This window comes from Bradyrhizobium sp. MI1.7 (assembly GCF_055811795.1).
The window spans coordinates 111,722-194,130 of sequence record NZ_JBVVPO010000007.1; the positions used below are offsets into that span (position 1 = coordinate 111,722).

At 63.5% G+C, this 82,409-nt stretch carries 88 protein-coding genes, 1 tRNA gene and 1 pseudogene; 70 read left to right on the plus strand and 20 right to left on the minus strand.

Annotation, left to right across the window (positions count from 1 at the left end; translation table 11 throughout):
* On the plus strand, positions 1 to 443 hold a 443-nt coding region (locus tag AC0L3X_RS10070; protein ID WP_473316383.1), incomplete at its 5' end, for a hypothetical protein.
* Positions 444 to 856: 413 nt separating this feature from the next.
* Here the strand turns inward: AC0L3X_RS10070 and AC0L3X_RS10075 are convergent.
* Complete coding sequence (locus tag AC0L3X_RS10075; protein WP_283016859.1) at positions 857 to 1,642, minus strand: SDR family NAD(P)-dependent oxidoreductase; 786 nt, start codon at positions 1,640 to 1,642, stop codon at positions 857 to 859.
* A gap of 134 nt (positions 1,643 to 1,776) precedes the next feature.
* Here AC0L3X_RS10075 and AC0L3X_RS10080 point away from each other — a divergent pair, with 134 nt between their 5' ends.
* Together AC0L3X_RS10080 and AC0L3X_RS10085 are read left to right on the plus strand one after the other, a co-directional pair.
* Entirely contained in the window at positions 1,777 to 2,475 is a 699-nt protein-coding gene (locus tag AC0L3X_RS10080) for a histidine phosphatase family protein (RefSeq protein WP_063982567.1), read from the plus strand.
* A 69-nt stretch (positions 2,476 to 2,544) separates the two neighbouring features.
* A complete protein-coding gene (locus tag AC0L3X_RS10085; protein WP_063982568.1) occupies positions 2,545 to 3,312 on the plus strand; it encodes an SDR family NAD(P)-dependent oxidoreductase in 768 nt (255 codons plus the stop codon).
* A 150-nt stretch (positions 3,313 to 3,462) separates the two neighbouring features.
* On the opposite strand, the gene AC0L3X_RS10090 is transcribed toward AC0L3X_RS10085, so the two are convergent.
* Positions 3,463 to 4,686, minus strand: a complete 1,224-nt coding sequence (locus AC0L3X_RS10090; RefSeq protein ID WP_283016858.1) for a serine hydrolase domain-containing protein — start codon at positions 4,684 to 4,686, stop codon at positions 3,463 to 3,465.
* Positions 4,687 to 4,838: 152 nt separating this feature from the next.
* On the opposite strand from AC0L3X_RS10090, the gene AC0L3X_RS10095 reads away from it, so the two are divergent.
* From AC0L3X_RS10095 to AC0L3X_RS10150, 12 genes are all read left to right on the plus strand, one after another.
* A tRNA-Trp gene (locus AC0L3X_RS10095) sits at positions 4,839 to 4,914 on the plus strand.
* Between the two features lie 345 nt (positions 4,915 to 5,259).
* Positions 5,260 to 5,451 (plus strand): preprotein translocase subunit SecE, encoded by a 192-nt coding sequence (secE, locus tag AC0L3X_RS10100; protein ID WP_007611620.1) that lies wholly within the window; start codon positions 5,260 to 5,262, stop codon positions 5,449 to 5,451.
* Positions 5,451 to 6,008 (plus strand): transcription termination/antitermination protein NusG, encoded by a 558-nt coding sequence (gene nusG, locus AC0L3X_RS10105; RefSeq protein ID WP_063982569.1) that lies wholly within the window; start codon positions 5,451 to 5,453, stop codon positions 6,006 to 6,008. The genes secE and nusG overlap by 1 nt, the downstream gene beginning before the upstream one ends.
* A gap of 131 nt (positions 6,009 to 6,139) precedes the next feature.
* Complete coding sequence (gene rplK / locus AC0L3X_RS10110) at positions 6,140 to 6,568, plus strand: 50S ribosomal protein L11 (protein ID WP_006611824.1); 429 nt, start codon at positions 6,140 to 6,142, stop codon at positions 6,566 to 6,568.
* Positions 6,569 to 6,574: 6 nt separating this feature from the next.
* Complete coding sequence (gene rplA, locus AC0L3X_RS10115; RefSeq protein WP_014494487.1) at positions 6,575 to 7,267, plus strand: 50S ribosomal protein L1; 693 nt, start codon at positions 6,575 to 6,577, stop codon at positions 7,265 to 7,267.
* A 118-nt stretch (positions 7,268 to 7,385) separates the two neighbouring features.
* Positions 7,386 to 8,339, plus strand: a complete 954-nt coding sequence (locus AC0L3X_RS10120) for a 2-hydroxyacid dehydrogenase (RefSeq protein WP_354095861.1) — start codon at positions 7,386 to 7,388, stop codon at positions 8,337 to 8,339.
* 584 nt (positions 8,340 to 8,923) lie between these two features.
* Positions 8,924 to 9,442 (plus strand): 50S ribosomal protein L10, encoded by a 519-nt coding sequence (rplJ, locus tag AC0L3X_RS10125; RefSeq protein ID WP_283016856.1) that lies wholly within the window; start codon positions 8,924 to 8,926, stop codon positions 9,440 to 9,442.
* Positions 9,443 to 9,496: 54 nt separating this feature from the next.
* Positions 9,497 to 9,874: a 50S ribosomal protein L7/L12 gene (rplL, locus tag AC0L3X_RS10130; RefSeq protein ID WP_473316384.1), complete on the plus strand. Its 378-nt coding sequence runs from the start codon at positions 9,497 to 9,499 to the stop codon at positions 9,872 to 9,874.
* Between the two features lie 483 nt (positions 9,875 to 10,357).
* On the plus strand, positions 10,358 to 14,476 hold the full coding sequence (rpoB, locus tag AC0L3X_RS10135) for a DNA-directed RNA polymerase subunit beta (RefSeq protein WP_085405453.1): 4,119 nt from the start codon (positions 10,358 to 10,360) through the stop codon (positions 14,474 to 14,476).
* 129 nt (positions 14,477 to 14,605) lie between these two features.
* Complete coding sequence (gene rpoC / locus AC0L3X_RS10140; RefSeq protein WP_071912831.1) at positions 14,606 to 18,802, plus strand: DNA-directed RNA polymerase subunit beta'; 4,197 nt, start codon at positions 14,606 to 14,608, stop codon at positions 18,800 to 18,802.
* A 192-nt stretch (positions 18,803 to 18,994) separates the two neighbouring features.
* Positions 18,995 to 21,058 (plus strand): FAD-dependent oxidoreductase, encoded by a 2,064-nt coding sequence (locus AC0L3X_RS10145; protein ID WP_283016855.1) that lies wholly within the window; start codon positions 18,995 to 18,997, stop codon positions 21,056 to 21,058.
* 132 nt (positions 21,059 to 21,190) lie between these two features.
* Complete coding sequence (locus AC0L3X_RS10150) at positions 21,191 to 23,224, plus strand: ABC transporter ATP-binding protein (protein ID WP_283016854.1); 2,034 nt, start codon at positions 21,191 to 21,193, stop codon at positions 23,222 to 23,224.
* Here the strand turns inward: AC0L3X_RS10150 and AC0L3X_RS10155 are convergent.
* Positions 23,137 to 24,390, minus strand: coding sequence for an FAD-dependent oxidoreductase (locus tag AC0L3X_RS10155; protein ID WP_283016853.1), 1,254 nt, complete (start codon positions 24,388 to 24,390; stop codon positions 23,137 to 23,139). The two genes, AC0L3X_RS10150 and AC0L3X_RS10155, sit on opposite strands and share 88 nt — an antisense overlap.
* A gap of 683 nt (positions 24,391 to 25,073) precedes the next feature.
* On the opposite strand from AC0L3X_RS10155, the gene rpsL reads away from it, so the two are divergent.
* The 33 genes from rpsL (at position 25,074) to AC0L3X_RS10320 (ending at position 46,324) form a co-directional block, all read left to right on the plus strand.
* Positions 25,074 to 25,445, plus strand: a complete 372-nt coding sequence (rpsL, locus tag AC0L3X_RS10160; RefSeq protein ID WP_007603006.1) for a 30S ribosomal protein S12 — start codon at positions 25,074 to 25,076, stop codon at positions 25,443 to 25,445.
* A gap of 15 nt (positions 25,446 to 25,460) precedes the next feature.
* A complete protein-coding gene (gene rpsG / locus AC0L3X_RS10165) occupies positions 25,461 to 25,931 on the plus strand; it encodes a 30S ribosomal protein S7 (RefSeq protein WP_063982575.1) in 471 nt (156 codons plus the stop codon).
* Positions 25,932 to 25,961: 30 nt separating this feature from the next.
* Positions 25,962 to 28,034 (plus strand): elongation factor G, encoded by a 2,073-nt coding sequence (fusA, locus tag AC0L3X_RS10170; RefSeq protein WP_071912837.1) that lies wholly within the window; start codon positions 25,962 to 25,964, stop codon positions 28,032 to 28,034.
* Positions 28,035 to 28,074: 40 nt separating this feature from the next.
* Positions 28,075 to 29,265: an elongation factor Tu gene (gene tuf / locus AC0L3X_RS10175; RefSeq protein ID WP_063982577.1), complete on the plus strand. Its 1,191-nt coding sequence runs from the start codon at positions 28,075 to 28,077 to the stop codon at positions 29,263 to 29,265.
* Positions 29,266 to 29,349: 84 nt separating this feature from the next.
* Complete coding sequence (gene rpsJ, locus AC0L3X_RS10180) at positions 29,350 to 29,658, plus strand: 30S ribosomal protein S10 (RefSeq protein WP_002712302.1); 309 nt, start codon at positions 29,350 to 29,352, stop codon at positions 29,656 to 29,658.
* A gap of 53 nt (positions 29,659 to 29,711) precedes the next feature.
* On the plus strand, positions 29,712 to 30,425 hold the full coding sequence (rplC, locus tag AC0L3X_RS10185) for a 50S ribosomal protein L3 (RefSeq protein WP_063982578.1): 714 nt from the start codon (positions 29,712 to 29,714) through the stop codon (positions 30,423 to 30,425).
* A gap of 1 nt (position 30,426) precedes the next feature.
* A complete protein-coding gene (gene rplD, locus AC0L3X_RS10190) occupies positions 30,427 to 31,047 on the plus strand; it encodes a 50S ribosomal protein L4 (RefSeq protein WP_011088150.1) in 621 nt (206 codons plus the stop codon).
* Positions 31,044 to 31,346 carry a 50S ribosomal protein L23 gene (locus AC0L3X_RS10195; RefSeq protein WP_007603019.1) on the plus strand — a complete coding sequence of 101 codons (303 nt, stop codon included), beginning with the start codon at positions 31,044 to 31,046 and terminating at the stop codon, positions 31,344 to 31,346. Before rplD ends, AC0L3X_RS10195 begins: the two co-directional genes overlap by 4 nt.
* Positions 31,347 to 31,358: 12 nt before the next feature.
* Complete coding sequence (rplB, locus tag AC0L3X_RS10200; protein ID WP_028152985.1) at positions 31,359 to 32,192, plus strand: 50S ribosomal protein L2; 834 nt, start codon at positions 31,359 to 31,361, stop codon at positions 32,190 to 32,192.
* 12 nt (positions 32,193 to 32,204) lie between these two features.
* Entirely contained in the window at positions 32,205 to 32,483 is a 279-nt protein-coding gene (rpsS, locus tag AC0L3X_RS10205) for a 30S ribosomal protein S19 (protein WP_008136357.1), read from the plus strand.
* A gap of 10 nt (positions 32,484 to 32,493) precedes the next feature.
* Positions 32,494 to 32,883, plus strand: a complete 390-nt coding sequence (rplV, locus tag AC0L3X_RS10210) for a 50S ribosomal protein L22 (RefSeq protein ID WP_011088147.1) — start codon at positions 32,494 to 32,496, stop codon at positions 32,881 to 32,883.
* An 18-nt stretch (positions 32,884 to 32,901) separates the two neighbouring features.
* Positions 32,902 to 33,627, plus strand: coding sequence for a 30S ribosomal protein S3 (gene rpsC, locus AC0L3X_RS10215; protein WP_063982580.1), 726 nt, complete (start codon positions 32,902 to 32,904; stop codon positions 33,625 to 33,627).
* Positions 33,628 to 33,659: 32 nt separating this feature from the next.
* Positions 33,660 to 34,073: a 50S ribosomal protein L16 gene (rplP, locus tag AC0L3X_RS10220; protein WP_063982581.1), complete on the plus strand. Its 414-nt coding sequence runs from the start codon at positions 33,660 to 33,662 to the stop codon at positions 34,071 to 34,073.
* A gap of 5 nt (positions 34,074 to 34,078) precedes the next feature.
* Positions 34,079 to 34,285 carry a 50S ribosomal protein L29 gene (gene rpmC / locus AC0L3X_RS10225; protein WP_063986292.1) on the plus strand — a complete coding sequence of 69 codons (207 nt, stop codon included), beginning with the start codon at positions 34,079 to 34,081 and terminating at the stop codon, positions 34,283 to 34,285.
* A gap of 13 nt (positions 34,286 to 34,298) precedes the next feature.
* Positions 34,299 to 34,547 (plus strand): 30S ribosomal protein S17, encoded by a 249-nt coding sequence (gene rpsQ / locus AC0L3X_RS10230; protein ID WP_063982582.1) that lies wholly within the window; start codon positions 34,299 to 34,301, stop codon positions 34,545 to 34,547.
* Between the two features lie 84 nt (positions 34,548 to 34,631).
* The gene (rplN, locus tag AC0L3X_RS10235) at positions 34,632 to 35,000 is read left to right on the plus strand and encodes a 50S ribosomal protein L14 (protein WP_007603030.1); all 369 of its coding nucleotides are present in this window, start codon (positions 34,632 to 34,634) and stop codon (positions 34,998 to 35,000) included.
* Positions 35,000 to 35,314, plus strand: a complete 315-nt coding sequence (gene rplX / locus AC0L3X_RS10240) for a 50S ribosomal protein L24 (protein WP_063982583.1) — start codon at positions 35,000 to 35,002, stop codon at positions 35,312 to 35,314. Before rplN ends, rplX begins: the two co-directional genes overlap by 1 nt.
* Entirely contained in the window at positions 35,307 to 35,864 is a 558-nt protein-coding gene (gene rplE / locus AC0L3X_RS10245) for a 50S ribosomal protein L5 (RefSeq protein ID WP_063982584.1), read from the plus strand. The genes rplX and rplE overlap by 8 nt, the downstream gene beginning before the upstream one ends.
* A 46-nt stretch (positions 35,865 to 35,910) precedes the next feature.
* Complete coding sequence (gene rpsN, locus AC0L3X_RS10250) at positions 35,911 to 36,216, plus strand: 30S ribosomal protein S14 (RefSeq protein ID WP_063982585.1); 306 nt, start codon at positions 35,911 to 35,913, stop codon at positions 36,214 to 36,216.
* Between the two features lie 14 nt (positions 36,217 to 36,230).
* Complete coding sequence (gene rpsH, locus AC0L3X_RS10255) at positions 36,231 to 36,629, plus strand: 30S ribosomal protein S8 (RefSeq protein ID WP_008136338.1); 399 nt, start codon at positions 36,231 to 36,233, stop codon at positions 36,627 to 36,629.
* A gap of 16 nt (positions 36,630 to 36,645) precedes the next feature.
* Entirely contained in the window at positions 36,646 to 37,179 is a 534-nt protein-coding gene (gene rplF / locus AC0L3X_RS10260) for a 50S ribosomal protein L6 (protein ID WP_063982587.1), read from the plus strand.
* Positions 37,180 to 37,190: 11 nt separating this feature from the next.
* Positions 37,191 to 37,553: a 50S ribosomal protein L18 gene (gene rplR / locus AC0L3X_RS10265; protein WP_007603036.1), complete on the plus strand. Its 363-nt coding sequence runs from the start codon at positions 37,191 to 37,193 to the stop codon at positions 37,551 to 37,553.
* A gap of 44 nt (positions 37,554 to 37,597) precedes the next feature.
* Complete coding sequence (gene rpsE / locus AC0L3X_RS10270; RefSeq protein WP_283016852.1) at positions 37,598 to 38,188, plus strand: 30S ribosomal protein S5; 591 nt, start codon at positions 37,598 to 37,600, stop codon at positions 38,186 to 38,188.
* 25 nt (positions 38,189 to 38,213) lie between these two features.
* The gene (gene rpmD / locus AC0L3X_RS10275; RefSeq protein ID WP_011088137.1) at positions 38,214 to 38,408 is read left to right on the plus strand and encodes a 50S ribosomal protein L30; all 195 of its coding nucleotides are present in this window, start codon (positions 38,214 to 38,216) and stop codon (positions 38,406 to 38,408) included.
* A gap of 75 nt (positions 38,409 to 38,483) precedes the next feature.
* Positions 38,484 to 38,969, plus strand: a complete 486-nt coding sequence (gene rplO / locus AC0L3X_RS10280; RefSeq protein ID WP_014494508.1) for a 50S ribosomal protein L15 — start codon at positions 38,484 to 38,486, stop codon at positions 38,967 to 38,969.
* A gap of 148 nt (positions 38,970 to 39,117) precedes the next feature.
* Positions 39,118 to 40,449 carry a preprotein translocase subunit SecY gene (gene secY, locus AC0L3X_RS10285; RefSeq protein WP_071912844.1) on the plus strand — a complete coding sequence of 444 codons (1,332 nt, stop codon included), beginning with the start codon at positions 39,118 to 39,120 and terminating at the stop codon, positions 40,447 to 40,449.
* 276 nt (positions 40,450 to 40,725) lie between these two features.
* Positions 40,726 to 41,574, plus strand: a complete 849-nt coding sequence (locus AC0L3X_RS10290) for an adenylate kinase (RefSeq protein WP_283016851.1) — start codon at positions 40,726 to 40,728, stop codon at positions 41,572 to 41,574.
* A 187-nt stretch (positions 41,575 to 41,761) separates the two neighbouring features.
* Positions 41,762 to 42,130, plus strand: a complete 369-nt coding sequence (rpsM, locus tag AC0L3X_RS10295) for a 30S ribosomal protein S13 (RefSeq protein WP_014494511.1) — start codon at positions 41,762 to 41,764, stop codon at positions 42,128 to 42,130.
* A gap of 121 nt (positions 42,131 to 42,251) precedes the next feature.
* Positions 42,252 to 42,641, plus strand: coding sequence for a 30S ribosomal protein S11 (rpsK, locus tag AC0L3X_RS10300; RefSeq protein ID WP_007603045.1), 390 nt, complete (start codon positions 42,252 to 42,254; stop codon positions 42,639 to 42,641).
* Between the two features lie 112 nt (positions 42,642 to 42,753).
* Positions 42,754 to 43,785 (plus strand): DNA-directed RNA polymerase subunit alpha, encoded by a 1,032-nt coding sequence (locus AC0L3X_RS10305; protein WP_038942308.1) that lies wholly within the window; start codon positions 42,754 to 42,756, stop codon positions 43,783 to 43,785.
* A 163-nt stretch (positions 43,786 to 43,948) separates the two neighbouring features.
* Positions 43,949 to 44,365, plus strand: coding sequence for a 50S ribosomal protein L17 (gene rplQ, locus AC0L3X_RS10310; protein WP_014494513.1), 417 nt, complete (start codon positions 43,949 to 43,951; stop codon positions 44,363 to 44,365).
* A 120-nt stretch (positions 44,366 to 44,485) separates the two neighbouring features.
* Positions 44,486 to 45,325: a c-type cytochrome gene (locus AC0L3X_RS10315; RefSeq protein WP_283016850.1), complete on the plus strand. Its 840-nt coding sequence runs from the start codon at positions 44,486 to 44,488 to the stop codon at positions 45,323 to 45,325.
* A 210-nt stretch (positions 45,326 to 45,535) separates the two neighbouring features.
* A complete protein-coding gene (locus AC0L3X_RS10320; protein WP_248878451.1) occupies positions 45,536 to 46,324 on the plus strand; it encodes an SDR family NAD(P)-dependent oxidoreductase in 789 nt (262 codons plus the stop codon).
* A 170-nt stretch (positions 46,325 to 46,494) separates the two neighbouring features.
* On the opposite strand, the gene AC0L3X_RS10325 is transcribed toward AC0L3X_RS10320, so the two are convergent.
* Positions 46,495 to 47,508 carry a zinc-binding alcohol dehydrogenase family protein gene (locus AC0L3X_RS10325; RefSeq protein WP_283016849.1) on the minus strand — a complete coding sequence of 338 codons (1,014 nt, stop codon included), beginning with the start codon at positions 47,506 to 47,508 and terminating at the stop codon, positions 46,495 to 46,497.
* Positions 47,509 to 47,641: 133 nt separating this feature from the next.
* Between AC0L3X_RS10325 and AC0L3X_RS10330 the strand changes: the two genes are divergently transcribed.
* Complete coding sequence (locus AC0L3X_RS10330; protein ID WP_041959361.1) at positions 47,642 to 48,025, plus strand: winged helix-turn-helix transcriptional regulator; 384 nt, start codon at positions 47,642 to 47,644, stop codon at positions 48,023 to 48,025.
* A 41-nt stretch (positions 48,026 to 48,066) separates the two neighbouring features.
* Here the strand turns inward: AC0L3X_RS10330 and AC0L3X_RS10335 are convergent, their stop codons facing one another.
* A complete protein-coding gene (locus tag AC0L3X_RS10335) occupies positions 48,067 to 49,698 on the minus strand; it encodes an OprO/OprP family phosphate-selective porin (RefSeq protein ID WP_283016848.1) in 1,632 nt (543 codons plus the stop codon).
* Between the two features lie 313 nt (positions 49,699 to 50,011).
* On the opposite strand from AC0L3X_RS10335, the gene AC0L3X_RS10340 reads away from it, so the two are divergent.
* The 3 genes from AC0L3X_RS10340 to AC0L3X_RS10350 are packed head-to-tail and all read left to right on the plus strand — an operon-like array spanning position 50,012 to position 54,022.
* Entirely contained in the window at positions 50,012 to 51,418 is a 1,407-nt protein-coding gene (locus AC0L3X_RS10340; protein ID WP_283016847.1) for a DegQ family serine endoprotease, read from the plus strand.
* Positions 51,415 to 52,752 (plus strand): replication-associated recombination protein A, encoded by a 1,338-nt coding sequence (locus tag AC0L3X_RS10345; RefSeq protein ID WP_028151184.1) that lies wholly within the window; start codon positions 51,415 to 51,417, stop codon positions 52,750 to 52,752. The genes AC0L3X_RS10340 and AC0L3X_RS10345 overlap by 4 nt, the downstream gene beginning before the upstream one ends.
* A gap of 52 nt (positions 52,753 to 52,804) precedes the next feature.
* On the plus strand, positions 52,805 to 54,022 hold the full coding sequence (locus AC0L3X_RS10350) for an RluA family pseudouridine synthase (protein ID WP_071912861.1): 1,218 nt from the start codon (positions 52,805 to 52,807) through the stop codon (positions 54,020 to 54,022).
* Positions 54,023 to 54,219: 197 nt separating this feature from the next.
* On the opposite strand, the gene AC0L3X_RS10355 is transcribed toward AC0L3X_RS10350, so the two are convergent.
* Positions 54,220 to 54,666 (minus strand): hypothetical protein, encoded by a 447-nt coding sequence (locus AC0L3X_RS10355; protein ID WP_473316385.1) that lies wholly within the window; start codon positions 54,664 to 54,666, stop codon positions 54,220 to 54,222.
* A gap of 75 nt (positions 54,667 to 54,741) precedes the next feature.
* Here AC0L3X_RS10355 and AC0L3X_RS10360 point away from each other — a divergent pair, with 75 nt between their 5' ends.
* Positions 54,742 to 55,536: an ATP12 family chaperone protein gene (locus AC0L3X_RS10360; RefSeq protein WP_283016845.1), complete on the plus strand. Its 795-nt coding sequence runs from the start codon at positions 54,742 to 54,744 to the stop codon at positions 55,534 to 55,536.
* Positions 55,537 to 56,307: 771 nt separating this feature from the next.
* Here the strand turns inward: AC0L3X_RS10360 and AC0L3X_RS10365 are convergent.
* On the minus strand, positions 56,308 to 56,583 hold the full coding sequence (locus AC0L3X_RS10365; protein WP_187388017.1) for a hypothetical protein: 276 nt from the start codon (positions 56,581 to 56,583) through the stop codon (positions 56,308 to 56,310).
* A gap of 263 nt (positions 56,584 to 56,846) precedes the next feature.
* Positions 56,847 to 57,140, minus strand: a complete 294-nt coding sequence (locus tag AC0L3X_RS10370) for a hypothetical protein (RefSeq protein ID WP_063982600.1) — start codon at positions 57,138 to 57,140, stop codon at positions 56,847 to 56,849.
* Between the two features lie 232 nt (positions 57,141 to 57,372).
* On the opposite strand from AC0L3X_RS10370, the pseudogene AC0L3X_RS10375 reads away from it, so the two are divergent.
* From AC0L3X_RS10375 to AC0L3X_RS10405, 7 genes and pseudogenes are all read left to right on the plus strand, one after another.
* Positions 57,373 to 57,790, plus strand: a pseudogene (locus AC0L3X_RS10375) (response regulator).
* Positions 57,791 to 58,045: 255 nt separating this feature from the next.
* Positions 58,046 to 59,575 (plus strand): citrate transporter, encoded by a 1,530-nt coding sequence (locus tag AC0L3X_RS10380; RefSeq protein WP_341850524.1) that lies wholly within the window; start codon positions 58,046 to 58,048, stop codon positions 59,573 to 59,575.
* A gap of 93 nt (positions 59,576 to 59,668) precedes the next feature.
* Entirely contained in the window at positions 59,669 to 60,082 is a 414-nt protein-coding gene (locus tag AC0L3X_RS10385) for a hypothetical protein (RefSeq protein ID WP_063982602.1), read from the plus strand.
* Positions 60,083 to 60,198: 116 nt separating this feature from the next.
* The gene (locus AC0L3X_RS10390) at positions 60,199 to 60,480 is read left to right on the plus strand and encodes a hypothetical protein (protein ID WP_187388018.1); all 282 of its coding nucleotides are present in this window, start codon (positions 60,199 to 60,201) and stop codon (positions 60,478 to 60,480) included.
* A gap of 7 nt (positions 60,481 to 60,487) precedes the next feature.
* Positions 60,488 to 61,180, plus strand: coding sequence for an SOS response-associated peptidase family protein (locus tag AC0L3X_RS10395; RefSeq protein ID WP_425364247.1), 693 nt, complete (start codon positions 60,488 to 60,490; stop codon positions 61,178 to 61,180).
* 13 nt (positions 61,181 to 61,193) lie between these two features.
* Entirely contained in the window at positions 61,194 to 61,439 is a 246-nt protein-coding gene (locus tag AC0L3X_RS10400) for a DNA ligase-like domain-containing protein (protein WP_094184340.1), read from the plus strand.
* 73 nt (positions 61,440 to 61,512) lie between these two features.
* Positions 61,513 to 61,908: a hypothetical protein gene (locus AC0L3X_RS10405; RefSeq protein WP_094184341.1), complete on the plus strand. Its 396-nt coding sequence runs from the start codon at positions 61,513 to 61,515 to the stop codon at positions 61,906 to 61,908.
* A 300-nt stretch (positions 61,909 to 62,208) separates the two neighbouring features.
* On the opposite strand, the gene AC0L3X_RS10410 is transcribed toward AC0L3X_RS10405, so the two are convergent.
* The 7 genes from AC0L3X_RS10410 to AC0L3X_RS10440 all read right to left on the minus strand — a co-directional run bounded on the left by AC0L3X_RS10410 (position 62,209) and on the right by AC0L3X_RS10440 (position 67,762).
* On the minus strand, positions 62,209 to 62,718 hold the full coding sequence (locus tag AC0L3X_RS10410) for a hypothetical protein (protein ID WP_231142164.1): 510 nt from the start codon (positions 62,716 to 62,718) through the stop codon (positions 62,209 to 62,211).
* Between the two features lie 899 nt (positions 62,719 to 63,617).
* Positions 63,618 to 64,673 (minus strand): hypothetical protein, encoded by a 1,056-nt coding sequence (locus AC0L3X_RS10415; protein WP_231142163.1) that lies wholly within the window; start codon positions 64,671 to 64,673, stop codon positions 63,618 to 63,620.
* A 98-nt stretch (positions 64,674 to 64,771) separates the two neighbouring features.
* Positions 64,772 to 65,020 carry a hypothetical protein gene (locus tag AC0L3X_RS10420; RefSeq protein WP_231142162.1) on the minus strand — a complete coding sequence of 83 codons (249 nt, stop codon included), beginning with the start codon at positions 65,018 to 65,020 and terminating at the stop codon, positions 64,772 to 64,774.
* A gap of 98 nt (positions 65,021 to 65,118) precedes the next feature.
* Positions 65,119 to 65,430: a hypothetical protein gene (locus AC0L3X_RS10425; protein ID WP_063982609.1), complete on the minus strand. Its 312-nt coding sequence runs from the start codon at positions 65,428 to 65,430 to the stop codon at positions 65,119 to 65,121.
* A complete protein-coding gene (locus AC0L3X_RS10430; protein ID WP_063982610.1) occupies positions 65,427 to 65,840 on the minus strand; it encodes a hypothetical protein in 414 nt (137 codons plus the stop codon). Before AC0L3X_RS10430 ends, AC0L3X_RS10425 begins: the two co-directional genes overlap by 4 nt.
* A complete protein-coding gene (locus AC0L3X_RS10435; RefSeq protein WP_231142161.1) occupies positions 65,837 to 66,295 on the minus strand; it encodes a hypothetical protein in 459 nt (152 codons plus the stop codon). The genes AC0L3X_RS10430 and AC0L3X_RS10435 overlap by 4 nt, the downstream gene beginning before the upstream one ends.
* A gap of 300 nt (positions 66,296 to 66,595) precedes the next feature.
* On the minus strand, positions 66,596 to 67,762 hold the full coding sequence (locus AC0L3X_RS10440) for an AAA family ATPase (protein WP_231142160.1): 1,167 nt from the start codon (positions 67,760 to 67,762) through the stop codon (positions 66,596 to 66,598).
* 174 nt (positions 67,763 to 67,936) lie between these two features.
* Between AC0L3X_RS10440 and AC0L3X_RS10445 the strand changes: the two genes are divergently transcribed.
* The 7 genes from AC0L3X_RS10445 to AC0L3X_RS10475 all read left to right on the plus strand — a co-directional run bounded on the left by AC0L3X_RS10445 (position 67,937) and on the right by AC0L3X_RS10475 (position 74,247).
* Positions 67,937 to 68,533 carry a hypothetical protein gene (locus AC0L3X_RS10445; RefSeq protein ID WP_063982613.1) on the plus strand — a complete coding sequence of 199 codons (597 nt, stop codon included), beginning with the start codon at positions 67,937 to 67,939 and terminating at the stop codon, positions 68,531 to 68,533.
* A 468-nt stretch (positions 68,534 to 69,001) separates the two neighbouring features.
* Positions 69,002 to 69,289, plus strand: coding sequence for a helix-turn-helix transcriptional regulator (locus AC0L3X_RS10450; RefSeq protein WP_187388023.1), 288 nt, complete (start codon positions 69,002 to 69,004; stop codon positions 69,287 to 69,289).
* Positions 69,258 to 70,550, plus strand: a complete 1,293-nt coding sequence (locus AC0L3X_RS10455; RefSeq protein ID WP_354131462.1) for a tyrosine-type recombinase/integrase — start codon at positions 69,258 to 69,260, stop codon at positions 70,548 to 70,550. Before AC0L3X_RS10450 ends, AC0L3X_RS10455 begins: the two co-directional genes overlap by 32 nt.
* A 157-nt stretch (positions 70,551 to 70,707) precedes the next feature.
* Positions 70,708 to 72,300, plus strand: a complete 1,593-nt coding sequence (gene fliK, locus AC0L3X_RS10460; protein ID WP_354113688.1) for a flagellar hook-length control protein FliK — start codon at positions 70,708 to 70,710, stop codon at positions 72,298 to 72,300.
* A complete protein-coding gene (locus AC0L3X_RS10465) occupies positions 72,297 to 72,560 on the plus strand; it encodes an EscU/YscU/HrcU family type III secretion system export apparatus switch protein (RefSeq protein ID WP_028151179.1) in 264 nt (87 codons plus the stop codon). The genes fliK and AC0L3X_RS10465 overlap by 4 nt, the downstream gene beginning before the upstream one ends.
* A gap of 109 nt (positions 72,561 to 72,669) precedes the next feature.
* Complete coding sequence (locus AC0L3X_RS10470) at positions 72,670 to 73,527, plus strand: penicillin-binding transpeptidase domain-containing protein (protein ID WP_428841228.1); 858 nt, start codon at positions 72,670 to 72,672, stop codon at positions 73,525 to 73,527.
* 63 nt (positions 73,528 to 73,590) lie between these two features.
* Positions 73,591 to 74,247 carry a carboxymuconolactone decarboxylase family protein gene (locus tag AC0L3X_RS10475; RefSeq protein ID WP_283016843.1) on the plus strand — a complete coding sequence of 219 codons (657 nt, stop codon included), beginning with the start codon at positions 73,591 to 73,593 and terminating at the stop codon, positions 74,245 to 74,247.
* A 145-nt stretch (positions 74,248 to 74,392) separates the two neighbouring features.
* Here the strand turns inward: AC0L3X_RS10475 and AC0L3X_RS10480 are convergent, their stop codons facing one another.
* From AC0L3X_RS10480 to AC0L3X_RS10490, 3 genes are all read right to left on the minus strand, one after another.
* Complete coding sequence (locus tag AC0L3X_RS10480) at positions 74,393 to 75,385, minus strand: dienelactone hydrolase family protein (RefSeq protein ID WP_283016842.1); 993 nt, start codon at positions 75,383 to 75,385, stop codon at positions 74,393 to 74,395.
* A 181-nt stretch (positions 75,386 to 75,566) separates the two neighbouring features.
* Positions 75,567 to 76,160: a hypothetical protein gene (locus tag AC0L3X_RS10485; protein ID WP_283016841.1), complete on the minus strand. Its 594-nt coding sequence runs from the start codon at positions 76,158 to 76,160 to the stop codon at positions 75,567 to 75,569.
* 144 nt (positions 76,161 to 76,304) lie between these two features.
* A complete protein-coding gene (locus AC0L3X_RS10490) occupies positions 76,305 to 76,709 on the minus strand; it encodes a DUF4260 domain-containing protein (RefSeq protein WP_283016840.1) in 405 nt (134 codons plus the stop codon).
* A gap of 149 nt (positions 76,710 to 76,858) precedes the next feature.
* On the opposite strand from AC0L3X_RS10490, the gene AC0L3X_RS10495 reads away from it, so the two are divergent.
* Together AC0L3X_RS10495 and AC0L3X_RS10500 are read left to right on the plus strand one after the other, a co-directional pair.
* The gene (locus AC0L3X_RS10495; RefSeq protein WP_063982622.1) at positions 76,859 to 78,391 is read left to right on the plus strand and encodes an acyl-CoA carboxylase subunit beta; all 1,533 of its coding nucleotides are present in this window, start codon (positions 76,859 to 76,861) and stop codon (positions 78,389 to 78,391) included.
* Between the two features lie 65 nt (positions 78,392 to 78,456).
* Entirely contained in the window at positions 78,457 to 78,804 is a 348-nt protein-coding gene (locus AC0L3X_RS10500; RefSeq protein ID WP_283018887.1) for a hypothetical protein, read from the plus strand.
* 105 nt (positions 78,805 to 78,909) lie between these two features.
* Here AC0L3X_RS10500 and AC0L3X_RS10505 read toward each other — a convergent pair whose 3' ends face one another.
* Both AC0L3X_RS10505 and AC0L3X_RS10510 read right to left on the minus strand, forming a co-directional pair.
* Positions 78,910 to 79,566 carry a glutathione S-transferase family protein gene (locus AC0L3X_RS10505; RefSeq protein WP_283016839.1) on the minus strand — a complete coding sequence of 219 codons (657 nt, stop codon included), beginning with the start codon at positions 79,564 to 79,566 and terminating at the stop codon, positions 78,910 to 78,912.
* A 196-nt stretch (positions 79,567 to 79,762) separates the two neighbouring features.
* On the minus strand, positions 79,763 to 81,721 hold the full coding sequence (locus AC0L3X_RS10510) for an alpha/beta hydrolase domain-containing protein (protein WP_354113686.1): 1,959 nt from the start codon (positions 81,719 to 81,721) through the stop codon (positions 79,763 to 79,765).
* A gap of 106 nt (positions 81,722 to 81,827) precedes the next feature.
* Between AC0L3X_RS10510 and AC0L3X_RS10515 the strand changes: the two genes are divergently transcribed.
* Positions 81,828 to 82,142 (plus strand): hypothetical protein, encoded by a 315-nt coding sequence (locus tag AC0L3X_RS10515; protein WP_283016837.1) that lies wholly within the window; start codon positions 81,828 to 81,830, stop codon positions 82,140 to 82,142.
* Positions 82,143 to 82,409: the final 267 nt, after the last annotated feature.

Genomic DNA, 82,409 nt, shown 5'->3' on the forward strand with positions numbered 1-82,409 from the left:
GGATTTCGCTTCGCTCCATCCGGGCTACAAGATCTCCAGTCTACAAGACCTTGCGTTGCCCGTCGGGCAAAACACTCAAACTCTCGGTCAATGTGTACTCGCCAAAATATTCCACTTTACCGAAATTCGGAAACGGCGTATCTGTTGCCGCAACCCGGCCCAAGGAAGAGGGGCGTATCGCGATCGTCACGAACGCGGGCCGGGCGGCGGTGGACGCAGGTCACATCGGCACGAAAAGCTTCGCAGGGCGGGCGACCGTGAGCGAAGACCTCGCGCCAACGACAGATGTGATCGGCGTACGGCCAAATCGTGTCGTCCTGGCGCCCGGGGTCTGTGCGCCAAGTCTTGCGGTGATGTGGCAGCCCGACCGGGCATGCGCATCAGCCATCAGCAACGGCGACGGGGGCAATAGTGCATCGCTCCCCGGGGAGAGCACGACATAAGCCGTTCCAACCACTGCGCAGGGAAGGCCGGGATGCTCCGGTTGCCCTGTTACCCGCTGTGCATTGTAGCGCAAACTACTCATGGCATAGCGGACAATGGGAGCCAGCCGGCTCCCGGCCTTCCCTGCGCCCTCTTTCAATTGGGGGTGAGGCGACCAAGCAAAGCTCGGGCGAAGCAAGCCGCGAGGATGCGAGGGTGTGTCCGCAATGAAGATGCGTATGATGAAGCGGCCGTGTCCCCCCACACTCCGTCATTGCGAGGAGCTCTTGCGACGAAGCAATCCAGACTGCCTCCGCAGAGGGATTCTGGATTGCTTCGCTGCGCTCGCAATGACGATGTTGAGGCAGTTGCGCGCCAAAACTCCGGTCTCGCATCCCGGACGCAGCGCGTCCGGGATGCGAGAGAGCGCGTGCTAAACCGGCTTGCCCGTATACGGCATCGACGCCGTCAAACCACCGTCAACCGGGAACGCCTGGCCGTTGACATACGATGCTTCGTCGCTGGCCAGGAACAGCCCCATCGCCGCGAGCTCGTGCGGCTGGCCGGGGCGCTTCAACGGATTGAGCTGGCCGATCTTGTTCTGGGTGCCGCGCTCCTTGGCGCGGTCGAAGATCGGTTTGGTCATGCCGGTCTCGATCAGGCCCGGGCAGACCGCGTTGATGCGCACGCCGGTGCCGGTGAGCGAATACGCCGTGGTCTGCACCAGGCTGATCACGCCGGCCTTGCTCGCCGCATAGGGATGTCCGCTGGCGCCGGCCTTGAGGCCCGCGACGGACGCCGTGAGCACGATCGCGCCGGATTGCTGCTTCACCATGTGCGGCATCGAATGCTTCACCGCGAGGAACGGGCCGATCAGGTTGACGCGCAGCACCTCCTGCCACTGTTCCACGGTCTGCTCGCCGAGCGGCACGAGCCCGCCGGAGACGCCGGCATTGGCCCAGATCACGTCGAGCCGGCCATGCGTCTTCACCGCCTTGTCGATGACGGCCATGACGTCCTTTTCGGAGCCCGCGTCGGCCACCATGGCTTCCGCGACACCGCCGGCCTTCTTCACCTCGTCGACGGTCTCCTTCACCGCCTCGGTGCGGTCAACCGCGATCAGCTTGGCGCCTTCCCTGGTGAAGAGGAGTGCGGCGGCGCGGCCGATGCCGCTGCCGGCGCCGGTGATGATGACGGATTTGCCTTGCAGACGGCCCATGCGTTTCTCCCTTTGGTATGCTGCGCGACGCTTGCCGCGCAACGGAATTTCAAACAAGATTTCAAACGGTAAAGTGTCTTGAGACACGTTCACACCTGACGTACAGCGACATCACACGGGATGGAAGAGTTTCGATGACAGGCACAGACAAGCCCAAAGTGGTCACGACGCGGTGGTGGTGGGTCCGTCATGCGCCGGTGCGCAATGACGGCGGCAACATTTACGGCCAGAGCGATCTCGCCTGCGACACCAGCGACACCTACGTGTTCAACGCTGTTGCCAAGGTGCTGCCACGCAAGGCGGTTTGGTATTCGAGCAATCTGATGCGCACCCACCAGACCGCGGAAGCGATCTGGGCGGCCGGCTTCCCAAGGCCCGCATCGATGAAATGGGAAGCAGACCTGGCCGAACAGAATCTCGGACGCTGGCAGGGCATGAACCGCGCCCAGTTCATCGCCAGCCGCCCCGTCGGCTCGAGCTGGTTCGCCGACATCAACGAGCCCGCGCCCGGCGGCGAAAGCTTCATGGATCTCTACAACCGCACGCGCCGCACCGTCGAGCGGATCAACAACGAGGCGGCCGGGCAGGATGTGATCGCGGTCGCGCATGGCGGCACCATCAAGGCGGCGATCGGCCTCGCACTCGACGGCCAGGTAGAGCGGGCCCTGTCGTTCGACATCGACAATGTGTCGATCACGCGGCTCGATTATTTCTCAAGCCCCGAACGCTCGGTCTGGCGACTGCCGATGGTCAACCAGCAGCCGTGGATCGCTGATGACGCGCACGCCGAGATGCATCAGCTGGCGGGGCCGGAAGTCAAGAAGCTCGCCTGATACCGTTGGCCGCGCGCGCGGACACGGCGTAAGCTTCAAGTCAATCAAACCATAATCTGGGAGGAAACCATGACCTTGTTCGACATGAAGGGGAAAGTCGCCGTCATCACCGGCTCGACGCGCGGTATCGGGCTGGCGATCGCCGAGCGCATGGCCGAGCACGGCGCCAAGGTCGTGATCTCCTCGCGCAAGGCCGATGTCTGCGACCAGGTTGCGAAGGGCATCAACGACAAGTTCGGCAACGGCACGGCGGTCGCGATCGCCGCCAACATCTCGTCGAAGGAAAATCTGCAAAACCTCATCGATGAGAGCAACCGCGCCTTCGGCAAGATCGACGTGCTGGTCTGCAACGCCGCGTCGAACCCGTATTACGGCCCGCTCGCCGGCATCTCCGACGATCAGTTCCGGAAGATCCTCGACAACAACATCGTCGCCAACAACTGGCTGATCTCGATGGTGGTGCCGCAGATGATCGAGCGCAAGGACGGCTCGGTGATCATCGTCTCCTCGATCGGCGGCCTGAAGGGCTCGACCATCCTCGGCGCCTACGCGATTTCCAAGGCCGCCGACATGCAGCTCGCGCGCAACCTCGCCTGCGAGTACGGCAAGCACAACATCCGCGTGAACTGCATCGCGCCCGGCCTGATCAAGACCGATTTTGCCAAGGCACTGTGGGACAATCCGGAGAATTTGAAGGCCTCGACCTCGCGCTCGCCGCTGCTGCGCATCGGCATCCCCGACGAGATCGCCGGCGCCGCGGTGTTCCTGGGTTCGAAGGCCGGCGACTTCATGACCGGCCAGACCATGGTGATCGACGGCGGCGCGACGATTAGTTGATGGTCTTGTGTCCCGGACGCGGTGCAGCGTGAAACGCTGCTCCGCAGAGCCGGGACCCAGAAGGCGGCGTTCGAGATCGCGGAGGCATGGGCCCCGGCTCTGCGACGCACCGCTACGCGCTGCATCGCGTCCGGTGCACGAGAGCGGACCTCAATCCACCGCCGCGTAAACCAGGTCCCGCACCAGCGTCCGCGTGTGGTCGCGCTGCCCCGGTCCCTGCGACATAAACACGACGAATAGATCCTCCTTCGGGTCGATCCAGAAGAACGTTCCCGCAATGCCGCTCCAGAAATACTGGCCGACGCTGCCGGGGAACGGCGCGATGCCGGCCTCGCGGCGCACGGCGAAGCCGAGGCCGAAGCCGTGGCCCGGCGACAGCAGTGTGCCGTTGGTCACAACGTGCGGTCCGAGGTGATCGGATGCCATCAGCTCCAGCGTCTTGCGGCCGATGATCCTGTTGCCGTCGAGCGTGCCGCCGTTGCGCAGCATCAGCGCGAAGCGGGCATAGTCCATCGTGGTCGAGACCAGGCCGCCGCCGCCGGACTCCATCACCGGCTGCTCGAGCATGTTGAACAGCGCGACCTTGTCGCCGGTCCAGGGATCGGCTTCGAACGGCTGAGCGAGCCGGCCGGCATTGGCTTCGCTGGTGGAGAAGGCGGTTTCAGTCATCTGCAGCGGCGCGAGGATGCGCTCGGTGAGGAACGCGCCGAGCGACTTGCCGCTGACGACCTCGATGATGCGGCCGAGGATGTCGGTGGAGCGGCTGTAGTTGAACTCGTCGCCGGGATGGCAGACCAGCGGGAAGCTTGCCACCAGCGCGGCATGCTCGGCATTGGTGATCTTGCGGCTGCGGACGCGGGACTCCTGGTAGAGCTTGTGCACGGGGCCGTCGCCCTGGTGCTCATAAGTGAGACCAGAGGTGTGGCGGAGCAGGTCCTGCACCGTCATCGGCCGCCGGGGCGGAACCAGTTCCAGCTTGCCGCCGCTGACCACGCCGACCTTCTGGTTGGCGAACTCCGGAATGAACTTGGCGACGGGATCGGCGAGCAGGAGGTGGCCATCCTCGACTAGTGCCATGATCCCGACCGAGACGATCGGCTTGGTCATCGAGAAGATCCGGAAGATCGAATCAAGCGCCATCGGCGCGGCCCCCACCGGGCTCTGCTTGCCGAGCGCCTCGAACCAGCCGACCTGGCCGCGCCGGGCCACCAGCACGGTCACCCCGGGAATGGTTCCCTTGTCGATCTCGCGTTTGAAGGCGTCCGACATCGCCTGCAGGCGAGGGCGCGACAGGCCCAGCGTTTCCGGCCTGGCCTCGGGCAAAGGCGGGGTTTTCGGCGCGGTGGCGGCTTGGGCGGCGGCTGTGGCAGTCATGTTCACTCCCGGGGGCACATTATTATCGGGAATGAACTGTGGCCCAGAAGGCGCGGCACAAACAAGCGAAGCCAGCGCGCTTCACCCTTGCAATCCGGCCGTCCCCTGTGCTTGAAAGCGCCCCTGATCCGCGTGGCGACGCGAGGGTCCGTAGGAGTGTAGCTCAATTGGTAGAGCACCGGTCTCCAAAACCGGGGGTCGCAGGTTCGAGCCCTGCCACTCCTGCCAGCTAATCCCGGACAATCAGGATCGACAGGCAGGATGGCGGCGGGCCGACAAGCTCGGACCGTGGATCATGCGGACCGGGTAAGCCCTTGATCCGGATCGGCTCCGCTGGCCTCGGCCGCGCGTGTCCCGGCCAGCCCACACCTTGACCTTTGGCCCCATCCGCAGTATCTACCCCGCACTCGCAGCCGGCCCGTTAAACGCGGATTTCCGGCGCGGCTTTGAAATCCCCGAACAATCGAGCCCGGTTTCCCGGCTCATCCTTCAAGACAGAGGGCTGGGCCAACGGCGGCTGTTCGGATCCCTGAAATTCATTCGCGTCTGTCGACGGACGTTGGACATCAAACGATGGCAGTCAGCCCGTTCAAGTTTTTGCAGGAAGTGCGCTCGGAGACCGCCAAGGTCACCTGGCCGACCCGTCGTGAGACCACGATCACCACCATCATGGTGTTCGTGATGGTCGCCGTGGCCTCGATCTTCTTCTTCGCCGCCGACCAGATCATCCGTTACCTCATCACCTTCCTTTTGGGCATTCACTGATGGCAACAGCCGCTGCAACCCAATCGACCGACAAGCGCTGGTACATCGTCCACGCCTACTCGAACTTCGAGAAGAAGGTCGCCGAATCGATCCGCGAGCAGGCCAAGCAGCGCGGGCTCGAGGAGCTGTTCGAGCTGGTGCTGGTTCCGACCGAGAAGGTCACGGAAGTGCGCCGCGGCCGCAAGATCGACGCCGAGCGCAAGTTCTTCCCGGGCTACGTGCTGGTGAAGATGAAGCTGACCGACGAGGCGTTTCATCTGATCAAGAACACCCCGAAGGTCACGGGCTTCCTCGGCGCCGAGAACAAGCCGATGCCGATCTCGGAAGCCGAGGCCATGCGCATCCTGCACCAGGTGCAGGAGGGCGTGGAACGGCCGAAGGCGTCGGTGTCGTTCGAGATCGGCGAGAACGTGCGCGTGGCCGATGGCCCGTTCGCCTCGTTCTCGGGTGTGGTCGAGGAAATCGACGAGGCGCGCTCGCGCGTGAAGGTCGCGGTGTCGATCTTCGGCCGCGCCACGCCGGTCGAACTGGAATTCGGTCAGGTCGAGAAGGTCTGATCGATTGAGGCGTGAGGCTTCGGTCTCACGCTAGCAAGAGGCCGTGGGAGGGAGAGGGCGGTTGCCAGCCGCATCCGACCCAGACCACGAACCTGAAACCGCTGGCCCTGCCGGCACAACAGGAGTGATACATGGCAAAGAAAGTGACCGGATACCTGAAGCTTCAGGTCCCGGCCGGTGCGGCGAATCCTTCGCCCCCGATCGGTCCCGCGCTTGGTCAGCGCGGTCTCAACATCATGGAGTTCTGCAAGGCGTTCAACGCCCAGACCCAGAAGGAAGAGAAGAACACCCCGATTCCCGTCGTGATCACGATCTACGCCGATCGTTCGTTCACGTTCGAGATGAAGACGCCCCCGATGTCCTTCTTCCTCAAGCAGGCCGCCAAGATCCAGTCCGGCTCGAAGGCGCCGGGCCGCGACAAGGCCGGCAAGGTGACCAAGGCGCAGGTGCGCGAGATCGCCGAGAAGAAGATGAAGGATCTCAATTGCGACTCCATCGAGTCGGCCATGAAGATGGTCGAGGGCTCTGCCCGTTCGATGGGTCTGGAAGTGGCGGGGTAAGCGGTCATGGCAATCGGAAAGCGTTTGAACAAAGCCCGCGAAGGTGTTGACCGCGAAAAGCTTTACCCGCTCGCGGACGCCATCAAGATGGTCAAGGAACGCGCCAAGGCGAAGTTCGACGAGACCATCGAGGTCGCGATCAATCTCGGCGTCGATCCGCGTCACGCCGACCAGATGGTCCGCGGCGTCGTGACCCTGCCGAACGGCACCGGCCGTACGCTCCGCGTCGGCGTGTTCGCCCGCGGCGCCAAGGCTGACGAAGCCAAGGCTGCTGGTGCCGACGTCGTCGGTGCCGAGGACCTGGTCGAGAAGGTGCAGAACGGCTCGATCGATTTCGACCGCTGCATCGCCACCCCCGACATGATGCCGCTGGTCGGCCGTCTCGGTAAGGTGCTCGGCCCGCGCGGCCTGATGCCGAACCCGAAGATCGGCACCGTGACCATGGACGTCACCGGTGCGGTGAAGGGTGCCAAGGGCGGCTCGGTCGAGTTCCGCGTCGAGAAGGCCGGCATTTTGCAGGCCGGCGTCGGCAAGGCCTCGTTCTCCGAGGAGAAGCTGGTCGAGAACATCAAGGCCCTGGCCGATGCTGTCTCGAAGGCGAAGCCGGCTGGCTCCAAGGGCACTTACATCCAGCGCGTTGCGGTGTCCTCGACGATGGGCCCCGGCGTGAAGGTCGAGCCGGGCACCATTCTCGGTTAAGGCTTGCCTCGGCTGAGGTTTGGAAATTGCATGAGGCGAGGGGCGGAATTGGGCAACCGATTCCGCCCCTCGTCGTTTGTGGCGTTCATCGGAAGCAAGAACCCGGAAACAAGAAAAAATGGCTGACAAGGTCCTGATCTACTCGCGCTTCCCGAAGACGATGATGGCGCGTTTCGCCGAGCGGTTCGAACTGCTCGACACCGGCGGCAAGCCGGCGCGCGAGGTGTTTTCGGCCGATGAGCTCGGCGGCATCCGCGCGATGCTCACCGCCGGCGGCTCGCCGCTCGGGGCTGAGGCGATGGACCTGTTCCCAAAACTCGGCGCCATTGTCTGCTACGGCACCGGCTATGACGGCGTCGACCTGCAGGCGGCCGTTGCGCGCAACATCGCGGTCGGCCACAGCCCCGGCGCCAATGCGGCTTCCGTCGCCGACATCGCGATGACCCTGATGCTGGCGACGACGCGGCGGATCCTGGTCGCCGACCAATATGTCCGCAGCGGCGATTGGGCCGGCTCAAAGCAGTCGCCGATGATGCGGCCGCAGGCCGGCATGCCCGGCCGCCGTATCGGCGTCTACGGCATGGGCGAGATCGGCCGCAAGATCGCGGCGCGCTGCGCCGCCTTCGAGAGCGAGGTCGGCTATTTCAGCCGCACCAAATACGATCTGCCCTATCAATATTTCCCGACGCTGGAGGCGCTCGCCGACTGGTGCAGCGTGCTGATGATCGCGGTCCGGGCAGGGGCCGAGACCCAGCACGTCGTCAACGCCGATATCCTCAAGCGACTCGGGGAGCACGGCTACGTCGTCAACATCTCCCGCGGCTCGGTGATCGACGAGAAGGCCCTGGTCGCTGCGCTCTCCGACAAGACCATCGCCGGCGCAGGCCTCGACGTCTACGAGAAGGAACCGCACGCCCCCGACGCGCTGACCGCGCTCCCCAACGTCGTGTTCGCCCCGCATATCGGCGGCCACACCCTCGAATCACACGTCGCCATGCAGAACTGCGTGCTGGCGAACCTGACGGCATTCTTCGCGGGCAAGCCGCTGCCATACGGGGTCAAATCGGCCTGAATCGGCCCTTGTCGGGCCGTCTCAAGCCCTGCCGCCAGTCGATTGGAACTGGTGTGAATTTTGCTCTTGGCAAGCGGGCTCCGAGCGGTTAAAGAACCGCTTCCGGACGTGCCGGCCTCGGCTGGCGCGTTCGTGCACGCATTCCGAAAACCCGACAAGACAGGAGATCATTCCTTTTCAGGACGTCCGTGAGGATTTGCCCGAAAAGGAAGGAAAACCCGTCGGTTGGTGGAGTGCGGGCAGGGGTCGGGCGGTTCGCCGGCTGACCTTGTCCTGTCCAAGACTGCAGGCGCCCGCGGGAAATTTCGATTTCTCAACGGCTTAATCGCATGGCCTGCATAGACGGGTGAAGACCGGATTTCACTTCGCGCCCAGCTTTAACGGCTGGCTTGCGAAACGGGTCTGGTTCGGACCTCGACACGCCGTGGGCCTTAAGGGCTCCCGGAGGGCAGGCTTTGAATTGTCGTCTCGCCCGGCGCGTGTCCAAGGGGTTTTGGCCCCGAGGTTCAGGTTTTGGGTGGGACGATGGGTGCAACCCGGCGGTCCCGCTTCTTGCGATGACCGCCAACCGGAAAGAGCTTGCTGTGGAACGAGCGGCAAAAAAGGAAGCGGTCGAACAGCTCAATGGGGTCTTCAAGACCACGAGCGTCGCGGTCGTTGCTCAATATTCCGGCCTGACCGTTGCCCAGATGCAGAAGCTGCGTATGCAGATGAAGCAGGCTGGCGCCTCGGTGAAGGTCTCGAAGAACCGTCTCGCCAAAATTGCTCTTGAAGGCACTGACGTCGTTGCCATCGGCCCCATGCTGAAGGGACCGACCGTGATCGCCACTTCGGACGATCCGGTAGCGGCGCCGAAGGTCGCCGTCGAATTCGCCAAGACGAACGAAAAGTTCGTCATCATTGGCGGCTCGATGGGAAAGACCGTCCTGAATGTCGACAGCGTGAAGGCACTTGCCTCGCTGCCGTCGCTTGATGAACTGCGCGCCAAGATCGTCGGCCTTCTTGTGGCCCCGGCGACCAAGATCGCTCAGCTCGCCAATGCGCCCGCGGGCAAGCTCGCGCGCGTAATCCAGGCTCATGCCTCAAAGGGCGAAGCGGCCTGACGCCCTTCGCAAAACTCAAACCCGAACCAGACATACACTCAAGGAAACTGAACAATGGCTGACTTGCAGAAGATCGTTGACGACCTCTCGAGCCTCACCGTGCTCGAAGCTGCCGAACTCGCGAAGCTCCTCGAAGAGAAGTGGGGCGTTTCGGCTGCCGCGGCTGTCGCCGTGGCCGGCCCGGCTGGTGGTGGCGCTGCCGCCGCTCCGGCCGAAGAGAAGACCGAGTTCACGGTCGTTCTTGCCGCCGCCGGCGACAAGAAGATCGAGGTCATCAAGGAAGTCCGCGCCATCACCGGCCTGGGCCTGAAGGAAGCAAAGGACCTCGTCGAGGGCGCGCCGAAGCCTGTCAAGGAAGGCGTGAACAAGGACGAAGCCGAGAAGATCAAGGTCCAGCTCGAGAAGGCTGGCGCGAAGATCGAGCTCAAGTAAGCAACGCTTACTGGCCGGATCCCGGGGCGCGCATCATGCGAGGCCCGGGATCCTTGTCCATCCCCAAAAGGGGCGGGCCAGATGCAAAAGACGTGCGACGGAACGCTCCGACGCAGGCCGAACACGAAAAAGTGTTGGGATTTGAAGGTTAACCCCTCGAATCTCGACTATTGTCGCCCCATATCGGTTCGACAGCACGAAAGCGCGGTGGGCAGGGATGCCGGATTCCCTGTAAGCCGTTGGGAGAGCAGGCTATTTCGGGCTTTTGCAGTCCGTGAAGACAATCGTTGTGACGGGCGGGCGTGCCTATGCGCCCCGCGCGTCGTTTTGCGTTTTGAAGGTCTGAAGAACAGATTCAGGACATGACGGCCTGAAACTGGATTTTTGGTCCCCAAGGCGGGTTCGAAAAATTCAACCCGGGGAGCGGTGGCAACCGCGTCCTGGACGGCGCGCCCGGAGCGGGCGACGAAATGAGAGGCCACGATGGCGCAGCAGACATTCACCGGTCGCAAACGCGTTCGCAAGTTCTTCGGACACATCAAGGAAGTCGCCGAGATGCCGAACCTCATCGAGGTTCAGAAGGCGTCCTATGACCAGTTCCTGATGGTCGACGAACCCGTGGGCGGGCGTCTCGACGAGGGCCTGCAGGCGGTGTTCCGCTCGGTGTTCCCGATCTCCGACTTCTCGGGCACCTCGATGCTGGAATTCGTCCGCTACGAGTTCGAACAGCCGAAATATGACGTCGACGAGTGCCGCCAGCGCGGCATGACCTTCGCGGCACCCCTCAAGGTGACGCTGCGCCTCATCGTGTTCGATATCGACGAGGAAACCGGTGCGAAGTCGGTGAAGGACATCAAGGAGCAGGACGTCTACATGGGCGACATCCCGCTCATGACGATGAACGGCACCTTCATCGTCAACGGCACCGAGCGCGTCATCGTCTCGCAGATGCACCGTTCGCCCGGCGTGTTCTTCGACCACGACAAGGGCAAGACCCATTCCTCGGGCAAGCTGCTGTTCGCCGCCCGCGTCATCCCGTATCGCGGCTCCTGGCTCGACATCGAGTTCGATGCCAAGGACATCGTCTATGCGCGTATCGACCGTCGCCGCAAGATTCCGGTGACGTCGCTGATGTTCGCGCTCGGCCTCGACGGCGAGGCGATCCTGTCCACGTTCTACAAGAAGATTCTCTACAAGCGGACCAAGGAAGGCTGGCGCGTTCCGTTCGACGCCAACCGTTTCCGCGGCTACTCGACCATCAACGACCTGATCGACGCCGACACCGGCAAGGTCGTGCTCGAGGCCGGCAAGAAGCTCACCGTGCGCGGTGCGCGTCAGATGCAGGAGAAGGGCCTGAAGGCGCTGCGGCTGTCCGATGAGGAGCTCGTCGGCAACTATCTCGCCGAGGACCTCGTCAACCCGAAGACCGGTGAGATCCACGCGGAAGCCGGTGAAGAGATCACCGACAAGTCGATGAAGGCCCTCAACGAGCAGGGCTACAAGGAGCTGCCGCTGCTCGACATCGACCACGTCAATGTCGGCGCCTACATCCGCAACACGCTCTCGGCCGACAAGAACATGACGCGTGAGGACGCGCTGTTCGACATCTACCGCGTGATGCGTCCGGGCGAGCCGCCGACGCTGGATTCGGCGCAGGCGATGTTCCAGTCGCTGTTCTTCGACGCCGAGCGCTACGACCTGTCCGCGGTCGGCCGCGTCAAGATGAACATGCGCCTCGACCTCGATGCGCCCGACACCCAGCGTACGCTGCGCAAGGAAGACATCCTCTCCGTCATCAAGACGCTGGTGGATTTGCGCGACGGCAAGGGCGAGATCGACGACATCGATCATCTCGGCAACCGCCGTGTGCGCTCGGTCGGCGAGCTCATGGAGAACCAGTACCGCATCGGCCTGCTGCGCATGGAGCGCGCGATCAAGGAGCGCATGTCCTCGGTCGACATCGACACGGTCATGCCGCAGGACCTGATCAACGCGAAGCCGGCGGCTGCCGCCGTGCGCGAGTTCTTCGGCTCCTCACAGCTCTCGCAGTTCATGGACCAGACCAACCCGCTGTCGGAGATCACCCACAAGCGCCGCCTGTCGGCGCTTGGACCGGGCGGTCTGACCCGCGAGCGCGCCGGCTTCGAGGTGCGCGACGTGCATCCGACGCATTACGGCCGCATCTGCCCGATCGAGACGCCGGAAGGTCCGAACATCGGCCTGATCAACTCGCTCGCGACCTTCGCGCGCGTGAACAAGTACGGCTTCGTCGAGACGCCGTACCGCAAGGTCAAGGACGGTCGCGTCACCGACGAGGTCGTGTACCTCTCGGCGATGGAAGAGGGCCGCTACACGGTCGCGCAGGCCAACGTGCCGCTCGACCCGAAGGGCCGCTTCACCGAGGATCTCGTGGTCTGCCGTCACGCCGGCGAAGTCTTGCCGGTGACGCCGGACAAGGTCGACTACATGGACGTGTCGCCGAAGCAGCTCGTTTCGGTCGCCGCGGCGCTGATCCCGTTCCTCGAGAACGACGACGCCAACCGCGCGCTGATGGGCTCGAACATGCAGCGCCAGGCGGTGCCGCTGGTTCGTGCCGAGGCGCCGTTCGTCGGCACCGGCATGGAAGGCGTGGTTGCGCGTGACTCGGGTGCCGCGATCGCGGCGCGCCGGTCGGGCGTGATCGACCAGATCGACGCGACCCGCGTCGTCATCCGCGCCACGGAAGATCTCGATCCGACCAAGTCGGGCGTCGATATCTACCGTCTGATGAAGTACCAGCGCTCCAACCAGTCGACCTGCATCAACCAGCGTCCGCTGGTGAAGGTCGGCGACATCGTCAAGAAGGGCGACATCATCGCCGACGGTCCGTCGACCGATCTCGGTGAGCTCGCGCTCGGCCGCAACGTGCTGGTCGCGTTCATGCCGTGGAACGGCTACAACTTCGAAGACTCGATCCTGCTCTCCGAGCGGATCGTGAAGGAAGACGTCTTCACCTCGATCCACATCGAGGAGTTCGAGGTGATGGCCCGCGACACCAAGCTCGGCCCTGAGGAAATCACCCGCGACATTCCGAACGTCTCGGAAGAAGCGCTGAAGAACCTCGACGAAGCCGGTATCGTCTACATCGGCGCGGAAGTGCGCGCCGGCGACATCCTGGTCGGCAAGATCACGCCGAAGGGCGAAAGCCCGATGACGCCGGAAGAAAAGCTTCTGCGCGCCATCTTCGGCGAAAAGGCCTCCGACGTTCGCGACACCTCGCTGCGCGTTCCTCCGGGCGTGCAGGGCACGATCGTGGAAGTGCGCGTGTTCAACCGTCACGGCGTCGACAAGGACGAGCGTGCGCTGGCGATCGAGCGGGAAGAGATCGAGCGTCTGGCCAAGGACCGCGACGACGAGCAGGCGATCCTGGACCGCAACGTCTACAACCGTCTTGCCGAGCTCCTCGAGGGACGGCAGGGCATTGCGGGCCCGAAGGGCTTCAAGAAGGACACCAAGATCACCCGTGCGGTGCTCGAGGAGTACCCGAAGTCGCAGTGGTGGCTGTTCGCTTCGCCGAACGACAAGCTGATGGCCGAGATCGAGGCCATGCGGAAGCAGTACGACGAGTCGAAGAAGGGGCTGGAACAGCGCTTCCTCGACAAGGTCGAGAAGCTTCAGCGCGGTGACGAACTGCCGCCCGGCGTGATGAAGATGGTCAAGGTCTTCGTCGCGGTGAAGCGCAAGATCCAGCCCGGCGACAAGATGGCCGGCCGCCACGGGAACAAGGGCGTGGTGTCGAAGATCGTGCCGATCGAGGACATGCCGTTCCTCGAAGACGGTACGCATGCCGACATCGTGCTCAATCCGCTCGGCGTGCCCTCGCGCATGAACGTCGGACAGATCCTCGAGACCCATCTCGGCTGGGCTTGCGCCGGCCTCGGCAAGCGTATCGGCCAGACGGTCGATGCCTATCTGTCGAAGCAGGACATCAAGCCGCTGAAGGAAACCTTGAAGAAGGTCTACGGCGAGGACGAGACGATCAAGTCGCTCAACGACAACGAGTTGATCGAGCTTGGTCACAATCTGAGCCGCGGCGTGCCGATCGCGACGCCGGTGTTCGACGGCGCCAAGGAAGCCGACATCGAGGAGATGCTGAAGCTTGCCGGTCTCGACGCTTCGGGTCAGTCGACCGTCTATGACGGCCGTACCGGCGATGCCTTCGATCGCAAGGTGACGGTGGGCTACATCTACATGCTCAAGCTGCACCATCTCGTGGACGACAAGATCCACGCGCGTTCGATCGGTCCGTACTCGCTCGTCACCCAGCAGCCGCTGGGCGGCAAGGCGCAGTTCGGTGGCCAGCGCTTCGGCGAAATGGAAGTGTGGGCGCTCGAGGCTTACGGCGCGGCGTACACGCTCCAGGAGATGCTGACGGTCAAGTCGGACGACGTCGCCGGCCGTACCAAGGTGTACGAGGCGATCGTCCGCGGCGACGACACGTTCGAGGCCGGTATTCCGGAATCGTTTAACGTGCTGGTCAAGGAAATGCGCTCGCTCGGCCTCAACGTCGACCTGCACAACTCCAAGGTGGGACCGGCGCCGACGTCGGAAGCAGCCGAGTAATACGACCTTTCATGCCCGGCCTTCACGGCCGGGCATCGGCGCCCCTCCCGAGGCCTTGAGGGCAGGGCGCCCCGATTGAGTGATTTTCGAATTTGCGGCCGTAGGCGACCGGCACGCGAGGAGAAGACGATGAACCAAGAAATTATGAATCTCTTCAACCCGACGACTCCGGCTCAGGTCTTCGACCAGATCCGGATTTCGATCGCGTCTCCTGAGAAGATTCTGTCCTGGTCCTACGGCGAGATCAAGAAGCCGGAGACCATCAACTACCGTACCTTCAAGCCCGAGCGCGACGGCCTGTTCTGCGCCCGCATCTTCGGGCCGATCAAGGACTACGAGTGCTTGTGCGGCAAGTACAAGCGCATGAAGTACAAGGGCATCATCTGCGAGAAGTGCTCGGTCGAGGTCACGCTGTCGCGCGTCCGGCGCGAGCGCATGGGCCATATCGAGCTCGCAGCCCCCGTCGCGCACATCTGGTTCCTGAAGTCGCTGCCCTCGCGCATCGGCCTTCTGCTGGACATGACGCTGAAGGATCTCGAGCGGATCCTCTATTTCGAATATTACGTCGTGCTCGAGCCGGGTCTCACCGCGCTGAAGGACCGTCAGCTCTTGTCGGAAGACGAGTATCTGAAGGCACAGGACGAGTACGGCCAGGATTCCTTCACCGCCATGATCGGCGCGGAAGCGATCCGCGAGCTGCTCAAGGGCATGGACCTCGAGAAGCTCGAAGCCACCTTGCGCCTCGAGATGCAGGAGACCGACTCCGACATCAAGCACAAGAAGCTCGCCAAGCGCCTGAAGATCGTGGAAGCGTTCCGCCACTCCGGCAACAAGCCGGAATGGATGATCATGACCGTGGTTCCGGTGATCCCGCCGGACCTGCGTCCGCTGGTGCCGCTGGACGGCGGCCGCTTCGCGACCTCGGACCTCAACGACCTCTACCGCCGCGTCATCAACCGCAACAACCGCTTGAAGCGGCTGATGGAGCTGCGCGCGCCGGACATCATCATCCGCAACGAGAAGCGCATGCTTCAGGAAGCGGTCGATGCGCTGTTCGACAACGGCCGCCGCGGCCGCGTCATCACGGGCGCCAACAAGCGTCCGCTGAAGTCGCTCGCCGACATGCTCAAGGGCAAGCAGGGTCGCTTCCGTCAGAACCTGCTCGGCAAGCGCGTCGACTATTCGGGCCGTTCGGTGATCGTGGTCGGTCCCGAGCTGCGCCTGCATCAGTGCGGCCTGCCGAAGAAGATGGCGCTCGAGCTGTTCAAGCCGTTCATCTACTCGCGGCTTGACGCCAAGGGCCTGTCCACCACCGTGAAGCAGGCGAAGAAGCTGGTCGAGAAGGAGCGGCCCGAGGTCTGGGACATCCTGGACGAGGTCATCCGCGAGCATCCGGTGCTGCTCAACCGCGCACCGACGCTGCATCGTCTCGGCATCCAGGCGTTCGAGCCCGTGCTGATCGAGGGCAAGGCGATCCAGCTGCATCCGCTGGTCTGCGCCGCGTTCAACGCCGACTTCGACGGCGACCAGATGGCCGTGCACGTTCCGCTGTCGCTCGAGGCGCAGCTGGAAGCGCGCGTCCTGATGATGTCGACCAACAACATCCTGCATCCGGCGAACGGCCAGCCGATCATCGTGCCGTCGCAGGACATCGTGCTCGGTCTCTACTACGTCTCGATCATGCGTGAAGGCCTGCCCGGCGAGGGCAAGATCTTCGGCGACATGGCCGAGCTCGAGCACGCGCTGCACGCGAAGGTCATCCACCTCCACACCAAGATCAAGTATCGGTGGCAGGGCATGGACGAGACCGGCAAGGTCTCGACGCGCTGGATCGAGACCACCGCGGGTCGCGTCATGCTCGGCAACCTGCTGCCGAAGAACCCGCGGATTTCGTACGAGATCATCAACAAGCTGATGACCAAGCGCGAAATCTCGGGCGTGATCGACCAAGTCTACCGTCACTGCGGCCAGAAGGAGACTGTGATCTTCTGCGACCGCATCATGGCGCTCGGCTTCTACAACGCGTTCAAGGCCGGCATCTCGTTCGGCAAGGACGACATGGTCGTGCCGCACTCCAAGTGGAAGATCGTCGACACCACCCGTACGCTGGCGAAGGATTTCGAGCAGCAGTACAACGACGGTCTGATCACCCATGGCGAGAAGTACAACAAGGTCGTCGACGCCTGGTCGAAGGCCACGGAAGAAATCGCCAAGGCGATGATGAAGGAGATCTCCTCGACCAAGAAGACGGCGAGCGGGGCGGATGCCGACATCAACTCGATCTACATGATGGCTCACTCCGGTGCCCGCGGTTCGCCGGCCCAGATGCGCCAGCTCGCCGGCATGCGCGGCCTGATGGCCAAGCCGTCGGGTGAGATCATCGAGACGCCGATCATCTCGAACTTCAAGGAAGGCCTCTCGGTGCTCGAGTACTTCAACTCGACCCACGGTGCCCGTAAGGGCCTCGCGGACACCGCGTTGAAGACCGCGAACTCGGGCTACCTGACCCGTCGTCTCGTCGACGTGGCGCAGGACTGCATCATCACGCAGAACGACTGCGGCACCAAGCTCGGCATCAAGATGCGCGCCATCGTCGATGCCGGCACCGTGGTTGCCTCGCTCGGCTCGCGCATCCTCGGCCGTACGGCCTGCGAAGACGTGCGTGACAGCTCGGGCAAGGTGATCATCAAGCGCGGTACGCTGATGGAAGAGAGCCATCTGGATGCCATCCACCAGGGTGGCGTGCAGGAGGTGAAGATCCGCTCGGCACTGACCTGCGAGCTCGTCAACGGCATCTGCGGCATGTGCTACGGCCGCGACCTCGCCCGCGGCACGCCGGTCAACCACGGTGAAGCCGTCGGCGTCATCGCGGCGCAGTCGATCGGCGAGCCCGGCACCCAGCTGACCATGCGCACCTTCCACATCGGTGGTGCGGCGCAGCTCAACGAGCAGTCGTTCGTCGAATCCAACTTCGACGGCAAGATCGTGATCCGGAACAAGGCCATCGCCCGCAACAGCGAAGGTCACCTGGTCGCGATGGTCCGCAACATGGTGATCGCGATCGTCGATGCCGACGGCACCGAGCGTGCGACGCACCGTATCCAGTACGGTTCGCGCCTGCACGTCGACGAGGGCGACACCGTCAAGCGCGGCCAGCGCATCGTCGAGTGGGATCCCTACACCCGTCCGCTGCTCACCGAAGTCGAAGGTACCATCGGCTTCGAGGATCTGGTCGAGGGGCAGTCGATCTCGGAAACGCTCGACGAGGCCACCGGTATCGCCAAGCGCGTGGTCATCGACTGGCGCTCGACCCGCGGCGGCGCGGACCTCCGTCCGGCCATCGTGGTCAAGGGCAAGGACGGCAAGGTGCTCAAGCTCGCCCGTGGCGGCGATGCCCGCTACATGCTGTCGGTCGACGCCATTCTCTCGGTCGACGTCGGAGCCAAGGTCAATACGGGCGACATCCTCGCCCGTGTCTCGACCGAAAGCGCCAAGACGCGTGACATCACCGGCGGTCTGCCGCGGGTGGCGGAACTGTTCGAGGCACGGCGTCCGAAGGATGCGGCGATCATCGCCGAAATCTCGGGCACCATCCGGTTCGGACGCGACTACAAGAACAAGCGTCGCATCTCGATCGAGCCGATGGACAAGACCGACGAGGCACGCGAGTACCTGATCCCGAAGGGCAAGCACATCCACCTTCAGGACGGCGACGTCGTCGAAAAGGGCGACTTCATCGTCGAAGGCAACCCGGCGCCGCACGACATCCTGGCGGTCAAGGGCATCGAGGAGCTCGCGGCCTATCTGGTCAACGAGATCCAGGAGGTCTACCGGCTCCAGGGCGTGCTCATCAACGACAAGCACATCGAGGTGATTGTCCGTCAGATGCTCCAGAAGGTGGAAGTCACCGACCAGGGCGACACGGACATGATCTCCGGCGAGCAGGTCGACAAGATCGAGTTCGACGCGCTCAACGAGAAGGCGAAGGAAGAGGGCAAGAAGATCGCTACGGGAACGCCGGTTCTGCTCGGCATCACCAAGGCGAGCCTTCAGACCCGCTCCTTCTTCTCGGCGGCCTCGTTCCAGGAGACCACCCGCGTCCTCACGGAAGCGGCGGTCAACGGCAAGGTCGATCCGCTCGAAGGCCTCAAGGAGAACGTCATCGTCGGCCGGTTGATCCCGGCGGGCACCGGCGCCTCCATGGCCAAGATCCGCGAAGTCGCGATGAAGCGCGACAAGCTGATCCTGGACGAGCGCGAGAAGCAGGCGGCCGTCGTGTCGCCCGCGCCGGAAGCGGAGCTTCCTGCGCTGCCTCCTGCGGAATAATGCTTCATCCGTAGGAATACCGAGGACAATGAAAAGGCCGGCGCAAGCCGGCCTTTTTGCTGCTTTGTTTGCCTGTTGCGGTGCAGGATCAACCTTTGTTCATCTTTCCTTCAGGCGCAAAAGCGCTTCTGCTAAGGGAAGTTAGACCGGTGGTCCCGTGACGGGGGCAGGGCCGGAGACCACGGAACTCATATGCTTGATCTCGCAATCGTAGGCGGCGGCCCCGGCGGGCTGATGAGCGCCTGGTACTTGAAGCGTAAGCTCGGCGACCTCTGCCGCATCACCATCTACGAGGCCTCCGACCGGCTCGGCGGCAAGATCGTCACGCGCAAATTCGATTCCGCGCCGGCGATGTACGAGGCCGGCGTTGCCGAGATCTACGACTACTCGATGACGGGTCCCGATCCGCTGCGCGAGCTGATCCAGCATTTCGGACTTCAGACCATTCCGATGGACGCCGAGCAGGTGCAGTTCGGCGGCGAGCTCCTCAACGACGTCGCGGGCATGCGCCGCAAATACGGCGCCAAGACTGCGGCTGCGATCGAGGCGTTCCGGAACCGCTGCGCCGAGGCGATGACGCCGATCGAATATTACGAGGGCGTCGGCGCGCACGACAACGAGAATCCCTGGGCCTACAAGACCGCCGAGCAGGTGCTCGACGAGGAAGTCGAGGACGAAACCGCAAAGCGTTTCTTCAAGGTGATGGCGCGCTCCGACATCGCGACCGAAAGCCACAACACCAACGGGCTCAACGCGCTCAAGAACTACCTGATGGATGTCGACGGCTATATCGGCCTCTATTCCATACAGAACGGCAACGAGCAGCTGATCGAGTGCCTGCAGTCGGAGGTCAACGCCGACATCCAACTCAATCACCGCGTGCTCACCGTCGGCAAGGCGCCGACCGGCCGCTACCAGCTGAAGATGATGAACGGCAAGGGGCCGGAGACGCGCGACTTCGACCTCGTGCTGGTCTGCCTGCCGCATTCGTGGCTCGCGACGATGGGCTGGGAAGGCGAGCAGCTCCGCAAGTCGATGGTCAAGCACGTCTCGTATTTCGATCGTCCCGCGCACTATCTGCGCGTCTCGATCCTGTTCGACACGCCGTTCTGGGGCGAGAAGATTTCTGGCGCCTGGTTCATGTCGGAAGCCTTCGGCGGCTGCTGCGTCTACAACGAGGGCGCGCGCCATGACGTTGGCAAGCACGGCGTGCTGAACTGGCTGATTCCCGGCTCCGACGCGCTGGCCTTCGCCAATTTGTCGGATCAGGAGCTGATCGACGCCGCACTGAAATCGCTGCCCGCCTCGCTCGGCGATGCGCGTTCGCATTTCGTGGAAGGCAAGATCCACCGCTGGCTGTCGTCGGTGAACGCCATCCCCGGCGGTCTGCCCGTGCGCGACGTCATGACCAATCACCGGCCGGAGCCGAAGGAGCATCCCGGCATCGTGGTGGTCGGCGATTATCTGTTCGACTCCACGCTGAACGGTCTGCTCGACTCCTCGGACGCGGCGACCGACATCATCCTGACCGAGATGATGCGCCTGCGCCGCGAGCGCGGACAGGAGGAGGGCGAGCCGGTCTCGGACAAGATCGACCGCGACTATTTCGAGAACTATCGCGGCCTCGGTCCCTACAGCGAAGCTTGGCGCCACTTCACCGATCCCGATTATCTCACCAAGCTGATCGGCATCGTCTGGGGCAAGGCCAAGGGCGCCAAGCTGCTGGTCGCGGGCTCGGCCAGCGGCGAATTGGTCGGCGCGCTGCGCGATCGCGGCATCGATGCCTTCGGCATCGAGAACAACCGCGCCATCCACGCCAGGACGCCGAAGGCGCTGAAGAAGTACAACAAGCTCGGCTCGATCACCGACATGCCGTTCAAGGACGGCGCCTTCGACTTCGTGTTCGAGACCAGCCTCTGCCATGTTTCCCCGAAGCAGGTGGTCCGCGCGATCCGCGAACTGAACCGCGTGGTCAAGACCGGCCTCGTGTTCGGCTCGATCACCTCGGACATGGCTTCAGTGGTGATCGACCGCTACGACCTGCTGCGCGGCGTCAAGAAGCTCGGCACCTGGTGGGAATGGTCCGAGCTGTTCTTCGGCAACGGCTTTGACCTGTCGATGCATCGCAAGGACTGCACCGACGCGCTCTGGGAGGCGACGCTTGCCGCCAACAAGGGCCCGGGCCAGTGGTACGCCGACGCCGACAGCCTGCGTTATTCCTTCTTCGACAAGGTCGAGGATGAGGACGACGACTAGAGACAGGATCGGACCGGCGTAGCCAATTGCTTTGCCGAATTCGTCATGATCGCATAGAATCGGTGCGATAGCGGTTGCCGCTATTTCCTGCTTTCTCCGCGGTCATGCCGGCCGTCAGCATCGGTTGGTTTCATGGCGTCCAAGCCCCTCCCGCCCGACAAACAGAAACTCGCCACGGAAGAGGCGGCCGAGCTCGACGACAAGCTTGTCCCCGTCAAGGCGGACCTCGAAGACGACGAGGACGACGAAGACGAGGAGGATGACGAGCTGGAGCTCGACGACGACGATGAGGACGAGGAGCTCGTCGTCTTTACCGCGCGCGAGGCCGCAGGCGCGCTCGCGACCATCCTGGGTTTCGTCAAGCCGTTCCTGTCCAACTACAAGCGGATGCTGTCATTCGTGGCGTTCGGCGTCTGCGTCGAGACGCTGTTCAACGTCATCATGCCGCTCAGCCTGAAGTACCTGATCGACGACGCGCTCGGCGAGGAGGATTTCCAGGCGCTCTACAAGATCCTCGGCGTGCTCGCGGTCGCCGGCATCTTCACCTCGATCGTGGCGGTCTGGTACGAGCGCTGGGACGCCAGGCTGGCTGCCTGCATCATCTCCGATGTCCGCAAGCGCCTGTTCGAGCATGTCCAGGACCTGCCGGCGGCCTATTTCGGCCGCACCAAGCGCGGCGAGATACTGTCGCGCTTTTCCGTCGACCTTTCGGCCTTCGAGGGCTCGGTCAAGACCTTCGCCAACAGTGCGGCGCTGCCGTTCCTGGAATTGATCGCCGGCATCATCCTGATGTTGTTCCTGAACTGGCAGCTCGCCGCGGTCGCGCTGCTGGTGTTCCCGATCACGCTGATCGGGCCGCGCATCCTCACCCCGAAGGCGGTGCAGGCCAATTACGAGCAGAAGCAGAACGAGAGCGCGCTGCTCGGCATGGTGCAGGAGAACGTGGCCGCGCAGGCCGTGATCAAGGCGTTCAGCCTGCAACGCAAGATGTTCGGCTTCTTCAGCTTCCGCAACGACGAGACCCGCCGCAAGATCGCTTCGGCTGCGTTCCTGTCGACCATGGTGGAGCGGACGGTCACCATTTCGGTGCTGCTGCTGCACCTCGTCGTGCTCGCGATCGGCGCGTATCTGGCGACCAAGGGCCAGATCACCATCGGCACCTTCGTCACCTTCGAGAGCGCGTTCTGGGAGGTCTCCTACAACATCGCCCACGTGATGCACTTCATCCCGGTGTCGATCTCCTCGGCCGCCGCGATCCGCCACATGCAGGAGCTGCTGGACGAGCCGACGCGCGGCGCCGATCGTCCCGGCGCGCCCGATCTGCCGCGCATCACCAACGACATCACCTTCGACCACGTGACGTTCCAGTACGAAGGCAGCCAGACGCCGGTGCTGGACAATCTCAGCCTCAAGCTCAACGCCGGCAAGCGCATCGCCATCGTCGGCCCCTCGGGCTCCGGCAAGAGCACGCTGCTCAATTTGATCCTGCGGCTGTACGTGCCCAACGAGGGGCGCGTCGCCATCGACGGCGTCGACGTCCGCAAGGTGACACTGGATTCGCTGCGCCGGAGCATGGCGGTGGTGTTCCAGGAGAACATGCTGTTCAACATGTCGATTCGCGAGAACATCCGGCTCGGCAAGGAAGGCGCGACCGACGAGGAGGTGGAGGACGCTGCCAAGAAGGCCGAGATCCACCGCTACATCATGAGCCTGCCGCAGCGCTACGACACGCCGGTCGGCGAGCGCGGCGATACGCTGTCGGGCGGCCAGCGCCAGCGCATCGCGATTGCGCGCGCGGTCATCCGTAACCCTTCCGTGCTGCTGCTGGACGAAGCCACCTCGGCGCTCGACCAGACCACCGAGGCCGCGATCAACCGCACGCTGCTGAAGGTCGCGAAGGGGCGCACCATGATCTGGTCGACCCATCGCCTGACCTCCGTGGTCGAGATGGACGAGATCATCGTGATCTCAGGGGGCAGGGCGATCGAGCGCGGCTCGCATGCCGAGCTGCTCGCCAGGAACGGCACCTATCGCAAGCTGTGGAACGACCAGATCCACCAGCCGCATGGCGCTGTGGCTCAGGCCGATGACGACAGCGACGATGACGACGAGGATGAAGACGACCTCGACGAGGATGATGAGGACGAGGACGACGAGGAGGCGTGACCGAGGAAGTTCGGCTCCAGATGAATTGCTCCTCCGAGCGGCCGCATCAAGCCTTGAACTGACCAAGCGATGAAGCGCGCCCAGCGCTGCGCGGTCCAGTAGGGACTCGTCGCGGTCGAGACGGAGCGGAACTCGAACGCTTTCGCCGCCGACCATTCGTCGCAGGCCCGCTTGACCGGATCGGCGTAGAAGCCTGCGATCTTGTCCGTATCCATCCCGTCGGAGGTAAGCCACTCCGGGATATGGACGTTGCAGAGCCGCTCGACGTCGGTGAAGACCTTGTCACAGCCGGTGCCGGCGGCGGGGCAGGAGGTCGAGAACGCATCGCCCACCAGCACGAGGCCGGGCTGGCCGCTTGCGTCGTTCACATAGAGGTCGATCGGACGGATCTTGATCTCGCCGGCGATGTCGAAGGCGCCGGTGATGCGCTTGAGCCGGGGCAGGGCGGCGTTCAGCGTCTCGGCTGGCGCGCGGCGCAATTCGCGCAGCCATGGGTCGTCGAAGCCGCGATAGACGAACAGATTGGCGCGCATCCGCGGACCGGTCGGAAACAGTGTGATGTAGGGGATTCGGTCGCTCGGCCGTTCCGAGAAATAGGTCAGCGCCGGGAAGTCGAACGAATTCCGCCCCGCCGGCACCACGTCGAACCCGATCGAGATCGAATGGCAGGCGCTGATGACTTTTCGCGCGATGCCGAGCTGGTGGCGCAGGCCGACGTTCAGGCCATTGGCCAGCACGACCAGCCGGGCCGAGATCGTCTCCTCATTGGAGAGCGTGATCTTTTGCCGCTCCGGGCTCGTCGAGAGCGAGACCGCCTTTGCACAGATGCGCTCGACGCCAGCAGGGATCTCGTCGCGGACGGCGTTGACGAGCGAATCGTAGAGGATGTTGAACTGCCGACTCGGCGCCTTGTCGAGCAACCGGCCGAATCGAGCGATCCAGTTTTCGCCGGCAAAAGTCGCGCGGCGCAGCACCGATTCTCCGATTCCGGTCTTCAGGAATCGCTCGACCTGGACGTGACCACTGAGTTTTTCGACTCGAAAGTCCGCCGGATAGCTCTCATGCGGGTCGATCAGCACCGTCGAAATGCCGGCGCGGCCGAGCATTGCGGCGGCGGTCGAGCCGGACAATCCCCCGCCGATAATGGCAATGTCGGTGTAGCGCATGGTGCAAATCTCTGCCGCAGGCGGCAGATTGACGCATCAACAGGAAAAAAAGCCTTAGTAAGGGTTATAAAAGTACATTTAGCCCGGGTATAAATGGTTTTTGGGCTGGCGGAACAGGCGTCCGGTCCCCATATCCGGCAGGCGCGGAGAGTGCGGGTAAACAACGATTTCGTCAGGTGGCAGAAGCGTTTTCTGACTGTCGTTTCACCTTGACTTGGCCGACTCTCACTTATAGAAAGCGCCTCACTTAACGACAGGCGGTGAGCATCGCCAGCGTCGGAACGGGCCACCCGTTGATCTCCAGGGATCGGATCCTCAGGGATCGCTAAGACGGGCACCAACCTCGACGAATGCCGCTCAAACGCTGTCGATCATAGCTAGGCAATGCCAGTGCGATTTTAGGTCTCTTGAGCTCGTTCTCTTGAGATCGAATTCGGATGCATGACCTCGGTGCGCGGGCCGTAGCTTTATGCTGATTGGCCTGAAACTGCGGTCCTCTGTGGCGTCGTAACGCTTTCCGCTCGGTGATGGAGCGGTTGGCGCAATTTCGCTTTGTGCGGATTGTTCCGTGCGAGGCGACCTCGTCGGGCGGGTGGCCCGAAAAGAATTGCGGATCCGGCAACGGGCCGCGCCAAGACAGCGGACCCGGAAGGGGCCGCGGCAGAACAAAGGGTAAGGCCAGGATGCCGACGATCAACCAGCTGATCGCTCAACCGCGTGAAGTGCAGAAGTCGCGCAAGAAGGTGCCGGCGCTGCAGCAGTCGCCGCAGAAGCGTGGTGTTTGCACCCGCGTCTACACCACGACCCCGAAGAAGCCGAACTCGGCGCTTCGTAAGGTCGCCAAGGTGCGCCTGACGAACGGCTTCGAGGTGATCGGCTACATCCCCGGCGAAGGTCATAACCTCCAGGAGCACTCGGTGGTCATGATCCGCGGCGGCCGCGTCAAGGACTTGCCCGGCGTGCGCTACCACATCCTCCGCGGCGTTCTGGATACCCAGGGCGTCAAGAACCGTAAGCAGCGTCGTTCGAAGTACGGCGCGAAGCGTCCGAAGTAAGCGGGAACCAGCTCAATGTCTCGTCGCCACTCAGCGGAAAAGCGCGAAGTTCTTCCCGATCCGAAGTTCGGGAACATCATCGTCACGAAGTTCATGAACTCGGTGATGTACGCCGGCAAGAAGTCGGTCGCCGAAGGCATCGTCTACGGTGCGTTCGGCATCATCGAAGCCAAGACCAAGCAGAGCCCCCTCGGCGTGTTCGAGCAGGCACTCGAGAACGTCATGCCGACGATCGAAGTGCGCTCCCGCCGCGTCGGCGGCGCGACCTACCAGGTTCCGGTCGAAGTTCGTTCGGTGCGCCGTCAGGCGCTGGGCATTCGCTGGCTGATCTCGGCCGCGCGCGATCGCAACGAGAAGACGATGACCGAGCGGCTCTCGGCTGAGCTGCTCGACGCCTCGAACAACCGCGGCAACGCCGTCAAGAAGCGCGAAGACGTGCACCGGATGGCGGAAGCCAACCGCGCCTTCTCGCACTATCGCTGGTAACGGCGAAACACGGAATCTAAGGATCAACCCATGCCTCGCGTTCATGCCATAGAGAACTACCGCAATTTCGGTATCATGGCGCATATCGATGCCGGCAAGACCACGACCACCGAGCGCATCCTCTATTACACCGGCAAGAGCCACAAGATCGGCGAAGTGCACGAGGGTGCCGCGACGATGGACTGGATGGAGCAGGAGCAGGAGCGTGGCATCACGATCACCTCGGCTGCGACCACCGCGTTCTGGGCCGGCAAGCGCCTGAACATCATCGACACCCCCGGCCACGTCGACTTCACCATTGAAGTCGAGCGTTCGCTGCGCGTGCTCGACGGCGCCGTCTGCGTGCTCGACTCGAACCAGGGCGTCGAGCCCCAGACCGAGACCGTCTGGCGCCAGGGCGACAAGTACAAGGTTCCGCGCATCGTCTTCGCCAACAAGATGGACAAGACGGGTGCCGACTTCTTCAAGTGTCTGGCCGACATCGTTGACCGCCTCGGCGCCAAGCCGATCGCGATCCAGCTTCCGATCGGTGCCGAGAACAACTTCAAGGGTCTCGTCGACCTCGTGAAGATGCAGGGCATCATCTGGAACGACGAATCGCTCGGCGCGAAGTTCGACTATGTCGACATCCCGGAAGATATGGTCGAGCAGGCCAAGGAATACCGCGAGAAGATGGTGGAAGCCGCCGTCGAGCTCGACGATGACGCATTGGCCGCCTTCCTCGACGGCAACGAGCCGGACGAAGCGACGCTGAAGCGGCTGATCCGCAAGGCGGTGCTGACCGGCGCGTTCTATCCCGTGCTGTGCGGCTCGGCCTTCAAGAACAAGGGCGTGCAGCCGCTGCTCGACGCCGTCGTCGACTATCTGCCGTCGCCGATCGACGTGCCCGCGATCAAGGGCACCGACGACCGCGGCAACGAGGTCGTGCGCAAGGCCGACGACAAGGAGCCGCTCGCGCTGCTCGCGTTCAAGATCATGGACGACCCGTTCGTCGGCACCATCACCTTCTGCCGCATCTACTCCGGCGTCCTGCAGAGCGGCACCGGTGTCGTGAACTCGACGCGCGAGAAGAAGGAGCGCATCGGGCGCATGCTGCTGATGCATGCGAACAACCGCGAGGACATCAAGGAAGCCTATGCCGGCGACATCGTCGCGCTGGCCGGCCTGAAGGAAGCGCGCACCGGTGACACGCTGTGCGATCCCGACAAGCAGGTGATCCTGGAGAAGATGGAATTCCCCGAGCCGGTCATCGAGATCGCGATCGAGCCGAAGTCCAAGGCCGACCAGGAAAAGCTGGGCGTGGCGCTGGCGAAGCTCGCCGCGGAGGATCCGTCCTTCCGCGTGTCGACCGACCAGGAGTCCGGCCAGACCATCCTCAAGGGCATGGGCGAACTCCATCTCGACATCAAGGTCGACATCCTCAGGCGTACCTACAAGGTCGACGCCAACATCGGCGCGCCGCAGGTTGCGTTCCGTGAGCGCGTCACCAAGAAGGCCGAGGTCAAGTACACCCACAAGAAGCAGACCGGCGGTACCGGTCAGTTCGCGGAAGTGTCGATCGTGGTCGAGCCGAACGAGCCCGGCAAGGGCTACGAGTTCGAGTCCAAGATCGTCGGCGGTGCGGTTCCGAAGGAATACATCCCCGGCGTCGAAAAGGGCCTCAACAGCGTGATGAGCTCTGGTGTCGTCGCGGGCTTCCCCGTGGTCGACGTCAAGGTTCAGCTCGTCGACGGCAAGTACCACGACGTCGACTCGTCGGCGCTCGCCTTCGAAATCGCATCGCGCGCGGCATTCCGCGAAGCGCTGCAGAAGGGCAAGTCCGTCCTGCTCGAGCCGATCATGAAGGTCGAAGTGGTGACCCCGGAAGATTACACCGGCTCGGTCATCGGCGACCTGAATTCCCGGCGCGGTCAGATCCAGGGTCAGGACATGCGCGGCAACGCCAACGTCATCAACGCGATGGTGCCGCTCATGAACATGTTCGGGTACGTGAACAACCTGCGCTCGATGAGCCAGGGTCGCGCGACCTTCACCATGCAGTTCGACCACTACGCAGAAGCGCCGGCCAATGTGTCGGCAGAAGTCCAGAAGAAGTTTGCCTGATTGTCGTCGGTCTCGAACTGACGATTGAACGGAGAGTCAAATGGCCAAAGCAAAGTTTGAACGTAACAAACCGCACTGTAACATCGGCACCATCGGTCACGTCGACCATGGCAAGACGTCGTTGACGGCTGCGATCACCAAGATCCTCGCCGAGACCGGCGGTGCGACGTTCACGGCGTACGACCAGATCGACAAGGCGCCGGAAGAGAAGGCGCGCGGCATCACGATCTCGACCGCCCACGTCGAGTACGAGACCAAGAACCGCCACTACGCCCACGTCGACTGCCCCGGCCACGCCGACTACGTGAAGAACATGATCACCGGCGCCGCCCAGATGGACGGTGCGATCCTGGTCGTGTCGGCTGCTGACGGCCCGATGCCGCAGACCCGCGAGCACATCCTGCTCGCCCGCCAGGTCGGCGTGCCCGCGCTCGTCGTGTTCCTCAACAAGTGCGACATGGTCGACGATCCGGAACTCCTCGAGCTCGTCGAGCTCGAAGTCCGCGAGCTGCTCTCGAAGTACGACTTCCCGGGCGACAAGATCCCGATCATCAAGGGTTCGGCGCTCGCCGCTCTCGAAGATTCCGACAAGAAGCTCGGCCATGACGCCATCCTCGAGCTGATGAAGAATGTCGACGAGTACATTCCGCAGCCGGAGCGTCCGGTCGACCAGCCCTTCCTGATGCCGGTTGAAGACGTGTTCTCGATCTCGGGCCGCGGCACCGTCGTGACCGGCCGTGTCGAGCGCGGCATCGTCAAGGTCGGCGAGGAAATCGAGATCGTCGGTCTGCGCGCCACGCAGAAGACCACGGTCACGGGCGTCGAAATGTTCCGCAAGCTGCTCGATCAGGGCCAGGCCGGCGACAACATCGGTGCGCTGCTCCGCGGCACCAAGCGCGAGGACGTCGAGCGCGGCCAGGTGCTGTGCAAGCCGGGTTCGGTCAAGCCGCACACCAAGTTCAAGGCTGAGGCCTACATCCTCACCAAGGAAGAGGGCGGCCGCCACACCCCGTTCTTCACCAACTACCGTCCGCAGTTCTACTTCCGCACCACCGACGTGACCGGTGTCGTGCATCTGCCGGAAGGCACCGAGATGGTGATGCCGGGCGACAACATCGCGATGGAAGTGCACCTGATCGTGCCGATCGCGATGGAAGAGAAGCTCCGCTTCGCGATCCGCGAAGGTGGCCGCACCGTCGGCGCCGGCGTCGTCGCCTCGATCATCGAGTAATTACGAGAATAGGGATTGGCGCGTAGCGAGTGTGACATTCGCTATTCGCTATTCGCCACCCCCCACTAAAGAGAGACCACGGCAATGAACGGCCAAAACATTCGTATCCGTCTCAAGGCGTTCGACCATCGTATCCTCGATACGTCGACCCGCGAGATCGTGAACACGGCGAAGCGCACCGGCGCGCAGGTCCGCGGACCCATTCCGCTGCCCACCCGCATCGAGAAGTTCACCGTCAACCGTTCGCCGCACGTCGACAAGAAGAGCCGCGAGCAGTTCGAGATGCGCACTCACAAGCGCCTGCTCGACATCGTCGATCCGACCCCGCAGACCGTCGATGCTTTGATGAAGCTCGACCTGGCCGCCGGTGTCGACGTCGAGATCAAGCTCTAAGATTTTTGGATCACGTTCGCGACTAGCGGACAGAAAGAACAGGAAGCACGCCGATGCGCTCCGGAGTGATCGCACAAAAGGTCGGGATGACGCGGGTCTTTACAGAGGCCGGCGAACATATCCCCGTGACCGTGCTGAAGCTCGGCAATTGCCAGGTCGTAGGCCACCGCACTGAAGAGAAGAACGGTTACGTCGCGCTCCAGCTTGGTTCTGGCAGCCGCAAGACCGTGTACATGCCCAAGGCAGAGCGCGGCCAGTTCGCGGTCGCCAAGGTCGAGCCGAAGCGGCAGGTCGAGGAATTCCGCGTCTCCGCGGATGCCATGATCCCCGTTGGCGCCGAGATCCTTGCCGATCATTTCGTCGTCGGCCAGTTCGTCGACGTCACCGGCACCTCGGTCGGTAAGGGCTTCGCCGGCGGTATGAAGCGCTGGAACTTCGGCGGTCTGCGCGCCACCCACGGTGTGTCGGTCTCGCACCGCTCGATCGGTTCGACCGGTGGCCGTCAGGACCCCGGCAAGACCTGGAAGAACAAGAAGATGCCCGGCCACATGGGTGTCGACCGCATCACCACGCTCAACCTTCGAGTCGTTCAGCTCGATGTCGAGCGCGGCCTGATCCTCGTCGAAGGTGCCGTTCCCGGCTCCAAGGGCGGCTGGATCCGCGTGCGCGACGCTGTCAAGAAGCCGCTGCCGAAGGATGCTCCGAAGCCCGGCAAGTTCAAGGTTGCTGGCGAAGCGGACGCTGCTCCGGCTGCGCAGGAGGCGTGAGATGGAATTGAAGGTCACGACCCTCGAAGGTAAGGAAGCCGGCTCGGTCCAGCTTTCCGACGCCATTTTCGGCCTCGAGCCGCGCCAGGACATCATTGCGCGTTGCGTGCAGTGGCAGCTCAACAAGCGTCAGGCCGGCACTCACAAGGCCAAGGGCCGCGCCGAGATCTGGCGCACCGGCAAGAAGATGTACAAGCAGAAGGGCACCGGCGGTGCTCGTCACGGCTCGGCCCGCGTGCCGCAGTTCCGCGGCGGTGGCCGTGCCTTCGGTCCGGTGGTGCGTTCGCACGCCACCGACCTGCCGAAGAAGGTCCGCGCGCTTGCCCTCAAGCATGCGCTGTCGGCCAAGGCCAAGGACGGCGATCTGCTGGTGATTGACAAGGCCGCGCTGGAAGCCGCCAAGACCAAGGCTCTGCTCGGCCACTTCTCGGGCCTCGGCTTGACCAACGCGCTGATCATCGACGGCGCCGAGCTCAACAACGGCTTTGCCGCTGCGGCTCGCAATATCCCGAACATGGACGTGCTGCCGATCCAAGGCATCAACGTCTATGACATCCTGCGCCGTCAGAAGCTCGTTCTGACCAAGGCCGCCATCGATGCGCTGGAGGCGCGCTTCAAATGACGAAGAACATCGAGCCTCGCCACTACGACGTGATCTTGTCGCCGGTCGTGACCGAAAAGGCGACGATCGCCTCGGAGCACAACAAGGTCCTGTTCAAGGTGGCCGCGAAGGCGACCAAGCCGCAGATCAAGGAAGCGATCGAGAAGCTGTTCGACGTCAAGGTCAAGAGCGTCAACACGCTGGTCCGCAAGGGCAAGACCAAGATCTTCCGCGGCAATCTCGGCTCGCAGTCGAACAGCAAGCGCGCGATCGTGACCCTCGAAGAGGGCCACCGGATCGACGTGACCACCGGTCTGTAAGGTCGTACGACGATGGCACTGAAAAAATTCAATCCCACGACGCCGGGCCAGCGCCAGCTGGTCATGGTCGATCGTTCGGCCCTCTACAAGGGCAAGCCGGTCAAGGCGCTCACCGAAGGCAAGCACTCCTCGGGCGGCCGCAACAACACCGGTCGCATCACCGTGCGCTTCCGCGGCGGCGGTCACAAGCAGACGCTGCGCATCGTCGACTTCAAGCGCGACAAGGTCGATGCGCCCGCGACGGTCGAGCGGCTGGAATACGATCCGAACCGCACCGCGTTCATCGCGCTGGTCAAATACGAAGACGGCACCCAGGCCTATATCCTGGCGCCGCAGCGCCTTGCCGTCGGTGATTCCGTGGTTGCCGGCAACTATGTCGACGTGAAGCCGGGCAACGTCATGCCGCTCGGCAACATGCCGGTCGGCACGATCATCCATAACATCGAGGTCAAGATCGGGAAGGGCGGCCAGCTCGCTCGTTCCGCCGGCACCTACGCCCAGCTCGTCGGCCGCGACCACGACTACGTGATCATCCGCCTGAACTCGGGCGAGCAGCGCCTGGTGCACGGCCGTTGCCGCGGCACGATCGGCGCGGTGTCGAACCCGGATCACATGAACACCTCGATCGGCAAGGCCGGCCGCAACCGTTGGCTGGGCCGCAAGCCGCATAACCGCGGTGTCTCGATGAACCCGATCGACCATCCGCACGGCGGTGGTGAAGGTCGGACCTCGGGCGGTCGCCACCCGGTCACCCCGTGGGGCAAGCCGACCAAGGGCAAGAAGACCCGCAGCAACAAGTCGACCAACAAATTCATTCTCCTAAGCCGCCACAAGCGGAAGAAGTAAGGAACGCCGGACATGGTTCGTTCAGTCTGGAAAGGCCCGTTCGTCGAGGGTTCTCTGCTCAAGAAGGCAGATGCCGCCCGTGCGTCCGGCCGTCACGACGTCATCAAGATCTGGAGCCGTCGCTCGACGATCCTGCCGCAGTTCGTCGGCCTGACCTTCGGTGTCTACAACGGTCAGAAGCACGTACCGGTTGCCGTCAACGAGGAAATGGTCGGTCACAAGTTCGGCGAGTTCTCGCCGACCCGGACCTTCCATGGCCACTCCGGCGACAAGAAAGCCAAGAAGGCTTGAGGATTAAACGATGAGCAAACCTAAGCGCGAACGGAGCCTCGCCGAGAACGAGGCCAAGGCGGTCGCCCGGATGCTGCGGGTGAGCCCGCAGAAGCTCAACCTGGTCGCCCAGCTCATTCGCGGCCGGAAGGCAGCTGCTGCGCTCGCCGACCTGCAGTTTTCGCGCAAGCGGATCGCGGTTGACGTGAAGAAGTGCCTGGAATCGGCTATCGCCAATGCCGAGAACAACCACGACCTCGACGTCGACGATCTCGTCGTGGCGCAGGCCTTCGTCGGCAACGGCCTCGTGATGAAGCGCTTTGCCGCCCGCGGCCGTGGCCGCTCGGGCCGTGTCTACAAACCATTTTCGCAGCTGACGATCATTGTTCGTCAGGTCGAAGCCGAAGCAGCAGCGGCTTAAGGGTCGCAGGAGAAAACGATGGGTCAAAAGATCAATCCAATCGGTCTGCGTCTCGGCATCAACCGGACCTGGGATTCCCGCTGGTTCGCCGGCAAGCAGGAATACGGCAAGCTGCTGCACGAGGACGTCAAGATCCGCGAGATCCTGCACAAGGAGCTCAAGCAGGCGGCCGTCGCCCGCATCGTGATCGAGCGTCCGCACAAGAAGTGCCGCGTCACCATCCACTCGGCTCGTCCGGGCGTGGTGATCGGCAAGAAGGGCGCCGACATCGACAAGCTTCGCAAGAAGGTCGCGGACATCACCTCGTCCGACGTCGTCATCAACATCGTCGAGATCCGCAAGCCGGAGCTCGATGCGACGCTGGTGGCCGAGTCGATCGCGCAGCAGCTCGAGCGCCGCGTGGCGTTCCGCCGTGCCATGAAGCGCGCCGTGCAGTCGGCGATGCGTCTCGGCGCGGAAGGCATCCGCATCAACTGCTCGGGTCGCCTGGGCGGCGCGGAAATCGCGCGCATGGAGTGGTACCGCGAAGGTCGCGTGCCGCTGCACACGCTGCGCGCCGACATCGACTACGGCGTTGCGACCGCGTTCACGACCTTCGGCACCTGCGGTGTCAAGGTCTGGATCTTCAAGGGCGAGATCCTCGAGCACGATCCGATGGCCCAGGACAAGAGAATGGCCGAAGGCGAGACCGGCGGCGGTGGTGATCGCGGTGGCCGTGGGCGCCGTGACAACGCTGCGGCCTGACGCCAGCACAGAGAATTTGAGGGCTTGAAGCCATGATGCAACCTAAGAAAACGAAGTTCCGGAAGGCGCATAAGGGCCGTATCCACGGCGTTGCGTCTTCGGGTGCGACGTTGGCCTTCGGCCAGTTCGGCCTGAAGGCGACCGAGCCGGAGCGCGTTACCGCGCGCCAGATCGAAGCCGCTCGCCGCGCGCTGACCCGCCACATGAAGCGCGCCGGCCGCGTCTGGATCCGCGTGTTCCCCGACGTTCCGGTGTCGAAGAAGCCGGCCGAAGTCCGCATGGGCTCCGGCAAGGGTGCTCCGGAACTGTGGGTCGCGCGCGTCAAGCCCGGCCGGGTGCTGTTCGAGATCGACGGCGTCAACACCCAGACGGCGCGTGAAGCGCTGACCCTGGCGGCCGCCAAGCTGCCGATCAAGACGCGCTTCGTCGAGCGCATTGCGGAGTAATGGCCATGGCCCAGATGAAGATCGAAGACATCCGTGCATTGAGCCCTGATCAGCAGGATGACGCCATCCTGAATCTGAAGAAGGAGCGCTTCAACCTGCGCTTCCAGCGCGCCACCGGGCAGCTCGAGAACACCTCGCGCCTGCGCGAGGCTCGCCGTGACATCGCCCGCATCAAGACCGTCGCCGCGCAGAAGCGCGCGAAAGAGAAGTAAGGGGCTTACGAATATGCCGAAACGTACTTTGCAAGGCGTGGTCGTCAGCGACAAGACTGCCAAGACCGTTGTGGTGCGCGTCGATCGCCGCTTCACGCACCCGATCTACAAGAAGACGATCCGCCGTTCGAAGAACTACCACGCGCACGACGAGGACAACCAGTTCAAGCCGGGCGACATGGTGTGGATCGAGGAAACCAAGCCGATTTCGAAGTTGAAGCGCTGGATCGTGATCCGGGGCGAACACAAGAAAAGCGCCTGATCTGTTGGCTTTAGCCGACTGACTTCAGGAAAATGTTGAGCGCCGGCTGGGCTGGCGCAAGAGAGAAGAGGACGAGGTGCATCAATGATTCAGATGCAGACCAACCTCGACGTGGCCGACAATTCTGGCGCACGCCGTGTCATGTGTATCAAGGTGCTCGGAGGCTCCAAGCGCCGCTACGCCACGATCGGCGACATCATCGTCGTCTCGATCAAGGAAGCGATTCCGCGTGGCAAGGTGAAGAAGGGCGACGTGATGAAGGCCGTCGTGGTGCGCGTCCGCAAGGACATCCGCCGCGCCGACGGTTCGGTCATCCGCTTCGACCGCAACGCCGCCGTTCTGATCAACAACCAGTCCGAGCCGGTCGGCACCCGTATCTTCGGGCCCGTGCCGCGCGAGCTGCGCGCGAAGAACCACATGAAGATCATCTCGCTCGCGCCGGAGGTGCTGTGATGGCTGCGAAGATCCGCAAGGGCGACAAGGTCGTCGTGCTGACCGGTCGCGACAAGGGTCGCACCGGCGAAGTGTTCGAGGTTCGCCCGGACGCCGGCACGGCGCTGGTGCGCGGTATCAACATGGTCAAGCGTCATCAGAAGCAGACGCAGGCCCAGGAGGGCGGCATCATCTCGAAGGAGTCGCCGATCCAACTGTCCAACATCGCGTTCGTCGGCAAGGATGGAAAGCCGACCCGCGTCGGATTCAAGATTCTGGCGGACGGCAAGAAGGTCCGCATCGCCAAGAGCTCGGGAGCTGAGATCGATGGCTGAGGTCGCTTACACGCCGCGCCTGCGCGCGGAATATGACGCGAAGATCCGGACGGAAATGACCGAGAAGTTCGGTTATGAGAACGTCATGCAGGTTCCGCGTCTGGACAAGGTCGTGCTGAACATGGGCGTTGGCGACTCCGTCAACGACCGTAAGAAGGCCGAGAACGCCGCCGCTGAATTGACGCTGATCGCCGGCCAGAAGGCGATCGTGACCTATTCGCGTATCGCGATCGCGACCTTCAAGCTGCGTGAGAACCAGCCGATCGGCTGCAAGGTCACGCTGCGCAAGGCCCGCATGTACGAGTTCATCGATCGCCTGGTGACGGTCGCGCTGCCGCGCGTCCGCGACTTCCGCGGCCTGAACCCGAAGAGCTTCGACGGCCGCGGCAACTACTCGCTCGGCCTCAAGGAACACATCATTTTCCCCGAGATCGACTTCGACAAGGTCACGGAAGCCCGCGGTATGGACATCACCGTCTGCACCACGGCCAAGACCGACGACGAGGCGAGGGCCTTGTTGACCGCTTTCAATTTCCCGTTCCGGCAGTGAGACGCTGACCTAAAGCCTCTCAAACGCGGATACCCAGGAGCCAAGCATGGCAAAGAAGAGTTCAGTCGAGAAGAACAACCGGCGCAAGCGGATGGCGAAGAACGCCGCCCCGAAGCGCGAGCGGTTGAAGGCGATCATCGCCGACAAGACGCTGCCGATGGAGGAGCGGTTCGCCGCCACCCTGAAGCTTGCGGAAATGCCGCGCAACTCGTCGGCGACCCGCATCCGTCTGCGTTGCGAGCTGTCGGGCCGTTCGCGCTCGAACTACCGCAAGACCAAACTGTCTCGCATCGCGATGCGCGACCTTGGCTCCAAGGGCATGGTCCCGGGCCTCGTGAAGTCCAGCTGGTAAGGAGGGTCGTTTAGATGTCTACGCACGATCCAATCAGCGATCTGATCACCCGTATCCGCAACGCGCAGATGCGCTCCAAGAGCAAGGTCTCGACGCCTGGTTCGAAGATGCGCGAGAATGTGCTCGAAGTGCTCAAGACCGAGGGCTACATCCGCGGTTACGCCACGCTCGAGCACTCCTCGGGCCGCAGTGAGATCGAGATCGAGCTGAAGTATTTCGACGGCGAGCCCGTCATCCGCGAGATCGAACGAGTCTCCAAGCCCGGGCGTCGTGTTTACGCCTCGGTGAAGGCTCTGCCGCGGGTCAACAACGGGCTCGGCATTTCGGTGTTGTCGACGCCGAAGGGGATCATGGCCGACCACAGCGCGCGCGAAGCGAATGTGGGCGGCGAAGTTCTCTTCACGGTGTTCTGAGAAGGATTGTTGATCCATGTCACGTGTTGGCAAAAGGCCTGTGGCGGTTCCGTCGGGTGTGACCGCGACCGTCGACGGGCAGACCGTCAAGATGAAGGGGCCCAAGGGCCAGCTTCAGTTCGTCGTCCATAACGACGTCGAGGTGAAGCTCGAGAACGGCCAGGTCAAGGTGAACCCGCGGGTCGAGACCAACCGCGCGCGGGCGCTGTACGGTACCGCTCGCGCCCAGGTCGCGAATCTGGTCGAAGGCGTCACCAAGGGCTTTGAGAAGAAGCTCGAAATCACCGGTGTCGGTTACCGCGCCGCGATGCAGGGCAAGAACCTGCAGCTCGCGCTCGGTTACAGCCACGACGTGGTCTACGCGATCCCGGAAGGGATCACGATCACCGTGCCGAAGCCGACTGAGATCACGGTGACCGGCAGCGACATCCAGCGTGTCGGCCAGGTCGCCGCCGAGATTCGCTCCTATCGTCCGCCGGAGCCCTACAAGGGCAAGGGCGTGAAGTATGTTGGCGAATTCATCTTCCGCAAGGAAGGCAAGAAGAAGTAACGGAGCCGGTCATGTCCAAAGCCAAGGTTACCAATGCCCGGCGCAAGCGGAGTGTGCGGCTGAAGCTGCGCCGCTCCGGTGGCGGTCGTCCGCGTCTGTCGGTGTTTCGCTCGTCCAAGCACATCTACGCCCAGGTCATCGACGACCTGAAGGGCGAGACGCTGGCCTCTGCCTCGTCGCTCGAGAAGTCGATGCGCGACGGCGGCAAGACCGGCGCCGACATCGATGCGGCGAAGGCGGTCGGCAAGCTGCTGGCCGAGCGCGCCGCCGAGAAGGGCGTCAAGGAAGTCGTGTTCGATCGCGGCAGCTACCTCTACCACGGGCGCGTCAAGGCACTGGCCGACGCTGCGCGTGAGAGCGGGCTGAGCTTCTAACAGAATTTGAGGATTGAGGCGCAAGCCTCTGAAGGATTGGAAAAATGGCAGAACGCGAACAACGTGGTGGACGCGATCAACGCGGCGGCGGCGGACGTGACCGCCGGGAAGAGCGCGACAGCGAGTTCGTCGACAAGCTCGTCCACATCAATCGCGTGGCAAAGGTCGTCAAGGGCGGCAAGCGCTTCGGTTTCGCAGCGCTGGTCGTGATCGGCGACCAGAAGGGCCGCGCCGGCTTCGGTCACGGCAAGGCGCGCGAAGTGCCTGAGGCGATCCGCAAGGCGACTGAATCCGCTAAGCGCAACCTGACCCGCGTGTCGCTGCGCGAGGGCCGTACGCTTCATCACGACATCGCCGGCCGTCATGGCGCGGGCCGTGTCTACCTGCGTGCTGCTCCGGCCGGTACCGGCATCATCGCCGGCGGCCCGATGCGCGCCGTGTTCGAGACGCTCGGCGTCCAGGACGTGGTCGCGAAGTCGATCGGCTCGTCGAACCCCTACAACATGGTTCGCGCAACCTTCGACGCGCTGAAGCATCAGGATTCGCCGCGTTCGGTCGCAGCCCGCCGCAATATCAAGGTGTCCACCCTCCAGTCCCGCCGTATCGGCGGTGACGCCGAGGCGGCTGCCGACTAACGGAAGCTTTTCGGAGTAGACTCCCATGGCCAAGGCAGCAAAGACGATCAAGCTCGAGCAGACCGGCAGCGCGATCCGCCGCCATCACTCGCAGCGTTCGACGCTGATCGGACTCAAGCTCAACAAGATCGGCCGCACCAGCGAACTGCCGGACACCCCGGCGGTTCGTGGCATGATCGAGAAGGTTCACCATCTCGTTCGCATCGTCGACGAGAAGTAAGCAAAGGCGCAGGATCCCGAAAAGCGGGCACCCGTTTTCGGTGAAGATCATGCGCAAGAAACAAGGAGCAGGGCGATGAAGCTCAGCGATATCGCCGACAACGCCGGCTCGCGCAAGAAGCGTATGCGCGTCGGCCGTGGCATTGGTTCGGGCAAAGGCAAGCAGTCCGGCCGCGGTGGTAAGGGCCAGACCGCGCGTTCGGGCGTGCGCATCAAGGGTTTCGAAGGCGGCCAGATGCCGATGCATCGCCGTCTGCCGAAGCGCGGCTTCAACAACATCTTCCGCGTCGAGTTCGCCGAGATCAATCTCGACCGGCTCCAGGAAGCGGTCGATGCCAAGAAGATCGACGCCGGCAGCGTCGTGAACGTCGAGGCCCTGGTGAAGGGCGGCGTGCTGCGCCGCGCCAAGGCCGGCGTGCGGCTGCTCGGCCGCGGTGAGCTCAAGTCCAAGCTCAACATCGAAGTGCACGGCGCCACGAAGACCGCGATCGCCGCGGTCGAGAAGGCCGGCGGTTCTGTGAAGATCCTCGCCCCTGCCAAGGAAGAAGGCGAGGCGGCGTAACAACTGCGTCATTGGCCCGCGGCTCGCGGGCCTTTACGCGTGTGGGACGTGGACTTATCGAAGCCGAGCCCCAGATAATGTCCGGCGTCCGCTAGAGTAGCCCGGCCGCGGGCATGACGGCGCAATAGGCGGCGGGAGAAAGTCCAAGATGGCCTCTGCAGCGGAACAACTGGCAGCCAATCTCAATTTCGGTGCGTTTGCCAAGGCTGACGAACTGAAGAAGCGCATCTGGTTCACCCTGGGTGCGCTGCTCGTTTATCGGCTCGGGACCTACATCCCGCTTCCAGGCATCGATCCCAACATCTGGGAACAGGTGTTCCGCTCCCAGGCGGGCGGCATCCTCGGCATGTTCAACATGTTCGCCGGCGGCGGTATCCACCGCATGGCGATCTTCGCGCTGAACATCATGCCGTATATCTCGGCCTCGATCATCATCCAGCTCCTCACCACCGTCTCGCCGCAGCTCGAGGCGCTGAAGAAGGAAGGTGAGTCCGGCCGCAAGCTATTGAACCAGTACACCCGCTATCTCACCGTGATCCTGGCCGCGTTCCAGTCCTACGGCATCGCGGTGGGCCTCGAGGGCGCCGGCAACGTCGTCAGCGACCCCGGCATGTTCTTCCGCCTGTCCACGGCGATCACGCTGACCGGTGGCACCATGTTCCTGATGTGGCTGGGTGAGCAGATCACCTCGCGCGGCATCGGTAACGGTATCTCGCTGATCATTCTCGCCGGCATCGTCGCCGAGCTGCCCGCGGCGCTCGCCAACATGCTCGAGCTCGGCCGTCAGGGCGCCATGTCGACCGGCCTGATCCTGGTCGTCATCATCATGGCGGTCGCCGTGATCGCCTTCATCGTGTTCATGGAGCGCGCGCAGCGCCGGCTGCTGATCCAGTATCCGAAGCGCCAGGTCGGCAACAAGATGTTCGAGGGCCAGTCCTCGCATCTGCCGCTCAAGCTCAACACCTCGGGCGTGATCCCGCCGATCTTCGCGTCCTCGCTGCTGCTGCTGCCGACCACGGTTGCCAACTTCAACGCCGGCAGCGGGCCGGAATGGTTCCAGTGGATCACGACCCAGCTCGGCCACGGCCGTCCGCTGTTCCTGATCATGTATCTCGCGCTGATCGTGTTCTTCGCGTTCTTCTACACCGCGATCGTGTTCAACCCGACCGAGACCGCGGACAATCTGAAGAAGCATGGTGGCTTCATTCCGGGCATCCGTCCGGGCGAGCGCACCGCGGAGTATATCGACTACGTGCTGTCGCGCATCACCGTGCTCGGCGCTGTTTATCTGGCGATCGTCTGCTTGATCCCGGAAATCCTGATCTCCTACGCCTCGGTGCCGTTCTACTTCGGCGGCACTTCGCTGCTGATCGTCGTCAGCGTCACCATGGACACGGTGGCGCAGGTGCAGGGCTATCTGCTGGCGCATCAGTATGAGGGCTTGATCCGGAAGTCGAAGCTGCGCGGCCGCCGCCGCTAGGCGCGGCGTTCCCCGAGGGCGGCGCGACAGCGCCGCCGATTCGCCGCGCGAGCAACGCGCGGCGCCCGCCGAGGCGACCAGTCAGCCATTCCAAGACATCGGCAGAGCTGCTCTCCCTGCGACGCAATCACTGATTTCAAAGGCCTTCTTGGCGTCCTGGCATTTGCTCCCCTATGATATGGGTAGCGGTGCGGCGCCGATTATGATTTGCACTGTCATTGGACTTCAAACACAGGTGCGCGACGTATCGCTCACCAATCCGGGGGGCGTACGCCGATGAGAATTATACTTCTGGGACCGCCGGGGTCGGGCAAGGGGACCCAGGCGCAGCTGCTGGTGCAGCGCTATGGCATCGTCCAGCTCTCGACCGGCGAGATGCTGCGCGCGGCCGTTGCGGCGGGAACGCCGGTCGGGCTGAAGGCCAAGGAGATCATGGCCAGCGGCGGTCTCGTGCCCGACGAGATCGTGGTGGGAATCATCTCCGACCGCATCGACCAGCCGGACGCCAAGAATGGTTTCATCCTCGATGGCTTCCCGCGCACCGTGCCGCAGGCCGAGGCGCTGGATGAGCTGCTCAAGCACAAGCATCTCAAGCTCGACGCCGTGGTCGAGCTCCGCGTCAACGAGAGCGCACTCCTGAGCCGCGTCGAGACTCGCGTCGCCCAGATGCGAGAGCGTGGGGAGGAGGTTCGGGTCGACGACACCCCGGAGGTCCTGACCAAGCGGCTCGCCAGCTACCGCAGCCAGACGGAACCCCTGATTCACTACTATTCCGAGCGGCGGAAGCTCTCGACCATCGACGGCATGATGGCCATCGACGAGGTCACCCGCGCCATTCATCGCCAGCTTCTGGCGCTGGGGGCGGTCGAACCCAAGTCGCATGGCAAGGCCCAAACGCGCAGCGCGGCCAAGTCGACGCCCGCCAAGAAAGGTGCCAAGAAGGCCAAGGTAGCCAAAAAGCCGGCGAAAACGGCCAAAAAGGCTGCCAAATCCGCTAAAAAGGCCGCCAAGAAGGCGACCAAGAAAACGGTCAAAAAGGCAGCCAAAACGACCGCCAAGAAGGCTGTCAAAAAAGGTGCCAAAAAGGCCGCAAAAAAGGTCACGAAAAAGCGAGCTAAGCGCTAGCAGCGGTTGACGAAAGCCCCCTGAATCCCCTAATAAGCCCCGCATCCAAGTCGGATAGTTTCAAACGATGCCGGGCCCCAGGAAGACTAGGGGTGGGCGTCGTGTTCGCGTTTGTGAACACCTGCCCGAGAAACCAAGCACTTAAAGCCTGATTCCTGACGAGGGATCGGCAACAGGAGAGAAGGCCGTGGCCCGTATTGCCGGCGTGAACATTCCGACCAACAAGCGCGTGCTGATCGCGCTCCAGTACATCCATGGCATCGGCCAGAAGATCGCTGGTGAGATCCTGGAGAAGGTGAAGATCCCCGAGGATCGTCGCGTCAACCAGCTCAGCGATGCCGAAGTGCTCCAGATCCGCGAAGTGATCGACCGCGACTATCTCGTCGAGGGCGACCTGCGTCGTGAGGTCGGCATCAACATCAAGCGTCTGATGGACCTCGGCTGCTATCGCGGCCTGCGTCATCGTCGTGGCCTGCCGGTGCGCGGTCAGCGTACCCACACCAATGCGCGTACGCGCAAGGGTCCGGCCAAGGCCATCGCCGGCAAGAAGAAGTAAGTTTTCGAATCCAATCGCGGCGTGTGGCGAAAGGGGAGACCCGTTCGCCACGCGCCTTTCGTTCCACAGGTGTAGCCGCTGGCATTACGGCGGCGTTTGAGATCTTCAGGAAAGGTACTCTATGGGCAAGGAAGCCACCCGCGTTCGTCGTCGTGAGCGCAAGAACATCGCCTCCGGCGTCGCGCACGTGAACTCGTCGTTCAACAACACGACCATCACCATCACCGACGCGCAGGGCAACACGATTGCCTGGTCCTCCGCCGGCACGATGGGCTTCAAGGGTTCGCGCAAGTCGACCCCGTACGCCGCGCAGGTTGCCGCCGAGGACGTGTCGAAGAAGGCGCAGGAGCACGGCATGCGCACGCTGGAAGTCGAAGTCGCCGGTCCCGGTTCGGGCCGCGAGTCGGCGCTCCGTGCGCTTCAGGCCGCGGGCTTCACCGTCACCTCGATCCGCGACGTGACCACGATCCCGCACAACGGTTGCCGTCCCCGCAAGCGTCGGCGCGTTTGATACCAAGTTGCGGGCGCATTGGTCGCCCGCAATGACTTTTTGCAAAGCCGCGCGAATGATCCGCGGCCTTTCTCCAACGCCAGTGTCTGCACTAGCAGTTTGACTGGCCTGTATGGGTGAAACAGTGACGATCCAGAAAAATTGGCAAGAACTGATTCGGCCGAACAAGCTCCAGATCCAGCCCGGCAGCGATTCGACCCGTTTCGCGACCATCGTTGCCGAACCGCTCGAGCGCGGCTTCGGCCAGACGCTCGGCAACGCGCTGCGCCGTATCCTGCTCTCCTCGCTCCAGGGCGCGGCGGTGCAGTCGGTGCACATCGACGGCGTGCTGCACGAGTTCTCCTCGATCGCGGGCGTCCGTGAAGACGTCACCGACATCGTGCTCAACATCAAGGACATCTCGATCAAGATGCAGGGCGAAGGCCCCAAGCGCATGGTCGTGAAGAAGCAGGGCCCGGGCGTCGTCACCGCCGGCGACATCCAGACCGTGGGCGACGTGGTCGTGCTCAACCCCGACCTGCAGATCTGCACGCTCGACGAGGGCGCCGAGATCCGCATGGAGTTCACGGTCGCCACCGGCAAGGGCTACGTGCCCGCCGAGCGCAACCGTCCCGAGGACGCGCCGATCGGACTGATCCCGGTCGACAGCCTGTACTCGCCGGTCCGCAAGGTCTCCTACAAGGTCGAGAACACCCGTGAGGGCCAGATCCTCGACTACGACAAGCTGACCATGACGATCGAGACCAACGGCGCGCTGACGCCGGATGACTCGGTGGCTTATGCCGCCCGCATCCTGCAGGATCAGCTCAACGTGTTCGTCAACTTCGAAGAGCCGCGCAAGGAAGTCGCCCAGGAGATCATCCCGGACCTCGCCTTCAACCCGGCCTTCCTCAAGAAGGTGGACGAGCTCGAGCTGTCGGTTCGTTCGGCCAACTGCTTGAAGAACGACAACATCGTCTACATCGGCGACCTCGTGCAGAAGTCGGAAGCCGAAATGCTCCGCACCCCGAACTTCGGCCGCAAGTCGCTGAACGAGATCAAGGAAGTGCTGGCCCAGATGGGTCTGCATCTCGGCATGGAAGTGCCGGGCTGGCCGCCGGAGAACATCGACGAGCTCGCCAAGCGCTTCGAGGATCACTACTGAGCGCAGCATGATCCCGGAAAAGTGCGAAGCGGTTTTCCGATAAGGATCATGCTCAAACAAGAAAGCGAAAGCGCAACGCGCTTTCGCGGGCGAACGCAGGCAGCCCACCTGAGCAACATGTCCGACGAACCGTCGCGGCAGTTTCAAACTAAGGAATAGTTACATGCGTCACGGCAAGGTTCATCGGAAGCTCAACCGCACGGCCGAGCATCGCCGCGCGATGTTCGCCAATATGTGCGCCGCGCTGATCAAGCACGAGCAGATCGTCACCACGCTGCCCAAGGCCAAGGAGCTCCGTCCGATCGTCGAGAAGCTCGTCACTCTCGGCAAGAAGGGCGGCCTGTCCATGCGTCGCCAGGCGATCTCCGAGATGCGCGACAAGGACCAGGTCAAGAAGCTGTTCGACGTGCTGGCGCCCCGCTACAAGGACCGTCAGGGCGGCTACACCCGCATCATCAAGGCCGGCTTCCGCTATGGCGACAACGCCGCGATGGCCGTGATCGAGTTCGTCGACCGTGACGTCGATGCCAAGGGCCAGGACTCCGGTCCGGTGCAGGAGAAGGAAGCCGAGGCGGCGTAAGCCGGCCGGTACCTCAGTTTTCAGAAAGCGGCGCCCCTGGGCGCCGCTTTTTTGTATGGCGCGGCGATATCTCATGCCGCGCATCGTCTGGTGAACGCGATTCCGGCCGGGGGGCTGTCGATGAGGATTGTGCTTGGGATCACGCTGGCGCTGTTGATGTCGCCGGCCTCTGGCGAGACGCTGGTCGAGCGCGGTGCCTATCTCGTCAACAGCGTGATGGTCTGCCACAACTGCCACACGCCGCGCGGGCCGCAGGGCCTCGATCTCTCGCGCGCGCTAGCGGGCGGCAGCCAGGTCTTCGATGAGCCTGCCTTCAAGGTCACCGGCTCCAACATCACGCCGGACAAGGACACCGGCATCGGCAACTGGAGCGATGCCGAGCTGAAGCGGTTTCTGGTCAGCGGTCACAGGCCGAACGGGACCAAGGTCGCGCCAATCATGCCGACCGCATTCTACACGGTGCTCACGGCCCGGGATCTCGATGCGCTTACCGCTTACCTGCGCTCAGTACCCGCAGTGCGCCACGAAACGCCGGCGCCGGAATACAGGATCGCGCTGAAGCCGGAAACGCCGACCTATGCCGGCAAGCAGGCGACCGAGGCCGAGCTCTCCGACAAGCTCGCGCGCGGCCGCTATCTCCTGACCATCGCCCATTGCCTGGAATGCCACACGCCGGAGGGCCCGTCCGCCGTGCATGACTTCGCGGGTGCGAGCGGCAAGGGTGGCCGCACGTTCAAGGGGCCGTGGGGCGAATCCATCTCCCCCAATATCACCGCCGATCCCGCGGCCGGCCTGGGCGGCTGGAGCGACGACGAAATCAAACGTGCGATTACGCAAGGCATCGCGCGCGATGGCCACAAGCTCAAGCCGCCGATGGCCTATGCTGCCTATGCCAGCATGACGGCGCAGGACCTCGATGCCATCGTCGCGTTTCTCAGGACGCTACCGCCGCGGCAATAGTGCCGTAGGGCGGGCAAAGGTGCGCTCTTCGCGCGCCGTGCCCACCATTTCGCTTTCAACTCGTGTCGAAAAGGTGGGCACGCTTCCGCCTTCGCTCTTCGAGCTACGGCGGACAAATCGCTTTGCCCCATCCTACGATTTCGCAGTTGTGGCGATTGAAGCGGCGTGCGCTGGACACGATATCCGCTTCAGCAACAATGGAGATGATTCATGAAGATCGACCTTTCCGGAAAGACCGCCCTCGTGACCGGCTCCACCGCCGGCATCGGCCACGCCATCGCAAAAGGTCTCGCCGCGTCCGGCGCGAGCGTGGTCATCAACGGTCGCGGCCAGGACAAGGTCGATGCCGCCGTGCGCAAGCTGGAAGGGGCGGGCCTTAAGGTCCGCGGCATCGCCGCCGACGTCTCGACCGCTTCGGGCTGCAAGGCGCTTGTGGCGGCGCTGCCGGAGGTCGACATCCTCATCAACAATGCCGGCATCTTCGAGCCAAAAGACTTCTTCGAGATCCCTGACGAGGACTGGAGCCGCTTCTTCGAGGTCAACGTCATGAGCGGCGTGCGGCTGTCGCGCGCCTATATGAAGGGCATGCTCAAGCGCAACTGGGGCCGCATCGTCTTCATCTCATCGGAGTCCGGGCTCAACATTCCCGTCGAGATGATCCACTACGGCATGAGCAAGACGGCCCAGCTCTCGGTCGCCCGCGGCCTCGCGCAGCTCACCCGCGGCACCGGCGTCACCGTCAATTCCGTGCTGCCGGGTCCGACCATGTCGGAAGGCGTCGAGACCTTCGTGAAGGATCTCGCCAAGCAGAATGGCCAGTCGGTCGATGAGGCCGCGGCCAATTTCGTCAAGCAGCACCGCCCGAGCTCGCTGATCCAGCGCTTCGCCAGCGTCGACGAAATCGCCAACATGGTGGTCTATGTCGCGTCGAAGGAAGCGTCCGCGACCAACGGTGCGGCGCTGCGCGCCGAAGGCGGCATCGTCAACACGATTGCCTGAGACTACGTCTGTGCCGGCCCATGTGATCTCTTCGTCGAGGGCGTGCCGGAAACGTAGCTGCCGTAGGGTGGGCAAAGCGACAGCGTGCCCACCACTGTGATTGTGCATGTCGAGAAGATGGTGGGCACGGCGCAAGTGCGCCTTTGCCCACCCTACGAAGCCGTAAATACCTACCACCCCTCCAGCACGATCTTGCCGCGCGACTTGCCGCTTTCGAGCAACGCATGCGCGCGCTTGAGGTTGGCCGCGTTGATCGTGCCAAAGGTCTGGTCGAGCGTGGTGCGCAGCACGCCCTTGTCGATGAGGTCGGAGACGTCGTTGAGCAGATGATGCTGCGCGATCATGTCGGGCGTCTGGAAAGAGGAGCGCGTGAACATCGATTCCCAGTGTACCGAGATCGCCTTGCCCTTGAAGGTGCTCACGGCGAACTCCGGGGGATCGTCGATCAGGCCGAACCGACCCTGCGGCGCCATGAACTCGGCGATCGCTTTGTAGTGCTGGTCGGTGAAGGTAAGGCTCGCCACCAGCGCCACCGGCGGCAGCCTCAAGCTCTCGATCTGCTCCTTCATCGGCTTGCCGTGGTCGATCACCGCATGCGCGCCGAGATCGAGGCACCATTTTTGCGATTCCGGCCGCGTCGCCGTGGCGAGCACCGTGAGGCCCGTGAGGCGGCGCGCAAGCTGGATCAGGATCGAGCCGACGCCGCCGGCGCCGCCCGTGATCAGCAGCGTGCGCGGATCGACGCTCTTGCCCGGCACCGCGCCGAGCCGGTCGAACAGCAGTTCCCAGGCGGTGATGGAGGTGAGGGGAAGGGCTGCTCCTTGCGCGAACGACAGGCTCTTCGGCTTGTTGCCGACGATGCGCTCGTCGACCAGGTGGAATTCGGAATTGGTGCCCTGGCGCAGGATCGAGCCGGCGTAAAACACCTCGTCGCCCGGCTTGAACAGCGTGACGTCCGGACCCACGGCATCGACGATTCCGGCCGCGTCATAGCCAAGAATCTTCGTCTCGCCCTCGGGCGGGGCGGCACGCTTGCGTACCTTGTAATCGACCGGGTTCGCCGAGATGGCCTTCACGGCGACGCGGATATCGCGCCCCTTGGGCTCGGGCTTTGCGGTCTCGAAATCGATCAGCGCGTCCTGATCCTCGATCGGAAGCGATTTTTTGTAGCCGACGGCCTTCATGGCTTGTCTCCATCAAATGGCGCGTAGCTTGTGATGTGCGCCTGGCCCGCTAACTGTCCCGCTAGCCCCGATTTGGCAAGTACTGTAAATTCGGGGATATAGTCCCTGTTTGGATACTATCGGGAAAACACGCATGAAGCGGCGAGATTTTACCCGGCGTCCGGGCTGCTCGGTCGAGGCGACGCTGGACCTGATCGACGGCAAGTGGAAGGGCGTGATCCTCTACCATCTCCAGGACGGCACCCAGCGCTTCGGCGAACTGCGTCGCCGGATGCCCGGCATCACCCAGCGCATGCTGACAAAGCAGCTTCGCGCGCTGGAGGAGGACAAGCTCGTCATCCGCAAGGTCTATGCCGAGGTGCCGCCACGCGTGGAGTATTGCCTCTCCGAGCTCGGCGAGAGCCTGCGGCCGGTGATCGACATCCTGAAGGCCTGGGGCGAGAGCCATCAGCAACGGCTGTCCTGCGCGCCGCCGCCCGAAGTGGAGCCGGTCAAGAAGCCGAAACGCGCAGCGTAACTCTCCGGGAGCGGACCGTGCCGCTCCCGGAAGAGATTGCATCAGAACGCAAACTGCGTGCGCAACGCGACTGCATCGAACTTCGAGCCGGTGTCCGCCGCCGACACCGCCGAGGCCTGCTTCGACACCGTGCCATGCAGATAGTCGAGCATGAAGCGCACATTGCCGTTGACGTACCAGTTGAGCGCCAGCGTGTAGACGGTTTGCCGCCCGCCGGCGATGCCGGCGGCGGTCGCCAACTGATCGTTCAGATCTATGGTCGAGTAGCGACCGGCGATCTCCCAGGCACCCCAGCCGCCGCCGTTGATCGAGAACGGATTGTTCGGCTTGACGCCGCCATAGGCCGCGTTGCTCGGATTGTACTTGCGCGATTCACCGGTCAGGACATAGGCCGCCTGTGCGTAGCCGCCCTGGAATTTCAGGCTCGACGTACCGATGGGCGCCACCGCGGTGTTCGCACCGCGATCGATGTTGAACCAGTAGTATTCGCCCTGGACCCAGAGCGGTCCATAGGTGGCCGCGGCTTCCACGCCATAGACCTGCGCGCCCGACACATTTGCAATCGCTCCGGTCGAGATCAGCGTCGTGGGATCGATGCGCAACTCGGGACGATCGCTGAGCGTGAGCGTTTGCGTGTTCGCGATCAGATTGCGCGGCGGCTGGATCAGCCATTCCGCGTCGGCGCCGAGATGCACCGAGTAGTCGTTGCCGCTCACAACCTGGCCCGCAACGCGGGCGGTCGCGCCGTATTGCTCGCTGGTCCCGGGAGGTGACACGCTCGAGGCCGAGTGAATGGCACCCGAGGTCGGGCCGGTCACGTAAGCGCCGGCCCAGAACACGTCATTGTACCAGCGGGCACCGGCGGCGGAACGGAAGTCGCCGGCGGCGATATTTTGCGCGATGATGCCGACCGAGGCGCGTTCCATGAACGCAATGTCGTTGGAACTCGTGGATTCATCCAGGGTCCAGGCAAGGTCCATGATGCCGGCTTCGATTGCCATCTTGCCGCCGAACGGCTTCAGCCCCGTGTAGCTCACCCAAGCATTCTCGATGCCGGAGGTGCCCCCGCCCGGCAGGAAGCCGACAGGGGTCGCGCCGGCGGCGCCCGTGCCGCCAAATCCGTCGGACGAGCCCCCGAAATCGTAGATCAGCGCGAAATTCCAGTCTTCGAGGAATTTGCCGACGACACCGATGCGCGCGCGACGCACGTTTTCGCCGCTGTCCAGCTTTTGCGGCACAGTTGCCGCCGTGTTGGGACGATAGTCATAGCCGCCCATATCGTAGTGCACGCGACCGGTGATCGCGACGCAGTTCGCCCCGTCGGCGGTGCAGATGGTCGGCCGGTTGTTCGGCATCGTCACGACGGCGCCGGACGCGGGCGCCGGTCCCTTGAGCGGGATCGCCGCGTTGGCATTGGCCACGACCGCCTTTGCCTCCGAGCGCGCTTCGGCCTTGGCCTCTGCCTTTGCTTCGACTTTGGCCTTCGCCGTGGCCGCCGTGTTGGCGGCGGTCTGGCTCTGGAGCTTGTCGAGCTTCTGCTCCAGCATCTTCAATTGCTGCTTCAGCAGTGCGATCTCCTGATCGCTGCTGCTTGCCGTTTGGGCCTGGGCCTGCGAGGCCGCCAGCGCACCGGCGAGACCAATCGCGGTGGCTGCAAGTCTTGTCCTGCTCACATCATGACTCCATCGTTTGACGAACTTCCCCAAGTCGTAACGGGAGAGCCTAGGTATGAACGATGACTGCCCCGCGACGCTGCGCCCGGTTGCGCGGTTCCCACTGATGCCAATTCGCCGCAACCGAATCCGCTCGACACCACAATGGTGGATGACGCGCATCATGCCAATCCACCGCCCAGGTAAATTGTCATTTCGCATGCGGGACTTGCACGCCGGACACACCGGAAAGGCGGCTGAATAATGCCCCCTGGCGCCCTTCTATTGGCGGGCGAACGCGCCTATATTCCGGCGTCTTTTCCGAGAGGTAGGAATGTTTCGATCGACCCGGACCGCCGTCATCACGGCATTGTGCATAGCGTTTTCAGCCCACCTCAATCCGGCCGCCGCGCAGGACCGTCGTGCACCGTCCTCGCCCGCCGAGCTGCGGCTGTCCTATGCGCCGATCGTGCAGCGGGTGCAGCCGGCCGTCGTCAACGTCTACGCCGCCAAGGTGGTGCAGAACCGCAATCCGCTGCTGGACGACCCGATCTTCCGCCGCTTCTTCGGCGTGCCGGGCCAGCAGCCCGAGCAGATGCAGCGCTCGCTCGGCTCCGGTGTCATCGTCGATGCCTCCGGCCTCGTCGTCACCAACGTCCACGTCATCGAGGGCGCGGACCAGGTGAAAGTATCGCTGTCGGACAAGCGGGAATTCGAGGCCGAGATCCTGCTGAAGGATCCGCGCACCGATCTCGCCGTGCTGCGCCTGAAGGACACCAAGGAGAAGTTTCCGACCCTCGACTTCACCAATTCCGACGAACTGCTGGTTGGCGACGTCGTGCTCGCGATCGGCAATCCCTTCGGCGTCGGCCAGACCGTGACCCACGGCATCATCTCGGCGCTCGCGCGCACCCAGGTCGGCATCACCGACTACCAGTTCTTCATCCAGACCGATGCGGCCATCAATCCCGGCAATTCCGGCGGCGCGCTGGTCGATATGAGCGGAAAGCTCGCCGGCATCAATACCGCGATCTATTCGCGCTCCGGCGGCTCGCAAGGCATCGGCTTTGCGATTCCCGCCAACATGGTGCGCGTCGTCGTCGCCTCCGCCAAGAGCGGCGGCAAGGCGGTGAAGCGGCCGTGGTTAGGGGCAAAATTGCAGGCGGTGACGCCCGAGATCGCCGAGAGCCTCGGCCTGCGTTCGCCGACCGGCGCGCTGGTCGCAAGCGTGGTCTCGACCGGCCCCGCGGCCAAGGCCGGCCTGAAATCCTCCGATCTCATCACCGGGATCGACGGCCAGACCGTGGATGATCCCAACGCCTTCGATTACCGTTTCGCCACGCGTCCGCTCGGCGGCACGGCGCAGATCGACGTGCAGCGCGGCGGTAAGCCACTCAAGGTCACGATCTCGCTCGAGACCGCACCCGACTCCGGCCGCAACGAACTCGTCGTCACCGCGCGCTCGCCGTTCCAGGGCGCGAAGGTCTCGTCCATCACGCCGGCGGTTGCCGACGAGCTGCATCTGGACGCCGACACCGAAGGCGTCGTGATCACCGATCTCGGCGGCGACAGCGCGGCTGCGAGTGTCGGCTTCCAGAAGGGCGACATCATCCTCGCCGTCAACAACCAGAAGATCAGCAAGACCGGCGACCTCGAAAAGGCGGCGGGCGAACGGCCGCGGATCTGGCGCATCACGCTGGTGCGCGGTGGCCAGCAGATCAACGTCACGCTGGGCGGATGAGCCCGAAGCGACCACAGGAGACGCCAACTCTCTTTGCCGCGGCGGGGCTCGACCACGAGGCTCCGCATCCGCTGCCGGACCGGCTGCGCCCGCGCGCGCTGTCGGAGGTCGTAGGCCAGGACCATATCCTCGGTCCCGATGGTGCGCTGACGCGCATGCTGGAGACGCGCACGCTCGGATCGCTGGTGTTCTGGGGCCCGCCCGGCACCGGCAAGACCACGGTGGCGCGGCTGCTGGCCGATGCGACCGATCTGCATTTCGAGCAGATCTCCGCGGTGTTCTCCGGCGTCGCCGATCTGAAGAAGGCGTTCGATGCCGCACGCGCCCGCCGCGAGATGGGCAAGGGCACGCTGCTGTTCGTCGACGAGGTGCATCGCTTCAATCGCGCGCAGCAGGATTCGTTTCTGCCGGTGATGGAGGACGGCACCGTCGTGATGGTCGGCGCGACCACCGAAAACCCGTCCTTCGAGCTCAACGCGGCGTTGCTCTCTCGTGCGCGCGTGCTGGTGTTTCGCTCGCTCGATGCCGCCGCGATCGAAAAACTGTTCGCGCATGCCGAAGAGGTCGAGGGCCGCAAGCTGCCGCTCGATGACGAGGCGCGCGCCGTGCTGGTGCGCATGGCCGACGGCGACGGCCGGGCCTCGCTGACGCTTGTCGAGGAGGTCTGGCGTTCGGCGCGGGCGGACGAGATTTTCAACGCGGCGCAGTTGCAGGAGATCCTGCAGCGCCGCGCGCCGATCTACGACAAGTCGGCCGACGGTCACTACAACCTGATCTCGGCGCTGCATAAGTCGGTGCGGGGCTCCGATCCCGACGCCGCGCTGTATTACCTCGCGCGCATGCTCGATGCCGGCGAGGACCCGCTGTTTCTGGCCCGCCGCGTCGTGCGCATGGCGGTCGAGGACATCGGCCTTGCCGATCCGCAGGCGCTCGTCATTGCCAACGCGGCCAAGGACGCCTTCGACTTCCTCGGCCATCCCGAGGGCGAGCTCGCGATCGCACAGGCCGTCGTCTACCTCGCCACCGCGCCGAAATCGAACGCCGTCTACACGGCTTTCAAGGCCGCGATGCAGGTCGCAAAACAGGCCGGCTCGCTGCTGCCGCCAAAGCACATCCTCAATTCCCCGACCAAGCTGATGAAGTCGGAGGGCTACGGCGCGGCCTACGAATACGACCACGACGCCCCCGACGCCTTCTCCGGCCAGGACTACTTTCCGGAAGCCCTGGGCCGCCAGACCTTCTACGACCCGCCCGAGCGCGGTTTTGAGCGCGAGATCCGCAAGCGGCTGGATTACTGGGCCAAGCTCCGGAAGGAGCGGGGAGGCTCTCGCTAGAAACGGCCATTTCGCCGTGACGGGAGCCGGCTTTTAGGGTACGCAGGCAACCATGAGCCGCCGCATCAAAAGAATGAACCCAAAGCCCCGCTCGCGTGACGAGCGCGACGATTCGCGTCCGTTCAAGGCGCGTACCGCGAAGAAGGCGGGGCCACGGCCGGGTGGCAAGCCGGGTGCGAAGCCGCCGCGCTTTGCGGCGGAGCGTGCCGAGCGGCGCACGCCGAAAGCCGCTGCGCCCGAAGCGCCTGCGCCGGCAAAGCCCGTCGAGGCGCTGCTGCCGACGAAGGTGCAGACCGTCAAGGTGACGGCTGATGAAAACAACATGCGCGTCGATCGTTTCCTGGAAGCGCGCTTTCCCGGCCTGTCGTTCTCCCACATCCAGCGCGTCGTCCGCAAAGGCGAGCTGCGCGTGGACGGCAAGCGTGTCGACAGCAAGGATCGGCTGGAGGAGGGCCAGAGCGTCCGCATCCCGCCGTTGAAGCTCGACACGCCAAAGGCCGTCGGCGAGCTGTCCGAAGGTGCCCAAAAGACGCTTCAGGCGCTCAAAGAGATGACGATCTACGAGGACGACGACGTCCTCGTCCTGAACAAGCCTCTCGGCCTCGCCGTGCAGGGTGGCTCGGGCATGACACGGCACATCGACCAGATGCTGGAGGTGATGCGCGATTCCAAGGGCCAGAAGCCGCGCCTCGTGCACCGCATCGACCGGGAGACCTCGGGCTGCCTGCTGATCGCCAAGACGCGATTTGCCGCCTCGCATCTGACCGGCGCCTTCCGCTCGCGGTCCGCGCGAAAAACCTATTGGGCGCTGGTGCCAGGTCTGCCGAAGCCGAAGCAGGGCCGCATCTCGACCTTCCTCGCGAAGGAAGAGAGCGAGGACGACACCATCATGCGCATCGCCCAGCATGGCGACGAAGGTGCCAGCCACGCGGTGACGTATTATGCGGTGGTCGAGACCGCCGGCAACAAGCTGACCTGGGTGTCGCTCAAGCCCGTGACCGGCCGCACCCATCAGCTGCGCGCCCACATGGAGCATATTGGCCACCCCATCGTCGGCGATCCCAAATATTTCAACATCGAGAATTGGCAGCTGCCGGGCGGCCTGCAAAACCGGTTGCATCTGCTTGCGCGCCGCATCGTCATTCCGCATCCCCGCGGCGGCGTGATCGACGCCACCGCGCCATTGCCGCCGCACATGCAGCAGTCGTGGAATCTGCTCGGGCTCGATGCCAGCCGGTTTGATCCGATCGAGAACGCGCCGGAAGAGTAGGGATTGGACGTGCCGGCTGCGGCAGTTGCGCGACCGAGTAAGCCACATTCTCCGGTGTCATCGCCCGCCTTGTGCGCAATTGCGCACTGGGGCGGGCGATCCAGTACTCCGAGACGGTTGCGGTTGAATCGATAGGCCGCGGCGTACTGGATGCCCCGCCTTCGCGGGGCATGACAGCTGTGAGTCGAACAACCCCCTCACTTCCGAAACTGCTCCAGAAACATCCGCAGACTGTCATGCGGGCTCTCGACATCCGTGATCAGCCATCCCTCGGGTCCGTTGACCAGGACGAAGTTCAGCGTGACCTTCCGCCCGCGATTGTCGAAATTCGCCGCGACATAGGTCTTGTCGTATTGCCTGCGAACGACCGCGATCACGACCGGGCCGAGCTTCCAGCTCGGGCTCTGCACCAGGAAGTCGTAGGGCTCGACCCTCGGCGCGCTCCAGGCCTTGCGCAGGCTGGGGTCGAAGAATTGCCGGGCGGAGGCGGCATCGCGCGGCAGGCCATTTGACAGTTCCGGCGCGCCATCGCCGTAATGCGCGTAGACATTGCGGACCAGCGATTCCGGGGTGCGGAAACCGGCGTCCGCCGCGGCCGGCCAGAGCCCGGCGAGAAGGGCCGCAATGCCCGCAAGTTCCCTCATGCCTTGCCGCTCGCTTTATCAGCCGCCGGTCTAGGCTTACAAGCCTAGCATTCAGAGACCGAAGGCCGAAACGAGATGCGCGAATTGTTCGATGAGGTTGCGGGGCGATCCCCGCTCGATCCGCAGGAGGCGGTGCGTCAGGCCGCGCGTACGCCGCAGCGCAAGCGCTTCTACAAGGAGGCGGGCGTGGCCGAGGCCGAGGGCGGTCTCGCCATCACGCTGGACGGCAGGCCGATCCGGACGCCATCGGCCCGGCAGGTGGTGATCCCGTCGCGCGCGCTGGCCGATGCCGTGGCCGCGGAATGGGCGGCCCAGGGCGAGACGATTAATCCCGTGACGATGCCGCTGACGCGGATCGCCAACAGCGTCGTCGAGGGTGTCATCGATCGCGTCGAGCTCGTCAGCGCCGACCTTGCAAAATACTTCGAGACCGACCTGCTGTTCTATCGCGCCGGCCACCCCGAAGGGCTGGTCGCCCGCGAGGCCACGCATTGGGATCCCGTGCTGTTCTGGGCCGCGGAGACGCTGGGCGCGCATTTCATCCTGTCCGAAGGCATCATGCATGTGAAGCAGCCGGACGAGGCCGTTCAGGCCGCCCGCGCGGCGCTGCCCGGTGATCCCTGGTCTATCGCGGCGCTCCACGTGGTGACGACCCTGACCGGTTCGGCGCTGCTGGCGCTGGCGCTCGCCCGTGGCGTGCGCGATGCCGGCCAGGTCTGGGCCGCCGCCCATGTCGACGAGGACTGGAACGCCGAGAAATGGGGCGTGGACGAGGAGGCGGGTGCCCGCCGCGCCGCCCGCCTGAAGGATTTTGAGGCCGCCGTCGCAGTGCTGGCGGCCGTGAAGCCGCAAGTGGACAAAGGTCCTTAACGAGAGGGAAAGGACCAATCGAGCAAGATCAAGCGTTTCCCACGCACGGTTTCCCACTTCCTCTGACTGGCCGCGCACAGCGGCGCACGCCGCCCGGCCGATTTCCGGGCGAAGCTTAAAGCCGCAGCGCCGCGTTTCCGCCCTCCCGCCCATCGCTGCGGCCCGGTCGGGTGCCGCGCTCCCGGTGCGCTGTACGGCCTTCTAATGGCCGATAACGCCTGCGGCTTGCCGTCGTTGTCTGAGGTTGAACCGGCGACCGCAACCCCGTCACCGACAAGGTGCTGGCGACCATCAGACCAGCGTCCGTCGAGAAGGCCGCAAAGGGTTTCGAGAACGCTGGCGCTCGACGTGGTGATGGCGCGATGACGTGATGCCGTCCTAATCTGATGGCAAAATCCCGTTTCGTTTTAATTTTCATGAATGAGCAATTTTGACCATTAGCTCGCGTTGTTTTGCGGAACAGTATCTCCATCACCGCTCTATTCTCGGCATCCATCGGTGACGGAGACCCGCCCGATTTTGGGAGGTTTATGGGAGGTGCCCACGCCGGTTTTCCCCAACCTCCCGAGGAGTGATCGCAATGACACCAGATGAACCAACGGTAGAGGAAGTTGTGAAGGCACCAGAGGCAGCTCCGGCTGTGGAGACAGCTCCTACGGAGGCTCCGGCTGTGGAGGCTCCGGCGGATGCACCGGCTGCGGTTGAAGCACCGAAGGCAGAGTAGTGATGGTTACGGCCCCCGGCGAAGGGGGTCCTTTGCCGGGGTGGTAGTTAGAAGTCCACAAATGAGCACCACACCTCGTTTGCCGGGTCGCGCGATCTTGTCGCCATCGGCATCGCCGCCCTCAAAGGCAATTGTTTCAGCAGCAAGGCAATATCGGCATCCGAAATCGTTAAGCGAGCCGGATCGATCGCGACCAGCGCCCCGTCACCGACGAGGTGCTGGCGATCATCAGACCAGCGTCGGTCGAGAGGACCGCAAAGGGTTTCGAGAACGCTGGCGCTCGACGTGCTGATGGCGCGATGCCGTGATGCCGCGCCTGTCATTGCCCTGCTCGCCGACAGCGTCCTTAGCATCGCAAATCGCTTCCGGGACCTCATGCCTTTCAGGCGAGATCAGAAGTTGTTTCCGCATTTCGACGAGGCGGGCACGGCAGTATTCGCGGTAGAGGAAGTCGAATATGGCGGACATGATCCAACCCTCGTTGTTCGAGTTGATCTGCACCATTAATTTCAAGGTATCATTTATCTTTGGGTCCAGGATGTGAACTAGATCACAACTCTTCCCTCTTAAGGTTTGCCTGCGGCTTCTAGCCGCCATTGGCCTCGTCCCTGTCCGGCTCGGCGGCAGCTTCGCTGCCCGGTGCATTGCGCGCCGTCCTCAGAAGGTGGGCAATATCGGCATCCGAAATCGTGAAGCGGGCCAGATCGATCGGAGGGGAGAGCGGCGAGGTCCTGACCCGTCGCAGGAGCCAAGCTCGAAACTCCAGCCTGTCGAGCCGCAGCGCCGCCTTCAGGCCCGCTTGGAAAAACCGCTCGCGCTGCGCCGGATTGAGCCTCGACCAGCCCTGCATTGTGGCCTCAAACAGATCAATGCGCCGCATCTGGCGTGCCTTTTGAAAAGCAGATGCGGCAAACAAACATCGAAAAACGAAAAACGCAAATATGCAGGGTTTGTGCGGTCGCGCGGTCCCCGCACAAATTCATGCCCTCCAAAGGACCCTGCCGACCATCTTGCAGAGACTGCCCTCGCGGGCGCCAGCGCTCGCGCAATGTTCACTTTTGCACGTTCATACGGAACCATGCGGCCTGCCTTGCGTTTGCGCATGGAACTAAATGGTCGGGTGGATCGTGGCGGAGTTGCCAGTCGTACTTGTCGTCGAAGATGACGACCTCATTCAGCAGATGATCGAAGATGCGCTAGCTGAAGGCGGCTTTGAGCCTGCCATCGCGGCCTCGGGTGACGAGGCGGTGACGTTGCTCAACGGCGGCGTTGTCATCAAGAACAGCGAGGTGCGGTATCGGGGCGCTTGTCACTGACATCAATCTGAAGGGCAAATTGGATGGATGGCGCGTTGCAAAGAAGGCTCGCGAAATTGATCCTGCGTTCCCTATAGTCTACGTGACGGGGGCTGCCGCCGACGATTGGGCGTCGAAAGGCGTGCCTAACAGCATTCTGCTGAACAAGCCGTTTGCTGCAGCCCAATTAGTTACGGCGGTATCCCAGCTACTTAACACAGGCTCGCCGATCTAACGATCAAAAGACAGGCGACCGATTGCGGAGGGTCGCCATCGTCAGGCAGACCGCTTGTTTTGCGGGTCCACGGCGACGGACAGGTGGCAGGCGGCGCTCACCGGAAGCGGACATCACGGATCACCACGACGGCCCGGTCGTCGAATACGGTTGCCTTCTCACCGTTGGTATGTAGAACGACTTTCGGGTGTTCGCTGCATGCAGCAGTGACAGGTCAAGCGATGGTCGGGCCGCCACGCGGAAAGCGTGCGCCCAATGGATCATCGACTGTCACCCAAAGACCTGCCACGAGCCAAATTCTTTGCGGTGGCCACCCTAGCTGTCCTGTTCGAAAATCCGGCCTCGGCAACATCCGCGAATGGCGTGTACTCGGCACAGCCCCTCTACCTCTTCGGCGTCCCGGTTGATTTCATTCTGTTCGGCCTGACGTTGTTGGGCGTAGCCGTGTTCCACCACAAGACGCTTCAAGTGGCGTTGGCCGGGCTTGTGGCCGTTACACTTTACAAGCTCCTGTTTACTGGCTTCCGACAGGGGGAGGGCTTAACCGGCCTGATGTTCCAGCTTCACCACGAATGGGTGACCCTCGCTAACCTGTTTTTGCTGCTGATCGGTTTCGCCATTCTGTCGCGTCATTTCGAGAAGAGCCGAATTCCCGACGCGATGCCAGCATTCCTGTCAAATGGTTGGAGTGGCGGCTTGGCTCTGCTTGCTATTGTATTTGTGTCGTCGAGCTTCCTCGACAATATTGCCGCCGCCCTGATCGGCGGCACAATGGCACGCCACGTTTTCAAGGGCAAAGTACATATCGGTTACCTTGCCGCAATCGTTGCAGCCGCTAACGCTGGCGGCTCAGGCAGCGTCGTTGGTGATACCACCACCACCATGATGTGGATCGACGGCATCAGCCCGCTGCGTGTCGTCGAGGCTTATGTTGCAGCCGTCGCGGGCTTCCTGATCTACGGGATACCCGCGGCGCTCGTACAGCACCGCCATTCCCCAATCAAAAAGGATGCGCAGCGTGGCCTGCATATCGAATGGACTTATGTGGGAATTGTCGCTGCAATCCTGATCATCGCTATTGTGGCTAACGTCATCGCCAACTTGAAATTTCCGACGGTGCTCGATGCCGTACCCGTGATTGGACTTGCATTGTGGATCGTTATCCTCGCGACCGCGCCGCTGCGTCAGCCCGATTGGGCGATCATGCCGGAAACCTTAAAGGGGACGGTCTTCCTTCTGGCCCTTGTCACCAATGCGTCCTTTATGCCGGTCGAAGAATTGCCGGTGGCCTCGTGGCAAACCGCGCTGGGTCTCGGCTTCCTGTCCTCGGTGTTCGACAACATTCCGCTGACAGCGCTTGCGCTCAAGCAGGGCGGTTACGACTGGGGCTTCCTTGCATATTCCGTGGGGTTCGGCGGTTCGATGATTTGGTTCGGCTCGTCTGCGGGCGTCGCAATCTCGAACATGTATCCGGAAGCCAAGTCTGTCGGGCTGTGGTTGCGACACGGCTGGTTTGTCGCGGTGTCGTATATCGTTGGCTTTATCGTGATGCTCGCCATTGTTGGGTGGACTGCCGACGCTCCACACAAGAAGCGTGTTGAGTTGGACATGAATTACAAACTGGCTAGCGTCGAGCGTTCCACCACCACGCCAGAGACAGGCGTCACGGACGAGGCCGCAGGAAGGCCGCACAGCGCGCCGGGAGCGCGGACTACAGGACACGGGCGGGCCGCGCCAGCGCATCCAATCGCAGGGTTTCTGGCCTTGCTGGAAGCTTGGGCGTGACGGGTGGCGCGTCGCCTCGGTTGTGCCCGGCACGCCATCCACCGCAATCTGTAGCGGCTTGCCTGTTCCACGCGGCCCGGCGATCCTACGGGTATGGGTACGAAGTCACGCGAGAGCATTTACGGCGCGTCGGTTCGAGCGGCGGCAGAGCAGGCAGCGGAGGCTCGCAAGGCAGCCGACCGGCTTGCCTGTCAGGCGTGGAACGCGCGCATGCTCGGCTTCAAGGGACCAGCCCAGCCGTCGCCCACGCTAGGTGACGCGCTGAACGCGGGGTACCGCTACCTCGTCGAGGTGCGCTGCCTTGGCTGCGAGACCAATGAAACCGTCGCCCTCGACATTGTGCGGCGACCGAAGGCGACGCCGGTCCATGAACTGGAGCGCTACATGCGCTGCAAGGACTGCTCGGAGGTCCGAGGCTATCCTTACAAGCGCAGCCATCTGGTAGCGCTGCGGCCAAACAAGATTTCAGCTAGCGATCCGCCCGCGATATGGTGGCCGGGCGAATGATGAACCAGCCCTTCCGATTTACACTACCACTGGCCCTCATAGCAGCCGTGCTTTCTGGTTGCTATTCAGATCAAACGCAAGCTCTCGCTACGTGCAGGAACAACGCGGAGAGCCGTGTGGACCAGTCTACTGGCGATGTGGCACAGATGGAAATCTCGGACGCGATCACGCTTTGTATGGAAGCGTCAGGGTATGAGCGGATTGAGGAGGAATGCCCAAAGTCTTTTCGAACTGCCAGTGTTGTTCGAGGCAAGACGTACGAAGAAACCAGTCGAAAAATCAAGCTGCTTGAAATTATGCAGAAGAACGAACCCTCCTGCTACTCACCAATCAAGTGGTATGGAAAGGCAATGCGCAGGCTGGAAAAAACATTATCGCTAGCTCCATCCTACAAGTAGCCTGCATGTGCAATACAGCATCACCACGAACCAAGCGGCGATCATCGCGCTGTTTCGCGTCGTCAACCTCTATGTCGGCAGCCTCGCGCCGATGCCCGGCGTCTTTCCGGACTTTCCTGCCCCCCGCCATCCGCACCGGGAGAGCGGCACCGAGCTTGCGATGATGCGCTGGGGCATGCCGCCACCACCGCGCACAGGCGGGCCACCGGTCACCAACATCCGCAACACGTCGTCACCGCACTGGCGCGGCTGGCTAAAGCCGGAGAACCGGTGCCTGGTGCCGTTCAACAGCTTCGCCGAGTACGCGCCCGAGCCGAACCCGGAGACCAAGAAAAAGGACGTGGTCTGGTTCGCACTCAATGACGACAGGCCGCTCACGGCGTTCGCGGGCATCTGGACGACGTTCAAGGGTGAACGCGGCACGAAGTCCAAGCCGGTGCCGGGGCCACATCAGGTGTACGGCTTCCTCACGACATCGCCGAACGCCGTGGTCGAGCCGATCCATCCGAAGGCCATGCCGGTCATCCTGACGACCGACGAAGAGCGTGACGTTTGGATGCGCGCACCGTGGGATGAAGCCAAGATAATGCAGCGGCCACTGCGGGACGATGCGCTCAGGATCGTCATGCGCGGGGCCGACAAAGAGGATCGCGCGGCGCGAGCGCAACTCAACAACCCTTTCCTTGACGGCCTCGAATGAATGAACAATTTTGATGGTCATTCAGCGGCGTCCCTCCGGCTTCATCGAACCGTGTCTACCGTCGAAGGTGGCCGAGCCGCCGTCCGGCCCGGACTGGGTCCACGAAATCAAGCACGAGGGCTACCGGCTGATGGTGCGCCGGGATGCTCATCGGGTTTTTACCGCCGCGCAGAACTGTTCCGTGACCGCCGTCGTTTCCTCGGTGACGTTCCAGCCGTTCGTCTCGGCGTTTTTCTTGGCCAACTTTTGCTCGTTCTGAAGCATCTGTTTGATTTGCGCGTACGGCTTCCAGTCGGCCTTGGATAGCTTGACAGGGGTGCACCGCAGACGTTGTGGGCAATCGCTTTCTGTACACTTGTGCTAACGTCGCTCATGAGGTCCTCGACGACGGCAGTGAAGCGCGCCTTGGCGTATTGGCTGTTGGCTGCAATAAAGTCCTTGCAGAAGGTGACCCGTTGACCTCCATCGCGGGCCTTGATGTAGGCCGTCTGCGCTTCGTAATGGAGGCGGTAGGCCAGTTTGTCGGCGTTCGGGTCGGATTTCACCGCTTCGAGCATGGCGCGGTGGTCACTCGAGGTGGCCTCACTGATCCTGATGTCACATACTTTGGCGAGGGAGAAGACCGGAGCGTAGGCCCGCACCTCGGCTTCCAGGGCATCGTTGGCGCGCGCAACTGGTGCGTACAGGCTGGCGGCGATTGCGAAAGCAGCGAGACAGCGTTTCATTGATGCCATGCTCCAGATCACCAAACCGTAAGCGGCGGCCGCGGCGCACCTCGGTCTTCATAGTTCTGACCAAATGGCGAACCCCACGTACGCGAGTACGGCCATGCTGAGAACGATGACCGCAATCGCGGTAAGTTCGATGGTGAAAAGTCGTCTTGATGCCATGCACCACTTTTTGCGGCAGTCGAGCGGCGGCGTTGATCTTGATCAAGCCCGCCTTCTCGGTCGCTGGAGCGGTTCCCAGGGTGCTGGAGCGGGAACTTGTGGATGCGCGCACCGTGGGATGAAGCCCAGGGCGTTGGACTACGGTCGTGTCTGTGATGCCGTCCACAGCGTGCGCAGATGCTGCAGCACAAGTTCAATGTTTCCGATGAACTTAACCATGATCGGTACCAATCGCGGTGCGTGCTGACGGATGTGGCTCACCTGCGTCGGGCCGAAATCGTGCGACAGGCGATTGCGGATCGTGATCGCGCTCGACGGCAGCGGGAGGCGCGATTGATGCTCGAACAGGGCATCGAGTTCGGCTTCCGAAATCGTGAGCTTCATCTTGCGTGCGGATGATTTGGTTTCCGGCAATCTGACACCCATGCGTTGATGGAATGCACCGGGCGCTGGTTGGTTAAGATCGATGCCGACAATGGCTTTCGCCAGTTTCTCGGCCCCGAAATAGTAGACAACAAATTGCGCAGGAGAATTGGCTGGAAGCGCCGTCACATCGAACTTGGCAAGAGCCAACGGGATATCCTCCAACCTTCGATAGTAGGACCCTTTCAATTCCGGGTCCGGCCTGAACGACCGATCAAGCGCCATCGGGAAACTCCATGTTGAAAAGCCCAGTTGTAAATGCAGCGGATGGCTACTGGCTGATGGTGCACCGGGATGGCGCGCGGGTCCGCTGTTTCACCCGCAACGGTCATGACTGGACGGATCGCTTCTCACGATGGAGCGAGTAATGGAGCAGTTCCGTTCACGTAGATGAACGTGTGGTTTGATCCAGGTCAAGAGCGCGCAGCCCCCGCGCGCGAGCTTCGGATAGACCGCGGTTCGGCGCGATGCGCAAGTGTCCCGCGGCTTCCTCTCCAGAAGAAGGAGTACGCCTAATGTTGCGTCGAATTCTCATCGCTTCGGCAGCTGCGGCCATGCTGCTAGTCACCTTCACTCCCGACGACGCCGATGCTCGCGGTCGCGGGGGTGGCGCCTATCGGGGCGGTGGAGGCTACCGCGGCGGCGCTGTAGCAGTTCGAGGAGCTCGGGGCGGCGCCGTCGCGGTGCGCGGCGGGCGGTACGGCTATCGTGGGGGTGCCTATCGCGGCTACGGCTATCGCGGGTATGGTGTCGGTGCGGCGGCGGTCGGGGCCGCTGCGGTCGGAGCCGCGGCGGCTGGGGCCTACCGCGGCAACTGCTACGACGCCTACGGCAACTACATTTGCGGCGGGTACCGTCCGTACTGAGCGGCGCGTCGCGGTTGGTCTATGGTGCTCGAAGCCGATGAAGAGCAGAAGCGACCATTCATAATCGGATGGGGCGGCACACCTTGCCAGCGAGGTGCGCCGCCCTGACACGTCGGCACGGGTTGAGGTGACGAGGATGCCCGTGTCGACGCAGTTCGTGTTAGAGGGTGGCGCGGGAGATGGTCGCCCAGTCCCGCGTCCGTGCGATGCCGGGTGTAAGCTTTGGCAGGGAGCCGCCCAGGCTCACACAATGCGTGTTCATCGCCGCACATCCCATGCATGCATCGGCGACGATCTGGGCGACCCGTTGGTGCGCGGAACCGTGACCAACTGGCATCCCAAGATCGCCAGCGGATTGCAGTCGGGCCGATGCTCCACTGGCAGCCGCTCGTCCATCGCACGCCAGACCAGCGCAGTTTCGGCGCGCTCGATAGCAAGCAAATCGCCCCGCGCCTCGGCTTCGGCCTTCTGGCGTGCTTCGTGCGACAGCGCAGCCTTGTCATCGGCTTCCGTGCTGATCTCGCGATCAAGCGCGGCAATCAGCGCATCCCGATGCAGCCACGCGACCAGCGCGAGCGCGTCGGCTGTTTCGGTGAAGGCCAGTGAACGACGCTCTGCGTGAACCTCCGATGTGAGGCTCTGCGTCTGGAAATCCACCGGCCCATCAAGCTCGACCAACCGGCTGACCGATGGCGTTCCACGCTGCGCCAATGCCTCGATCTGTTCGCGCATGCGCTGCTTGCAGAAGGCGCTCGGGTAAGGCGCGGACGCGATCCGATGCAGGTCGGCGCGCAACTCGCGAACGCGCCGGCGCAAGCTTTCGATGCCCGACAAAACGTCCTCGCCCTTGTTCAGCTTCGGCGGCTCGGTCTCAACCTCTTCGAGCGTGGTGCCGTGCGGCTTGCCATCGCGAAGCCAACTCTCGACCGCAGCCTTCGCGGCGGATGCTGCATGCCATGCCGCCGTCCGCACCTCCCGCAATTCTGTCAATCGCTTCAAATCGGCAGTCATCTTTTCGAGATGCTTGATTGCGGATTTGACGCGTGGGTCATCCGGCTTGAGGTTGAAGCCAAAATCTTGCGGGTGATCGGTCAGCCGCTTCAATTCATTCGCGGCTTCGATCTTCCTCGTGCTCGCTTCACGAACAGTCTCGAACTCTGGAATGAGCCGATGCGCATCGGCGGCACGCTGGCGCAGCAGCCGCAGCCGTTCGGCAGCAGCGGGCGGCAGCCACTCGATCACGTCGAGTTGCGACTGGAGGTACACCCCAGCAGAAAACGGTTGCGGGGTCGCGGGTCCGGGTTCGAAGCTCATGTGTCGCCTCCATGATGATGATCGGAGACACGGTGGCGCAGGCCGTTGGCAAAAAATACCGGGGTCGGCTCGACGGCGGTATAAAATTGCTCTGAGCGTCAGCGCCGCGCGCGCGCGCGCGCCCGCAACACCTCGCGGACCAGCCTCTCGCCCGGCAGACGATCCCTGGCCTTCAGGATCATCCAGAAAAATTCCCTGATGGTGCCTCGATGTCGATTGGGACAAAGCGCCTCATCGCAATCGCGTTGCCAAGCGGTCGCTCGATACAGACTGAGCTTGGCGACCAGCAACTCCGCCGCTGCGTTGTCGCTCAGCCGAGCGCAATACTTGTCCGCAGCCGCGATCAAATATCGGTCGCGCTCATCTCGCGAAAGCATTTCGGCGGGCGTCGGATGCCCGCGACCGACCGGAAACGCCCCTGCAAATGTTGATGGTCGAACCGGTTTCATCGTCGCTCGCCATCATAGCTGAGAACATGCGCCACAAACTCAGCCCGCTCCTCTGGCGTTGCCGCCGCCCACGCCCTCTTGAGTGACGTGAGCGCACGCGACCACTTCAGCCGAGGTCGCCCGCCGTGCGAGCGGCCAATTTCTACCATCTGCGTGACCGTTGGTGGATTGTCGCTTTCGATCAGCCGTTCAAATTCCTCCGCTGGAATGTGGGCAACCTGCTGCGCGCGCCAAAGCACGGCGCGCGAGATACCGAATTGCTTTGCGATCTGCCTAATTGATGGTGGCTCAGTGCTGGGCCGCTTCATGTTCGCGCCTCCATCGGCGCGAACCGACCGCCCGGCACCGCCGCCTGCAACGCTGTCGTGGCAGCACGTTCCAACGCCGCAAGCGGAAGGTCGGCGCACTCAATGCAGATCCCGCACACGGATGCTGCTGGCGGCTTCGGCACCGCTGGCACGCTCAACAACAACCAGCCGACGCGCTGCCGCTCCCATATCAGACCCGAACACACGATGCAGGACCGCATCCGGCGCGGCAGAGCATCCAGCCAAGAGCGGGCGGCGTTCTTTAGGATCGGCACGTCGAGCGGCTGATCGACATCAACCAAATAGGTCAGCAGCGCGCCGGATGTTTCCCGGCGGTAGCGGGCCAGCTCCGATCTGCGAGCGTGACGGTTCACGGCGATGCCCTCCAGGCGATAGGCGATCTGTTTCATCCAGTTGTTCTCAAATCAAAGCTCGCCAGCCTATCGGGCGGCAGCGTTGCGATTTGCGCCCGCTGTTCAGCGAACCGTTCACGCGCGTCCGCATCGGGATGGGTCTGAATGTGATGATCGAGGCATTCGACAATCAGTGCGACAGTCATGGTGATGTCGATCTTTCGCGGCGGAATGACGCCAAGATAGACGTACCATTGCGTAAGCGCAGTTTGCGTCAGGCACGCGGGATCGACCAGCGGCGCACCGCCATCCCGCAAAAAATCCCGGTACTTCACCAGCCGCTTTTGAGGCTCCAGCCGCACCGTCAAACGGGCTTTGCCGCCGAAAATCAGATCGTCATCCTTCCTGTTGAGATCACCGACCTCCATCCTGTGCATGTGCGCCACATCGGCGGCTGTCATGACGTTCGACTGCTGCCGCGTCAGCCAAACCACCGGCAGACCGCCCGACATGAAATCGTCGTCGTTCGGCTTCAGTCCCTCCGCCGCAATCCGGAGAACGGTGCCGGGATGGGTGAAATGGTACAGGTTCATGTTCGCGCTCCTCTCGCGGTTGTCATTGCCTGCTGATCCCGCGCGCCTGACTATCGAGGGTCGGTGGTTCTGAACACCTCCTCCCCTAGGGAGGAGGAGGTGTGTTCAGACCTCCCTCCGAACACCCTTTTGAACAGTTCTGAACAGGCGGTCTGAACATGTTCAGAGGCATTAGCATCTCGATTTGATGGAGTTTTCTCATTGCACCGCCTCCCGTGTTCAGATGTGTTCAGGGTCTGAACATCGGGTGTTCAGATTGGGGGTGTTCTGAAGAAGGGTGTTCAGAGCCTTTTCCCCCTTCTTGGTGAGGTCGATACGGCCCGGCTCCCCAGTGACGAGCTTGTCCTTTTCCAGCTCCTTGAAGGCTCGTTTGACCGCGACGTGATGCGGCTTGCCGTCGCGCAGCTTCCAGCCAAGGTGCCGCGCCAGATCAATCTGTGACGCCTTCCGGTTGGCCGCGTCGCGCAGCGCGACCAGGAGTTCGTCCTGACGGCTCCGCGCCGCTTGGACAATGTCGGCGTGGCCCCGTTCGCTCAGCGGCGATGCTACGACGGTCGGGATCAGCCGCCCTTTGCTGTCCTTCAACTGCTCGTGGGTGACGGTGCGCGTCGTGAAGTGCATCGGCGCGAAGTCAGGCCCTCGGTACTTGCCCTGCCAATGCAGCTCGACCACGCCTGACGCGGTGCGGGCTGCCGTCAAATTGCCGTCCACCTCGTTGAGGAAGGCACCGCCACCGCGCGGGATAAGGTTTTCGTCGCTGGCGTTCTTGACAGGATGGCAGGCTACGATGACGCACGGCTCGCCGAGCATCGTGGTGAGCGGACGCAAGGTGCGCCTCGCATAGTCACCGAACTGCGTGTTGGAGTTTTCATCGTCGCCCTCGAAGTACGCGGCGGCGGTGTCCACGATGATCAGGTTGACGGGGCCGATCTGCTTGATCTCGGTCCGGATATGGTCCTGCATCTCCGAAATCTTGAACACGCCGGGGATGAAGTGAACGTCGAGGGTCTCCAGATCGAAGCCCATCTGCTGCGCTAAGGCGATCCAGCGCATCCGCACGTCGTCGGCGTTCTCGCCAGCGAGGTACACCACGCGGCCCTTCTCAACGTCGCGGTCAACGATCTTTTTGCCCTCCGCAACGTGCGCAGCGATCAACAACAGGATCGCGGTCTTGCCTGCTCCGGTTTTGCCGGTGATGCTGTAGAGAAAGCGCCGCTGCAACAGACCGAAGATGACGTAGTCGGGCGGCACGAAGCCCTGGACAAATCCCGCACTCGACAAGATCAGCCGCCGGTCGCTCCAGCTTGCGGGCCTCGACGGCGCGGCGCGCACCTCATTGCTGCGTACTTGCTCGCGCAGAATATCATTGGCGTCGCGCGGCTTCATGTGAACGCTCCCGCTGACGGCAGAACCTCGGCGAAGATGCCGTGAGCTGTGAGCCGTCCGGCAGACGACCTGAAGGTTCATGTTGCCGCTCGGCCGACGCCATCTGTAATTTCGTCAAATGGGAGCTTGACAGCGTTTACCTCCATTTGCAATGGTTACCGATGGGTACTCGTCATGGCGACACTTAGTCAGTTGGTGGCAGGCATAGCCGCTGTGGAAGGGATCGATGCGGAGCGCGTCGGCGCTATCGCACGAGCTATTCGTGAACACGGCCTCATCAGGACTTCAGGGCGAGGAACCTCGGCCGCGCAAATGTCGGCACCAGACGCGGCGAACTTGTTGATCGCCGCTAACATGGCCGATACGGCGCGCACCGCGCCTGCCGCTGTTACACAATACCGAGCGCTTAGAGCGAAGCGAAATAAGCAAACGAGCGAGTTCGGCAGCGAACTCGAGGAGATGATTTCAGCGGCCAAGCAGGACTGCTTGGCCGACTATATTACGAAGATGGTCGGACTTCTGGGCACACGCGGCCACGTTCTCGGTAGAAAGCGTTTCCTCAACGAGACGTACGGGATCTCGATTGAATTCGAGAAGCCTATTCCTAGCGTGATTGTCGGAATTTCGGTTTTGAACTTCATCCACTCGGACGCCATCTCGTTCGGTGAACATCCGGGGCAGTCATCCGCCGAGGCGCGTGGTGATCGCAGGGAAAGAACAAGGATCACCCAGCGAACAATTCAAGCTGTCGCCAATGTTCTTCGCATGTAGGAGTGAGGCATGAAGGTGCAGGATAACGATTGCATCGCTGACGACTTGCTCGAAGGGGCAGAAGAAATCGCACGCTTTATATTTGGCTCCCCGAGCAAACGACGGCGCGTCTACCATCTTGCTGCACATTCAGGCATGCCGCTATTTCGGCTGGGTGAAGTTATCTGTGGCCGCCGGAGTACGTTGCTCGCCTGGATAGCCGAACAAGAGAAGGCGACGCGACCGAGGAGTTCGCGATGACCGCAGCGAAGCAAGCCGAACGCGCGATGGCTGCCGCTGCCGCTGAGGGGCCGGGAAACGGCCCACCAGGGCGGCCCCAGAGGCGGGGCGGGGTGATTTGCCCAGCGAGGGCGCGGCCCAGGCGGGGGCCTGAGGTCGCCGGGTCCAAGGGACTGAAATGGTTGCGGTTTTTCGAGTTTTTTAAGCGTCGTCCTGGGCGGGGTTCCCGCGTAAATTGGGGGTGCGTTCGTGGGCAGGAAATTGGCGGATGGTCTGTCATACCCACCGCGCGCCATGCGGGCCGAACAGGCTGCGGCCTATCTGTCGATTTCGACCCGGTTTTTCTATGAACTGGTCGATGCCGAGAAGATGCCGCCGCCAGTGAAGCTGGGAACGGCTTCACTCTGGGATCGTCGTGAACTGGATGCTGCCTTCGACAATTTGAAGGACGAGCCGGGGAGCGAGAGTTCTTTGCTGCGACGCCTGCGCGAACTGGAGCAAGCACATGTTGCAAAGGGTCGAAGTCCAAAGGACTGACTATCTCTACCGAAAGGTCGCCAAGGGGCGGCCTTATTTGTATTTCCGTTTCCCGAAGGAGTTTGGTGTCAAGCTGGTCTCGCTGCCGGTCGATGAAGCCAGCAAGGCGTTTCAGCACCAGTACGACTTCTGCCGCGCCAAGCTGCGCAAGTTGGAAGCCGACCGGGACAAGGTGAAGCCCGCGCCGCGCGTGAAGCTCGCCCGTTCGCTGCCCGGCACCATCGGCAAGGCGATTGAGACCTATCGCGTGTCGGACAGCTTCACGGGGCTCAAGCCGGGCACGCAGACGATCTACATCGGGCGGCTGGACAAGCTGAAAGCGCAATTCGGCAATGAGCCGCTGCGGGAGGTGAACCGCGATGCCGCCGAGCGGATGGCCAGCGAGATGGACTACCTTGCGCGTCTCGACCGGGTTAAGGCGAAGTACGGCAGTGAGATTGACGGCGACGCCGCCCAGCGGCTCATGGACAAGGCGAGCCCGCAGATGTGGGACCTGTACATCACGCTGCTCTCCAACATCTGGAAGGCGGCGCGCGCGGCCGACCCGGACAACGTGATCTTCGGTATCCGCAAGCTGCCTAGCCCCACCTTGGAGATTGATCAGAAGCACAAGGACACTCACTGCCAGCCGCACATGCGCTGGCCCGACGATCTGATCGAGCGCTTTGACGAGACGGCCCCCGATTACCTCGTGCTGGCCCGGATGGTGCTGCACTTCACCAGCCAGCGCGGCGGCGACGCCGTGCGGATGAAGTGGGAGCATTACGACGGCAAGGGCGTCAAGGTGTGGCCGGAAAAGACCACCAGGAAGGGCATGGTGCTGGAGCCCGCCTACCACCTGCTACCGGACGTGCTGATCGAGGCGCTCGACAAGGCGAAGGAGGAGACCGCCACGTCGGACTACATCCTCGTCAGCTCCGAGGGTCGGAAGTGGGCGACCCGGCGGTCGATGAGCCAAGCGATCAAGGCGCATCTGGTCATGATTGGGGCCCGCATGCCGAAGCAGAAGAAGGGCTATACCGCCCATGGCCTGCGCCACACCGGGGCCTCTGAGGTCGCCGCGCTTCCGGGCGCTAACTCCAAGGGCGTGCAGACCATCACCGGCCACAAGTCCCTACGCCAGCCGGAACGCTACATGGAGCAAGCCGACAAGGCCCGGATCAATGAGGCGATGGTCGAGGCGTGGAACGCCGACATCGCGCGCCGTCAGGCCGAGCGTGCTGCTCGCCGCAAGGCCGCCATCAAGCTGGTGAAGCGCTGAGAACAGACCAAAAACAGGCCGAGAACGACCCCGTGGGAAACCGCCCCCAAGAAGTGGGAAACCCAGTGGGAAATCATTCAATACATTCGATTAGTCCTTTACGAGAGGTTTACGAGGGCGGCCTTAGGGTGGGGCCAGCGTTCCACGGGCCCCTGAAATGCCGACGCCGATAAGCTCGATCGTTCCCGTCAATGCCGCCAGCCCCGTGGCTGATGCGGCAACGCCCGATCTTGTGCTCCAGGCCGGCAGCGTCGTGGACGCAAGGGTCGTCAGCGTGATGGCCGACAATCTGGTGCGGATCGCGATCGCCAATCTGTCGATGGATGTGATGTCCGAGGTGTCGCTGACACCGGGGCAAAATCTCCAGCTCGCAGTGTCGCAGAACGACGGCACCATCAGGCTCGCCATCATGAACGGGGCAGGCGAGGCGACGGCCGACCAGATCACGCTGATGCCGCGGGCGGCTTCGCTCGTGGACAGCCCGTCGCTCGCGCCATCTGCGACCACCGCACGCAACACGCTGACACCGTTGGAGCAGGTCGCCGTCACCGTGGCTTCGGCCGAGGCGGTCACGAAACAGGGCAGCCAGGCGCCGTTGTTCGCCAATCTCGCCTCCGTCGTCACCGGCAGCGATCTGCCGGCGGGGTTGAAGCAGGCGGTGCTGGACGTGCTGGCGCAGCAGACGCCGCTCAACACCGCCCTCGACGGCGGCGATATCGAATCCGCCTTCCAGAAGTCCGGTCTGTTTCTCGAGGCGTCATTGGCCGCAGGCACAACGCCGTCCTCCGGCACAATGCCGGACCTGAAGGCCGCGCTGCTGGTGCTGCGCCAGACATTGGCCACGCTCGAGACTGCCGCGCCACAGGCGCAAGGCGCCGCGATCGCTACGGCGGGGAAACCGCAGGTCGCCGCCGTGCCGGGTCAGGCTGCATCGCCGTCAACCGAGCCCGATATGGCCCAACAGCCGCAGATGCCGCGCAGCGCCAATCTCGCAGCCGCTGTGCTCGCCGACATCGCCGGCGGCGCTCCGCACGCCGCGATGCCGCGAACCATGTCCGCCGGCCTTGCCGCGGCCCTGCTTCAGGAGGTCACGCAAAACCTGCCGCGCCTGATCGGCAACGTGCCCGGCTCCAACAAGGCCGTGCCCGACGGCCATCTCTTCGAGGCCGCCGCGCGCGCGACACCGCCGCCGTTCCGCGGCGCGCTGCCGGCGCCGCAGGCGATCGCCTCGCCATCGCTCGCGCCGGATACGCCGCTCTCCGCAACGGTGCACCGCCTGCTCGACGACACCGATGCCGCGATCGCGCGTCAGACGCTGCTCCAGGTCGCCTCGCTCCCCGATCGCACCGACGCCAGCGGTCACCGCATCGACCCGGCTGTGCCGCAATGGAATTTCGAGATTCCCTTTGCGACGCCGCAGGGCACCGCGATGGCGCAGTTCGAGATCTCGCGCGATGGCGGCAATGAGTCCTCTGATCCCGCCAAGCGCGCCTGGCGCGCGCGCTTCACGCTCAATGTCGAGCCGGCCGGCCCCGTGCACGCCCTGATCACGCTCAACGGCGACAAGACTTTTGTGCGGATGTGGGCGGAGCGGCCGGCGACCGCGCAGCAGCTCCGCGCCGGCATCGGCGAGCTCAACCAGGCCCTGACGCGCGCCGAGCTCAAGCCCGGCGACATCCTGGTCCGCGACGGAACACCGCCGCAGCCCGCACCGGCCCGCGCCGGCCACTTCCTGGATCGCGCCACATGAGCGATCCATCCAAGCTCGCCATTGCGCTGCATTACGAGAAGGGCAGCAACGCGCCTGTCGTCGTCGCCAAGGGCAAGGGCACGATCGGCGAAAAGATCGTCGAGATCGCCAAAGCCAACGACATTCCGATCGAAGAGAACGAGATCTTGGCCGGCGCGCTCTCCAAGGTCGAGCTCGGCGAGGAGATCCCGCCCGACCTCTACAAGGCCGTCGCCGAAGTGCTGGTGTTCGTGCTGCGGCTGTCGGGCCGGGGGCGGTAGAGCATGATCCGGACCCGAAGGGCCGCGTTAGCGCAAAGTGTGCAGCGGTTTTCCGACAAGATCATGCTCAGGAAATAACCTGTCATCGTTTCACCACGATAGCGGCTGCATGGTCGCGGCCATCTTCATTGCCCAACGGATACTGCTCTTGCTGACCCGCCGTTCCACCCTCGGCCTTCTCGCCGCAGCCGCCACCATGCCGCAGCGCGCGTTCGGCCACGTCGCGCCGCCGCGCAACGAGATCCGCGACAGCCTCGCAAAGCGCTTCACCGACCTCGGCACGGCGGGCACCTTCGTCGGCTACAAGGTCGAGGACTATCTGATCGTCGCCAGCGACAAGGACCGTTCCGGCGAAGCGAAGCTGCCGGCCTCGACCTTCAAGATCCCGAACTCGCTGATTGCGCTGGAGACCGGCGTGGTCACCGATCCCGACAAGGACGTGTTCCCCTGGGACGGCGTGAAGCGGCCGATCGAGGCCTGGAACAAGGACCACACGATGCGCAGCGCTATCGCGGTCAGCGCCGTGCCGGTCTATCAGGAGATCGCGCGCCGGATCGGGCAAGAGCGGATGCAAAAGTATGTCGACATGTTCGACTACGGCAATCGCGATATCGGCGGCGGCATCGACCAGTTCTGGCTCACCGGAAATTTGCGCATCGACCCGGTCGAGCAGATCGATTTCGTCGACCGGCTGCGCCGCCGCGCGCTGCCGATCGGCAAGCGCAGCCAGGATCTCGTCGCCGATATCCTGCCGGTGACCAAGGTCGGCGACAGCGTCATCCGCGCCAAATCCGGCTTGCTCGGCGCCGAGCGTGGCGAGCCGTCGCTTGGCTGGATGGTCGGCTGGGCCGAGAAGGGCGAGGCGCATACCGTGTTCGCGCTCAACATGGACTGCAAGGAGCCGCGTCTCGTCGGCGAGCGCATGCCGCTGACGCAAGCCTGCCTTGCCGAGATCGGCGCGATCTAGCTGGCGCGTACGAACCTGCTAGCATCCTTCCGACCAAACAAAAGAAAAGGTCGGGAGGATCAAATGAATTCAACGCCACTCTGGCTGTCGTCGCTCACGTTGGCCGCCGCCGGCGGCTGGCTTGCCGCGACGATGTTTGCCGCACCCGCCACCAGCAAGGAGCCGCGCTTTCCGCAGCTCACCATGGACCAGCTCGACGCCAAGCAGAAGCCGCTCGGCGAGCAGATCATGAAGGTGTCGAGCGTCGGCATCGGCGGGCCCTACAATCCGATGATCCGCAGCCCGGTGCTTGGCCAGCGACTGTTCGACCTGTTCTACTATCTGCGCTGGGAAACCTCGGTCCCGACCAAGCTGAACGAGTTCGCCATCCTGATCATCGGACGGCAGTGGCGCTCGCAGGTGGAATGGTTCGCGCACGCGCCGCTGGCGGCCAAGGCGGGCCTGTCGCCTGATATCATCGCTGAGCTGAAGACCAACAAGCGCCCGTCGAAAATGGCCGAGGACGAGGCGATGGTCTACGATTTCGTCACCGAGCTCACCACGACCAAGAAAGTTTCCGACGAGACCTACGCGCGGGCGAAGAAGGTGTTCAACGATCAGCAGATCGTCGATCTCACCGCCGTTGCCGGCAATTACGTGATGGTCGCAATGCTGCTGGCCATGGCGGAAGAGACGGTGCCGCCGGAGAAGCAGGAGCCGTTCAAGCCGGGCGAGCCGTAAGGGCTCGTCGTCGCGAGGAGCTCGCGACAAAATTGCGATGCCGTAGGGTGGGCAAAGGCGCATAGCGCCGTGCCCACCATCATCTAGTTGGTGGGCACGCTTTCGCTTTGCCCACCCTACGGCAGCGCGTGCGAGGCGGACAGTCTCACCCCAGCTTGAACAGCGTCTGCAAAAATTCCTCCACCGCCTTGCGCGACTCCGCGGCGGTCGCGGGGTTGCCGCCGACATGCGGGTTCAGCTCGACGCAGGAATCCCTGTAGGTGAAGGGCGCGTTGGTATCGCCGTTCATCAGCACGCCGCCGTCGCCCTCCTTGATATGGCAGTTGCGCACGGTCTGCGCGTTGGCCGACACCGCAACGGTGTTGACGCCGAGCAGGCCGCTGTCGAAGCCGTGCGCGCTGTCGGGGTATTCAGTCAGCACCACATCGCGCCCGGCCGTCTTGAGCCGTCCGACGAACGCCTTGCAGCTCGTCACGGGATTGTAGTCGTCGGGCGTGCCATGGAAGATGCGGATCGGGCGTGCGGAGACGTCGCCGTCGCTTTGATACGTCGTCGAGCAATCCGGATAGAAGGGAATGTAAGCCGCGAACTGCACGCCGGACTTGTTCCAGAACTTGTTGAAGCGATCGAGGCTCGCATAGAGCGTCGCCTGTCCGCCGCGCGAGAAGCCCATCAGCACGATGCGGTCAGGATCGACGCGGGGATGCTTCGCAAGAATCTCCAGCGAGCGGTAGATGTCGACGATCAGGTTGAGCCGGCCGAGCAGGGCCTGGTTCGGGCCCACCACCGTCAGCCCGCGGCCGGTAAAACCGTCGATCACGAAGGTCGAGATGCCCATGGCGTTGAAAGCGTGCACCCAGGCCTCGGTGGTGGCGCCGACGCCGCTCGAGCCGTGCATCAGCACCACGACGGGAAGCTTGCCGGTGCCCTGGGCGACGCGGAATTCGCCAGCGACCGTCACCGGCTTGCCGGCCGCCGCATCGCCGCTGAGGAATTGCTGGTCGGAGAGGGTGAGCGAGGGGATCGGATAGATCTCGGCGCGGGTGGCGACTTCCTTCGGCAGGGATTGCGCGTTGGCGAGCACGGTTGAAACGCCGAGCGCGATGAGCGTGGCAGCGACGCGGAATGCCGTCGGCATCAAGTCCTCCCTTGTGATTTTCAGGGAGTAGAACAACAGGCCTGCGCGCTGTCAATTTGTCGCGGGACCATCAGCTTCAGCGTCATGGCCGGGCTTGTCCCGGCCATCCACGATCTTCTCGATGGACCACCAAAGAGCGTGGATGCCCGGGACAAGCCCGGGCATGACGACCTCAAATGCCTCAGGCCTTATCGGCCGTCTTCTTCATCAGCGCCTCGTCGATCGCAAAGCCGCCGATCTCGCTCATCGCCTCCGAGATCACGTCGCCCTTGCGGGCAAAGCCCGCGGAGAGGACATCGAACTGCGTCCGTGCCAGACGCAGCACCTCGAGCGGCACGGAGACCGCGGTCTCGTTGAAACTGTCGACGGAGGCGCGCAAGCCGTCGAGCTCGGTGGTGAGCTTGCCGATATGGCTTTCCGCATCCTGCATCAGGCCGAGCAGCTTGCCGCGCTCGGCGTCGAACGCCGCGCGCTCGGCCGCCGCGGCCGCGGTTAACTCGGCGAGCTGAGTCCCCAGCGTCGCGATCTGGCTGACCATGGCTTCGGAGGCGAGCGCGGTCGCCTCGCGCAGGCCTACAAGGCGTTTGTTCTCTTCCTGTTGCTCGTGAAACAGCCGTTCGGCCGACATCGCCCGTTGCTTGAGCGATTCGATCAGCGCGGCCGCGCGCAGCAGCATCTCGCCGTTGCGCCCCGACACCATGCTGGCCATTCGCCGCAGGAAGTCGGTGGTTTCGGACGGGCTGTTCGGCGGCAGGGGGACGACCGTGGCGGACATGGGTGATGCTTGCAGCCAGACGTGGTGACCGCCGCCGTACCGACTGGGCTCACGCAACATTCGGCGCCTGATCGTAAAGGGGAGCAAGCCTGAATCGGCCGGCCCGGTCAACCGGTGGGGGCCGACAAAACGACGGCAATCCCCTCAGGCGTCTCTCTGGCGGCCGATCCGCCCGAGATGGGTGAAGCCGAACCCGGCCGAATATTTCAGGCCGTAGCCGAGCGCCCGGTCGATGCCGATATGGGCGAGCCAGATCATGGCGATGGACAGCGTGAGCGGCGAGGCGAAGCCGAAGCCCAGCGTCAGCAGCGCCACCGGCGCCATGTAGCTGTGGGCGGCATTGTAGACCAGCGCCCCGAATCTGGCGTCGGCCAGGTACGCCAGGAAGCTCAGATCGGGGACGAAGAAGAGCAGGGCGAACACCAGCCACGAGCCGCCCCAGGAGGCGTAGAGCATCACCATGCCCGTGAACAGGGTCAGACCTTCCAGCCGCAGCAGGATCTTGACGCCGCCGGTCGCCGCGCCGGTCTCGGCCGTTATCTCATCCATCGTCGTCTCCCAGGCAAAACTCTGTAATTCCTTGCGCTTTGGCGCTGCGGCAAGGCAGCCCTGCGGCGCCGAAAGCGGCTTCCCGGCCCGCAAAATGCCGTGTTAGAACCCCCGGCAATCGCATTTAGGCTAAGAACTGGCGGGAGCAAATGAAGAATATCCTGGACGCCCTTGAAGATCGTCGCGCCGGCGCAAAGCTCGGCGGCGGGGAGAAGCGTATCGAAGCGCAGCACGCCCGCGGCAAGCTGACCGCGCGCGAGCGCATCGAGCTCCTGCTCGACAAGGGATCGTTCGAGGAGTTCGACATGTTCGTCGAGCACCGCTCCACCGAGTTCGGCATGGAGAAGAACAAGATCCCCGGCGACGGCGTCGTCACCGGTTGGGGCACCGTCAACGGCCGCAAGACGTTTGTCTTCGCGAAAGACTTCACGGTGTTCGGCGGCTCGCTGTCGGAGACCCATGCGCTGAAGATCACGAAACTTCAGGACATGGCGATGAAGGCGCGGGCGCCCATCATCGGCCTCTATGACGCGGGCGGCGCCCGCATCCAGGAGGGCGTCGCGGCGCTCGCCGGCTATTCCTATGTGTTCCGCCGCAACGTGCTCGCCTCGGGCGTGATCCCGCAGATCTCCGTCATCATGGGCCCCTGCGCCGGCGGCGACGTCTATTCGCCTGCGATGACCGACTTCATCTTCATGGTGAAGAACACCAGCTATATGTTCGTCACCGGCCCCGACGTGGTGAAGACCGTCACCAACGAGGTCGTCACCGCCGAAGAGCTCGGCGGCGCCTCGGTGCACGCCACGCGCTCCTCGATCGCCGACGGCGCCTTCGAGAACGACGTGGAGACGCTCTTGCAGATGCGTCGCCTGATCGACTTCCTGCCGTCCAACAACACCGACGGCGTGCCGGAATGGCCGAGCTTTGACGACATCGGCCGGGTCGACATGTCCCTGGACACGCTGATCCCCGACAATCCGAACAAGCCTTACGACATGAAGGAGCTGATCCTGAAGGTCGTGGACGAGGGCGATTTCTTCGAGATCGCGGATGCCTTCGCCAAGAACATCGTCACCGGCTTCGGCCGCATCGCCGGCCGCACCGTCGGCTTCGTCGCCAACCAGCCGATGGTGCTGGCCGGCGTGCTCGACTCCGACGCCTCGCGCAAGGCCGCGCGCTTCGTCCGCTTCTGCGACGCCTTCAACATCCCGATCGTCACCTTCGTCGACGTGCCGGGCTTCCTGCCGGGCACCGCGCAGGAATATGGCGGCCTGATCAAGCACGGCGCGAAGCTGCTGTTCGCCTACTCGCAGTGCACGGTGCCGCTGGTCACCATCATCACCCGCAAGGCCTATGGCGGCGCCTTCGACGTCATGGCCTCAAAGGAGATCGGCGCCGACATGAACTACGCCTGGCCGACCGCCCAGATCGCCGTGATGGGCGCCAAGGGCGCGGTCGAGATCATCTTCCGCAGTGACATCGGCGACCCCGACAAGATCGCCGCGCGCACCAAGGAATACGAAGACCGCTTCCTGTCCCCCTTCATCGCCGCTGAGCGCGGCTACATCGACGACGTCATCATGCCGCACTCGACCCGCAAGCGGATCGCCCGGGCGCTGGCGATGCTGAAGGACAAGAAGGTGGAAACGCCGGCGAAGAAGCACGACAATTTGCCGTTGTGACGACAAGTAGCCCGGATGGAGCGTAGCGAAATCCGGGTTCTTAACCCAAGTGCCGCATGTCGCTGATGACCGAAGACGATCCGACCGACGAGATTTCAGACATTGAGACGCGGATCGAGCGGCTTGCCGAGATCGCGGAGCGATGCCGAAAGTACATTCTGGCATCCAAGATCGCGATTGGTAGCGGTGCAGCGTTGCTGCTGATCACGATCCTCGGCCTGCTAGGGACGGGGCAGACCGCTGCCCTTGGATCGATTGCCCTGGTGCTCGGCGGGATCGTTTCTCTCGGCTCCAACATCAGCACGTTGCGGCAGACGGATGAGGCTATCCGCGGTGCCGAGGCGCTTCGCGCGCAACTGATCGGCAGGATCGATCTTCGCGTGGTTGAGGACACGCCGCTGAAATTGGTGTGAGGCGAAGTTCGTAGGGTGGGTTAGCCCCGCGACTGCGCGAAGCGCAGTTCGCGCGGCGTAACCCACCATTTTTGTTGAGACATGCGTTGGCGGATTACGCTTGCGCTAATCCGCCCTGCGTTTGGCATCCGCCGCAGCGAAATGCGCCATCTGGTCGGCGTGGGCTTTTGCGAACGCTGGACGGCCTGTGGCGCGCGCAACGTAGGCGCGGCAAGCCGGGTGTTCCGACAGGCCGTCGAACTTGTCGACGACGCGCAGCACGTCCGACATCAGGATGTCGGCGACGGAAAAGGACCCCGCCAGCCATTCGTGGCCGGCCAGCACCGTCTCCATGTGCTTGAGGCGGAGCTTGAGGAAGTCGTCGACGAATTTCACGGCAGGCGAGCCATCGTCACTGCCGGTGAACTTGAACATCGTCCAGGGCAGGGCCGGCATCTCCACCGAATTGAGCGCGGCGAACACCCACTCCTTTGCCTCGCTGCGACCGCGCGGATCGGTGGGCATCAGCCTGTCGCTGAGTTCGCCCAGATGCAGCAGGATCGCGCCGCTCTCGAAGATCGAGAGGTCGCCGTCGGTCAGCCACGGCACCTGGCCGAAGGGCTGGTGCGCGAAATGCGCGGCGTCCCGCGGGCCGAACGGCACGCTCGCGACGTGGTAGGGCAACGCGGCTTCTTCCAGCGCCCAGCGCACGCGAAGGTCGCGCACGAAGCCGCGCGGCATCTCGGGAACCCAATCGAAGGTGGTGAGGGTGAGGTTGGCCATGCGGTGTCTCCGTGCTGTCTAGGCATAGGACGGATGAGGGGCGCGCGTTCCGACAGCGTGAGACTTTTTTTCTCCGCGGGCAGCGACCGTAGGGTGGGCAAAGGCGCGCTTGCGCCGTGCCCACCATCTTTTGGCCGACGATAGAAGTGGTGGGCACGCTCCGCTTTGCCTACCCTACGGGGCCACTGGGCTTCGCTCACTGCCCGAGCTTCGCCAGCTTGCCTTGCTTCGCGGCCTCGACCGCGCGCTCTGCATCCTCCGGCAACAGAATCCGCTCCGCCACCTGCCGCGCCGCCTCGCGCCGGACCGCGGCCGCATACGCCCCGTCATCCGCATATCGCTCCGCGATCGACAGCCGGGGATCATGCACTTCCTTGCGCGCAGCCTCGGTCGGTGCGAACGGCACCACCGCGCCTTGCAGCGGATAGAGCGCCGTCGGGCCAAATCCTTGTGCGCGCGGATTCCATGCGGTGTAGGTCGCGCGTGGCACCGCCAACGCAAGCTGGCGGATACCTGCGATGGCCATGCCGTCATTGTCCGCCTTCGGCACGAACACGGGATAGCGGCCGATCTCCTTGGGCGGCAGCACGCTCTGGTCGGAGAAGGCGGCGAGCGTGTGGATGCCGGCATAGGGCAGGCCGGGGATATCCATCGGCACGGCGCCTTGTGCCGGCACAAGCGTGCCGTGGGCGCGCATGGGGACGCGGCTTGCGGGCGGTTTGATGCCGTCGCTGATCCAGGCGTTGAGGTCGGTGAGCAGCGCGCGCATAGGCATGCCCGCATGCATCGGGTTTTGCGGCAGCGACATCGCAGGCAACCCCTTGCGCATCACGTCGGCGGCTTCGGCAAAATGCGGCGTGCCTGTGATCATGTAGGCGCGGACGTTGTCGGGGAGGTCGAGGTGGTTGCCGGCGAGGTCGGTGACCAGCAACGAGGCGTGTGAGGCCCACCATTCGTGCTCGCTGTCGGTCTGCATCACCTTCGGGCACGTCGCCGAGAGCGAACAGCGGCGCAGCAGGCCGTCGGTCTTGCCGGAATAGGGATCGCTCAGGCTCGCATAGGTGAAGGGGAAGAGATCAGCCTGCCACGCCGGATCCTGCGGATGGCGCGGGTTGCGGCCGGGCTGGCCGAAGCGGACGTTCGTCGCCATCCGCCGCGTGCCCGCGACATGCGGCATCAGGCCGTCGAACACCGTGCGGCCCTGGAGGTCCTCGTTGAAGCCGAGATAGAGGAAGTCGCGCAGGAAGCGGCCGGATTGCGACACGCCGAAGCCGATGGCGCGGCTGACGGAGGGATGCAGGCCGTTCAGCAGTGGGTTCGCCTGCGTCTCGTCGTGGCGGAGGAAGCTGACGACGTCGCGCACGGCGGCATAGCCCATGCCGAGCGGCACAGGATCGCGCGCGGTGTAGGTGATCTCGTAGAGCGCGCCGGCATCAAAACCATCGGGCCGGGTGATCTCCACCGTCACGGGATCGACGAGCTTTGCGAGGAGGCCGGAAGGCGCCTGCCGCGCATCGGCCCAGGCGGCGCGCACGGAGACCTTGAGGTCGGCGGCGTCGGTCGCCGGCCAGGTCAGCGTCGCACGCGCGGGATTGGTCGTGTTGTCGAAGACCACCTCTTCGCGCGCAGGCCCGGTGACGGTCTTCAGCACCGGCGCCGTCATCGCCATCTGGCCGGGCTTGGAGGGGATGTCGCCCTGCCAGCCGACCCAGACCATCGTAAAGCCCTGGCGATGCAGGAAGCCGATGCCGGCGTCCTCGGCCTTGTCGGCATTGTTGGCGCCGGGCTGCGCGGAATCGTCGAACAATTGCGGCGCCAGCTTGCGGCCGCGATTGGGCACCTCGAGCAGCAGCGTGCCGTTGCCGTGAGTGGGATCGGTGGGCCGCAGGATGACGACGTCGGCGGTGGCTGCCACCTTGCCGTCGGAGCTACGCGGCGCGAGCGCGAGGTCAGTGATGACGGCGTTGCGATCGTCGGACGGGTTGAGCGCGAAGGTCGCGCGCGCGGTGATGCGCTCATAGGTGCCGACATCGCCAAAGCTGCGCCCGGCAAAGGCGGGCTCGCGCGCGAGGATGTCGAAGCGGACGATTTCGGCGAGCGAGGCCGTGGGCCACAGGCAGGTGATCGCAACGAGGCCCGTGATGATCCTGCGCATGGCCATTCCTTCCCCCATCGGCGCGATCCGAATGTTCCGTCGCGCGGGCTTTTTGTTGCCGCGACTATAACCGTCTATGCTGCGGCCAAACAACAGGAGGAAACACATGCCTGCTGCCTACTTCGTCGTTCGCGCGACCGTCACCGACGCCAGCAAGCGCGCCGCCTTCGACACATGGTACGAGACCGCGCATGTGCCCGACGCGGTGAAGGCGTTCGGCGTAGCTAAGGCCTGGCGGTTCTGGAGCCTGGACGATCCCTCGCTGCATCAGGCCATGTATCAGTTCGATGACGAGGCCAAGCTGGCTGCGATGCTGAGGGGCGATGCGTTGAAGCTGCTCGTCGCCGATTTCAATCGCGGCTGGCCCGACGTGAAGCGCACGCGCGAGACGCTGGTGCTCGCGCAGGAGTTTGGAGCGTAGCCGTAGCCCGCTTGTCCCTGACACCCATGTCATGAACCTGAAGATGCGATTCAGCTTTCGTTCATGTCGTGACCGCGACACTCCCTCTGCATCACTTGCTCGATAGCCTAGAGGACATGTCATGGAGCGTCGGAACTTTTTGAAACTTGCATTCGGCGGGGGGGGGGGGGGGGCGCCCGGGGGGGGGCCCCCCCCCCCCCCCCCCGGGGGGGCCCCCCCCCCCCCCGCGCCCCCCCCCCCCCCCCCCCCCCCCCCCCCCCCCCCCCC

Bases quoted from the DNA above. Each gene is read 5' to 3' on its own strand.
- fusA (WP_071912837.1), top strand. From the start codon at position 25,962: ATGCCTCGCGTTCATGCCATAGAGAACTACCGCAATTTCGGTATCATG.
- AC0L3X_RS10400 (WP_094184340.1), top strand. From the start codon at position 61,194: ATGGTCATTCAGCGGCGTCCCTCCGGCTTCATCGAACCGTGTCTACCG.
- secE (WP_007611620.1), top strand. From the start codon at position 5,260: ATGGCAGTCAGCCCGTTCAAGTTTTTGCAGGAAGTGCGCTCGGAGACC.
- AC0L3X_RS10380 (WP_341850524.1), top strand. From the start codon at position 58,046: ATGGATCATCGACTGTCACCCAAAGACCTGCCACGAGCCAAATTCTTT.
- rplP (WP_063982581.1), top strand. From the start codon at position 33,660: ATGATGCAACCTAAGAAAACGAAGTTCCGGAAGGCGCATAAGGGCCGT.
- AC0L3X_RS10155 (WP_283016853.1), bottom strand. From the start codon at position 24,390: ATGCGCTACACCGACATTGCCATTATCGGCGGGGGATTGTCCGGCTCG.
- AC0L3X_RS10330 (WP_041959361.1), top strand. From the start codon at position 47,642: ATGAAGCGGCGAGATTTTACCCGGCGTCCGGGCTGCTCGGTCGAGGCG.
- AC0L3X_RS10340 (WP_283016847.1), top strand. From the start codon at position 50,012: ATGTTTCGATCGACCCGGACCGCCGTCATCACGGCATTGTGCATAGCG.
- AC0L3X_RS10500 (WP_283018887.1), top strand. From the start codon at position 78,457: ATGACCGAAGACGATCCGACCGACGAGATTTCAGACATTGAGACGCGG.
- AC0L3X_RS10325 (WP_283016849.1), bottom strand. From the start codon at position 47,508: ATGAAGGCCGTCGGCTACAAAAAATCGCTTCCGATCGAGGATCAGGAC.
- AC0L3X_RS10090 (WP_283016858.1), bottom strand. From the start codon at position 4,686: ATGACTGCCACAGCCGCCGCCCAAGCCGCCACCGCGCCGAAAACCCCG.
- AC0L3X_RS10305 (WP_038942308.1), top strand. From the start codon at position 42,754: ATGGGTGAAACAGTGACGATCCAGAAAAATTGGCAAGAACTGATTCGG.
- AC0L3X_RS10415 (WP_231142163.1), bottom strand. From the start codon at position 64,673: ATGAGCTTCGAACCCGGACCCGCGACCCCGCAACCGTTTTCTGCTGGG.
- AC0L3X_RS10475 (WP_283016843.1), top strand. From the start codon at position 73,591: ATGAATTCAACGCCACTCTGGCTGTCGTCGCTCACGTTGGCCGCCGCC.
- AC0L3X_RS10290 (WP_283016851.1), top strand. From the start codon at position 40,726: ATGAGAATTATACTTCTGGGACCGCCGGGGTCGGGCAAGGGGACCCAG.
- AC0L3X_RS10480 (WP_283016842.1), bottom strand. From the start codon at position 75,385: ATGCCGACGGCATTCCGCGTCGCTGCCACGCTCATCGCGCTCGGCGTT.
- rplV (WP_011088147.1), top strand. From the start codon at position 32,494: ATGAGCAAACCTAAGCGCGAACGGAGCCTCGCCGAGAACGAGGCCAAG.
- AC0L3X_RS10490 (WP_283016840.1), bottom strand. From the start codon at position 76,709: ATGGATGAGATAACGGCCGAGACCGGCGCGGCGACCGGCGGCGTCAAG.
- AC0L3X_RS10360 (WP_283016845.1), top strand. From the start codon at position 54,742: ATGCGCGAATTGTTCGATGAGGTTGCGGGGCGATCCCCGCTCGATCCG.
- rplA (WP_014494487.1), top strand. From the start codon at position 6,575: ATGGCAATCGGAAAGCGTTTGAACAAAGCCCGCGAAGGTGTTGACCGC.
- rpsN (WP_063982585.1), top strand. From the start codon at position 35,911: ATGGCAAAGAAGAGTTCAGTCGAGAAGAACAACCGGCGCAAGCGGATG.
- rpoB (WP_085405453.1), top strand. From the start codon at position 10,358: ATGGCGCAGCAGACATTCACCGGTCGCAAACGCGTTCGCAAGTTCTTC.
- rpsL (WP_007603006.1), top strand. From the start codon at position 25,074: ATGCCGACGATCAACCAGCTGATCGCTCAACCGCGTGAAGTGCAGAAG.
- rplE (WP_063982584.1), top strand. From the start codon at position 35,307: ATGGCTGAGGTCGCTTACACGCCGCGCCTGCGCGCGGAATATGACGCG.
- AC0L3X_RS10080 (WP_063982567.1), top strand. From the start codon at position 1,777: ATGACAGGCACAGACAAGCCCAAAGTGGTCACGACGCGGTGGTGGTGG.
- AC0L3X_RS10150 (WP_283016854.1), top strand. From the start codon at position 21,191: ATGGCGTCCAAGCCCCTCCCGCCCGACAAACAGAAACTCGCCACGGAA.
- nusG (WP_063982569.1), top strand. From the start codon at position 5,451: ATGGCAACAGCCGCTGCAACCCAATCGACCGACAAGCGCTGGTACATC.
- fliK (WP_354113688.1), top strand. From the start codon at position 70,708: ATGCCGACGCCGATAAGCTCGATCGTTCCCGTCAATGCCGCCAGCCCC.
- AC0L3X_RS10365 (WP_187388017.1), bottom strand. From the start codon at position 56,583: ATGACAGGCGCGGCATCACGGCATCGCGCCATCAGCACGTCGAGCGCC.
- AC0L3X_RS10075 (WP_283016859.1), bottom strand. From the start codon at position 1,642: ATGGGCCGTCTGCAAGGCAAATCCGTCATCATCACCGGCGCCGGCAGC.
- AC0L3X_RS10145 (WP_283016855.1), top strand. From the start codon at position 18,995: ATGCTTGATCTCGCAATCGTAGGCGGCGGCCCCGGCGGGCTGATGAGC.
- rpsE (WP_283016852.1), top strand. From the start codon at position 37,598: ATGGCAGAACGCGAACAACGTGGTGGACGCGATCAACGCGGCGGCGGC.
- rpsK (WP_007603045.1), top strand. From the start codon at position 42,252: ATGGGCAAGGAAGCCACCCGCGTTCGTCGTCGTGAGCGCAAGAACATC.
- rplR (WP_007603036.1), top strand. From the start codon at position 37,191: ATGTCCAAAGCCAAGGTTACCAATGCCCGGCGCAAGCGGAGTGTGCGG.
- AC0L3X_RS10495 (WP_063982622.1), top strand. From the start codon at position 76,859: ATGAAGAATATCCTGGACGCCCTTGAAGATCGTCGCGCCGGCGCAAAG.
- AC0L3X_RS10515 (WP_283016837.1), top strand. From the start codon at position 81,828: ATGCCTGCTGCCTACTTCGTCGTTCGCGCGACCGTCACCGACGCCAGC.
- AC0L3X_RS10505 (WP_283016839.1), bottom strand. From the start codon at position 79,566: ATGGCCAACCTCACCCTCACCACCTTCGATTGGGTTCCCGAGATGCCG.
- rpsJ (WP_002712302.1), top strand. From the start codon at position 29,350: ATGAACGGCCAAAACATTCGTATCCGTCTCAAGGCGTTCGACCATCGT.
- tuf (WP_063982577.1), top strand. From the start codon at position 28,075: ATGGCCAAAGCAAAGTTTGAACGTAACAAACCGCACTGTAACATCGGC.
- AC0L3X_RS10315 (WP_283016850.1), top strand. From the start codon at position 44,486: ATGAGGATTGTGCTTGGGATCACGCTGGCGCTGTTGATGTCGCCGGCC.
- AC0L3X_RS10510 (WP_354113686.1), bottom strand. From the start codon at position 81,721: ATGCGCAGGATCATCACGGGCCTCGTTGCGATCACCTGCCTGTGGCCC.
- rpsG (WP_063982575.1), top strand. From the start codon at position 25,461: ATGTCTCGTCGCCACTCAGCGGAAAAGCGCGAAGTTCTTCCCGATCCG.
- rpsC (WP_063982580.1), top strand. From the start codon at position 32,902: ATGGGTCAAAAGATCAATCCAATCGGTCTGCGTCTCGGCATCAACCGG.
- AC0L3X_RS10195 (WP_007603019.1), top strand. From the start codon at position 31,044: ATGACGAAGAACATCGAGCCTCGCCACTACGACGTGATCTTGTCGCCG.
- AC0L3X_RS10385 (WP_063982602.1), top strand. From the start codon at position 59,669: ATGGGTACGAAGTCACGCGAGAGCATTTACGGCGCGTCGGTTCGAGCG.
- rplL (WP_473316384.1), top strand. From the start codon at position 9,497: ATGGCTGACTTGCAGAAGATCGTTGACGACCTCTCGAGCCTCACCGTG.
- AC0L3X_RS10440 (WP_231142160.1), bottom strand. From the start codon at position 67,762: ATGAAGCCGCGCGACGCCAATGATATTCTGCGCGAGCAAGTACGCAGC.
- AC0L3X_RS10345 (WP_028151184.1), top strand. From the start codon at position 51,415: ATGAGCCCGAAGCGACCACAGGAGACGCCAACTCTCTTTGCCGCGGCG.
- AC0L3X_RS10085 (WP_063982568.1), top strand. From the start codon at position 2,545: ATGACCTTGTTCGACATGAAGGGGAAAGTCGCCGTCATCACCGGCTCG.
- AC0L3X_RS10350 (WP_071912861.1), top strand. From the start codon at position 52,805: ATGAGCCGCCGCATCAAAAGAATGAACCCAAAGCCCCGCTCGCGTGAC.
- rplN (WP_007603030.1), top strand. From the start codon at position 34,632: ATGATTCAGATGCAGACCAACCTCGACGTGGCCGACAATTCTGGCGCA.
- secY (WP_071912844.1), top strand. From the start codon at position 39,118: ATGGCCTCTGCAGCGGAACAACTGGCAGCCAATCTCAATTTCGGTGCG.
- rpsH (WP_008136338.1), top strand. From the start codon at position 36,231: ATGTCTACGCACGATCCAATCAGCGATCTGATCACCCGTATCCGCAAC.
- AC0L3X_RS10370 (WP_063982600.1), bottom strand. From the start codon at position 57,140: ATGCGGCGCATTGATCTGTTTGAGGCCACAATGCAGGGCTGGTCGAGG.
- rplB (WP_028152985.1), top strand. From the start codon at position 31,359: ATGGCACTGAAAAAATTCAATCCCACGACGCCGGGCCAGCGCCAGCTG.
- rpsQ (WP_063982582.1), top strand. From the start codon at position 34,299: ATGCCGAAACGTACTTTGCAAGGCGTGGTCGTCAGCGACAAGACTGCC.
- AC0L3X_RS10435 (WP_231142161.1), bottom strand. From the start codon at position 66,295: ATGTCGGGCGGTCTGCCGGTGGTTTGGCTGACGCGGCAGCAGTCGAAC.
- rplD (WP_011088150.1), top strand. From the start codon at position 30,427: ATGGAATTGAAGGTCACGACCCTCGAAGGTAAGGAAGCCGGCTCGGTC.
- rplQ (WP_014494513.1), top strand. From the start codon at position 43,949: ATGCGTCACGGCAAGGTTCATCGGAAGCTCAACCGCACGGCCGAGCAT.
- rpmC (WP_063986292.1), top strand. From the start codon at position 34,079: ATGGCCCAGATGAAGATCGAAGACATCCGTGCATTGAGCCCTGATCAG.
- AC0L3X_RS10120 (WP_354095861.1), top strand. From the start codon at position 7,386: ATGGCTGACAAGGTCCTGATCTACTCGCGCTTCCCGAAGACGATGATG.
- rplC (WP_063982578.1), top strand. From the start codon at position 29,712: ATGCGCTCCGGAGTGATCGCACAAAAGGTCGGGATGACGCGGGTCTTT.
- AC0L3X_RS10320 (WP_248878451.1), top strand. From the start codon at position 45,536: ATGAAGATCGACCTTTCCGGAAAGACCGCCCTCGTGACCGGCTCCACC.
- rpsS (WP_008136357.1), top strand. From the start codon at position 32,205: ATGGTTCGTTCAGTCTGGAAAGGCCCGTTCGTCGAGGGTTCTCTGCTC.
- AC0L3X_RS10410 (WP_231142164.1), bottom strand. From the start codon at position 62,718: ATGGCGCTTGATCGGTCGTTCAGGCCGGACCCGGAATTGAAAGGGTCC.
- AC0L3X_RS10445 (WP_063982613.1), top strand. From the start codon at position 67,937: ATGGCGACACTTAGTCAGTTGGTGGCAGGCATAGCCGCTGTGGAAGGG.
- AC0L3X_RS10455 (WP_354131462.1), top strand. From the start codon at position 69,258: ATGTTGCAAAGGGTCGAAGTCCAAAGGACTGACTATCTCTACCGAAAG.
- AC0L3X_RS10425 (WP_063982609.1), bottom strand. From the start codon at position 65,430: ATGAAGCGGCCCAGCACTGAGCCACCATCAATTAGGCAGATCGCAAAG.
- rpmD (WP_011088137.1), top strand. From the start codon at position 38,214: ATGGCCAAGGCAGCAAAGACGATCAAGCTCGAGCAGACCGGCAGCGCG.
- AC0L3X_RS10470 (WP_428841228.1), top strand. From the start codon at position 72,670: ATGGTCGCGGCCATCTTCATTGCCCAACGGATACTGCTCTTGCTGACC.
- AC0L3X_RS10465 (WP_028151179.1), top strand. From the start codon at position 72,297: ATGAGCGATCCATCCAAGCTCGCCATTGCGCTGCATTACGAGAAGGGC.
- rplX (WP_063982583.1), top strand. From the start codon at position 35,000: ATGGCTGCGAAGATCCGCAAGGGCGACAAGGTCGTCGTGCTGACCGGT.
- rplF (WP_063982587.1), top strand. From the start codon at position 36,646: ATGTCACGTGTTGGCAAAAGGCCTGTGGCGGTTCCGTCGGGTGTGACC.
- AC0L3X_RS10485 (WP_283016841.1), bottom strand. From the start codon at position 76,160: ATGTCCGCCACGGTCGTCCCCCTGCCGCCGAACAGCCCGTCCGAAACC.
- AC0L3X_RS10430 (WP_063982610.1), bottom strand. From the start codon at position 65,840: ATGAAACAGATCGCCTATCGCCTGGAGGGCATCGCCGTGAACCGTCAC.
- rplK (WP_006611824.1), top strand. From the start codon at position 6,140: ATGGCAAAGAAAGTGACCGGATACCTGAAGCTTCAGGTCCCGGCCGGT.
- rplO (WP_014494508.1), top strand. From the start codon at position 38,484: ATGAAGCTCAGCGATATCGCCGACAACGCCGGCTCGCGCAAGAAGCGT.
- rpoC (WP_071912831.1), top strand. From the start codon at position 14,606: ATGAACCAAGAAATTATGAATCTCTTCAACCCGACGACTCCGGCTCAG.
- AC0L3X_RS10355 (WP_473316385.1), bottom strand. From the start codon at position 54,666: ATGAGGGAACTTGCGGGCATTGCGGCCCTTCTCGCCGGGCTCTGGCCG.